Source organism: Lactiplantibacillus plajomi, assembly GCF_005405405.1.
Lineage (GTDB): Bacteria > Bacillota > Bacilli > Lactobacillales > Lactobacillaceae > Lactiplantibacillus > Lactiplantibacillus plajomi.
On sequence record NZ_BJDZ01000011.1, the window covers coordinates 1 to 93,425 of the forward strand.

General features: G+C 48.8%; 93 protein-coding genes. 15 read left to right on the forward strand and 78 right to left on the reverse strand.

Annotated elements, in window-relative coordinates; all coding sequences use genetic code 11:
* Positions 1-207 precede the first annotated feature (207 nt).
* The 12 genes from rlmD to FFM82_RS06070 form a co-directional block, all read right to left on the reverse strand.
* Complete coding sequence (gene rlmD, locus FFM82_RS06015; protein WP_137644969.1) at positions 208-1,581, reverse strand: 23S rRNA (uracil(1939)-C(5))-methyltransferase RlmD; 1,374 nt, start codon at positions 1,579-1,581, stop codon at positions 208-210.
* Between the two features lie 140 nt (positions 1,582-1,721).
* Positions 1,722-2,735 (reverse strand): diacylglycerol kinase, encoded by a 1,014-nt coding sequence (locus tag FFM82_RS06020; protein WP_137644970.1) that lies wholly within the window; start codon positions 2,733-2,735, stop codon positions 1,722-1,724.
* 145 nt (positions 2,736-2,880) lie between these two features.
* Positions 2,881-4,305: an Asp-tRNA(Asn)/Glu-tRNA(Gln) amidotransferase subunit GatB gene (gene gatB, locus FFM82_RS06025; RefSeq protein WP_137644971.1), complete on the reverse strand. Its 1,425-nt coding sequence runs from the start codon at positions 4,303-4,305 to the stop codon at positions 2,881-2,883.
* Complete coding sequence (gene gatA, locus FFM82_RS06030) at positions 4,305-5,768, reverse strand: Asp-tRNA(Asn)/Glu-tRNA(Gln) amidotransferase subunit GatA (RefSeq protein WP_137644972.1); 1,464 nt, start codon at positions 5,766-5,768, stop codon at positions 4,305-4,307. Before gatA ends, gatB begins: the two co-directional genes overlap by 1 nt.
* On the reverse strand, positions 5,768-6,103 hold the full coding sequence (gene gatC, locus FFM82_RS06035; RefSeq protein WP_137644973.1) for an Asp-tRNA(Asn)/Glu-tRNA(Gln) amidotransferase subunit GatC: 336 nt from the start codon (positions 6,101-6,103) through the stop codon (positions 5,768-5,770). The genes gatA and gatC overlap by 1 nt, the downstream gene beginning before the upstream one ends.
* 29 nt (positions 6,104-6,132) lie before the next feature.
* On the reverse strand, positions 6,133-7,308 hold the full coding sequence (locus FFM82_RS06040) for a CamS family sex pheromone protein (protein WP_137644974.1): 1,176 nt from the start codon (positions 7,306-7,308) through the stop codon (positions 6,133-6,135).
* A complete protein-coding gene (ligA, locus tag FFM82_RS06045) occupies positions 7,305-9,347 on the reverse strand; it encodes an NAD-dependent DNA ligase LigA (protein WP_137644975.1) in 2,043 nt (680 codons plus the stop codon). Before ligA ends, FFM82_RS06040 begins: the two co-directional genes overlap by 4 nt.
* A gap of 19 nt (positions 9,348-9,366) precedes the next feature.
* Positions 9,367-11,631, reverse strand: a complete 2,265-nt coding sequence (pcrA, locus tag FFM82_RS06050; RefSeq protein ID WP_137644976.1) for a DNA helicase PcrA — start codon at positions 11,629-11,631, stop codon at positions 9,367-9,369.
* Positions 11,632-11,828: 197 nt separating this feature from the next.
* Entirely contained in the window at positions 11,829-12,992 is a 1,164-nt protein-coding gene (locus tag FFM82_RS06055) for a 5-(carboxyamino)imidazole ribonucleotide synthase (protein WP_137645047.1), read from the reverse strand.
* Between the two features lie 111 nt (positions 12,993-13,103).
* Complete coding sequence (locus FFM82_RS06060; protein ID WP_137644977.1) at positions 13,104-13,649, reverse strand: DUF2179 domain-containing protein; 546 nt, start codon at positions 13,647-13,649, stop codon at positions 13,104-13,106.
* A gap of 21 nt (positions 13,650-13,670) precedes the next feature.
* Positions 13,671-14,255: a xanthine phosphoribosyltransferase gene (locus FFM82_RS06065; protein ID WP_137644978.1), complete on the reverse strand. Its 585-nt coding sequence runs from the start codon at positions 14,253-14,255 to the stop codon at positions 13,671-13,673.
* A gap of 36 nt (positions 14,256-14,291) precedes the next feature.
* Positions 14,292-14,933 carry a glycoside hydrolase family 73 protein gene (locus FFM82_RS06070; protein WP_137644979.1) on the reverse strand — a complete coding sequence of 214 codons (642 nt, stop codon included), beginning with the start codon at positions 14,931-14,933 and terminating at the stop codon, positions 14,292-14,294.
* A 132-nt stretch (positions 14,934-15,065) separates the two neighbouring features.
* Between FFM82_RS06070 and FFM82_RS06075 the strand changes: the two genes are divergently transcribed.
* Positions 15,066-16,037: a Gfo/Idh/MocA family protein gene (locus FFM82_RS06075; protein WP_137644980.1), complete on the forward strand. Its 972-nt coding sequence runs from the start codon at positions 15,066-15,068 to the stop codon at positions 16,035-16,037.
* 46 nt (positions 16,038-16,083) lie between these two features.
* Here the strand turns inward: FFM82_RS06075 and FFM82_RS06080 are convergent, their stop codons facing one another.
* Positions 16,084-16,998: a prenyltransferase gene (locus FFM82_RS06080; RefSeq protein WP_137644981.1), complete on the reverse strand. Its 915-nt coding sequence runs from the start codon at positions 16,996-16,998 to the stop codon at positions 16,084-16,086.
* 142 nt (positions 16,999-17,140) lie between these two features.
* Between FFM82_RS06080 and FFM82_RS06085 the strand changes: the two genes are divergently transcribed.
* A complete protein-coding gene (locus FFM82_RS06085; RefSeq protein ID WP_137644982.1) occupies positions 17,141-18,118 on the forward strand; it encodes a polyprenyl synthetase family protein in 978 nt (325 codons plus the stop codon).
* Positions 18,119-19,657: 1,539 nt separating this feature from the next.
* Here the strand turns inward: FFM82_RS06085 and cydC are convergent.
* The 4 genes from cydC to FFM82_RS06105 all read right to left on the reverse strand — a co-directional run bounded on the left by cydC (position 19,658) and on the right by FFM82_RS06105 (position 25,692).
* A complete protein-coding gene (cydC, locus tag FFM82_RS06090) occupies positions 19,658-21,403 on the reverse strand; it encodes a thiol reductant ABC exporter subunit CydC (protein ID WP_137644983.1) in 1,746 nt (581 codons plus the stop codon).
* Positions 21,403-23,136, reverse strand: coding sequence for a thiol reductant ABC exporter subunit CydD (gene cydD, locus FFM82_RS06095; RefSeq protein WP_137644984.1), 1,734 nt, complete (start codon positions 23,134-23,136; stop codon positions 21,403-21,405). Before cydD ends, cydC begins: the two co-directional genes overlap by 1 nt.
* A gap of 128 nt (positions 23,137-23,264) precedes the next feature.
* On the reverse strand, positions 23,265-24,260 hold the full coding sequence (gene cydB, locus FFM82_RS06100; protein WP_137644985.1) for a cytochrome d ubiquinol oxidase subunit II: 996 nt from the start codon (positions 24,258-24,260) through the stop codon (positions 23,265-23,267).
* A complete protein-coding gene (locus FFM82_RS06105; RefSeq protein WP_137644986.1) occupies positions 24,253-25,692 on the reverse strand; it encodes a cytochrome ubiquinol oxidase subunit I in 1,440 nt (479 codons plus the stop codon). Before FFM82_RS06105 ends, cydB begins: the two co-directional genes overlap by 8 nt.
* 425 nt (positions 25,693-26,117) lie before the next feature.
* Here FFM82_RS06105 and FFM82_RS06110 point away from each other — a divergent pair, with 425 nt between their 5' ends.
* Positions 26,118-28,922: a KxYKxGKxW signal peptide domain-containing protein gene (locus FFM82_RS06110; protein ID WP_137644987.1), complete on the forward strand. Its 2,805-nt coding sequence runs from the start codon at positions 26,118-26,120 to the stop codon at positions 28,920-28,922.
* Positions 28,923-28,984: 62 nt separating this feature from the next.
* A complete protein-coding gene (locus FFM82_RS13530; protein ID WP_170178235.1) occupies positions 28,985-29,161 on the forward strand; it encodes a hypothetical protein in 177 nt (58 codons plus the stop codon).
* A 52-nt stretch (positions 29,162-29,213) separates the two neighbouring features.
* On the opposite strand, the gene FFM82_RS06115 is transcribed toward FFM82_RS13530, so the two are convergent.
* From FFM82_RS06115 to FFM82_RS06155, 9 genes are all read right to left on the reverse strand, one after another.
* The gene (locus FFM82_RS06115; protein WP_137644988.1) at positions 29,214-29,795 is read right to left on the reverse strand and encodes an ECF transporter S component; all 582 of its coding nucleotides are present in this window, start codon (positions 29,793-29,795) and stop codon (positions 29,214-29,216) included.
* Positions 29,796-29,911: 116 nt separating this feature from the next.
* Positions 29,912-31,333 (reverse strand): amino acid permease, encoded by a 1,422-nt coding sequence (locus FFM82_RS06120; RefSeq protein WP_137644989.1) that lies wholly within the window; start codon positions 31,331-31,333, stop codon positions 29,912-29,914.
* A gap of 201 nt (positions 31,334-31,534) precedes the next feature.
* Complete coding sequence (locus FFM82_RS06125; protein ID WP_137644990.1) at positions 31,535-31,966, reverse strand: zinc ribbon domain-containing protein; 432 nt, start codon at positions 31,964-31,966, stop codon at positions 31,535-31,537.
* Between the two features lie 14 nt (positions 31,967-31,980).
* Entirely contained in the window at positions 31,981-33,504 is a 1,524-nt protein-coding gene (locus FFM82_RS06130; RefSeq protein WP_137644991.1) for a zinc ribbon domain-containing protein, read from the reverse strand.
* Between the two features lie 24 nt (positions 33,505-33,528).
* The gene (locus FFM82_RS06135) at positions 33,529-34,167 is read right to left on the reverse strand and encodes a zinc ribbon domain-containing protein (protein WP_137644992.1); all 639 of its coding nucleotides are present in this window, start codon (positions 34,165-34,167) and stop codon (positions 33,529-33,531) included.
* A 12-nt stretch (positions 34,168-34,179) separates the two neighbouring features.
* Complete coding sequence (locus FFM82_RS06140; RefSeq protein WP_137644993.1) at positions 34,180-35,067, reverse strand: zinc ribbon domain-containing protein; 888 nt, start codon at positions 35,065-35,067, stop codon at positions 34,180-34,182.
* Between the two features lie 21 nt (positions 35,068-35,088).
* Entirely contained in the window at positions 35,089-36,567 is a 1,479-nt protein-coding gene (locus FFM82_RS06145; protein ID WP_137644994.1) for a zinc ribbon domain-containing protein, read from the reverse strand.
* Positions 36,568-36,792: 225 nt separating this feature from the next.
* The gene (locus tag FFM82_RS06150) at positions 36,793-37,764 is read right to left on the reverse strand and encodes an AEC family transporter (RefSeq protein WP_137644995.1); all 972 of its coding nucleotides are present in this window, start codon (positions 37,762-37,764) and stop codon (positions 36,793-36,795) included.
* A 72-nt stretch (positions 37,765-37,836) separates the two neighbouring features.
* Positions 37,837-39,477 carry a malolactic enzyme gene (locus FFM82_RS06155; RefSeq protein WP_137644996.1) on the reverse strand — a complete coding sequence of 547 codons (1,641 nt, stop codon included), beginning with the start codon at positions 39,475-39,477 and terminating at the stop codon, positions 37,837-37,839.
* Between the two features lie 216 nt (positions 39,478-39,693).
* Between FFM82_RS06155 and FFM82_RS06160 the strand changes: the two genes are divergently transcribed.
* Positions 39,694-40,590: a LysR family transcriptional regulator gene (locus FFM82_RS06160; RefSeq protein WP_137644997.1), complete on the forward strand. Its 897-nt coding sequence runs from the start codon at positions 39,694-39,696 to the stop codon at positions 40,588-40,590.
* Between the two features lie 29 nt (positions 40,591-40,619).
* The gene (locus FFM82_RS06165; protein ID WP_137644998.1) at positions 40,620-40,931 is read left to right on the forward strand and encodes a hypothetical protein; all 312 of its coding nucleotides are present in this window, start codon (positions 40,620-40,622) and stop codon (positions 40,929-40,931) included.
* Between the two features lie 223 nt (positions 40,932-41,154).
* Here the strand turns inward: FFM82_RS06165 and FFM82_RS06170 are convergent, their stop codons facing one another.
* The 5 genes from FFM82_RS06170 to FFM82_RS06190 all read right to left on the reverse strand — a co-directional run bounded on the left by FFM82_RS06170 (position 41,155) and on the right by FFM82_RS06190 (position 45,083).
* On the reverse strand, positions 41,155-41,757 hold the full coding sequence (locus tag FFM82_RS06170; protein ID WP_137644999.1) for a hypothetical protein: 603 nt from the start codon (positions 41,755-41,757) through the stop codon (positions 41,155-41,157).
* Positions 41,758-41,976: 219 nt separating this feature from the next.
* Positions 41,977-42,912, reverse strand: a complete 936-nt coding sequence (locus FFM82_RS06175) for a metal ABC transporter solute-binding protein, Zn/Mn family (RefSeq protein WP_137645000.1) — start codon at positions 42,910-42,912, stop codon at positions 41,977-41,979.
* Positions 42,909-43,784: a metal ABC transporter permease gene (locus tag FFM82_RS06180; RefSeq protein WP_137645001.1), complete on the reverse strand. Its 876-nt coding sequence runs from the start codon at positions 43,782-43,784 to the stop codon at positions 42,909-42,911. The genes FFM82_RS06175 and FFM82_RS06180 overlap by 4 nt, the downstream gene beginning before the upstream one ends.
* The gene (locus tag FFM82_RS06185; RefSeq protein WP_137645002.1) at positions 43,781-44,518 is read right to left on the reverse strand and encodes a metal ABC transporter ATP-binding protein; all 738 of its coding nucleotides are present in this window, start codon (positions 44,516-44,518) and stop codon (positions 43,781-43,783) included. Before FFM82_RS06185 ends, FFM82_RS06180 begins: the two co-directional genes overlap by 4 nt.
* A gap of 163 nt (positions 44,519-44,681) precedes the next feature.
* Positions 44,682-45,083 (reverse strand): hypothetical protein, encoded by a 402-nt coding sequence (locus tag FFM82_RS06190; RefSeq protein WP_137645003.1) that lies wholly within the window; start codon positions 45,081-45,083, stop codon positions 44,682-44,684.
* Positions 45,084-45,225: 142 nt separating this feature from the next.
* Between FFM82_RS06190 and FFM82_RS06195 the strand changes: the two genes are divergently transcribed.
* Positions 45,226-45,750, forward strand: coding sequence for a PH domain-containing protein (locus tag FFM82_RS06195; RefSeq protein ID WP_137645004.1), 525 nt, complete (start codon positions 45,226-45,228; stop codon positions 45,748-45,750).
* A 41-nt stretch (positions 45,751-45,791) separates the two neighbouring features.
* The gene (locus tag FFM82_RS06200; RefSeq protein ID WP_137645048.1) at positions 45,792-46,412 is read left to right on the forward strand and encodes a DUF805 domain-containing protein; all 621 of its coding nucleotides are present in this window, start codon (positions 45,792-45,794) and stop codon (positions 46,410-46,412) included.
* A 712-nt stretch (positions 46,413-47,124) separates the two neighbouring features.
* On the opposite strand, the gene FFM82_RS06205 is transcribed toward FFM82_RS06200, so the two are convergent.
* On the reverse strand, positions 47,125-47,433 hold the full coding sequence (locus FFM82_RS06205) for a helix-turn-helix domain-containing protein (protein ID WP_137645005.1): 309 nt from the start codon (positions 47,431-47,433) through the stop codon (positions 47,125-47,127).
* Positions 47,434-47,637: 204 nt separating this feature from the next.
* Here FFM82_RS06205 and FFM82_RS06210 point away from each other — a divergent pair, with 204 nt between their 5' ends.
* The gene (locus FFM82_RS06210; RefSeq protein WP_137645006.1) at positions 47,638-48,792 is read left to right on the forward strand and encodes a hypothetical protein; all 1,155 of its coding nucleotides are present in this window, start codon (positions 47,638-47,640) and stop codon (positions 48,790-48,792) included.
* A gap of 156 nt (positions 48,793-48,948) precedes the next feature.
* Here the strand turns inward: FFM82_RS06210 and FFM82_RS06215 are convergent, their stop codons facing one another.
* The 6 genes from FFM82_RS06215 to FFM82_RS06240 form a co-directional block, all read right to left on the reverse strand.
* The gene (locus FFM82_RS06215; RefSeq protein ID WP_137645007.1) at positions 48,949-49,275 is read right to left on the reverse strand and encodes a hypothetical protein; all 327 of its coding nucleotides are present in this window, start codon (positions 49,273-49,275) and stop codon (positions 48,949-48,951) included.
* A gap of 10 nt (positions 49,276-49,285) precedes the next feature.
* A complete protein-coding gene (locus FFM82_RS06220; protein WP_137645008.1) occupies positions 49,286-51,490 on the reverse strand; it encodes a relaxase family protein in 2,205 nt (734 codons plus the stop codon).
* Positions 51,471-51,992, reverse strand: a complete 522-nt coding sequence (locus FFM82_RS06225; RefSeq protein ID WP_102124424.1) for an uL10 family ribosomal protein — start codon at positions 51,990-51,992, stop codon at positions 51,471-51,473. Before FFM82_RS06225 ends, FFM82_RS06220 begins: the two co-directional genes overlap by 20 nt.
* A gap of 329 nt (positions 51,993-52,321) precedes the next feature.
* Positions 52,322-54,625 (reverse strand): hypothetical protein, encoded by a 2,304-nt coding sequence (locus tag FFM82_RS06230; RefSeq protein ID WP_137645009.1) that lies wholly within the window; start codon positions 54,623-54,625, stop codon positions 52,322-52,324.
* Between the two features lie 124 nt (positions 54,626-54,749).
* Positions 54,750-55,004 (reverse strand): hypothetical protein, encoded by a 255-nt coding sequence (locus tag FFM82_RS06235; protein WP_137645010.1) that lies wholly within the window; start codon positions 55,002-55,004, stop codon positions 54,750-54,752.
* Between the two features lie 162 nt (positions 55,005-55,166).
* Complete coding sequence (locus tag FFM82_RS06240; RefSeq protein ID WP_137645011.1) at positions 55,167-55,361, reverse strand: helix-turn-helix domain-containing protein; 195 nt, start codon at positions 55,359-55,361, stop codon at positions 55,167-55,169.
* Positions 55,362-55,525: 164 nt separating this feature from the next.
* On the opposite strand from FFM82_RS06240, the gene FFM82_RS06245 reads away from it, so the two are divergent.
* The gene (locus FFM82_RS06245; protein ID WP_137645012.1) at positions 55,526-55,936 is read left to right on the forward strand and encodes a helix-turn-helix domain-containing protein; all 411 of its coding nucleotides are present in this window, start codon (positions 55,526-55,528) and stop codon (positions 55,934-55,936) included.
* Positions 55,937-56,006: 70 nt separating this feature from the next.
* Entirely contained in the window at positions 56,007-57,257 is a 1,251-nt protein-coding gene (locus FFM82_RS06255) for a tyrosine-type recombinase/integrase (protein ID WP_137645013.1), read from the forward strand.
* A gap of 175 nt (positions 57,258-57,432) precedes the next feature.
* Here the strand turns inward: FFM82_RS06255 and rpsI are convergent, their stop codons facing one another.
* The 8 genes from rpsI to pplA all read right to left on the reverse strand — a co-directional run bounded on the left by rpsI (position 57,433) and on the right by pplA (position 64,067).
* Positions 57,433-57,825 (reverse strand): 30S ribosomal protein S9, encoded by a 393-nt coding sequence (gene rpsI, locus FFM82_RS06260; protein ID WP_137645014.1) that lies wholly within the window; start codon positions 57,823-57,825, stop codon positions 57,433-57,435.
* 13 nt (positions 57,826-57,838) lie between these two features.
* Positions 57,839-58,282 carry a 50S ribosomal protein L13 gene (gene rplM, locus FFM82_RS06265; protein WP_137645015.1) on the reverse strand — a complete coding sequence of 148 codons (444 nt, stop codon included), beginning with the start codon at positions 58,280-58,282 and terminating at the stop codon, positions 57,839-57,841.
* A 108-nt stretch (positions 58,283-58,390) separates the two neighbouring features.
* Positions 58,391-59,179 carry a tRNA pseudouridine(38-40) synthase TruA gene (gene truA / locus FFM82_RS06270; RefSeq protein ID WP_137645016.1) on the reverse strand — a complete coding sequence of 263 codons (789 nt, stop codon included), beginning with the start codon at positions 59,177-59,179 and terminating at the stop codon, positions 58,391-58,393.
* A 63-nt stretch (positions 59,180-59,242) separates the two neighbouring features.
* Positions 59,243-60,043 carry an energy-coupling factor transporter transmembrane component T family protein gene (locus FFM82_RS06275; RefSeq protein ID WP_137645017.1) on the reverse strand — a complete coding sequence of 267 codons (801 nt, stop codon included), beginning with the start codon at positions 60,041-60,043 and terminating at the stop codon, positions 59,243-59,245.
* On the reverse strand, positions 60,033-60,920 hold the full coding sequence (locus tag FFM82_RS06280) for an energy-coupling factor ABC transporter ATP-binding protein (protein ID WP_137645018.1): 888 nt from the start codon (positions 60,918-60,920) through the stop codon (positions 60,033-60,035). The genes FFM82_RS06275 and FFM82_RS06280 overlap by 11 nt, the downstream gene beginning before the upstream one ends.
* Entirely contained in the window at positions 60,896-61,738 is an 843-nt protein-coding gene (locus tag FFM82_RS06285) for an energy-coupling factor ABC transporter ATP-binding protein (protein WP_170178236.1), read from the reverse strand. Before FFM82_RS06285 ends, FFM82_RS06280 begins: the two co-directional genes overlap by 25 nt.
* Before the next feature lie 50 nt (positions 61,739-61,788).
* The gene (locus FFM82_RS06290) at positions 61,789-62,895 is read right to left on the reverse strand and encodes an FAD:protein FMN transferase (RefSeq protein WP_137645019.1); all 1,107 of its coding nucleotides are present in this window, start codon (positions 62,893-62,895) and stop codon (positions 61,789-61,791) included.
* 239 nt (positions 62,896-63,134) lie between these two features.
* Positions 63,135-64,067 carry an extracellular electron transfer flavoprotein PplA gene (pplA, locus tag FFM82_RS06295; protein ID WP_137645020.1) on the reverse strand — a complete coding sequence of 311 codons (933 nt, stop codon included), beginning with the start codon at positions 64,065-64,067 and terminating at the stop codon, positions 63,135-63,137.
* A 285-nt stretch (positions 64,068-64,352) separates the two neighbouring features.
* Here pplA and FFM82_RS06300 point away from each other — a divergent pair, with 285 nt between their 5' ends.
* The 4 genes from FFM82_RS06300 (at position 64,353) to FFM82_RS06315 (ending at position 68,427) form a co-directional block, all read left to right on the forward strand.
* On the forward strand, positions 64,353-66,263 hold the full coding sequence (locus tag FFM82_RS06300) for an NAD(P)/FAD-dependent oxidoreductase (protein ID WP_137645021.1): 1,911 nt from the start codon (positions 64,353-64,355) through the stop codon (positions 66,261-66,263).
* Positions 66,264-66,358: 95 nt separating this feature from the next.
* A complete protein-coding gene (locus FFM82_RS06305; protein WP_137645022.1) occupies positions 66,359-66,853 on the forward strand; it encodes a NusG domain II-containing protein in 495 nt (164 codons plus the stop codon).
* A gap of 4 nt (positions 66,854-66,857) precedes the next feature.
* Entirely contained in the window at positions 66,858-67,427 is a 570-nt protein-coding gene (locus FFM82_RS06310) for a Gx transporter family protein (RefSeq protein WP_137645023.1), read from the forward strand.
* Between the two features lie 7 nt (positions 67,428-67,434).
* On the forward strand, positions 67,435-68,427 hold the full coding sequence (locus FFM82_RS06315; RefSeq protein WP_137645024.1) for a polyprenyl synthetase family protein: 993 nt from the start codon (positions 67,435-67,437) through the stop codon (positions 68,425-68,427).
* An 86-nt stretch (positions 68,428-68,513) separates the two neighbouring features.
* On the opposite strand, the gene FFM82_RS06320 is transcribed toward FFM82_RS06315, so the two are convergent.
* From FFM82_RS06320 to FFM82_RS06475, 32 genes are all read right to left on the reverse strand, one after another.
* Complete coding sequence (locus FFM82_RS06320) at positions 68,514-75,086, reverse strand: mucin-binding protein (RefSeq protein WP_137645025.1); 6,573 nt, start codon at positions 75,084-75,086, stop codon at positions 68,514-68,516.
* Positions 75,087-75,857: 771 nt separating this feature from the next.
* On the reverse strand, positions 75,858-76,241 hold the full coding sequence (rplQ, locus tag FFM82_RS06325) for a 50S ribosomal protein L17 (RefSeq protein WP_137645026.1): 384 nt from the start codon (positions 76,239-76,241) through the stop codon (positions 75,858-75,860).
* A 21-nt stretch (positions 76,242-76,262) separates the two neighbouring features.
* Entirely contained in the window at positions 76,263-77,207 is a 945-nt protein-coding gene (locus tag FFM82_RS06330; protein ID WP_137645027.1) for a DNA-directed RNA polymerase subunit alpha, read from the reverse strand.
* 86 nt (positions 77,208-77,293) lie between these two features.
* Positions 77,294-77,683, reverse strand: a complete 390-nt coding sequence (gene rpsK, locus FFM82_RS06335; protein ID WP_003638085.1) for a 30S ribosomal protein S11 — start codon at positions 77,681-77,683, stop codon at positions 77,294-77,296.
* 24 nt (positions 77,684-77,707) lie between these two features.
* Positions 77,708-78,073: a 30S ribosomal protein S13 gene (rpsM, locus tag FFM82_RS06340; protein WP_137645028.1), complete on the reverse strand. Its 366-nt coding sequence runs from the start codon at positions 78,071-78,073 to the stop codon at positions 77,708-77,710.
* A 27-nt stretch (positions 78,074-78,100) separates the two neighbouring features.
* Positions 78,101-78,220 (reverse strand): 50S ribosomal protein L36, encoded by a 120-nt coding sequence (rpmJ, locus tag FFM82_RS06345; protein ID WP_083491579.1) that lies wholly within the window; start codon positions 78,218-78,220, stop codon positions 78,101-78,103.
* Positions 78,221-78,256: 36 nt separating this feature from the next.
* Entirely contained in the window at positions 78,257-78,475 is a 219-nt protein-coding gene (gene infA, locus FFM82_RS06350; RefSeq protein ID WP_003638082.1) for a translation initiation factor IF-1, read from the reverse strand.
* A 179-nt stretch (positions 78,476-78,654) separates the two neighbouring features.
* Positions 78,655-79,305 carry an adenylate kinase gene (locus FFM82_RS06355; protein WP_307722438.1) on the reverse strand — a complete coding sequence of 217 codons (651 nt, stop codon included), beginning with the start codon at positions 79,303-79,305 and terminating at the stop codon, positions 78,655-78,657.
* Positions 79,306-79,368: 63 nt separating this feature from the next.
* Entirely contained in the window at positions 79,369-80,664 is a 1,296-nt protein-coding gene (secY, locus tag FFM82_RS06360; RefSeq protein ID WP_137645030.1) for a preprotein translocase subunit SecY, read from the reverse strand.
* Between the two features lies 1 nt (position 80,665).
* Positions 80,666-81,097, reverse strand: a complete 432-nt coding sequence (gene rplO, locus FFM82_RS06365; protein ID WP_137645031.1) for a 50S ribosomal protein L15 — start codon at positions 81,095-81,097, stop codon at positions 80,666-80,668.
* A 31-nt stretch (positions 81,098-81,128) separates the two neighbouring features.
* Positions 81,129-81,311, reverse strand: a complete 183-nt coding sequence (gene rpmD / locus FFM82_RS06370) for a 50S ribosomal protein L30 (protein ID WP_137645032.1) — start codon at positions 81,309-81,311, stop codon at positions 81,129-81,131.
* 16 nt (positions 81,312-81,327) lie between these two features.
* On the reverse strand, positions 81,328-81,828 hold the full coding sequence (gene rpsE / locus FFM82_RS06375) for a 30S ribosomal protein S5 (protein ID WP_137645033.1): 501 nt from the start codon (positions 81,826-81,828) through the stop codon (positions 81,328-81,330).
* 20 nt (positions 81,829-81,848) lie between these two features.
* The gene (gene rplR / locus FFM82_RS06380; protein WP_307722437.1) at positions 81,849-82,214 is read right to left on the reverse strand and encodes a 50S ribosomal protein L18; all 366 of its coding nucleotides are present in this window, start codon (positions 82,212-82,214) and stop codon (positions 81,849-81,851) included.
* Positions 82,215-82,248: 34 nt separating this feature from the next.
* On the reverse strand, positions 82,249-82,785 hold the full coding sequence (rplF, locus tag FFM82_RS06385) for a 50S ribosomal protein L6 (protein WP_137645034.1): 537 nt from the start codon (positions 82,783-82,785) through the stop codon (positions 82,249-82,251).
* Between the two features lie 29 nt (positions 82,786-82,814).
* Positions 82,815-83,210: a 30S ribosomal protein S8 gene (gene rpsH / locus FFM82_RS06390; protein ID WP_137645035.1), complete on the reverse strand. Its 396-nt coding sequence runs from the start codon at positions 83,208-83,210 to the stop codon at positions 82,815-82,817.
* Between the two features lie 32 nt (positions 83,211-83,242).
* Entirely contained in the window at positions 83,243-83,428 is a 186-nt protein-coding gene (locus FFM82_RS06395; RefSeq protein WP_003638073.1) for a type Z 30S ribosomal protein S14, read from the reverse strand.
* A 20-nt stretch (positions 83,429-83,448) separates the two neighbouring features.
* Entirely contained in the window at positions 83,449-83,991 is a 543-nt protein-coding gene (rplE, locus tag FFM82_RS06400; RefSeq protein WP_003638072.1) for a 50S ribosomal protein L5, read from the reverse strand.
* 29 nt (positions 83,992-84,020) lie between these two features.
* A complete protein-coding gene (rplX, locus tag FFM82_RS06405; RefSeq protein ID WP_137645036.1) occupies positions 84,021-84,335 on the reverse strand; it encodes a 50S ribosomal protein L24 in 315 nt (104 codons plus the stop codon).
* A gap of 33 nt (positions 84,336-84,368) precedes the next feature.
* Positions 84,369-84,737, reverse strand: coding sequence for a 50S ribosomal protein L14 (rplN, locus tag FFM82_RS06410; protein WP_137645037.1), 369 nt, complete (start codon positions 84,735-84,737; stop codon positions 84,369-84,371).
* Between the two features lie 40 nt (positions 84,738-84,777).
* Positions 84,778-85,047, reverse strand: coding sequence for a 30S ribosomal protein S17 (rpsQ, locus tag FFM82_RS06415; RefSeq protein WP_137641593.1), 270 nt, complete (start codon positions 85,045-85,047; stop codon positions 84,778-84,780).
* Positions 85,048-85,069: 22 nt separating this feature from the next.
* Positions 85,070-85,264, reverse strand: a complete 195-nt coding sequence (gene rpmC / locus FFM82_RS06420; protein WP_024624521.1) for a 50S ribosomal protein L29 — start codon at positions 85,262-85,264, stop codon at positions 85,070-85,072.
* Positions 85,254-85,688, reverse strand: a complete 435-nt coding sequence (gene rplP, locus FFM82_RS06425; protein WP_137645038.1) for a 50S ribosomal protein L16 — start codon at positions 85,686-85,688, stop codon at positions 85,254-85,256. The genes rpmC and rplP overlap by 11 nt, the downstream gene beginning before the upstream one ends.
* Positions 85,689-85,690: 2 nt before the next feature.
* Positions 85,691-86,347, reverse strand: coding sequence for a 30S ribosomal protein S3 (rpsC, locus tag FFM82_RS06430; protein WP_137645039.1), 657 nt, complete (start codon positions 86,345-86,347; stop codon positions 85,691-85,693).
* Positions 86,348-86,359: 12 nt separating this feature from the next.
* A complete protein-coding gene (gene rplV / locus FFM82_RS06435) occupies positions 86,360-86,707 on the reverse strand; it encodes a 50S ribosomal protein L22 (RefSeq protein ID WP_137645040.1) in 348 nt (115 codons plus the stop codon).
* Between the two features lie 16 nt (positions 86,708-86,723).
* A complete protein-coding gene (gene rpsS / locus FFM82_RS06440) occupies positions 86,724-86,999 on the reverse strand; it encodes a 30S ribosomal protein S19 (RefSeq protein WP_137641596.1) in 276 nt (91 codons plus the stop codon).
* A 42-nt stretch (positions 87,000-87,041) separates the two neighbouring features.
* Positions 87,042-87,881, reverse strand: a complete 840-nt coding sequence (gene rplB, locus FFM82_RS06445; RefSeq protein ID WP_137645041.1) for a 50S ribosomal protein L2 — start codon at positions 87,879-87,881, stop codon at positions 87,042-87,044.
* 23 nt (positions 87,882-87,904) lie between these two features.
* Entirely contained in the window at positions 87,905-88,198 is a 294-nt protein-coding gene (rplW, locus tag FFM82_RS06450) for a 50S ribosomal protein L23 (RefSeq protein ID WP_137645042.1), read from the reverse strand.
* The gene (rplD, locus tag FFM82_RS06455; protein ID WP_137645043.1) at positions 88,198-88,821 is read right to left on the reverse strand and encodes a 50S ribosomal protein L4; all 624 of its coding nucleotides are present in this window, start codon (positions 88,819-88,821) and stop codon (positions 88,198-88,200) included. The genes rplW and rplD overlap by 1 nt, the downstream gene beginning before the upstream one ends.
* A gap of 18 nt (positions 88,822-88,839) precedes the next feature.
* Positions 88,840-89,469: a 50S ribosomal protein L3 gene (gene rplC, locus FFM82_RS06460; protein ID WP_137645044.1), complete on the reverse strand. Its 630-nt coding sequence runs from the start codon at positions 89,467-89,469 to the stop codon at positions 88,840-88,842.
* Between the two features lie 37 nt (positions 89,470-89,506).
* Positions 89,507-89,815 carry a 30S ribosomal protein S10 gene (rpsJ, locus tag FFM82_RS06465; RefSeq protein ID WP_003638059.1) on the reverse strand — a complete coding sequence of 103 codons (309 nt, stop codon included), beginning with the start codon at positions 89,813-89,815 and terminating at the stop codon, positions 89,507-89,509.
* Between the two features lie 456 nt (positions 89,816-90,271).
* Positions 90,272-91,120 carry a Cof-type HAD-IIB family hydrolase gene (locus FFM82_RS06470; protein ID WP_137645045.1) on the reverse strand — a complete coding sequence of 283 codons (849 nt, stop codon included), beginning with the start codon at positions 91,118-91,120 and terminating at the stop codon, positions 90,272-90,274.
* Between the two features lie 108 nt (positions 91,121-91,228).
* The gene (locus FFM82_RS06475) at positions 91,229-93,154 is read right to left on the reverse strand and encodes a serine hydrolase (RefSeq protein WP_170178237.1); all 1,926 of its coding nucleotides are present in this window, start codon (positions 93,152-93,154) and stop codon (positions 91,229-91,231) included.
* Positions 93,155-93,425: the final 271 nt, after the last annotated feature.

The following is a 93,425-nucleotide window of genomic DNA, read 5'->3' on the forward strand; positions in this document are numbered from 1 at the left end:
TGGTCGACTAGATTGTAGCACAGGACGGTATGTCCTTTTGTTGTGCATAAAAAATGGTGTTGATGGTTTTTATCCATCAACACCAAATATCATAGAGCCTTAATAAAGAGCCTGAAAAATAAAAATGACCCAATTCCAAACATCAAAGGAATTGGGTCATTTTCAATTAAGCATACCCACCGTTATTTCGGCGTTTTCAGCTTATTATTAGTCTTTGCGTTCCAACACCGTCACACTTTCAATGTGCGGCGTCTGTGGGAATTGGTCGACCGGTTGGACCGGTGCGCTGATCTGGTAGCCGTATTCTGCGAACCGTTGAACGTCGCGAACTAACGTGGACGGGTTGCAGCTGATGTAAACGACCTTCTTCGGCGCCATTTCACCGGCACTCTTGATGAAGTCGGCGTCCAACCCTTTGCGGGGCGGATCAACGACGATTACGTCCGGTTGAACGCCGTCTTCCTGCCACTGTGCCATGACTTTCTCGGCACTGCCGAGCACGAACTTAGCGTTCTTAATGTCGTTCTTATCGGCGTTTTGTTTGGCGTTCTCAACGGCGGCCGGCACGATTTCAACCCCGTAAACCTGCTTGGCGTGTTGCGCCATCGTTAGTGAAATCGTCCCGATTCCGGAATAGGCATCGATCACGGTTTCTTTGCCAGTCAAGCCAGCTTGGTCGATGGCTAACTGGTACAACTTTTCAGTTTGTTGCGGGTTGACTTGGTAAAACGACTGAGCGGAAATCGCAAAGGTTAAACCAAGTAACTGGTCATCAATCGTTGACTTACCGGCTAACACGTTGTTATCCGGTCCTAAAATGACGTTAGTCTTCTTTTGGTTCACGTTTTGAATAACACTAACGACTTCTGGTAAGGCCGCTTGGATTTCCTTCGTGATAACGTCGGCCATTGGTAAGTGCTTGGTCCGCGTCACAATGACGACCATCATTTCGTGGCTGTAATAACCGCGCCGGACCATGATCGTCCGAATTGTCCCACTGTGGTGAAATTCATCGTAAGCCGCTTCGTGGTACTTCCGTAAAATATCGCGGATAACCACGATAGCTTTATCAATTTCGGGATCCTGGATGTAGTAATCTTCAATTGGCATCAATTGGTGACTGTTCTTCTTGTAAAAACCAGTCGTCAACTTACCCTGTACCTGGCGCACCGGCACTTGGGCCTTGTTACGGTACTGGGTCGGATTAGCCATCCCAATCGTTGGTAAAACTTCAACGTCGTCCATGTGCACCTTCGCGAATAGTTCGGCCACTTGGTGCTGCTTGAACTTCAACTGTTCCGGGTAAGCCAAGTGTTGCAGTGGTGCGATCCCGGTCTGCCGGTAAACGCGGCCCTTCGGATTGACCCGGTGTGGGCTGACCTGGTTGATCTTAACCACTTCACCGAACGCAAAGTTCTTAGCGGTCTTCGTCACCTTGACCGTAATTTTTTCTTCCGGTAAAGCATTTTCGATAAAGATTGGGTAGTTATCGACCTTAGCGACACCCATCCCCTGATAAGTCAGATCGATAATCGTCACGTCAAGTTCTTCGCCCTTATGGACTGGTAAATTAAGTTTCATTTGTATCCTCGAATTTCTTTTAGTTGGCTGGGCAACGCACGTCACCCGCTAAGTGACAAGTTTAGTCGTTGGGACGGTTCGCCGCCCCCGTAAAAAAATTACCGCTCCCCATTTTATAGGTAAACGGTAATTTTAGCAAGCTATTCAGATTGCGAATCAGCGTTCGGTTGGTCAGCCAGTTGGTCGACCGCCGAAACGAAGTGGCGTTCCGCGTCCTCAATTTCAGGATCCGTAATCGCCGCTTCCGGAATCCGGTCGGTATCCGCAAACATTTCAATGTGTTGTTTCAAGTTCCGGAACGTCATCGGGGCATCGCCACCGTACTCACCGTCAATGTTGATCATCAGGCGGTCCTTCGGTGACTTGGCCACCACCTTATGGGTCTTCACGTAAATGATACTTGGATCGTTGATGTGCTTACCACCGTTGAGGACCAGTGTCATCAGGTGCAGCATCTTCGCCAAGTTCCCGGTCTTCACGATGATCATCGTGAACTTACCGTCATCCAGTGAGGCGTCCGGTACCAGTTGTTCAAAGCCGCCAACCGAATTAGTCAGCGCTAAGAAGAACATCGAAGCCTTACCCATAAAGTGACCACCGTCATACTTCAAATCCATCTCAACCGGCTTGACCCGCGGTAACAGCTCGGCCCCCTTTGCCAGGTAGGCCGCGTAGCCGAAAATCGACTTTAACTGCGATGGTACGTCATAAGTCAATTCCGTCAGCAGACCACCAGCTGCGATGTTGATAAAGTACTGGTCACCCGCTTGGCCGATATCCATCTTGACCGTTTGGTTTTTCAAGACCACTTTAGCCGCCGCGACCGGATCATCGCGCGGAATCCGAAGTGCGCGGGCGTAGTCGTTGGTCGTCCCGGCCGGGATAATCGCCATTTTTGGGCGCCGCTTTAAGCCGGCAAGCCCATTAACAACTTGGTTAATGGTGCCGTCACCACCGGCCGCCACGATCAGTTCGAAACCGTCCTTAGCGCAGCGGCGGGCTTCATCAGCCGCCGAATTTGGCGCCGGCGTGGTCGCATACGCGCTAGTTTCGTAACCAGCCTGTTCAAAAATACCCAGAATTTGGACCAGGTCGTGAGCTAACGCTTCCCGTCCCGAAGTGGGATTATAAATAAGTCGTGCCCGTTTACGCATGTTCCTATTCCTCCGAACGCGCGGTATTCGGCACTGAACACGCTAAAAGGACCCGCGCCAAATTAATTTGGTAGGTGTCCTTTTTAACGCGTTACACCGTCAGCACCCGCGGCAACTTGCCGTAAGCGCTGATCAGTATCCGGTTTTACCGTGCTTTTAATGATGTCATCAATAATTTATTAACCACTTTCGGGTTAGCTTGTCCGCGAGTCTTCTTCATGATTTGACCCACTAAGTAACCCACGGCGCGGTCCTTCCCGTTCTTGAAGTCTTCGATCGACTGGTCGTTGTTATCCAGGACGTCGTCGACGATCGGTTGTAACTTCGCTGGGTCGGACAATTGGACTAAGCCCTTGTCATTGACCCACTTAACGGGTTCCGTCCCGGCCATAATGGCTTTAAAGACCTTCTTAGCGATTTTACTTGAAATCGTTTCGTCGGAGATCATCTTAATCATGCCGGCCAAGTGTTCCGGTGTCAAGTCGGTTGCTAACAAGCCAACCTTATTTTCGTTCAGGTAGGCGTTAACGTCCCCTTGCAGGTAGTTCGAGGCTAATTTCGGATCTGCCCCCTGCGCAACGGTGGCGTCAAAGAAATCGGACATTTCCTTAGTTTGCGTCAAGACCCCGGCATCGTAGGCCGTCAAACCAAACTGGTTAATGTAACGGTCGCGCCGTGAGCCCGGCATTTCGGGAATCGTGGCTTGGACTTCCTTGATCCAGTCATCGTCAATGTTGACGGCTGGAATATCTGGTTCTGGGAAGTAACGGTAATCGTCGCTACCTTCCTTCACCCGCATTAAAATCGTCTGGCCGGTCGTTTCATCAAAACGACGGGTTTCCTGTTGAACCTTGCCGCCGGACATTAAGACCCGTTGCTGGCGTTGTTCCTCGTATTCCAAGGATTTCCGGACGTAGTTGAAGGAGTTCAAGTTCTTCATTTCGGTCTTAACTCCGTACTTGTCAGAACCCGCTGGTCGAATCGAAATGTTAACGTCGACCCGCATTGAACCTTCTTCCATCTTAACGTCGGAAACACCGGTAAATTGGATCCGTTGGCGTAACGCTTCACAGTAAGCGTAGGCTTCGGCCGGTGAATTGATTTCCGGTTTCGACACGATTTCGATCAACGGCGTGCCTTGCCGGTTCAAGTCAACGTAAGAATAGTCGCTTTCGTGGGTGTTTTTCCCAGCATCTTCTTCGATGTGCATCTCTTCAATGCCGACCTTTTTCTTCTTACCGTCAACTTCAATCTCAATCCAGCCGTCGTGCGCGATTGGCTTTTCGTGCTGGGTAATTTGGTAAGCCTTCGGGTTATCCGGGTAGAAGTAGTTCTTCCGGTCGAAGTACGTATGGTGTTCAATCTCCGCGTGTAACGCGGTTGCTGCTTTGATCCCGGCTTCAACGACGCCCTTGTTCGGCGTTGGTAAGACCCCGGGATATCCCCAGTCGATCACGTTCGTGTTGGCGTTTGGTTCGGCACCAAATTGCACGGGTGACGGACTAAAGATTTTGGAATTGGTCTTTAATTCAACGTGGACTTCCAGCCCAATGGTTGTCACAAAATTCATTAGTTAGCACCTCCGACTTCTGGGGTCTGCTTATGCACGTCCGTTGCTTGTTCGAACGCGTAGCCCGCTTTATAAAGCGTGCTTTCATCAAACGGTTTCCCAATCAACTGTAAGCCGACCGGTAAGCCATCCGCAAAGCCCGCTGGAACCGACATCCCTGGTAACCCGGCTAAGTTGACCGGAATCGTTAAGACGTCGTTCATGTACATCGTAATCGGGTCGGAAATTTCATCACCGATCTTGAAGGCCGGCGTTGGTGCAACCGGACCTAAGATCAAGTCGTAGTCTTCAAAGACCTTCTTAAAGTCGTTAATGATCAGCGTCCGTACCTGGCCCGCTTTATGGAAGTAAGCGTCGTAGTAACCGGCTGACAGTGAGAACGTCCCGAGCATGATGCGGCGTTTCACTTCGTCGCCAAAACCTTCGGAACGGCTGCGAACGTAAACGTCTTCCAAATTCTTAACGTCTTCGGCCCGGAAACCGTAGCGAATCCCGTCGAAACGTTGTAAGTTCGACGAGGCTTCGGAAGACGCGATAATGTAGTATGCGGCCACGCCGTAACGGCTATGTGGCAAGGAAACTTCTTCAACGGTCGCCCCTAAGGCTTCGAACTGCTTAACGGCGTTTTCGATAACTTCGCGGACCTTAGGATCGATTCCCTTATCCATGTATTCCTTTGGTAAGGCGATTTTCATGCCCTTAACGTTACCGTCTAAACCGGCCGTAAAGTCCGGCACCGTCTGTTTCGAGGAAGTCCCGTCGTGCTGGTCGTAACCGGCAATCATGTTTAAGGCGGCGGCGTTATCCTTCACGCTGCGCGTCAGTGGCCCGATTTGATCCAATGACGAGCCAAAGGCAATCAAGCCCCAACGTGAAACCCGGCCGTACGTCGGCTTCATCCCAACGACGCCGTTAAAGGAAGCTGGTTGGCGAATCGAGCCCCCGGTATCGGAACCGAACGCAACCGGCACCTGACCAGAAGCGACGGCAACCGCCGAACCACCCGAAGACCCACCGGGAACGCGGCTAACGTCCCACGGGTTGCGGGTCACTTTGAACGCGGAATTTTCGGTCGAACCACCCATGGCAAATTCATCCATGTTGTTCTTCCCAATGATGACCGCGTCGTTAGCACGCATCTTTTCAACTACCGTTGCGTCATATACCGGCACAAAGTGTTCCAACATCTTGGAAGCCGCGGTCGTCGTTAAGTCCTTGGTCATAATATTATCTTTGACCGCCACCGGAATCCCAGCCATCAACTTGTCCGGGTCGATTCCCTTGGCATCAATGTCAGCAGCTTGTTTCAAAACGGCTTCTTCATTGAGGTTTAAGAACGCGCCTAATTGCGGATCCACGGCCCGTAAGTTTTCAAAAGTGGCCTTGGCTAAATCTACCGCACTGATCTTTTTAGCAACTAAATCAGCGTGTAAGCTGGTTAAATCCTGGTCGAAATAGTTCATTATTCGCCGTCCCCACTTTCATCAATAATCGCCGGTACCTTAATTAAGCCGTTCGCCGTTTCCGGTGCGTTCTTAAGTAGGGCTTGGCGTAAGGCTTCGTCACTCTTAACGGCCTTATCGGGACGCATGTTGGCTTGACCCAACCGATTGGTGTCGTCGTCTAAGCGCATGGTTGCCGGAACGTCGGTCGTATCGACCGCGCTTAATTCTTCAAACATCCCAATAATCTTTTCAAGTTGTCCCGTAAAGGTACCGAGTTCGTCGGCGGTAAATTCCAGCTTAGCTAGGCCCGCAACGTGTTGTACTTGTTCGGCATTGATTCGCTCTTCAGCCATCAAATTTCCTTCTTTCTTCAATCTACTGATTAATTATTCCCCTGGTCACTAAAGACGTGGGTGTAGTACGAGCTGCCCTTCGCCGTCCGCGCTAAGAAACTCTGAATATCGCCATTGGCACTCTTGATCGTAATTTCGACCGGTACCCCGGATGGCAAGTAGCGCTTAGCAGCCGTGGAGACGTACTGGGTGAAACTGATAATTTCGGTTTCACTGTAAAATTTGGTCGTAATGTTCACGCTCAGCTTACTCAAGGACTTGTCCTTATAGTGGGCATTCGCCGTCACTCCCGAAAGGTTCGGGAAGAAGTTTTGAACGTGCGACTTAAACGAACTAAAGTCCGATTCATCATTATTGTTGGCGCCGGCGTTCTTCGATTCGGACGTCGCTGGGAACACGTAGTTATTCCAGTTCAGGCTCTTCCAGTCAGAAACCGAGGTTGAGCCGTTTTTCGAAACGGCGTAACCAATCATGTTACCACCGACTAAACTATCGTTTGACGACTGTTTATATAGTGCCAGCACGATCGGCACGTTTTTCAACGAAGACCGTTGCCGTAACCGTTGTAAGACCTTATTAGCCATTTTCTTCCCCTGAGCAGTTAGTTCAGTGGTCGAAATCTTGGTTTCATAAGTCGCCCCGTATTGAACCTTGGTGTAGTAATCGACCGAGTTCAAACCGAGTCCAATCGTTACGCCGCCAAGTGACAACTTACTGCCATTTTGCACCATGTAATCTTGTTCTTCCAACTGTTGCAAGTAAATCGGGTTCCGGGTCGTCTCGCCCTTTTTACCGTTATCCTTCGGGTTCAAACCGCTCTGATTAGACTTGGAGTAACGTCCCAACCAGTTTTCAACGGTCGACGACTTCAGGTACTGCCCCTCTTGCATGACGTACTTATCGGTTGAAAAGACCTTCTTAGAAACGTCTAACAGTCCGATTTCAAAACTCTTCAGGTTCATCACGTTGTCATTTTGTGACACGTTGACCCCGCGCGACTTGCTAGTCCGGTACTGACCGTTCTTGATGACGCCTTCGTAGTCGTCACTGGTCGTTGTCCCGGTCGTGGTCGTTGTCTTGGAACCGGTCGTCGTGTTGCTGGTACTGTTAGCGCCAAACGACGAATTTTTCAAATTCCCACAACCAGCCAATACTAGGGCGGCAACTGCCACCAGACCGATCATGCGTATGCGTTTGATCCTCACGCTTGTTGATCCTCCCTCATGGTTTCGTCGAACCGGGCTTCGTCCCAAACGGGTACTTCGAGCTGTTGCGCCTTTTGCAACTTACTCCCGGCATCCGTTCCGGCGACGACCAGGTCCGTCTTCTTAGAAACACTTCCGGTCACCTTCGCACCGTGGGCTTGCAACCAAGCCGTGGCGTCCGCCCGGGTAAAGCTTTGCAGCTTCCCGGTCAGCACGACGCGCTTGCCCGCAAACCAACTGTCACTGTCTTCAGCAACCGTTTCACTCGGACCCTGGTAAGTGGTATTAACGTTGACGGCCTGTAATTCCGCAATCAACGTCTTCGCCCCGTCGTTGGCAAAATACTGCACGACCGCGTTGGCAATAATATCACCCATCGAATCGATGACGGCAATTTCCGCCTGGTCAGCTGCCATCAACGCTTCAATTGTCCCGAAGTGTTGGGCAATCAAGCGGGCGGCCTTAGCCCCGACGTGGCGAATCCCGAGTCCGAATAATAAACGTTCAAGTGAATTATTACGGCTACGGTCAATCGCTGTCAAGAGCTTAGCCGCAGATTTATCCTTTATTTTATCTAAACTTAAGAGCTGATCGGTCGTTAACTGGTACAACCCGGCCACGTCTTTCACCAGGCCCTTTTCATAGAGCTGACCAATGATCCGCGGTCCTAAGCCGTCAATGTTCATCGCGTTACGGGAGGCGAAGTGGACCAAGCCTTCCTGAACCTGCGCAGGACACAACGGGTTGACACACCGCAGGGCAACTTCGTCTTCTAAATGAACGAGGTCGGCGCCACACGACGGGCAGTGCGTCGGAATCGGTAACGGTTCGGCATCTTTAGGTCGTTTATCTAAATCGACCGCTGAGATTTCAGGGATAATATCCCCAGCTTTATGCAGCAAGACCGTGTCGCCGATGCGAACGTCCTTGGCGTTCACGTAGTCCGGGTTATGCAGCGAAGCCCGCGCAACCGTCGTCCCGGCAAGTTGAACCGGGTCCATGATGGCCGTTGGCGTTACGACGCCGGTCCGACCGACCGTCCACTCAACGTCCAGTAACTTGGTCGGCTGTTCGTCCGGTGGAAACTTGAAGGCGATCGCCCACCGCGGGACTTTCACGGTGGCCCCTAACTGCCGTTGAAGCGGCAACGGGTTGGCCTTGATCACGATACCATCGATTCCGTACGCCAAGTCAGCGCGCCGGGCTTGATAACGGTCAATGTAATCAAAGACGTCGCTCATCGAGTGCGCAACCTGAAAATCGGGGTTAATTTGAAAGCCGAGGTCGGCAAATTCTTCCAACATGTCGCTTTGGGTTCGCGCCGTCAGCACGTCGTAATCGGCCACGTTATACATGAAAGTGCTGAGTTGGCGTTCCGCCGTCACCTTCGAATCTAACTGCCGTAACGAACCAGCTGCAGCGTTGCGCGGATTGGCAAAGACACTTTCGCCAGCCGCTTCACGCTTTTCGTTCAGGGCGGCAAAGGCGGCTTTCGGCATGTAACACTCGCCGCGCACGTCGATCGTTAGCGGCTTGGTCAACTGGTGCGGAATCGAGTCGATTGTCATGATATTTTCAGTAATATCTTCACCAATCGAACCGTTGCCCCGGGTCGACCCCTGGACCAGTCGGCCATTTTCATAACGTAGCGAGAGCGCCAGCCCGTCAATTTTCAATTCGCAATTATAGTCGAACGGGTCACCGACATTTTGCACTAACCGGTCGTTGAATTCCTGTAACTCGGCTTGTGAAAAGACGTCGCCGAGTGACAGCATCGGAATCTCATGTTGCACCTTGGTAAAGCCGGCTTTGACCGAACCACCGACTAAGCGGGTCGGCGAATCGGCGGTTACGAGTTGCGGGTAGGCACGTTCCAACGCAATTAACCGTTCATAATCGTGGTCATAAACGTCATCTTCAACACTGGGGGCGTCGTTATCATAATACTCACGCCGCCACTGGTTCAGCCGCGCCCGTAACGTTGCTGCTTGTTTGGCCGCTTGGTCTGCGGTCAGTTTGTCGACTGGTTGTTCTGCCATCCCAAAAACCTCCTTACCGTTAGTCCTGAACCTTCTTGATCGGGGCAAAGGCGGCTAAGAGCCGCTTGATGCCTTCCGACTTAAAGGCAATGTCTAGTTCAGCGTCTTCACCGGCACCGCTAACTTTGACGACCGTTCCGGTCCCCCATTTGCGATGAGTAACCTTGTCACCGATCGCCCAACTATTTTTATCCGCACCGGTACCGGTTTGTTTCTTAACGGTTGCCCGTGTCCCGACCGGATTCTTCTTATAAGTTGGCGTAAACGCCCGCCGTTCACGGGCATTGCCGAACGGAACGTCGGGACCACTACTGCGCCCGTCCAACGTATTTTCATTCTTGATCAAACTCGGATCGATTTCTTCAATGAACCGGGAAGCCGGGTTGTTCTGCCGCCGCCCGTACAACATCCGTGAATAGGCGTTGGTGAGGTATAACTTCTTCTCCGCCCGGGTAATCCCAACGTAGGCTAACCGGCGTTCTTCTTCCAATTCGTCCTCGTCCATCATGGCCCGCGATAACGGGAAGATGCCGTCTTCCATCCCAATCATGAAGACGACCGGAAATTCAAGCCCCTTGGCCGCGTGCAGCGTCATCAGGGTCACCGCCTGCGGTTCCTCTTCGACGTTATCAATGTCCGAAACTAACGCTAGGTCGGCTAAGAAATCAACAAACTTATCACTGTCTTCGTCTTCTGGGTGGTAGCTATCATCAAATTGTTTCGTTACTGATAAGAATTCTTCGATGTTTTCGATTCGGGCCTGGGCTTCCAACGACTTCGACGCAACTTGGTCTTTCAGCATCTTCATGTAGCCACTGCGGTCCAAGATTTCGTTCGTCAGGTCGGTCACCGATAGGTACTCGCGCATGGCGCGTAACTCGTTGATAATCGCCGCAAACTTGCTGAGGGAACCCTTGGCACGGGTTGAGATGCCGTTAGCCATGTCCACGTTGCTGGCCGCTTCAAGCATTGAATAACCCGCTTCATCGGCGAACAAGCGTAATTTTTCAACACTAGTTTGACCAATCCCGCGCTTCGGTTCGTTGACGACCCGTTCAAAGTTCATCGAATCCTGATCGTTAACCACTAACGTTAAGTAGGACAAAACGTCACGAATTTCTTTACGGTCGTAGAACTTATTCCCGCCAACCATCGTGTAGGGAATGTTGGCCTTGACCAGTGATTCTTCCATTACCCGCGACTGAGCGTTAGTCCGATACAGGATGGCAAAGTCGCCGTAGTTGAACTGCTTTTGCTGCATGTTTTCTTGAATCTTCGAAATCACAAAGTGGGTCTCGTCACTTTCGCTTTGACCACGGTAGTAAGAAATTAAATCCCCGTTAGTATTTTCGGTCCATAACTTCTTTGGTCGCCGGGTCGTGTTGTGATTGATAACGGCGTTGGCCGCCGCCAGAATCGTCTTGGTCGAACGGTAATTTTGTTCCAACATGACGGTGTCGGCTTGCGGATAATCCTTTTCAAAATCCAGGATATTTTCCATATTGGCGCCCCGCCAACCGTAGATCGATTGGTCGGCATCCCCGACCACGCACAGGTTCTTATACTGGTCAGCTAACATGTTAACCAATGTGTACTGGGCGTTGTTAGTATCTTGGTATTCGTCAACGTGAATGTAGTGGAATTTATTTTGGTACCACTGTAGCGTTTCCTTATGTTGTTTGAATAATTGGATGGTCAGCATAATCAGGTCGTCAAAATCCACGGCCTGGTCGGCAGCCAGTTCACGCTGATACTGCAAATAAACGTCGGCAACGACGCTTTCAAACGGGCTGGCCGCCGATTCCTTATACATTTCCGGCGTCTGTAAATCGTTCTTGGCGTTGGAAATTGCTGATAAGATCGAGCGCGGGTCAAACTTTTTGGAATCAATGTTTTGTTCCGTTAAGATGCGCTTGACCAACGTCCGCTGTTCACTGGTTCCGGCAATCGTAAATGCCCGGTTATAGCCAATTTGCTCGATATCGCGCCGGAGGATCCGGACACACAGGGCGTGGAAGGTCGAGACCCACACGTCCTGGGCCGAATCACCCAGCAGTTTACCGACCCGTTCACGCATTTCGCGGGCGGCCTTGTTAGTAAAGGTAATCGCTAAAACGTTCCAGGGATTGACCCCTTTTTCTTCAATCAAATATGCTACCCGGTGCGTCAAAACCCGAGTTTTCCCCGAGCCGGCACCAGCCATGATCAGTAGCGGTCCTTCTGTGTCTAATACGGCTTCTTGTTGCTTGTCATTCATTCCTGCCAATAGGCTTTCTTTCGACACGCTGTTCGCCACCCTTTCTAAAAATCAGTCAACAAATATTATAGCAAATTTTGCCCGTGTATGCTGGATTTTAAGGCGTTGCGCTGAACTTTAATCCGCAATCAATCATGAAACCGTGTTCGCCTTTGTTCGCCTGCCCCCTTATCTGAACAACGCGGCAAAAAAAGCCGTCAGCATCCCACTGACGACTCCGTTCGCTAATCATCGGGTTGGTCTTGTGACCGCTCCTGATGAAAATTCCAAATATTCGTATCATCGATCTGATCCAGAGCTTCCTTGACCGTTGGCGCCTCAACCAGCACGTGGCCGGCCACCGGTGCCTTATTGGCTTGGAGGCGCGTCCGGTGGTAAAAGTTGAAGAACCAGTTAGTTTTGATCTGCCACTGGGTGCGAATACCGCTTTCCTGTGCCGGGGTGAAATAAACCGCGACGACTGGTAACAATAACTTGACCGGCATCAACGGTAAACCCGCAATCGCCCGCAGGTGTTGTTCAGCCATACTAATGTTGGTGGCACGGTCAAAGACGTAGCCGGCCGAATGCATCGTCGGCACGACCCGCTTAACGTACAAGTTACCGCTCTTCGTCAGGAAGAAGGCCACTTCAAACACGCCGGTATAAGTTAAGTTCGCACTGATTTCCTGCGTGATCCGCCGCATTTCGGCATCAACCCCACTGTCAATCTGGGCCGGCACGATGGTCGCAATCAACTCGTGGTCGCGGTAGCGATTTTCAACCGTTGGGAAGAAGACCGTGGTCGTACTGTTTTTAGCCACAAAGACCGACAGTTCCTTTTCGTACGGAATCAGGGATTCCAGTAAGTAGGTCCCCCAATCCAGTAAGTCGGCCGCCTTAACGATATCAGACTGGGTCTTAATCACTAACTGGCGGTTTTGACCGAGCCCCTTTTGAATCGGCTTTAAAATGCTGGGATATCCGATCGAACCGATCGACTGGTAAACGTCGTCCAGGCTAACGATGGTCGCAGAGGGCGCCACGTTCAAGTTTAACTGACTAAAGAACGCCCGTTCAAGCGAGCGGTCCTGCATAATTTCTAAGGCGTCAACGCCCTGTGGCACCCGCGTGTGAGCGGCCAAAAAGTTGATGACCGCGGCATCGATCGTTTCGGATTCGTAAGTTACCACGTCACAACGTTCCGCAAAATTTTGTAAGCGGTGCTGATCGTTGTACGCGCCGACAACGCGAAAATCTGCCAGTTCCATGGTCTCGGTATTCTCATTATCACCGTATACTCCGACATTAATGCCAGCATTCCGCGCGGCAATGACCAAGCCAACACCATTGGTACTACTCCCAATGATGCCGAGGGTACCACCTGGGTTTAAAATCGAGTTGTCCACTTCAGTCCCTACTTTCTTATCCATTTCAATATTCCATTCACGGGACCGTTAACTGCCCCGCTTTCCGTAAATTAATGATACTTGGTGCACAGGGGGCTTGCAAGTCCCACTTTATAATTTTCGCCGGGCGTTGCGGTGTTTGACCCGCTTGACCCAGAAACCGCCGGAAATGTAGCGCGGTTCGTAAGCAATCACGAAGGCGTTCGGCGTCTGTTCCTTGATCAACGTGTATAATCGGCGCTCATTCTTACGCGGCGCCAGAATGTCTAACTGAAGCCGTTCGCCTTCTAACCCGTATGCGATGTGCTGGGTCACCCCAAAGCCGTTTTCCCGTAAGACACCGGGTAACGCTGACTTGGGGTCCGGTAAGATGACCGCGATCATCGTGTAGCCTAGCGCCAACTTATCTTCAATGACCATCCCAACGTAAACGCCGACCCCGTAACCAACCGCGTAAACGAGCAAGTTGAGGGGATTATCCAGCCGGTTAAGGACTAATGACAATCCCAACACGTAAATCGTTATTTCAATCACGCTGGCAAAGGCCGCAAAGTAGCGATACCCCCGCATAACGAGTAAAAACCGCAACGTATTTAACGTAATGTAAACAAAGTTAATACCAAAGATCAGGACTAACATCCCAACTTCGATTCGCATGAACGCCCCCGCTTTCTAATCTTATTTCGTTGTTTCCGATGCAAAGTGGACCCGGTCACCGTCAAACGACGTAATCTGCGCTAACGACACTAACTTCACGCCGCGGTCCGCCACGAGTTCGTGCCCCGTTTGGAAGACCTTTTCGATAACGATGCCGACGCCGGCGATTTCGGCCTTGGCCTGGTCACAAATTTCAAACAACCCTTGAACCGCCTGGCCGTTTGCTAAGAAGTCATCAATTAACAATACTTTATCATCCGCGCCCAAAAATTTCTTGGCAATCGAAATGTGATTGGACGTTTTTTTCGTGTATGAATAAACTTCCGCAGTATACAAGTCATCGATCAACGTCACCGACTTGTGTTTACGGGCAAAAACGACCGGAACGTGGAGCGCCAGTCCCGCCATGACGGCCGGCGCGATGCCGGAAGATTCAACCGTCAACACCTTCGTCACGCCCGCATCCCGAAACGCGTGGGCAAACGCCGTGCCGATACTAAACATCAGGTCGGGGTCGACCTGGTGATTTAAAAAGTTATCGACTTTCAATACTTCGCCGGGCAAGACCCGCCCGTCTTTTAAAATGCGTTCTTCAAGTTCTCGCATAATGACCTCCTATTGATTAAACGTCCAATTTGTTCATTACTTTCTATCATACCGTTCTAAGTTGTATTTTTGAATAATATTAATTATTTTTTGTGCGTAAGTCGGGTCGGTCGCGTAACCAGCCGTTTGTAAGGCCCGGGCTGCCGTTTGGTAATCGGGCGCGGCAACCACCGCGGCGTAGTGCTGGCGATCCCAAGGCGTCCCGTTCGCGAGCTTCTTGGCGTGGTCAACCAACGACGCGTGCCAACTGTCATAAACTCGAAACCGGCGTTTGACCGTATGGTAATCACCGTCATAATATTCCTCGGTCGACATCAACCGGCCAGCTTGAGCGGCGTACGCTTTAACGCCGAATAAATTATTATTCTGCTTGGCGTTGGCGCTTCGTCCCCAGTCCGACTCTAAAATGGCCTGACTCAAACTAATACTGGCCAACACGTGGTACCGTTTTTGTAGCGCCTGAGCGTCCGGCGCCAACTTTTCAATAAATCCCGCGTGGGTCGTCACCGCAACCGGGGTACTGGCCGTCGCCGGCTTATCCGCCCACCCGTGTCTAATCAACGCGCTCAAGCCTAAAACTAGGGCCAACACAATGGCAACGTTAAACCACTGAATCCGCCCACGCCTAACGAATAACCCGGCTTGCCGTTTGCGTTTTTTTCGCCGTTTGGTTGCCATTTTAGTCGCCCCCACTCTAACTTAGTACTTCCATTCTACCGGCTTTCAGTGAAAAGACAAACGGAACCGTCACCATCCACTTTTTTTGGTAAAATAGGGTCAAGTACCATTAATTATAAGGGGGATTTTTTCATGACAAAAAAGTACCGTTGGGCCGTTGTCGGTCTTGGCAACATCGCCCATAGTTTCGTCAATGATTTTAACCAACCGGACGGTGAACTGTACGCGGTTTGCTCACGGTCACAGACCAAGGCCGACCAGTTCGCAGCCGAACATCAAATCCCGAAAGCGTATGGTCAACTGGACGACCTCCTCGCTGACCCAGCCGTTGACATCGTCTACGTGGCAACGCCGCATAACTACCACCTCGCTACCATTTTACCGGCGCTAAAAGCGGGCAAGCACGTCCTAAGCGAAAAGGCCATCACCATGTCGAGTACCGAACTCAATCAAGCCAAAGCCGTGGCTGCCGAAAACGGTGTCGTCTTGGCCGAAGCGATGACGCTCTACCACATGCCGCTCTACCAACGCCTGCACGAAATTACCAAGGAACGACAACTAGGTAAGCTTAAAATGGTGCAAGCCAGCTTCGGTAGTTTCAAGGAACCGGACCCGACCAACCGCTTCTTCAACCCGAACCTGGCCGGTGGCGCCCTCCTCGATATCGGTGTTTACGCCCTGGCCTTCGTTCAAGAATTCTTAACGGCCAAGCCGTTCATTACGGGAACGACCATGCACCGCTTTAGCAGTGGCGTTGACGAAGCCGAAACGATCACGTTACGCAACGCCAATGACGAACTCGCGACCGTCGCCCTCACGTTCCGGGCCAAGATGCCGAAGCAAGGGATCGTCGCTTACGAGAACGGCTACTTTACGGTTAACAGTTACCCACGTGCGGACAGCGCAACCTTTACCGACAGTCAGGGGAAGACCGAAACGATTCACGCCGGCGATACCGCCAACGCGATGAATTACGAAATCGCCGACATGCAACGAATGGTTGCCGGAACGTTACCAAATACCGGGTTAGAAAAAACCACCACCGTCATGGACGTTATGAGCGCTGCTCGTGATCAGTGGGACTACCGCTACCCGTTCGAATAATAACGACGTAAAAAACCGCGACTGGCACGTGCCAATCGCGGTTTCTCTAACCGAAAATCAAGCCTAGTCCCATAAAGACCGCAAACATCAAGCAAATTAAGCTTGCATTTTTAATGGCCAAAATAAAGGTCTCCGTTTTGACCTGGCGCTTTAAAAATAACCGGGTATTTTTAAAAACTGGAATTGCACTGACTAAAGTCAGTAAACTGAACTTTGGTAAAACGCCGATAATCACCGCAATAATGAGGCAACCGTAACCGGCCACGTAGCTCCAAGCAAACACCCGTAACATCGTGGGTTTGCCTAAGTAATACAAAATGGTGTGGCGCCCCAGTGCGATGTCTTCCTGCATATCACAAATGTTATTCGCCAACATAATGTTCGAAATCGCAAAGATCGCCAATCCGGACGCCACTAAAACTTGTCCGGTACCTTTAAAAGTCAGTGCGACCTGATTATATGTATTGATATACACCGCAATCCAAAAGATCATGAATCCCATCGTAAAGCCGGAAAAGAATTCACCAAACGGTCCTGCTGAAATGGGTTTGAGGCCACCCGAATAAAAGTAGCCGACCGCGTAAGAATAAAGTCCCATCCATAACAATGGCAACCCGGTTCGACTAACCAGCCACAATCCCAACAGTAACGAGACCCCACCCAGGCCAAAGGTGATCACCCGGGCCTGCTGAATCGAGATTTGGTTAACCCCAACCACGTTGGTCGTTTCCAAAAACTCACGGTTAGCATCGTTACGCGGTGCATGAAGAAAATCCTGATAATTATCATTCGCGTTAGTCGCCATGTGAAATAACGACGACGCGACGAAAAATAAGGCCAAGTAGCCGAGGTGCACCTGCTGATAATTATAAATTGCGTAGAGCGTCCCCAAGACAAATGGTAAGACGCTCGCAATTAAAGACTTAATCTCGACAAATTCGAGAAAAACTTTCGGTTTCACAAAATCAGTCCCCTTTTTGATTGACAACCTTAATAGTTATTTGTACCTTTGAATTAGATTGTATTTTAGAATGTGATTGGCTGCAAGTGTTGGCGTCTTAACGACTTCGGGCCACTTCTAAGATAACGGAGGAAGTTTTATCATGATGCAAACCATTTGGCAACCTAATAGCCCCGTTCAAGCCCAGCTGGCGGCGTTAAAGCCTTACCTTGCTAAGCACGTCCAAATCGATAACGGCCCGATTAACGACCGCGTACATACCCTACTTGCCGCCGGTGGCAAGTTTTTACGGCCGGGCTTTTTCTACCTTTTTAGTCAGTTCGGCCATGACCAGGAGCCGGACCGCCTACGCGCCGGTGCCGCCGCCATGGAACTATTACACGTCGCCACGCTAATTCACGACGACGTCATCGACCAATCGTCCAAGCGGCGCAACGTGACCACGATTCACCAGGATTACGGCCAACGTAACGCCATTTACGCGGGTGACCTACTCTTCACCTGCTACTTCGACCAAGTCCTGCTCGCCGCTAAATCCGCCGCCGACATTCAAGCTAACACGGCCGCCATGCGCGCCATTTTACAAGGCGAGCTCGACCAAATGGCCCACAACTTTAAACCGCAAACCACCGTTGACGACTACCTCAAAGTCGCCCGCGGCAAAACCGCGCGGCTCTTCAGCCTCAGTTGTGAACAAGGCGCCCACCTCGCCGACGCACCACTAGCCGTCGTCAACCTTGCCAAACGAATTGGTGAAGACCTCGGCATTGCCTACCAAATGCTCGACGACGTCCTCGACTTCGCCGGCAAAACCGACCTAACCAAAAAACCGGTCCTAACCGACCTAAAAGACGGCGTTTACTCACTACCACTGATCTACGCCCTTGACGCCCAGCCCGCACTGGCCCAGCAGCTCCCAATGCCCGGTGATACCGTCACTAACGACCAGCTTCACCTGATTCGCGACCAAGTCCTGCTCGCCGGTGGCGTCACCAAGGCCCAAGCCTTAGCCAAAACTTACACCGACGAAGCACTTGACCTAATCGATCAACTGCCCGCCGGTAATACCCAACAACAGCTCCACCACCTCGTTGTTCAACTGCTCGACCGCAACCACTAACCCTTACACATCAATCCACTAGTTGGGTTGATGTTTTTATTTTTAAATACTTTTAAAACGCTGTATTAAATAGCCGTTGCCATCTTTATCCTTAAGGGGTACCGCATTAGCATTACTAGCCAGATAAAAAACCGCATCTCATGCTAGTTCGAGTTTATCGATTCCAAGCTAGTGTTTCCTTGCCAGCCTTCCGGTCAGTGGGAATCAGTCCGGAACACGGTGGCCACGGGGTTAAGCCCAAAACCCGGGTCTTAACCACCGGGCTTTCACTAACTCGCCAAAACCCGGCGACCAAGTGAAATTTCACCGCTGGGACTGTTCCCACTTTCCCTCCAGGCTTTGACAGATTGTTGGCGGGCGGTAGTGGTTAAATTTTATTTATAAGAAACAGTAAATAGATACGCTGTTATATTTTTTTGTTGAGTACACAGGATTAGACGTACTAAACAGATGGCTAACAGCACTTCATCCTAGTAGTTGGTGATCGATTCGAAGTTTGTAATCACTTACCACCCTTCCGGTCAGCGGGAATCAGTCCGGAACGCGGTGGCCGCGGGGTTAAGCCCAAAGTGCAGGTCTTAACCACCGGGCTTTCACTAACCCGCCAAAAAACGGCGAGCAAGTGAAATTTCACCGCTGGGACTGTTCCCGCTTTCCCTCCTGGCTTGAACTGGTCGTTGGCGGGCAGTAACGAGCTAATTTTTATGAACGGGTTGAGTTAGTCTGGTGATTAATTATCGAATGGTGGTCACTATTTATAAAACTCGGCGTTTCTGAATCCGGTCATCTAGAATGACTAATCAACGTTAAATATCGCTGGGGTTTAAATTGATTTTCTGCTAAGGTGTCCAAGATTAATGAATTGACTACTAATTGTGTGGCTAGTTCATTAAAACAGTCACGTTATTAGTTATAGTGATGTTATCGAGGTCCCGGAGCCCTTCGAAACATGGCTGTGAAATTGTTGTTGGTCGTCGTACTTTGACGACTTACAACAAGGCCGTCTCGGGAGACGATTCGGTGTTTGAATTGGCTTCCTAGCGTGCCCACAGCCTTGCTTTCGTGTTGGCGGAGCGGACCGGTATATTGGCACTATTTATAAAACCTTGTAGTTGTTTTGCATAATAAGGACGGTTCATCCAATATGTGTGGGTTTCTGTTTAGTATACAAATGGTCGTTGATTGATGTGCTGTGATCAAGGTCCCGGAGCCCTTCGAAACATGGCTGTGAAATTGTTGTAAGTCGCCGTTTTTGGGCGACTTACAACAAGGTCGTCTTGGGAGACAATTCGGGGTGTGAATTGGCTTCCAAGCGTGCCCACAGCCTTGCTTTCGTGCAGGCGGAGCGGACCGGCGTGTTGACAGTATTCCAATAATTTTTGAATTTTATTGTAGTAGTATTTTTTGAATAGAGGTGATTGTTAACGGAGCAAGATGTTAGTCACATTTTTAAACGGGATGAAGTGGTTTACAAAAAAACACAGTTCTAAGTAATCAGCGGGATTGCTTAGAACTGTGTTTGGTTAGTCAAGAATTGAGTTAAGCTTCACGGCCACGGTCGAGATCGTATAGCCGTTTAAACCGTGGTGCGGTTTGGTATAGTTCGTCCGGCGTACCGGCCATGTCGAACGCACCGTCTTCGAGAAACCGAACTTGGTCGACGTTTTCGACGCCGGCCAGGTGGTGGGTCACCCACAAAATCGTTTTATCCTGAAGAACCCGGAAAACGGTTGCCAACAAGTGCGACTCGGTGATGGGATCCAGGCTAACGGTCGGTTCATCTAGGATGATAATCGGCGCGTCTTGTAACAGAATTCGGGCTAACGCTAATCGCTGACGTTCACCACCAGAGAAACGGGCGCCTCCCTCTTCAACAATGGTATCGTAGCCGTCTGGTAGGCCCTGAATCAGTGGTTCAAGTTCAACCGCTTTGAGGGCGGCTTTGACCTGGTCATCACTGGCATCCTCATTACCCATCCGAACGTTGTTCATAATGGTTGTGTTAAACAGGTACGGTTGTTGATCAAGCACCCCGAATAACTGGGCCCGTTGATTTTGTAGCCGGCTAATTGGAACGTCATTAAGTTGAACGTCGCCACTGGTTGGTTGCAGATCACCCAAAATCAATTTAAGTAAGGTACTCTTCCCCGTTCCGGACGGGCCGAGCAACGCAACCTTTTCACCGGCCTTTAAAGTTAGGTCGAGGTGGTTAAAGATTTGGCGGTGCCCACCGGGATAGGCGAAGTCCAAATCGGCTACCTGGAGCATTTGAAACGGTTCGGTCAGTACCGTTTGATCGTGGTCATCGGTGGGCGCCGTATCCAGCGCGTTGACCCGGCGGATCGAACGCTGGTAACTTGGCCACTCGCTGACCCCCTGGCTGACCGATTGAAAGGCGTCGACCAGCGGAAAGACGGACAGGACGAAGGCTGCGACCCAGTTCGAACTAGCCGAGTTGGTCGTCCAATAAAAGCTGCTCCAAATTAGGAGTGCAATGCAAACCACGCCAAAAATCAGTTGAATGGTGAAATCGCGCCACCACTGGAACTGGTGGTCTTTGCGACGCAACGCCGCGATTTCAGCAATTGGCTTAGTCTGACGTTGGTAAAAATCCTTTTGCCGACCAGCAATTAGCCAATCGCCCAGGCCCATGACTGAATCAGTCAGTTGGGTGTAAAAGCCTTGCTGAATTTGCCGGCTCTGGGTCTCGCGCGCACCGTTGATCAACACTGACCAGAGTGGCATGACGATGACCACTAACCCAAGCAGCACGAGCATCAGCAAGCCGAACCACCAGCTAAAGTAGCCCAATGCGATAATGATCAACACGTACATCATTAGGGCAATGACGGTTGGGAATACCGTTCTTAAATATAAATTTTCGATATGGTCAATATCATCCGCTAACAGGCTTAAAACGTCACCAGTCTGGAAATTTTGGCGAATGGCGACCGCGTGTTTCTCAACGGCTTGGTAGAGCTTTTTGCGAAAGTCGGAAACAATTCGCAACACCCAGTTATGACTGGTAATCCGTTCCGCGTACCGGAAAGCCGGCCGGCCAATCCCGAACGCCCGCGTTAACACGATTGGGACGTAGATCATCAAAATGTTGTAGGGATGCCGGGCGGCCTTACTAATTAAGTAGCCGGAGTTAAACATTAACGCCGACCCACAGAAAAAGGTCATTAAACCGAGAAACAGCGTTAAAGCCAGCAATTTTTTATACTTACGTAGGTACGGCATCACCCACGTATCGTGTTTAAAAGTAGCAAAGAAATCTTTCATTAGACGACACCTACCATTTCATCACGCAGGCGGACGTATGCGCCCTGATGCGCTTCAAGTTCAGCGGGCGTCCCCTGCTCCACGATTTTACCGTGATCCATCACTAAGACGTAATCCATCTGGTTGATCCAGTGTAACCGGTGGGTCGCAAAGAATACCAAGTGGTCGTCAAAGACCGGCAAAATTGTCTTTTTCAATTCAGCTTCGGTTTCAATATCCAGGTGAGCGGTCGGTTCGTCGAAGAGTAAAATTTTACGTGAATCGTCCAAAAAGGCGCGCGCTAACGCGATCCGTTGCGCCTGACCACCACTAACGCCCCGGGCACCCTCACCAATCGCAGTGTTTAAACCATCCGGCAGCGTCTTGATCCAGTCGGTCAGTCCCGCCTTTTCTGCGGCCCGACCAATGGCTCCCAAGCCGGCATCCGGTTGGTAAAAAGCAATGTTTTCCGCTAACGTTGCGTGGAACAAGTACGGGTTTTGCGGAATGTAGAAGAAACTGCTTTGCCAAGCGCGCTGACTCAAATGCGTCACCGGCTGGCCGTTAATTTCGATTTTGCCGGCCCCGGGCGTTGGCGTCAAAAAACCGCCGAGTAAGTTGATCAGGGTCGATTTACCAGAACCGGACGCGCCGATAATCCCAATTCGTTGGTACCCGTGCGCACGGATTTGAATATCTTGTAAGGCCGGCTGGTGTTGATCATAGCTAAACGTCACGTTTTGCAAATTTAACGTACTATCAGCCTGCCAATGAATCGCGTTAGTGCCCAATTGTTCACGGTCGGTCGGGACCGGTAACGCTAGCATCTTTTTTACGGCCGCAAAGGCGTTTTTACCGTTCAAAGTTGCGTGATAGTCACTCGCAAATTGCCGTAACGGCAAAAAGTAGTCTGGCGACAAGACCAGAATGACCAGCGCGGGTAACAACGCAATCGTCCCGTTGACCAGACCAAAGCCAAGGAAGACGGCAACCACGGCAATCGATAAGGTCGTAAAGAAATCCAACGCGAAGGTCGAGAGCATCGCGATTTTAATCACGGCCAACGTCTGCTTACGGTACCCTTCGCTGACTTGATAAACGTTGTTGGCGTATTGCCGACTCAAGCCAAGTTGTTTCAAGGTCGGCAAGCCACGCAACGTATCGACGAAGTGGTTCGACATCCGTTGGTAACCTTCATACTGACGGTCAGCTTTCGCCTGGGCAGCGTAACCCAAGATGATCATAAACAAAATAATCAATGGAAAAATTGCAAATAAGAATAACGCTTCCCGCCAGCGCAAAATGGCGATATAAATCAGGATAACCCACGGAATCACCATCATGTCGATGACTTTGATGACGACCAACATTAAATAGGTCTGAACCTTGTCGATACCTTCCAGTGCCGTTGTAACAACGTTCCCGGTCCCGGTCTTTGCGACGTAGCTAGGACCCAATTTGTACAGCTTTTGCATTACTTGGCGGCGCAAGTCCCCACTGGTCCGCTCGACCATTGGATACATCAACTTGTTCTTTACCACCACCAATAACTGGCGCGCCACCCAGGCCAACGCGAATAACAGCATTGGTCGCACGATGGTGGCTAGCTGGTGTAAGTGCCAAAGCCCGACGATTGCAACCGATAGGAAGTACGCCTGGGCAATAATACATAGGCCTTCAATGACCGCTAACAGCGCTAAAATCACCGCTAGTCGGCGCATCCCCGGTAGTTTGAATAAAGCTGGGTCAAACACATTTGATCCCTCCCATGTCAATAATCATAAAGGGCCGTGACTCGGCACACCGGCCAAGTCACGGCCCCTAAGGTGCTATTAAGTTAATTGTACCACCGACTGGCAATGTAACCGGTTAAAACGCCCGTTTACGAAGCCAACCGCTTGTAAAAGACCCAGTAGCTCCAAATAAAGTAAATCAGCATAATTGGTAACACCGTCAGTGAAATCACGGTCATCAGGTGCAGCGTGTACGGCGAATTCGACGCGTTCTTGATCAGAATACTGTTGGCCGGGTTGTTCGCAACCATGACCCGTGGGAATAAACCGTTGAACAACAGGACGACCACGTCAATCAATGACAAGCCACTGCTAATAAAGGATAACCATTCGTGGTTCCCGTAAACCCCGTAAGTCGCTAAGGCGGTCAAAACCACCAGCAACGCCACGATAATCAGGGTCGAAACCGGCTTCTTCTGGAAGAAATCGGTGTTGAAGTACAGTAAGATGGCGAATACCACTTCACCCGCAAACAATACCCAGTAGAGTGGTTTAGCCCACTTGAGCGCCCGTTCACGTAAGGTTCCAGTCGTCTTTAGACGAACAAAGTTCAGCCCGTGCAAGTAGCAGAGCAGCGTCACCGCAACCCCACCAACCAGCGTGAATAAGTTCACGTAGTCGGTAAAGTGAGCCGTCATATCGCCGTTAGCGTCAATCGGCATCCCTTTGACCAAGGCCGTAAACATCATCCCGAACAGGAAGGCTGCGCAGCCACTACCAATGGCAGCCGCCCATTCCCAGAAGTTTCGACCGGCTTCACTTTCCATCCGGCTGCGGAATTCGAAGGAGACCCCCCGCATAATTAGCGCAACTAGAATCAATAGTAAAATCAGGTAGAAACCAGAGAATAATGAGGCGTACCACATTGGGAACGAGGCGAACATCGCCCCGCCGGCCGTGATCAGCCAAACTTCGTTAGCGTCCCAGTGCGGTCCAATCGTATGAATCACAACGTCCCGTTCATCACGGGTCTGGGCAAGACTCTTAATCGACATCCCGACCCCGAAGTCAAAGCCTTCAAGGAAGAAGAAGCCACTAAATAGTACCCCGACTAAAATAAACCAGAGAAATTGTAAGTTACTCATGACTGAACGCCCCCTTGCCATAAGGATCGTACGGTGCGTCATCCGCGGCGTTGAGTAAATCATCCGGTCCGTGGTGCAGCACCCGCTTGGATAAGACAATCATAACGATGCCTAATCCACTAAACAGGCAGAAGTAAATAATATTCGAAGTTAATAACGATGCCACGCTGACGTTTGGTGAAACCGCGTCGGCGATCGTTAACAGGCCATAAACAACCCACGGGTAACGGCCTAGTTCAGTGATGAACCAGCCGGCCGTGTTGGCCACGAACGGTAAGAAGGTGCAGATGCCTAGAACCCACAGGAACCAGCGTTGCCGTTCAATCAAGGTCGAACTTGCCCGGTTGAAAATCAGGCCGATAATTGCAATCAGCGCAAATAACCCGCCGGAGAACGCCATGACCCGGAAGCTCCAGAATAACGTTTTGGCTGGGACGTAGTAGTTCATATCCTTGCCAAATTTCTTGTCATACTTTGCGTGTAACTCTTTATTAATCGTATTTTGACCCTTAACGTTCCCTTCGAGTTTGTGGTAACTCAAAATGTCCAAAACGTAAGGAATTTCAACTGACCACTTGGCCTTATGGTTCTTGGCGTCAATGCCTTCGATAACGGCCCATGAGGCTGGCGAGCCAGAATCTTCGTATAACCCTTCGGTAGCCGCAAACTTCATTGGTTGTTCGTTAATCAGGTAACGGGTTTGTAAGTCCCCCATCCCAACAACGCCGATTGTTGCAATCAGACCAACAATTAAACTAACTTTTAGGGACTTGCGGAAGAACGTAACGTTCTTCTTTTTCAGCAACCCGAAAGCCGCCATCCCAGCAACCACGAAGGAGCCGGTAACGAACGCACCGAACAACACGTGGGGTAATTCGTACCATAGTTGTGGGTTGGATACCACGGCACCAAAGTCCGTCATTTCCGCACGACCGGTCTTGGCATTCAAAATGAAGCCGACCGGGTTTTGCATGAAACTGTTGGCAGCCAGGATCCACATTGCTGAGATCATCGTCCCAATTGACGTTAACCAGATAAAGGCACAGTGTAGCCGGGCACTAAACCGGTCCCAGCCGAACATCCATAACCCAATAAAGGTTGATTCCATAAAGAACGCAACCAACGCTTCAATTGCAAGTGGTGCCCCAAAAATGTCACCCATAAAACGTGAATAATCAGACCAATTCATCCCAAATTGAAATTCTTGAATTATCCCCGTAACGACCCCAACGGCAAAGCTAAGTAAGAAGATCCGTCCCCAGAATTGCGCCATATGTTTGTACATTACGTCTTTTTTCACAACGTAAACTGTTTCCATAATCGCAACTAACAAGGCTAACCCGATTGATAATGGCACAAAGAAGAAATGAAATACCGTCGTCATCGCGAATTGAAACCGCGCCAAGGATAAAATACTTAATCCGAGATACATAAATGGTCCCCCCTTTTTAGGATATTTTGTTTCCGGATAAGTAAGCGGAAACATTGTTTCACCCTTATCATATCAACTGATAAGTGAAATTTCAATCAATCTCATCTTTTAATCCTAAAATAGTCAATCCCGCTAATGTTCAATGCCAAGTTCTAATCTTTTCATCGCGGTTATGTTCACATACTGACAAAACCATTTCTAGTTAGAAAGCGGTGTCACAGCCGTGGTCACGGTGCTTAGTTAACTTTTTGATTTAGTCAGAATAGGTCTAGCCAGCTTTAATTAGTTTACATTATGAACATATGCGGCGGTCATTCAAAAAGTCATTTTTTGAACATGATATCCGTGATATTTGGGAACAAAAATATTTATAAATGGTATATTCGTAATGCGCAACACAATAAATCATTACGAGGAGTAAATAAATGAGAGCAAAAATCAATGCGCAATCAAAGATTACGCGCTACAAGATGTTTAAGAGCGGTAAGCGTTGGGTTTACGCGGGAATCACGTTAGCTAGCCTGGGGACAACGCTAATGATGACGACCAACGCCAACGCCGCTACCGAGCAACCTAGTGTCACGGTGCCACAAACGACCGTGGTGAAAGCGGCTACCGTAGCTAGTGACCAATCATCCGCAGCTGCTGTGACGACACCCGCCGCGGATGCCCAAACGCCGGCTAATGAAGGCGATACCAGCGACCAAACTAGTTCAACAACTGACGCGGACACACCGGAGCAGTCCGACGCAACTACCGATACGACCAGTGATACGCCGGCAACTGATAGTACCACGACTACCGAAACGAGTGATGATCCAACGGACGTCACCACGACCGGGCAAGCCCAGCCGGATGACTCAACAAAGTCAAACGCTACAGATAGCGCTACGGAAGACACCAAAAACACGGATGCGACCGATAAAACAGCCAGTTCTACCGGTGAAAACGAGGACGTGGTTACGGACGATGTTGAGACGCCTGCGGATGACAACACGAGCACCACGGTCAATGTCGACGACCTCACTGATGCAGATGCTGACACACTTAATGACAGTTTAAAAGCCGAAAAAGCCACTGCGGAATCGACACCCACAACCACCAGTGATGATTCACACGGACCAGTTTACCGGACCGACGACACCAAGTTAGATCATAATAGTAAGGTAACCATTGAACAAACCGGTCCTTACGCGATTACTTGGAAAGAAGTTTCCACCACAACTAAAACGGAAACCAAAACGTTCACGTTGGACGCTAGTGATTTCGTTAACTTATATAAGGCCATCTCAGAGGCTGCCGGTACCGCTGTCGAAAAGAGTCCGCTAATTAAAGCGGCCAAGGCCCAGTTAAGTTTACTCGTCAACCAGCTAGAGGCGTTGCCAAGCAAAGTTGCGAGCCAACTAGTCGGTAACCTGCTCTACCAAATGATCTTTACCGGGAGTGGTTCCGAAGCCCTGTCTAATTTCCGGACAACGCTTGATCCGACCCGTTACGACATTTCAAACACCTGGACCGGTTTAGATCCCGTGGCTTATGCCGACGACCGGGCCGCTGCCGAAACGTTCTATCCGGCAGCTGTCGACTGGTACAACAACGTTGAAAAAGAAACTTGGACCCTCCCTGAATTTAATGACCCGACCCAAAACGTCCGCGCAACCTACATACAAAACGGTGACGCGACGAAGACCGTCGTCATCGGCCAGGGCTGGACTGAACGTCCCGACTGGATCGGTTACGTTTCCAAAATTTGGTATGACATGGGTTACAACATTTTAATGCCAAGTCAACGGGGCCAGTTCTTGAGTGATGGTAACGATATGACCTTTGGCTACCAGGATAAGTACGACTGGTTGAACTGGGTTAAAAAAGTCGATGAGCGCAACGGCGAAGATAGCGAAGTCGTTTTCTACGGTCAATCACTCGGTGCCGACACCGTGCTGGAAGCAGCATCCGTGCCCGGCTTATCCCCTTCCGTTAAAGCGGTTATTGCCGATGCCGGTTATTCGACCTTACCCGAATTAGGGTCGTCGCTTTACAACAAGGTCGTTGCCACCTTATCTGAAAAATTACAGGCCATCGGCTTGCCCGCTTTGAAGAGCTTGCCACTCTTGCCATTCGACCAAGTGCTAGCCGTTGTTAACGACAAGTTGGTCAAAACGCAGGGCTTCAGTCTGGCCGACATCTCCGGCGTTGACGCCGCAAGCAAGGTCACGATTCCGCTGATGTTGATCCATACGGCAGACGACGCGTTCATTCCATACACCCAATCATTGGAATTAGCAAAAGCTAACAATTCTGACGTTAAAGAAGTTTGGATCTTACCAGGCACGGTTGGCGGTCACGCAGGGGCGAACAACGCGGTCTTGCAATATACGCAACATATCAAGGACTTCTTAGCCGCAGCTTACCCAACTAACGTTGATACTGGCGAAGTCGATACTGACAAGGACGACCAAACGACCACTGATCCGGATACTGGCGACACCGGTAAAACTGATCCAGAAACTGATGACGACACTGATAACACCGGTAAAACTGACCCAGAAACTGGTGACGACACTGACAACACCGGTAAAACCGATCCAGAAACTGGTGACGACAACGATAACACCGGTGCAACCGACCCAGAAACTGGTGACGACACTGACAACACCGGTAAAACCGATCCAGAAACTGGTGACGACAACGATAACACCGGTACAACCGATCCAGAAACTGGTGACGACAACGATAACACCGGCGCAACTGGTTCAGAAACTGGTGATGACACTGATAACAACGGTGCAACCGACCAAGATGCTAACGATGACACTGACAACAATGGCGGTAGCGACTTGGATACCGATGACGATCGCACAACCGTAACGGACACTGATGGTGACGATGACGACCAAGCCACCGATGATCGTCAAGGTAGCATCAGCTTAGCTGAAGCTGAGGAAGAGGCCACTAACGTCGACCAAGCTGAAGATAACGGTAATCGCACCACCAAAAACGGTACGGTTCAACCAACCACCGCCCCTTCAGCAGCCGAACCCAAGCACTTAGCACCAGTGACCTCCCCCGTCGCAAAAATGAGCGAAGCCCATCAAGCTGCAAACGACGCAACTGGTCTACTGCCACAAACGGCCGACCAAGCACAACCATGGTTAATCGCCATCGGGAGTAGTTTAATGACCTTTATCGCCGGCTTATGGCTCGGTTTACGGCGGCGCTTTGAACACTAACCCTATTAACTAGGTGTGATTCGTGGTATATTAGCCGTATCATTTCGCGAGGAGCGCTGAACATGGAAATTGGGACGAAAGTGCGGTTTGAGTTGGAAGGTCAAAGCTACGTCGGTAAAATTGCTAAGGCGTACACCAACTCCTACCTCATTGAATTTGAGAGTAAGGACCCCGAGATCATTGATAAGTACCATCAAAAAGTAATTATCAGTCAAAAACAAGTTGACGCGGTCAACTAGCGGTTCTAAAAATGCCAGTCAAGGCAAAAACCTTGGCTGGCATTTTCTTTAGCTAATGTTTGAATCTTAACAACGCCGTCCCAATCAACGGCGTTAAGATACCGGCAAGCGCCGCTTCGGGAATCCCGTTGGACGCGATAATCGTCAATAAATACGGCATTAATTTACTAATATCGACCTGGTAAAAACCGGCGGCCTGGTGACTGTATAACAGCCCAATCAGTCCCATAACCAAAATCGTGTTAATCAGTGCCCCAACCACTCCGGCTAACGTTAAGCCGAGGGTTGGACGTTGGTGACGTTGAAACCAAATAAAAAGGTAGCCGGCTCCCACCCCAATCAAAATCCGCGGCACGACCGAAATCAACGGGTTGGTAAATACTAACGGGGCTAACGGACTAGTCGGTGCAATAAACGCGCGAATCCAGGTAATCAATCCCCAAATTCCACCAACTAACGCCCCGTCTTTGGGTCCCAGCACGACGGCCGCAATAATGACCGTAATGTGAATCGTGGTAATGCTGAGTCCCGGTAACGGAATGTAGCCGAAAAATGGCACCACGTTTTGAATAATAATAATCGCTATCAACACCGCTAAGATACTGATGTGATAAGCATTTGACCGTCGCTGCATGATTAATGTCACCCCAAGTTTCGTTGTTTTCACAAGCTTAATTATACCATTGCATTTTTTGCGTAACTAGCCAAAAAAACGCGGCCCTGCTAAAACAGTGCCGCGTCGCATTTTATCTATTTTTCTTGCTGCCGTAAATTTTCACGAATCCGGGAATGGTGATACCCGTACAACGCGTAGATCACAACGCCAATCACTAGCCAGATGGCAAACATGTGCCACGTGAAAGCTTGTAAATTGATCATTAAGTACAAGCAGGCTAGGAATGAAACAATTGGTAGCACCGGATAGAACGGCACCTTAAACGAACTGTTGATTTGCTGTAACGTTTCGTGCTTACGCAGAAAGACCACGCCAATTGAAACCATCGCAAAAGCGAACAGTGTCCCGATATTAACCAATTCCGCGATTTTGTCCAACGGAATTACCGCGGCAAAGATGCTGGCAATAATCCCAAAAATCCAAGTACTTTGAACTGGCACCTTGGTATGGGGGCTCAGCGTCCGGAACGTCTTTGGTAACAAGCCGTCACGACTAATCGCAAACAACAATCGGGTTCCCCCGTACAGCATGACGATCAGCACGGTCGTCATCCCGACAACCGCCCCGAGCGACACGATGCCGGCCGCCCAGTTCTGGTTTATTACGGCCAACGCGTAGGCCACCGGGTCACCAACGTTTAACTTCGTGTAATGCACAACGCCGACCAGAACCGCCGCCATTGCAACGTAGAGGACCGAAGCCACGATTAACGAGCCGATAATTCCGATTGGCATATCGCGTTTCGGATTCTTAACTTCTTCCGAAGCGGTCGAAACCGCATCAAAGCCGATGTAGGCGTAGAAAGCTAACGAGGCCCCCTTAACCAGCCCGTGAACCCCTTTAGGCATGAACGGGTGGAAATTAGCCGGTTTGACGAAGAAAATCGCTACGGCGATGAATAGCACAATCACAGCGATTTTGACAATCACCATAATCGAGTTAACCCTAGTCGACTCCTGCACCCCGCCGACTAACAGTAACGAAATCGCCAACACAACGACGAACGCAATGATGTTAAACCCGGCGTGGGGCGCACCGGCCGTCCCAGCGGCTGCAGACCAAAATTCCGGTATTTTAATGCCAAAACCACTGATCAGATTTTGAAAATAAGATGACCAACTGACAGCCACCGACGAAACGGCAAACAGATATTCAGATATTAAGGACCAGCCCAAAACCCAAGCGAGGAACTCGCCAAACACGGTGTAAACGTAAGTGTAGGCACTCCCCGCTAGCGGGATGGTCGACGCAAACTCGGCGTAACAAAGTGCAGCTAACGAACAAACTGCGGCCGCAATCACGAAGGATAACATGGCGGCGGGCCCAGCATACTTAGCGGCAATGATGCCGGGGGTGATAAAGATCCCGGAGCCAACGATCGCCCCGACCCCCATCATCGTTAAACTGAACGCATCTAACGTTTTTGCAAGGCCGCTTTTATTAAAATTGGCTGGGTTAACTGGTTTTTTGACCAATAACCGCCGTGATTCTCTCATATTCAGTGGTTCCTCCTAATCAAATTCTTATTAATGCAACGCTACTAATTTTATTGATTTTAGGAGGAGGTGTCAAGGAAAAGAATAATTTTCTGTCATTTAATTGTGCCGTAAATGATCTAATTAATTTTCACAAACTGAAAATGAGTAGAATTAAAGAACCACCCCGTTACGGGATGGTTCCTCATTTAATCTAAAGAATTACATAGCACGCAACCCATCCGCGTAACCGAACAGCTCGACCCGGTTGCCGTTAACCGTCGGTGCGATGGTTAAATTGGCGATGCCGGCGTAGTCTTCCGCCAGGCAGAGGCGCCAGAAGTTGATGATCAGGTCTTCCCAAGCACGCTTATAGCCGCCGGTACCCTGATTACTACCGGTTGCAAAGACCGCGCCGACCCGCTGGTAACCGTTCGGTACCGTCGCGGTCGTTATCAGCAACTTATCGATTGCGGACTGTTCCGCGGCCGTTAGTTCTAAATCCGGTCGGTTGAGCTTTAAGCTGCCCGCGTGCGGCAGCCGTACCCGTTCATCGGCAGCTGATAGTTGGTTGCCACAGTTCAAGCAGAAATTGGCATCCACCCCGTTTTCGTGCTGGCAATTGGCGCAAAGCCGGTAACGTTCATTTAGCATAGTCGTGGTCCTCTCTAATCATCTTCGTGGGTATCTTTGATCTTATCACCACCGGTAACCTTGATGATCTTATAGTCATCGCTACCAGTCTTTTCCATATGCGCATCGTAACTAAATTCTTGGATGTGTTCAGAATCCTCCAAGCTAAAGTCATAGGTCAGGTAATAGGTCACGGTAAACTTATTCTTGCCGGTTGGAACGACCGAGCGGACTTCACAGTCATAGTCGACGCTGTAAATGTCGTCGTCGTTATAATAGCCAGTCGCCATCCGGATCATTTCCTTATACTGGGCGTTGGCGCTCCCATCCGTGTAGTAGTCGCTCAAATCCTGACCGTCATAGCCGGAAGCGTCACTTTCATCACCAGTCGACGTGACGTTGCTAACGGCGTTCCACAGGTTATCCATATAGCTGCTGGCATCGTCTAAGCTCATCACCCCGGCAAATTCCAACGGTACGCTTTCGCCGTCTTCGGTCACCTTGTACGATTTCGACGTTACCGTTGACTTACCACTAGTATATTTCCCGGTGACTTCCAAGTTACCGGACCACGGGAAGTCGGTGACGTCCAGCTGACCGGCGTCATCCGCGGTGCCAACCTTCTTATCATTAACGTAAACCACGGTCTTAGGCGCCGTTTGAACACTAAAGGAAACCGTCCGTAGCGCTAAATCGACATTTTTACCCGCTTCGTTTATATAGTAAGTCCCGCTGTTAGTCATTTTCTGACCACTGACCGTCCCGGTTGCGGCAATCTTATAGTTGCCGGGAACTAACGGACCGATTTGCTTCGAATAGCTGGTACTCGTTGACTTGGCAACCTGCTTACCATCAACGGTAATTTTAGCCCCGTCCCGGTTAGTCGTAACCGTTGGGTACACCGGCTTAACGTGAATCGTGTACTTATCGAAGAACAACCAGTGCTTGCCACTCAGTTGGAACGTAAAGCGGCCGTCGTTTGTCTGGCCGTTGTTCAATTGGCGTTTAAAGGTGGCCAGAGCCCCTGGTTTGGCCTTGAAACGCTTGCTCAACGGCTTTAGCTTGCTATCACTGAGTTTTAAATTCGGATCACTACTACTAAAGTACTTAGCGACGCCCTTGTTATCATCCTTAATGGCGGTCACGGCGCGGTCAAGTTGGGCCGTCCGTGAATAGTAATTTTTACCGAATAGGTAACCCCCAGCCAAGATAACGATTACCACCACCGCGGTAATCCAAACCCACTTGGGCGTTGGGTGACCATTATTGGCTTGCCGCCGAACCGGTTCGGTTCCCAGTGGTTGCACCGGTGTTTCGTTGGCGGCCGCACTATCATCCGTGTTAGCCGAATTCGTAGGCGTTACCGTCTGCGAAGTTGGTGCTTGACTGTCCGACGCATTCGTCCCCGTATTCTGGTCATGAAAGGCCTTCAGGTTAAAACCACAGTTACCACAAAACGCAGCGTCGGCCTTAACTGGCTGGCCACAGTTCGGACAAAATTGGCTGGTGGCCCCCCCGCGGTCATCGGCACTACGATACCGCTGTTGTCTATACTTCATTCTTAATTTCCTCGATTCTTAATCCTACTGGTGCAGTAGATACATGTTTTGACTCACCGTTGATTTATTCGCCGTCATATCGACTTGCACAAAGTAACCCTTGTACTGCTGACCACCAATGGTCTCCTTAGTTTTATTCATTTTCGTAAAGGTATACTGATAGCGATTACCGTCCTGATTAATATTCAGCGTTAGCTTCTTATGATCACCAGTCCAGCTGCCACTATCCGCCACGGTGTCCGCTAACGATTCCTTAAAATTAGTAACTTCGGAATCGCCACTCGTCATTAATAAACGGCCACTTTTTTCAAACTGGATTTTTACCCCGGAGCCGTCGTTCTTTAGCCCATTCTTAGTTGTCAGCACCCACGGGCTTTGCTTGGTCGCCTGGACCTTCATACTCTGGGAGCGGTAACCCAGCCCGCCGATGGCTACAACGATCACAACGGCCAGTACCCAAACCAGCCACGGACGTTGCAATCCCCGGTACCAGTTCTTCGCGCTAGTCACCCAGTTTGACCGCTTTTGAAGCGGCGTACTCGTTGGGGTCACTGCCTGAGCCGGCTGGGGCGCAGTCCCCGCCGTTGATTGTAGCGCGGCACCACAGTACGGGCAGAACTTCGTATTTTCCGGTACCTGTTTACCACAATTAGGACAAAACATTTAATTCGCCCCCTAGTAATTGTTAAACATGTTGGTGAATTCTGACGTAAAGTCTAAGACCAGGTTCTCGCCCTCAATTCGGAAGAAGACGTAGAACGCCAAGGATAAGACCAACATTGCCAGTAAAACAACGTAGAATTTGTTGAAACGTTCCGTATGAATCGTGTTATTTACGGAAAGAATCAGGCCAACTTGCCAAATCAATTGCAGAATGACCGCTACGACGACCGCAAAACCGAGTCGCTTAATAAAGTTCAGCGGGTTATCCGTATCAAAGGTAATCGTGTAAACGGCAAAAATTAAAATGACGTTTAAAATCAAGCCAACGTTGGTCAAGTGGGCAAAACGGTTGACGTAGTCGAGGAAGTTAATCCGACCATCTCGTTCGCCGAGGGCACTGGCCCCGAATCCAATCAAAACGAAAAATAGGATCCCGACCACGACTAAGACGAATAGCTTAAAGTCGAGACCAAAGGAAAGCGTTTTTACATTCAAAACACTACTTGTGGCAGCCGCCGCTTGCTTGATAAAGCGGTTGATGGCCGCAACGATAGCGACCGTTAATAACAGGGCGCTCAGTAGTAATGAAACTAAGCCGAAGTACTTATGGGCCACGACTTCCTCACTCGGCCGCTTCAACGATTCCACAAACCATTGGAAATAGTTCTTAGATAAAACTTGGAACTGGCCGACCCGGTCCGATTTTGGTTGAACCGGACCGTTAGCGTTGGTTCCCGGTTGGGTCGGCTGGGTCGGTTGGGTGTCGGCTGCTGCGTTACTCGTTGCGGTCGGAGCGGTTGACGCCGCTGATTCAGTTGCTTGTTGTAAATCATAACCACAGTGGGTACAGAAGCGGGTGTCGTCATCGACTTGCTCGCCACAGTTTGGACAAAATTTCATAATTAGTTACTCCTCCTAAAATTAGTCATCTTCATCGTCGGTTTCAGTCGTTGCACTGATTTTTTCAGCCGGACTGATCGACACAATCTGATAATCGTCGCCACTCTTCTTGACGGTCGCGGTGTAACGGAAAATCTGGGTGCGTTCGTCTTCGGAGTTAACAAATTCATACTTGACGTCATACGTCAGCTCACACTGATTGTCTTCCCCCGGTGCAATCGACACGACGCTCGGGGTATACATGACGTTCAACACGTCTTCGTTCTTGTAATAGCCCTTCGCCATCGTAATAAATTCTTGATAATCCTTATTAGCAGTTCCGTTAGCAAAATACTCGTCTAAGTCCTTGCCATCGGAATCGGTCGCATCCGCGATTTCCCCACTGGACGTGTAATCACTAATGGCGGAGAACATATCATCGAGGTAGGTCCCCGCGTCGTCTTCACTCATCACCCCGTCAAACGTCAGGTTAACGTCGGTATCGGCGTCATCTTCCGTAATTTTGACCGGCTGCGACTTAACCATCGTTTTCTTGACCGGGTACTTACCGACAAGTTCCAAGTCACTGGACCAGGCCGCGTCTTCAATGGCTAAATTACCGTCGTCACCAATCGTGCCAAAGGACTTGTTATTTAAGTAAACGCTGGTTCCCGGCGTCCCGACCACGTTGAACGAAATCGTGCGTAACGATAAGTCGTAACTGGACTGCTTACCGTTCAAATAATAAGTATTAGTATTTTTCAGCTCGGTATCACTGACCGTCCCCACGGCACTCAACTGGTAATCACCAGGAACTAACGGTCCCGCTTTATAGCTGTAGTCGTCGCTGTTCGACGTTGCGACCCGCTTGCCGTTAATTTTCAACTGGACGTCATCGTGATTGGTCGTCAGGCTTGCATAGACCGGCTTCACTTGAATTTTATACTGATCAAATAATAGCCACTGCTTACCGGTCTTTTTAAACTCAAACAGGCCGTCGTTCGTAAACTTTTGACTTTTCAGCTGACTGCGGAACCGTGCCAACGCCTGCTTATTGTTATCAAAGTGCGTTAACAGCGGGTCAATCGTCTTACTGGTGATTTTGAGCGACGGGTCGCTACTGGTAAACTGCTTGGCGACCCCCTTTTGATGACTCTGAATCGCCGTGATGTCACGTTCCAACTGCTTGCCAGGTGCGAAATAGTTACGCCCCACCAAGTAGGCCGCCACTAATGCCACAACCAGTATCGCTAATAGTGCGCCTAACCACTTCGGCATTCGTCGCCGTTGCGGCGCTGTTTGGCGTTGACCAACGGTAGTCGTTGCCCGGGCCGTCTCCTGACTAGCTGATGATGATGAATCCGTTGCTGCGGCCGACTGTGGTTCGCTTGCCACGCCTAATTGTGCGCCACAGTGGCCACAAAAAGCCGCGCCGGGATTGACCGGCTGCCCACAGTTCGGACAAAACTGGCGCGCCTGCCGGTCGTCCGCCGCTTGGTAAAAGCGTTGATTAGGTTTCATTCCCCTTACCGACTTCCTTTCTAATCGCTTAAGTTAGTACTCACGTTAATTAATTAACGCAATTACCTAATATTACTTTACCATAAATTTTAAATAATTTTATCTAATTCTTAATATTTATGGTTATTATTTGTATATATCAAAATGTGATGACATATAGCTTAACCCGAACAAAAAAGACGAGCCCCCGTCAGTAACGAGGCTCGTCAATTTAAAATGCTTGTTTTAGATATATTGGATCAAGGTCATCAAGACTGGTACGACAACGATGAACAATACGGTACTGGTCGTCACAACGTTGGTTGCGTATTCGACGTCCCCGTGCGCTTCGTTGGCCAAGATTGGCAATACGGCTAACATTGGCGTTGCTGATTGAACAATCAAGGTTTGTGAAGCTAAGCTTGGCATGGTTGCGCCCATGTTACCGACAACCATCAAGACTAAGATCATGACGATTGGTGATAAGATGAAGCGACCAATTAAAGCGACCACCGTATCGCGGTCGAACTTGATGCTCTTCAAACCGGCGTCGGCTAACACATTCCCAATGTAGATCAGCGATAGCGGCGTTACCAAGTCACCAACGTACGATAACGTTGAGCTGATAAATGAAACCTTCATGACCGGAATGTTGAGTAACAAGAAGACCAGCGCCACGATAAACCCAACCAGTGGCATCGGAATAACTTTCTTCCAATCGATCTTGTTATGGGTCTTTTGCTTCGGCTTAGTCGGGTCATCGTTAGAAATCAAGAATACCCCGAACGCCCAAGTCGAAACGGTGTTGACCACGTAGTAAACCAGGAAGTAAGTCATACTTTGATCACCGAATAAAGCCATGTTCAACGGTAACCCGATGAAGATGGTGTTGGCGTTAACCACCGCGTTAATAAAGATCCCGCGCCGACCTGGCCGGACCTTCATAATTTTAACCAGTGCGTAAGCAATCAGGTAACCGATGATCACCGCTGCAAACGCGTAAACCAGGTAAACCGCAAACGACGCTAGCTTACCCCGTGTCAGGCGTCCCAGCACGGATACGAAGATTGATGCCGGCAGGGCAATGTTCTTAATAAATTTCGAGATGGTTCCCGCAAACTTATCGTCAAACCAACCGGTCCGCCGTAGTACGAACCCTAGGATCATGATTAATACGACCACTAGGACACTTTGAATCGAATTCCATAATACTGCCATGAGTTGTTATCCCCACTTCTTTCAATTTTTTCTCTCTTATTTAAATGCGACTAATTTAATTTGCCGACCAACTTACTTGATAGCCTTATATTCAGGCATCCACTTCATGTCAGCAACGGCTTGCTTGGCGTCACTGATTGGTTCCTTGTTCAAGTTTTGATCCAAGACACTTTGGGCAACCACTTCAGCTAATGATTGTGAGAATTCCGTAATCTTAGAAACTGGAGGTAAGACCGCGGCCCCCGGCTTGTCAGTATCAACAATCCCACCCAGTGCGTGGCAAGCAGCGGACAACGTCTCGTTGTTCAACACTTTAGCGGTCGAAGCGATTAACCCGAAGCCTAAACCAGGGTACATCAAGGCGTTGTTTCCTTGCCCGATTTGGTAAGTGACGCCCTTGTATTCAACGTCATCGGCTGGAATCCCGGTGGCAACTAAGGCCCGGCCATCGGTCCACTTGATCAAGTCTTCCGCCTTAGCTTCGGCTAACTTGGTTGGGTTTGACAATGGGAAGATGATTGGCCGGTCGGTGTGCGCAGCCATTTCCTTGATGATGCTTTCCGTAAAGGTCCCTGGTTGCGTTGACGTCCCGATCATGACGGTTGGGTGAACGGCTTTCACAACGGCTTCCAAGTTGGTCAATTCGTCGGCGTTGCTGAATTCGCTCCGCTTACGGGTAAAGGCCTTTTGAGCTGGCGTTAAGTCTTCGGTATCGTCGAATAACAACCCTTGCTTATCAACGGCGTAGAAGTGTTGCTTAGCTTCTTCTTCCGTCAACCCAGCTTGCATCAATTCGTCCATGATTTGGTTGGCAATGCCCATCCCGGCAGTTCCGGCACCGAATGATAAAATCTTTTGATCCTTGATGCTTTCCTTAGAAATGTTCAACGCACCCAGAATACCTGCTAAAACAACCATCCCGGTCCCTTGGATGTCATCGTTGAAAGTTGCGATGTCGTCCTTGTACTTGTCCAAGATAACTTGGGCATTGGCGCGACCGAAGTCTTCCCAGTGTAATAGTGAATCTGGGAACAACTTTTGTTCGGCCTTCACGAATTTATCGATCATATCGTAATATTGATCACCGTAAACGCGCTTGTGACGGTTCCCTAAGTACAACGGGTCGTCCAATAATTTTTGGTTGTTAGTCCCAGCATCGATGCTGACGGGCAACACTTGCGACGGGTCGATGCCGGCAGCGGCGGTGTAAACCATCAACTTACCCACGGCAATGTCGACGCCGTTAACGCCCCAGTCACCCATCCCGAGAATTCCTTCGGCGTCGGTCACAACGACTAAGCGGATGTCGCGGCCTTCAGCGGCGTTCTTCAAGGTTGCTTCGATATCATCCGGATCATCGATTGAAACGAAGGCGGCGTTTTGCGGGTCTAAGAATAATTCGTTATATTGTTCGATTGATTCGGCCACCACCGGATCATAAACAACGGGCATAAATTCAACCACGTGTTGGTCCATTAAGTGGTAGAACAAGGTCCGGTTTTCGTTGAATAAGTTCATCGAGAAAATCCGCTTTTCAAGCCGAGTTGCCTTGCTTTGGAACTGGGCGTAGGCCTGCGTGGTTTGTTCTTCAATCGTTTGGACTTTACTTGGTAAGGTCCCGGTTAAACCAAGTGCCTGGCGTTCTTCTTTAGTGAACGCGGTCCCCTTGTTTAAGAACGGGTTATTTAAAATTTGGTCAGCAGTTTGAGTCATTAATAATTCCTCCATTTTGCTTCAGTTCGTTAGTTTATTTAATAAGCCCTTTAACATTGCATAGACTAACATGTTCGGTTTCTTTATGTCGACGCAATGCGCTTATCAATTTACAGACATCAGTTTAATCTTAAAGAAATCTTATAGTCAAATCTGTGCTATGATATAAATATAATTTATATGGTCGCTAGAAAGGCCGTCACTAAAGGAGATAAAATGAACACAAAAGACCTACAATATTTTAATCAAATAATTTTACAAAAAAACTTTTCAAAAGTGGCGGCTTTTTTCGGCGTGAGTCAGCCAACCATCACCCTGGCCGTCAAACGGCTCGAAACCGAATTCGGCGCTAAACTGATCATCCGCGACCGCGTCCACAACGACTTGGCGGTAACGGCTAGCGGTCAGCAACTTGCCGAACACGCCGCCATTATCCTGCGCCAGCTCGACATTGCCCATCAAGAAATTAATAACCTGACCCAGCAACAAATCGTACTGGGCTTGCCGCCAATCATTGAGAATCACTACTTTCCCCCAATCGCGGCCAAGTTGGAACAGGCTGGAATGTTGACGAACATCGAAACCGTTGAGGGTGGTTCGAACGCGTTACGTGATGCGGTTCGCGACGGCCGCGTCGACATGACGCTGCTCGGGTCGGTCGACCCGATTGCGTACACGGCCCTGATTGCCGAGGAGTTCGACCGCACGCGTTTTAGTATTTTTGTCGCCAAAAATCATCCGTTGGCCAACCGCAAGCGGATCTATTTCAGTGAACTGCGCCACGAAAAATTCGTCTTCTTCAATAGTAACTTCGTGCACAACACCGCCTTTAACCGGCTGTCACGGCGGAACCACTTCCGGCCGAACATCGTCTTTCGCTCCAACGACACCCACATGTTGATGAAGGTCATTAGCCAAAACGTCGGCATCGGCTTCCTAGCCAACATCGTCGACCACTACATCGATGACGTCGTTGAACTGGAACTGCTGGACGACGAGCAGCCTGAATTCATCACGAGTATCGTCTACCGGACGTCGCACATCTTAACGCCGGCCCAATTAAAATTATTAGATATTTTACACGCGTCCCTCGAAACGGAAAAACCGGTATAATGAAGTGATGAGATGAGGAGGAACCCACTTTGGACAACGAAACGTTAAAAAACTACCTTGAAACAAATTCGCAAGTCGTCACAATCTTCATGACGAAAGCGACCGACTTTTTAAACCGCCAGAACATGGAACGGTTACCCGCCCGCCGCTTTAACGACGCGGAAATCAACCGGAAAGCTGAAAAAATGCTGGCCAGTGTGATCGACAACATCCGTGAAAAAATCGCGCCGCACACCCGCGACCAAACCACGGCTGCTTGGGAAGCCTTTCTAACCGAAAACGACGTCCTGGACGAACTAGAACTCTCGATGAGCGAACTGACCTTTGAACAAGAAGATTAAGGTTGACGCCACCCTAGCTTTCATGCCATAATATTTGACGGTGCCAAACCACGGCCGGCAGCTCCGGATCGGCGCGCAAGCGTTCCGAAGGTCTGTGAAGCCGGCCACGCGACCACCCTAAAAAAGGGTGGTCGTTTTTTTATTCTGAATTTCCAATAAATGGCCAGCGGTATTAAAAAAAGCGATTCAGCTATATTAGCCAAACCGCTTGTCATCATTTAGTTTACCGATCCAAATTATCTTGATCTGCCTGCAATTTACGGAACTCTTTTAGTAAGCTATACATCGCAAACCAGCCTAATACAAATGACAGTTCCCAACATAAAAATAATAGGAAAATATCAAAGAGTGGCAATAACAATAGGTAAAACATCCAGGCACCGACCGCATTCGCCCGTTTAGAATCGTGGCGGACACGATTGCGAACCTCGTATTGCGGCCCCATGAATGAAAATTGACTCAACGGCACCCGAACAATGTTTGTTTCAACGTCCTCTGCCGTATCACGATACGCAACTTTCCCTGAAGCAAAGGCCATCTGAACATAATCTATTAGATTACGCGTACAGAAATTTTTATACCCTTTCTTCCCGGCACGGTTAACCCCAAAAGCTTTGACCCACGGAAAGAGCACTGCATTTGGAATAAAGAGTATTAATGCTGCGACGACCGTGTTCACGTTCAGTTCCTGCGGGGGAAGAAATGGTCGTAAATTAAAAAAGGCAAACCAGATAAAGCAAGCACTGAACACTAGGTTATAAAAGCTAAAATAATAGCGTAATTTTAAAGTCCGCAGCTTTTGTACAAAAGTTTGTACAATATTCATGCGTATTTCATCTCCTTTCTAATTGAAACTCAAATGTATTTCAATTTATTTTTAATTCATAGTATTTATAAACACATAATTCATTTATGAATACTATAAACAATTTACATTTTATCAACTACCCTTGAATAAACAAGGTTCTAGAGCTAGATTGACCACTTAGGAACATAAAAAGACAGGATTTAGCAGTTGACCGCTAAATCCTGTCTTTTTCTATCGTTATTTAATCCCGTTATAAATTTTATCCAAATTCCACTTCATCATATCGTAGTAGGTCGAACCGGGCTTGCCTTCCGCCGCTAGCGAATCGGTAAAGATGGTGCTGGCAATTGGTAACTTAGTTTCCTGGGCCAGCTTTTTCATCGACTTTGGCGAAACCGAAGATTCAACGAACAACCGTTTCACCTTCGACTCATGAATCTTAGCAATGACGGTCTTCATCTGTTCCGGGGTCCCCTGCGACTCGGTGTTAACTTCCCAAATGTAGGCCGCAGGAATATCGTAGGCCGCTGAGAAATATTTGAAGGCCCCTTCCGACGTGACCAGTAACCGCTGAGCAGCCGGCACCTGCTTAAACTTGGTTTTGGCCTGCTGGTGCAGCTTCGTCAGTTTGGCCACGTACTTGTCCGTATTTTGCTGGTAGGCCTTAGCGTGTTGCGGGTCCTTTTTCTGCAAGGTCTGGTTAATGGTTTCCACGTACTTAATCCCGTTAGCGAGGTCCAGCCAAGCGTGTGGATCGGGTTGGCTGTTGTTGGTCGTCAGGTAGCGGACCTTGATGCCCTTGCTGACCGCAAAGACGTCTTCACCAAATGTCTTCTTGGACGACTTGACCAGTTTCTTGAACCAGCCGTTACCACCGGTTTCTAAGTTCAACCCGTTATAAAACACGACGTCGGCTTCGGCAGTCGCGGCAATATCGGTTGGTCGTGGCTCGTACTCGTGCGGATCGGTCCCACGCGCCACGATACTGTAATTTTCAACGTACTTGCCACCCACGTTTTGGACCATGTCGTCGATGATCGAGTTGGTGCTAACGACCCGGACCCGTTCACTAGTGGTCTTTTCAGCCTCAACGTTTTGACGCTGGTTCAAAAAGACGGCCATCCCGGTAATCATCGCGATCACCCCCACCAGGGCAATTAAGTTCTTCTTCATGCCGGCACCCGGCGCAAGCGCGCCTTACCCTTGAAGAGCGTTGGCAACAGGGCCTGCTTCGGTGAGATGATAAACGAAATCCCAAATAAAATGGCGGCTACTAACACGATTGCCGGGCCGGACGCCCAGTTAAAGGTGTAGCTAAAGTACAACCCAACGACCGAACTGACCGCCCCGATGGCCGCCGCCATTGTAAGCATGACGCCTAGCCGGTCAGTCCACAGAAAGGCCGTGGCGGCCGGTGTGATCAGCATGGCAACTACCAGGATGATGCCGACCGTTTGCAGTGCCGAGACCGTCACCAGCGTTAAGACGAACATCAGCGCGTAGTGCAAGATTTGCACGCGGAAGCCGTACGTCTGGGCGAAGGTCGGATCAAACGACGTGATCAGCAGTTCCTTATAAAAGAACACGATGAATAAAATCACGAGACCTAACACCACCGTCGTCGTCATCATGTCGGTATCACTCACAGCTAAGATGTTCCCGAAAAGGATGTGGTGTAGGTTGGTCGAACTTTCAGCTAGTGAAATCAAAATAAAGCCGAGGGCGTAAAAGGCACTAAAGACGACCCCGATCGACGTGTCGGTCTTAATCTTACTATGACTCGCAACCAGGCCAATCAGACCCGCTGCCAAGATGCCGAAAAATGAAGCTCCGATCATGACGTTGATGCCGAGCATGTAAGCCACGGCAACTCCTGGTAACACGGCGTGCGAAATGGCGTCACCCATCATCGACATCCCGCGTAAAATAATAAAACTGCCAATCATGCCGGACATGACGCCGACCATGATGGCTGTAATCAGCGCGCTTTGCAGAAAGTCGTAACGACCAAGCGCATTAATAAAAGTTGTAATTGAGTTCGTCATTGCGCACCCCCCTGAGCAAATAAAACTGCCGAGAGATCGGCACTAAACGTTCGTTCAATGTTAGCCGGCGTATAAACGTCGGCCACCGGTCCGTAGTCGACGATGCCGTGATTCAAAATCACGAGGTCGTCGAAATAGCGGGAAACCTTATTCAGGTCGTGATGCACGACAATGATCGTTTTGCCGGCATCGCGCCACTGGTGCAAAATCTGCATGATGGCCGTTTCACTTTGCAGGTCAATCCCCACGAACGGCTCATCTAAAATAATTAATTGGGCTTCCTGTAAAATCGCCCGGGCCACGAAGACCCGTTGCAGCTGCCCACCGGACAACTGGCCGATTTGGCGGTCGGCAAAGTCAACTAGGTCGACCTGCGCCAGTGCATCTAAACACCGTTCTCGGTCCGCTTGGCTCGGCTGGCGAAACAGCCCGAGCTTGCCGTAGGTCCCAGTCAAAACGACGTCAAAAACATTAATTGGAAAGGTCAAATCTAAGTCCTTGCGCTGTTCGACGTAAGCAATTTGTTTTTGAAATTGTTTTAACGTATGACCATTAAACGTGACCGTTCCAGTTTGCGACTTGATCAAGCCGAGCATCGCCTTGATCAAAGTTGATTTACCCGCACCGTTAGGGCCAATGATTCCAGTAATTTTGCCGGCGTTAAAGTTAACGGCAACATCAGTAAAGACTGGTGTGTCACTGTAGGCCACGGTGAGGTTTTGTACTTTTAGCATCAAATTTCCTCCGTTCATCGCGGTTGTCGGTAATTCTGTATCCGGATTCATCATAACCGATAATTAACATTTATGCAAATAATTGTTAGGCTTAGTTAACTTTTTAATGGGATTTAGTTAATTTTCATCAGTGGGATAAAAAAACGACCCGTTGCGGTCGTTTTTAGTGGTGTCGTTGGTTAGTAGCGTCCTTAATTAGGGCTAGCAATAAACCCGGTAAGGCAATCACAGCAATGCCCCAACGTTTTAATAGGACCCGTAACAAACCGAAACCACCGACTTCACGGATCACCGCTGCCAGGCTAGCTGGCGCGGTAATTGGCATCCGTGGCGCCTGTTTTTCCGGGTCCGTCAGTTGCTTGACGTACGGTGGTTCGTAGTCGTCCATCCCGCGGATCACCGCCAAGGCCGGCCGGCGGCGTAACCACCATGGCGACACTAGCGCACTTACCGATAAGTACCCGACCCATAGCCACCAACTGATCCCCCGTAACGGACTAACCAAGTATAAACTAATGAGGTAACCCGGCAACGCCAGGCCATAATCAGTTAACGTTTGCTTCATTAGAACCCCTCCCCTTCATAGTTTCAATGATACCACGCCCCTGAAGAATCTAACGAACTGCGCTAATAATTGAACTGGCCGTGCTGAAAGTCTTGCAACTATGCTATCATTAGCACAGCTTACTAACTATGGAGGTGATTCGATGGACCTAGCAACCGTTCAAGATCAACTTAAACAGGCTGGGGTTACCGACCTATTCGGGACGAAAAATGAAGTCCGCGCACTGCCGACCATTTTAACGGATGACGAGCAAATTGTTTACGCAACTTCGGGACTCGTTGACGGTAATACCGTCCTGGTCGTGTTGACCCAAACTCGAATCTTATTTATCGACAAGGGCTTACTGTACGGCATCAAGTCAACCGAAATTCCGTTGGACATGGTCAACGGCGTGTCGTACGGCAAGGGCTTAATTCTCGGTAAGGTGGCCGTTACCAACGGCGCCAACACCACCATGATCGAAAATATCGAAAAGGGGAACGCCCCGATTTTGGCAGACCGCATCAAGGCCATGGCCGAAAACTATAAGGTTAACTTACGCAACCCGGCAGCCACGCCAGCCCTCGACGGCCCCGACCAAATTCGCAAGTATAAGGCCCTCGCCGATGACGGCATCATTACCCAAGCGGAATTCGAAGCCAAAAAGGCCCAGATCTTAGGCTTGTAACGCTGCGTTAGCTACTTTTTAAATTGACTGGAGACTTTTTAATGACCAAATACTGTTTCAACTGCGGTAAACAACTCCCGGCAGACGCCAAGTTCTGCTCAGGCTGTGGCGCCGAACAAAAGATTACTGCCCAGGCGGGACCGCAATCCGATCCCCAGGTCGAACGGACCCAATCTAACGACCAGACCGGTTCCGGTACTGATCAAACCAATTCCCAATCGCAACAAACCACCCAAACGGTGTTTGTTACCGACCAGCCGTATAACGAAACTGGGACCCCGAACTTAGTCGACGCCACCAAGTTATTTTTCCACGATAGCTTCACAATGAATAAGCGGATGGGCCGCGCCGACTACTGGTGGGCCCAGCTTGGCATCACCCTGATCAACTTAGTGGGCGGGCTGGTCTTTATCCTATTAATCGCCCTGCTGGCCGGGTTCGGCACGCCGGCCTTTGGCTTACTCGTTATTTTTTACGGCCTACTAATCGTCTACCTCGTTCTCCTGGGGATTGCCGGTTTGACCGCCCAAGTGCGGCGCCTACACGATATGGGCTTAAGCGGTGCGTTTTGGCTGGTCAACTTTATTCCGATGGTCGGCAGTTTGGTGGTTTTCATTATCCTCTTACAGCCGTCCAAGCAATTTGGTAATCAATACCTCTAACCTGACTTAGTCACCATTCGCATAACAATAAAAAAGCACCCGTCCGAAGACAGGTGCTTTTCTTGTGCGAAAATGTTGGTAAAACAACGAATTTTCTGAAAATATTAACGTTTTGAGAATTGTGAAGCTTTCCGGGCTTTCTTCAAACCTGGCTTTATAAAATCGAGGTGGAATAGCTTGGAATGGATTGTAAAACTGCGTCAGATCAACAATCACAGAAGAAACAGTTGATATATCAACACCAAGAGAACAGCTTTTACACCCCAGATATTACCCCAAGTTTTAGAACGTAAGAATAGATGATCGTAAGAACACAACGTAATGATGACGAGCGATGAGAACATACATAGCGATAGCCGTTTCCAATTTCGGGAGCGGTTTTTTTCATATCAGATCACAGTTCATGGGCGCCGCCCACGCCTGCTGGGGAAGTCTTCCCCAGACCTCATCAACCAGCGGTGCGCTGGAGCCGCGGGAGCAAGCCCAAGCCGCTAAAGCGGTCGCTACACGAGCTTTGACTGACGGCAACAAAATAGCCCCCGATCAGACGACCAGAGGCATGGTGTTGTAGAATGTTTGCTATCACGGCACTGGGTGGGCTAACGCTCACCCAGTGCCTATTCACGAATGAAAGAGAAAGAATCACTAAGCTTTTTGTCGTGAATAGGAGTGACGTGGGCGGTAGCCCGCGGTGCACCGTCACTTATCGAATTTACTTAAGTAGCCTTACCATGGCGCGAACTTTTTCATCTCTATCACTCACCGGCAATTTATGGATTAACGTCCAAAGCTCAGCTTCGGCATCGGTTAAGGCAGGCTGTCCGAAAACTTCTGCTGGCGGCAATTCGAGCACATCCAGAACCTGATAGATTTTGTCAAGCCGCACTGAGCCGCTTGTGTGAAGTTCCAACCGTGACACAAACGCCACGGACGTATCACTTTTTTCAGCTAGTGACTCAATCGACATGCCAAGGGATTTTCGACGTAGCCGTATCGAGTCGCCGATATTTTTTGGTAGCATTGATCTCGCCGCCCTTCTCCTCTAAGTTTGCCGAGGGAAACGACGGTTTAACATATCTGAAAAGAGTTAGTCCTTAGAACTATTTTATTACAGATTTGTTGTGGTATATTTGGTGTAGTCAAAGCCTTTGAAGAGCTAGTATGCTTATGAGTGTACCAGCAGAGCTATCGGCATGCATAAAAAGAGTGGAGGAATCAATCAAAGATGAAAAGGTATACCTTGTTAGGAATCGGTTTAAGCGTGTTGTTGATACTCGCTGGCTGTGGGAGTAAGCAAAGCGCTACCAATGCGACAGCAACAACTACAAAATCAACAGCCAAGACTGTCTCATTTGTTAAGCAGGCGCATGCCCAAGGAACATACGTCTGGTTCGAAGTAAATGGAGTGGCAAAAGACGCTGTGGTAAGCGGCATTAAAGTTCTACATAATGGTAAAATGCAAGCTTATCAAATTTTCGATAACAACGTTACTCTTGGTAAACTAAGTAAGATGAGCGATGCCGCGGTAATCAAGCTTGCAAAGCAACAGGATAAAAAATACGCCACAACCGGTGCTCAATCTGAAGTGCAAAATTGGCTTAAAGGGAATGATAGCCAAATTGGGCAAGAAGCTGATTTCGATGATGACGTAAAGGAAGCAGCTTCAGGTCGAGCTGAGGTTTGCTATTCATTTAAATCTGTTGGCACTGCGGATAGCGATAGTGAATTCCCATCTTCGTACACAATAACAGCGTTGAATATTTATAAAAATCCTGATACGTCTTCAGAAGATCGTAGCACGGTCCATCTCTACGAATTTGCACCTGAGGGTACTGCGGATACCGAAGGTGGTCCAGATGGAAACGATATGAATTACGGCAAGGCATTGCTCAAAAACATTTCAGCGGCAAAATATAAGTCGCCAGTTGCACGTTCAATCAAGGTCAAAAATACCACCGATGCAAGTGGTAATAAAATAACAAAACAACAGGTGACATATCAATCCATCGATTTTTTTGATGGCTCGGTATTAGAAGATAACGCGTATAAACTAGCTTCACAGAATAAAACCGAATTCCTTAATATGGTGAGCACGTCGGCAAACTTGTCAAACGCGCAAAATGATGCCGACACAAGCCTGATTAAAAAATGGAGCCCTAAGTTAGTTCCTCAGTATGAGAAACTGATTAAACCAAACTATGATAAGTTGATGAAAAATGTTTATGGGTATCACTACTGGAATCGCGACATAACACTTTCAAGCACCATCAGCCAACAAATTTATAAGCACCGGTACATCGGGTACTACTTGAGTGACCATTCAACTTATCTTGTGACAAAAGCTCAAACAAGCTCACAAAAAGCAGTGTTGGCAAAGTAGTCCTGAATCAAAGCCCTAACTTCGGTTGGGCTTTTTCTTTCGAGTCAAAACGCAACAAAAACCGTCCCGGTGCCAGAGACGGCTGTTTGTTTTGCAATATTTATAATGACGGTGAGGAGAAGCGCCAAGTCGTGAAGATGACAAGCACCCAATTCATCAATCTTTGTACGGGTCTTGCGTCATAAGATTTTTCAGCCCATTTAAGTCGTCATCATTGCGGTACTCAGGCAGTTCTTCACTATCAAGTCCCGGCGCCCAAAGTTCGTGCCCCTCGTCGTCGATGGCAAGCGCACCATACATAAATTCGGGATTGTCTTTGCAAATCGTGTAAAGTTTGGCCATTGCCAGCCCTAGCCCGAATGCCTCGCCAGCCTTGCCGACGCCATGAGTTGGGTCACCGGCACCGATTACCGCAAGACGGTTCGCGTCGAGATAAAGGCGGTGCAAAAACGCGTACAGATCAATTGCTTGCTTAGTGTTCATAAGAGCCTCCTTAGAGGTCTAAGTCGTCATTCTGTGTGGCACCGGGCAAGCCATTCGCAACCGAGCGATCTAACGATTTCATTGCACGGTCGTGGATAACCTGCCAAGCATTGCGGTTGTCAGTGTATTTCGCGCCCATCGTCTCATCGTAGACCTGTTGCTTTTGACGTGCGTCAGTAACGCCACGCGTTTTAATGGTAGCTTGGGCGAATGCCCGATCACGGGTCATTGACGAGTGAAGCTGTTCAGCGGTTTGCGTTCCGACTGGTACGACATGCCATTTCTCAAGGTCAGACGCAATTCGGTCTTGCTTAGCCTTAGCGAGATCGGCGTTATGCTGGACGGTTGCTTTTGTGCGGCGATTTTCTTGCATTGTAGTACGTACAATCGTACGTAGCGTGATTTTTTGCTTGTACATTAAGCGCGCCGCAAAGACTTGTTTCAAAGCACGCGCCAAGACCATCAGTTTTGAGTAGCTTGTGGAGCCACCAGAGATAATAGTGCCAGTCTTATCGACTGTGCCAGCGGGCACGGTCATTTCAGCATCAGTTTCGTAGTCGGCCATCGCTTGACGAGCCTGCTTAAGGATTTCCGGCTTTTGGTCAGCGCGGTTCTTATAGAGGTCAGCGTAGGACGAGCCAAAATCACGTTCCAGCAAAGCAACCTTGGCTTTGACTTGCCGCGCTTGTACTTCGGCCGGGTCAGGCGTTGCCGGTGCAGTTTCGGAAGCTTCGGCATCATGGCAAGCCGTGTTGAAGTCGTTATGGTCTTGTTCCGACCAATCGGCAACAGGTTTCGATAAGAAACCGAAATTATCGCTTTCCTCACTATCAGTCTGTACAGAGTCGTTAGCTTCGGCAAAACCTGTTACCAAACGCGTTGCCAAAGCATGGCGGCTTCGAGATAACGCCATACCGCGCGCGGCTTGTTCGTCATCATATTTTGCTTGGGCATCGGCGGCTTTCGTGTCGGCAATCACTTGCTTAGTTTCGGTGATCTGTTTTGCAACATCGATCACTGACGCTTGTTCCGGCGCTGGCTCTGGGTCGTGGTGCGCGGCCAGATCATCGCGCATCAAGTTTGCGTAGCGATTTTTGGCAGCGTTAGTTTCAGCGTCAGCTTGTCGACGCAATTCTTCTTCATCAATATCATCATCAAAAATCATAGGTTTATCCTCCTTATGGGATTCAGTTTGTTTTAAGTTGGCGGCCATTCGCGATTCGATGGCGGCCACGTCATCAATAACGGGTTTCATTGTGGCGGCCGCTTCGCTTAATGGCGCCGGTTCGGGCGAGGTTGCTTGGGCGGCCTTAGTTTTGTGGGCTTCCGCAATAAAATTCGTAACAGCTTCATTAGTAAAATCACGCCCCAAACCGCTTGTTGATTTAATTTCGCCCGTCGTTTTGTTGATTCGCTGATGGTAGCCGCGAACCTTTTTTTCTTTGCCGTCGGCATCTGTGATGTGATAAGTCCACGCCTTGGACTTTCCACGTTCGGTGATTGTGACACCATAGTCTGATTCAAGTTGCGATTTGAAGTCATCAACGTTTGAAGACCGTCCCTTACAATCATTAACCGCATCTTTAATCACTTGTTGCCAAGCGGATTTGGCTGGAACCTCGACACGATCGGGTGTTGTCTTGGCATCAGGGTCTTTGGCCTTGATGGGATTCACCCATTCCTGCCCGGTAATACGCGCTGATTGTTCAGACATAAAATCATTGACCTTGTGGCGTAACGAAAATAACGCGAAATTGCTTGTCTGAATTGCCCGGCCATTCGTGCCAATTGCGTTGACCAAAACATGGGCATGAACCTTGTGGCCTGAGCCGTCAGCTTGAATGGCGATAACATAACTAGCGGTTGGCGGTAAAGTTGATTTCATGAAGTCGTCAGAGAGTTGCAAAGCTTGTTTTGCGCGTTCCTTGAGCGTTCCAGTTAACTCATCATCTGCAAAACTTAAGATAATGCTTTGAGCTTGTAAGCGTCGTTTCGGATTGAAAGCCCGGTTTAATTGATTGTGAAATTGCCGTTGGAGATAAGTGCCGGGCTGATCGGGCAAAATTTCGCCAGTGACGGGGTCACGAATGAATTTAAGATTTCGGCCACCAGCCGCTAAGACTCGTTGCGCCGAACCGTCATGGGCTGGGGTGTCGTACATATAGCGTAGACGACCACTTGAAGACTTGATGGAGCTAGTCATAAGTACCGGCATGATGAATCACCTCCTTCAGCAATTGCGTGGTGTCATACATCGGTTGAATATCTGTTTTGTAAAACTGAACAATCAGCTTCGCTAAATCTTCGTAATTGGCGTTGGTAGGTGCCACAGCGTTGAGTTGTTTTGCAACTTGATTTAGATTCGTGCCAAGCTTAGACGCATGATACAAAAGTGTTTCCATTTTAGCGTCCACATCTTCGAGTAAAGCGCGAATTTCTTTGATCTGATTTGCCCCATCAGGCACGCCGGAAAACAATGCCAGATCAAGCACCGAAACGTCGCGAGAATGCTCACGCGTAAGTACCCGCCAAGCCGAACGCGATTCAGGAGTTTCACTAAATTTCAGCAACAGAAGTTCATCCTGAAGTGCCTGTCGCCATGCTTCAGCGGCGGTAGACAGCCCGTAACGATTTTGAACGTAGTCTAGGGCCTGTTTGGTGGTCGCGTTAGCTTCAAGGTTGTAACGGTAACGATGTCGCTTAGCAGATTCTGCCATGATAAATTCCTCCTTAGACAAAGTGGTGGGACGCCCAAAACGATAAAACATATAGGAAACGCAAGTTGTTATGGTGGGAAGCCCACCCACCATCAACTTGCGAGGGGCTTCGCCCCTTCGATCCCTCAAAACCTGCAACGTCAATCTTGCGATTTTTGTTGCAAAAGCCAACCCGATACGTGAACAAAACATGCGAACTCACGTCGCAATTTTCTTCACGTTATCGCTACCCAAACACGCCAACTTTCGTGGTGGTTTTGTTGCGATCAAGCGACCGAAGTCGGGCCGAATGGCGGGCTGGAAGTCGCCGAGAAAATCACGACATCAAATTACATTTTCGCTAAAACCGCCGCCAGTTGTTCGGCCGTTTTTACGCGTGAGTTGGCGTAGTGAACCGGGCTGTAATTACTAAGCAAATCGTCCGGGTCGGGTTGCAATGCAACTGCATCTTCGAGCTTTGCATTGCCATAAAGTGACAGCATCGCGGCGACATCTTCGGGCTGATTTTTGCGGATTGGATATTTGGCCGAGATTGTATCGCGATGGGCGCCATTCCAACCAAGAAGCACTTCTTGTGATTGAGATGGCATGAGTGATGCGTAGGCCGTAAACGCTTTGTACCAGCAACTGTCAATGTAGCTGTGTTTGCCATCGCCACCACCAATAAGATCATCACCGTAAAGGGCTTTAAGATCGCGTTCGGCTTGAGTTTCATTGCGCTGGGTGCATTGCGATACGCCTTGCTGGAAATCAGCCCACGAAACGCCAAATTGCTTTTCAGCGCCGCGCATCGTTTCCAAGATGGCAAGTTTCTTCATGCGCAAGCGCCAGTCTGCCGTCCAAACAACGTTTCCGGCGTTGTCCATCTTCGCAATCACTGCAAGGCGTAAACGCCGAACGTCGAAATATTTGCCAGAAGCAAGCTCTAGCGGGCGCTTGAGGCGTGAAATTTGGTAACGAACTTCTTGTAGCCCATAGCCAGCGTTCTTCTTACTAAAATTGTCGTACCGCGTGCGGCCAGCCTTGATGTCAGCTTTAACAGCTTTTACTTCGGCGGGCGTTGCGTGGTCGTCAACATAGTGTTCGTAAGCTGGTTCTAGCGATTTAAGCTCGGCCAGCTCACTTATGAGCTTATCCAGATCAGATTTAGCTTGTGATTCCCACGCTGTCAGGCGTTCGAGCAAACCTGATTTACCACGATGCGGCCAGATAGTGCGCCGGAACAGGCTTTTGGTGACTGTTTGACGTTCGCTGTCGCTAAATTCCAACGAAATCGAATCAATTAGCTTGGCGTCAAACCCGGCGCCTGCAAGCGTCGTTTTATTGAAGTACAGGGCTTGTTCAGCCGTCATTTGCCGCGTGCCCGCGACAACATCGTTGTTCGTGTTCAAAACGTTGATTGTTGTGTAAAGGCCGGGAACGCTTGTCTGGTCTTCCTGTCCCTCGTAAACGGATTGCATGAATACGCCGGCCAAATCGGTGGTTAACACGCGGTTAACAATCGACCGTGCAAGTCGGAACAATCCAGTTTCGCGGATAAGATGGCGCCGGGCGATGGCCTTCATCGTCTCGCAGTAAACTGAGACAGCCCAGTCGTCCATGTCCTGCATGAGAAAGCTGTAAAGCTTTGGCGAAACTTCATATTTGGTACTTTCTGCTAAAGCGTCAATCAAGCCCCGGCCATAGGCGCGCTGGAGCTTGAAAGCCGCCGCGCTAAGCTTTAGATCAGGGTTCAGTTGGCACCACTTTAGAAACAAGTCTGCGGCGGCCGCTGTCATCTTAAATTCAGAAACTGAGTTGCCTTGGCCGTCCGTCCAGATGATGTTTGACGGCAACGACGTGTCGTCCTTACGTAGTGTGCGAACCGTGTCTAGATCAAGCGGCGTGTCGGTTACGAAAGTCATGTGGGAGTGATCGTGATACAAACCAAATTTATCATGCGACAAAATCAGTTTGGGACATTCTTCTGAACCAATATCTTCGGTCTTGTGAGTGATTTCCATTCGCATCTGGGCGCCTAGAATCCGGGGCTTAGCGCCGTTAGCGCCAGCCAACGTGTAATAGCCATGGCGAGCGCCGTCAACAAACCATTTACCTAACTTGGCTAGACGATGACCGTGATTCTCAATCCCATCATCAAGCTTGCCAAAATCAGCGTTCGGCTGTGTCAAAGTTGCTTGATAAGCGTAAATTTTATCGCGTCCTGCAATGGCCGAAATTGCAACGATAGTTTCGGCCAGCTTCCTATTTTTCATGATATTACGCGACGACCGTTGCATTTCGGCATAGGGGCTATGTGACATGCCCGACGTGATTAAGCCGAAAGCTTGGCTGTGGCCGTGGTCATGGCTAGAAACTGCCGCAAAAGTTTTCTGCCCATACGAACCGGCGTTTAACACGGCTTTGCATGCTGACAACTGACTTGGCGTGATGTCACCACGTGATTGATGGAGTGATTTCCGTTTGCCTTTGCCCTTATGGCTCTTGTCGATCTTCAATAAACCAAGTTCGACACCGCGAACCATAGCGCCGCAATGTGCTTGTTCGGAACGATTGACGATAGACCAAGACGAAAGCAATTCTTGTTCACTAGTGAAGTTGCCTTGATGCAAACGATGACTGTTCTTTGCCATGACCATGGCCTCCTTTCAATAGTAGTTTTGGTACTGAATCGCGATTCAAAACATCACAGATAACGTTGATATATCAGGCACTCGCGATTAAGTTCTCTGTATGAACCGTCGCGATGTTTTTTCGTCAAGCCGGTTCATACTGGCCGCGTTCCAGCCAATCCCGGATTGGGGCTAAAGAAACGGCGTGAGCTTCAAGGTCTGCTAAATACTGGGTATAGCGATCGTCCACGAGCGAGGCAAGTGCATCGTAACGGCCAGCGTAGTAATCGCGTTTGGATTCAAACTCCCCGGCGTCAAATTCATAAGTGCCCGTGATGGGGTCGCGCCGCTGTAAATCGTCAGCCAAGTTGTCGTACAGAGCTTCAATTGATGTTTTCATTGTGAATTCCTCCTGTGTGTCTGTTAAATTTCACGAGACCAAACAGCAATTGGTGCTTCACTTTTGGTTTCGTGAACCGGCGGGCTGGTCTTGCCCCGCCGACTTAGCAAAGATTGTTGCGTAGCTTCTACTAATTGTTCTCATCGCCCGTCAGCCGTGAGGTTAAGCTACTGGTTTTTTATACGAATCTAGAAACTGTTCAAGATCGGCGCGCTTGATGCGCTTGATGCCGCCGATTGTAATAACTGGCAGTCCATAGGTGTCAGTCCACAAGCGCAAGGTCTTGTAAGTGACGCCTGCCGCGCGACAAGCGTTTGCCATGCTCAGGTAAATTGGTGCTGTGGGTTGAGTTTTCATAATATCGTCTCCTTACAGTTTACTTTGTACAGGCTTAGTTAATCAGCTAAGCTCAGGCTAAGTTTCTCACCTGCTACGCGATAAGTCAACCCATTCCACAAAAAAATGCTGGATTTTTTTTAGTTAGTGTGCTAAGATGAGACTCAGAAAGGAGGCGATCCCGTATGGCAGAAAAAGACAGTAGCGCAAAGCGCATAAAAGCTGTTCGCATAAAACTCGGCTTAACAATGGAAGAGTTTGCCCAGAAAATCGACGAGAAAGCCAGCAGTGGCACGGTCGCCAATTGGGAGACCGGCTCAAATTTGCCCAACGCAACAAGACTGGCACGCATTGCCGATTTAGGACACGTCAGCGTCCCTTATTTGAGAGGCGTTTCGGACGACCCCGGCACCAACCAATGGACTGAGGCCATGCTAAAAAGCGCCGCTGAGTTGTCTCAACAGCGCCGCAATGTGGAAGATGCCGCAATGGAATTCTTGCGCGTATTGTACACGACAGCGGCAACCAAGCAAGACCTTAGCGGCTACGTGAAGTTTCTAAAGAAGCAGACCGAAGCGCTAAAGCACCTAGAGTAGTGTTTTGTGATTCTCCTATTGATTGTTCTCATCGCCCGTCAGCGACAACATCGATAAGGAGATTTTTACAATGGCAGTTACAGAAACAAAATACGGCACATATCTAGTTGAAGTACCTTATCCAAAGGCAGTTCAGCCGATTTTAGGCAAGCGGCGATTCCGCAAGACCGTGCCCACTGAGGCTGAAGGATACCGTCTTCAGTCCGAGATCAGCAACAAGATTCAGAAGGTACTAGAGACTGGTACAGACCTAGCGCTTAGCCGCCGTGGCGCCATCAGCTTCAAGGCCTTTTACCAGCAGGAATGGCTCCCCATCTATGAGGACGGCGGTTCAGGGCGCACAACGCAAATCCCCAGCAAGGCCACACTGCGCGGAACCAAAGACATTTTCAGGTTGCACCTATTGCCGCTGTTTGGCCGGTATTCACTGAACGAGCTGAATAACAACACCGATTTAGTGCTGAACGAACTCGCATTTCTGAGCAAAACGTATGCGAACATCAAAACGGTTAAAAGCTACGTAAACCAGCTATTTGATGTTGCTGAAGGCCGTCGGTTCATTGAACACAACCGCGTAAGTTCCGTGTTGCGCATGGTTGGCGACCCCAAGAAACAGCAATTGCGCAAAGAACGCGTTGCTGAGGGGCAGGCACTAACAAAGGCGCAAACAGTGCAATGGCTCGATGCCGCTAAGGCTGATTTTCAAGACGGCAAGCTTATCGAAAAAGATTACGTGCTGATTGTTCTCACCCTTTACATGGGATTACGCAAAAGCGAAGTTTATGCCGCCCAATGGCAACAAGTAAGCCTAACCAATCGCGAAATTGAAGTGAACCAATCATTTACGAACCGAGGCACCGAACTCGGCCCCACAAAAGGCCGAAAGGTGACAATTTTCAAAGTGCCAGACGTGCTGGTTGACTTACTTGCAACATGGAAAGAGCACCAGGCAAACGAGCTTGCGACGATTGGCGTCACAAAGCCAGCTGGCGATCAATTCGTATTTACCTACACAGACAATCGCGGACACGTGAACCACGCGCTTCACCCGGATTACCTCAACTACCGATTGAACTCAATCGCGAAGCGCCATCCAGAACTCCCCCACCTGTGGCCGCACAAGCTACGCCACACATTCGCAACAGTTGCGCATCAAGAAGGGGTTGCCAAGCAAGCCGTCAGCGATCACTTGACCCACTCGAATTTGGAAACCACCGATGTTTATCTCAATGCGCCGGAACGCGTGGGATTAGAAGCATGGGAAGGCTTCGCGGCTGGTCTGGCGGAGGGCCGCCAGCAACTCGAACAAAAGTTACCCTAAGCGTTCGTAAGACTTCACTACCCCAACAGCCAAAAAACGCATGACAGAAACCCCGCGTACCCCAAATCTTACCCCAACAAGACGAAAAAAAAGCAACCAACCCATTGCTGGGGTAGTTGCTTCTTGGTAAAAATGTTCGTCTGAACGCCGGTATAACGGCGTTTCTCTTCGCGAATTAACGCTTAGAGAATTGACTAGCCTTACGAGCCTTCTTGAGACCTGGCTTCTTACGTTCCGTCATACGTGCATCACGAGTTAAGAGACCCGCGCGCTTCAACGGAGTACGGAAATCCGGATCAACAGTGAGCAATGCCCGTGCGATCCCGTGACGAGTTGCGCCGGCTTGACCATGGAAGCCACCACCATTAACGTTTACTAAAACATCGTATTGATCGGTAGTTTCAGTAACTTCGAATGGTTGTAACAATTCCTTGCGAATATCTGCAAATGGAATGTAGTCGTCGACCGACTTATCATTCATAACAATTTTACCAGTACCGGGTACTAAACGTACGCGGGCAACTGAATTTTTACGACGGCCTGTGCCGCGATATTGTACTTGAGCCAATGTAGTTTCCTCCTTAGATTAAGTTAGTGATATCCAAAACTTCAGGCTTTTGTGCTTGTTGCGTATGTTCTGCACCAGCATAAACATGCAACTTCAAGCCCATCTTGTGGCCTAAAGAGTTGTGAGGAAGCATACCTTTAACTGAAGTTTCAATCAATTTAGTAGGTTCCTTTGCTAAGAAGTCACCGGCAGTCCGTTCCTTTAAACCACCAGCATAAGCAGTATGATGATAATAAATCTTCTTTTCTGCTTTCTTCCCAGTTAAAGCCACCTTGCTTGCATTAATAACGATAACGTTATCACCAGTATCTACGTTAGGGGTAAATACGGGCTTGTTCTTACCACGCAAGATTGATGCTACGACAGTTGAGAGACGACCCAAAGGTACATCGGTTGCATCAACTACAACCCATTTACGATCAATTTCACCTGGTTTAGCCATATATGTTGTACGCACGTTGTGTTCCTCCATTTTCTGTGTTTGTTTGACACTCAATAAGATTTCCGGGGCTTATCGTGGGGCAAACAATACCAACGATTAGTTTACCTAACTTCTGATCAGAAGTCAATCATTTCTTAAATCATCCGCCAAATCTTGAGCTTCATAATACACCTTTTTCATATAAAGTCCAGCTGCCGGTGCGGTTCCGCGCGCCCGCGCGCGATTTTTGGCCGCTAATAACGCTGGAATACAGTCAACTGCGCGCCGGCCCTGGCCAATTTCCATCAGGACGGCGACCATGATGCGCACCTGGTTATATAAAAAACCACTGCCACAAAATTCAAACTGAATCTCCCCTTCGTCCGGCAACGCCCAGGCTTTGGCAGAAAAGATTTCCCGCACGTGGTCGTGTGCCTGGGAGCCCGAAGCAACGAAAGTCGAAAAATCGTGCTTACCGACTAAATCGGGAATGGCCTGCTGGATCCGATCAATATCGGACTGAAACTTGAAGTGGCCGGTGTAGTGGCGCTTAAACGGGTCAACGAATTCATTTTGATAAGCGCGGTACCAATAGCGTTTGCCCACGGTATCGTAGCGGGCGTGAAAATCATCCGGCACGATTTCGACCGCTTTGACCAACGTATCGGTCGGTAACATGCTGTTCAAGCCGCGACGAACCCCCTCGGCACTGATTTCGTACGGCAAGTCGAAGTGAATTGTCTGCCCAAAAGCGTGGACGCCGGCGTCGGTCCGCCCAGCACCGTAAATCACGATTGGGTCGGCCGGATCCTTGGCCATCTTATTCACGGCCTTGCTAAAAACCCGTTCGACCGTCCGCTGGTGCGGTTGGCGTTGAAAGCCGGCAAAATTGGTACCGTCATAGGCTAAAACTACTTTATATCTGGTTGTCACGAAATTCCTCCATTAATTAAAAAGTCCGGGCGAGTCGCCCGAACCCTAAACCAACAATTTTAATCACGCCCGTAAAAAGACCAGCGCGGCGGTCAGCACCGCAAATCCTAGGGTGACCCAGGCGTCGCGGGCGTGCCACTTCAAAATCCGAAACTTACTGCGGCCTTCGCCACCTTGATAACCACGGGCTTCCATCGCCGTGGCCAAATCTTCGGCCCGGTTGAACGAACTAACGAATAACGGAATCAGCAACGGCACGATGGCGCGCATCTGTTGGAAGAGGTTCCCCTCACCAAAGTCGACCCCGCGGGCCCGTTGCGCGTTCATGATCTTCTCGGTCTCATCCATCAACGTCGGCACGAACCGCAACGCAATCGATAACATCAACGCAACTTCGTAAACCGGAAAATGGACGGCTTTTAACGGCATCAAAATATATTCGATGGCGTCCGATAATTCCAGCGGTGGCGTTGTCAGCGTCAATAGCGTCGACATAAAGATGATCAGGACGAAGCGACAGAAAATGTACACCCCGTTGACCAGCCCCAACTGACTAATGGTGATGATGCCCCAGTGCCAGTAAACTTTACCACCACTGGCACTAAACAGAATCTGCAAGATCACGGTAAATAAAATCAGCCAAATCAGCGGCTTAACCCCGTTGATGAAGAACGACCACTTCACACCCGACAGCGTGATGGCCGCCAGCGTAAAGGCGAATAATAACGCGTAGGTCTGCCAATTATTGGCAATAAAAATAATCCCGATAAAATAAAAACTTAATAATAGCTTAGCACGCGGGTCCATCCGGTGAATCAGAGAATCCCCCGGAATGTAACGGCCAAAAATCAACTTACTCATCATGGTCGTGACCCTCCCCAAACGCTGATTGTGGTAGCCCGGCCACGAGGTCCTGGGCTAACTCGTCTTCGGTCAGCGGCATTCGTTCGAACTGCCAACCGCGTTGTACGAGTTGGCGGGCAAAGGCGGTCGTTTTCGGCAAGCCAAGTTGGTGGTCCAACAACCACTGCGGGTCGGCGAAAATTTCACGCGGTGCCCCGGTCTTCACCACCCGACCACGGTCCATCACGATGACGTTATCGGCGTAGTTGGCCACGTCATCCATTTGATGGGTGACGAGTACGACCGTTAAGTGGCGTTCGTGGCGCAGGCGGGCAAATATTTCCATCATTTCTAGCCGTCCCTGGGGATCTAACCCAGCCGTGGGTTCATCCAAGACCAGCACGTCCGGTTGCATCGCTAGCACCCCGGCAATCGCGACACGCCGCATCTGGCCACCAGACAGGTCGAACGGTGACCGTTTCAAGAGCTCCTGTGGTAACCCGACTAGCGCCAACATTTCAGCCGCCGTTTTAAGGGTAGCGGCTTCACTGACACCAAAGTTTTGCGGCCCAAACGCAATGTCTTTTTCGACCGTTTCTTCGAACAACTGACTTTCAGGAAATTGAAAGACGATGCCGACGTGCTGGCGCAATCTCTTTAAATCCTTGTTACTCGTCTCCGGTGTAATCACCCGTTCACCGATTGTCACCGTGCCACTAGTTGGTTTCAACAGGGCGTTCAAGTGCTGCAAAAGCGTCGACTTACCACTCCCGGTATGCCCAATCAGCGCGGTATACGACCCTTCCGGAATCGTGACGTTAATGTCGCTTAACGCCTTATTTTCGAACGGCGTCCCCGGTTGGTAGGTAAAATCTACTTGTTTGAACGTAATTGCCATAACCAGTCCGCCATTCCTTTCTCCGTTAAGTAAGTTGCGGGGACTTGGACCCCTTGACGCTTCAAAGCCGCCTTTAAACGTTCCGCGTAGGGCATGTCGAGTCCCATCTTGATCAGATTCTCACCGTGCCGAAAAATCTCGGCCGGCGTGCCCTCCTCTTTAACCTCACCATCGTTAACGACGATAATTCGGTTGGCACTCGCGGCTTCGTCGATATCGTGCGTGATCGATAAAACGGTCAGTTGCCCGTCAGCCTTCATCTGCCGAATCGTTGCGAGCACTTCCGCCCGTCCGCGGGGATCAAGCATCGAGGTGGCTTCATCCAAAATGAGGATCCGTGGCCGCGCGGCAATCATGCCGGCTAGGGCGACTCGTTGCTTTTGCCCCCCTGAAAGGCGCGCCGGTTCCCGGGTCGCAAATTCCTGCATGTTGACTTGTTTCAGCGCTTGCTCGACGCGCGCCAGCATTTCATCCCTAGGGACCCCCTGGTTTTCTAGACCAAAGGCCACGTCGTCCGCCACGGTCGCACCAACGAACTGGTTATCCGGGTTCTGGAAGACCATCCCGATTTTCTTACGAATCTCCCAAACCGTTTCTTCGGACAGCACCTGTCCGTCCACGGTAACGGTCCCGGAGACCGGTGCCAACAACCCGTTCAGGTTTTTAGCCAGGGTCGACTTACCAGAACCGTTATGCCCAACGATGGCAACCCATTCGCCCGCTGCCACGGAAAAGGACACGTCCCGCAGCGTCAAAGCCGTTTCCGGCTGTTGCGGGTAGCGATAATTTAAATGTTGCACGTCAATAATCGGACTCACCATCGTCACTCATTTCTTCTCTTAATTGCTTTTTATCATACCATACCTGACTATTTCAAATCACTAGCGGATCCGTATTTATAGCCGTTCTCACCAAACAGGGTGAAGTCGTCCTTTAAATTATCAGAGACGTAAACTTTCTTATCCTTGGTAATAAAAATTGCCCCGACACCCTGCTTTGCCTTACCGTTAATGTAGCGCATGCCCTTTTTCAGACCCATGTCGAAGGTGGCCGTTGATAACCCGTCACCATCCGTTGACTTCTTTGAGATGATCGAAACGCCCATTAAGTTGTTGCTGTACGGCGCCCCGGTCTTCGGGTCCATTAAGTGGCTATAAACCTTACCATTTTTACGGAGCACCCGTTCGTAAATCCCGGAAGTGACGATTGACTTGTTCTTAGCCGGAATCGACCCGATTGACGTCCCACGCGCTTCCTTAGGATCCTGAATACCGACCGTCCAGTTACCCGACTTGGTCCCCTTCGGACTATCGCCCATCACGTAAATATTTCCGCCCAGGTCAATAATGGCCGTCGACACGCCGTGATTTAAGAAGTAGGTCTTCACTTGATCGGTCATGTAACCCTTCGCGATTCCGCCCAGGTCAAGTTGCATGCCCTTCTTCTCCAGGTAGACCGACCGTTTCTTATCATTCAATTTCACTTTACGGTAATCGACCAGCTTGACGTTGGTTGCGATTTCCTGCTTGGTTGGCACCTTGGCATCCGAAAAGCCAATGTGCCAGAGCTGGGTGATCGGTCCGATCGATAAATCAAACGAATCGTTAGAATTTTGACTGTAGTAGTAAGCCCGCTTGATCATCGGGTACAGGTCTTTGCTGACCACGACCGGGTGCTTACCGGCAGCGGCGTTGACCTTGTCGATTTCCGAGCCCTTCTGGTTAACGGTGATTTTTTTGGCCTCGCGCTTTAACAGCTTGAACGCGTCGTCCAAAACGTGTTTCTTATTCTTGTTATAAATTCGTAACGTGACCACGGTACCCATCATAAACTGGGTATCCTCAGTCGGCGTTTGCACGACCTTAGTCGGTTTAGGTCGCTGGTTAGCCGCTTTTTGCTTGGTGATACCGCACGCACTTAACGGCACTAACAGGGTCAACACTAACCCCACCTGAATTAATTTACGTAATTTCATCTCGTTGACGTCCCCTATCACTAATTTCATTCGTCATTATACCAAAGTTTTTGCGATCAGTCGGTTCCAATTTAAAGCCCTTTCAGTCACCGGCGGACCAACTGTTGATTTCTTCACAGCTTCAACAACAACGCAATACATTACAATGCGACTCCTGTGAATAAACCCACAATTCAAATTCTAGCGATAAAAAAAGGCCCTCGGCTTACGCCTCAGGCCACGTATTTAACGTAATTTGCTTATTCAGCGAAGATCATGTTGTCAACGGTGATCGTCTTAGTATCGCCCTTTTGAGCAGCGTTTTGCAACTGTTCAGCGTATAAGACGAAGGTGTTTGATGAATGGGTCGCACCGGTAACCACGTCAACCTTAGCAGGATCACTGTTCTTGACTAACGACTTGTTCAAGGCTGGTTGGTAAGCCTTCGGGTTAGTCTTTGAAACTTTCTTCATTTGCTTGTTGTAAGAAGCGTCATCCGCTTTGGATTCACCCTTCTTGTTAACGTTATCGTAGTTGGACTTAGTAATCTTACCATCCTTAACGGTAATCGCGAAGGAAACCTTATAGCCGTTGTAGTAGTTCTTTTCTTGCAACTTGTAAGTGCCGTCCTGCATCTTCTTACCATTGTCGATCTTGATGGTAGCCGTATCACCGGCTTGAGCAGCTTGAACTAATTGTTGCGTGTAGTTTTGGAAAGTCTTCGATGATTCGGTTGCCCCGGAAACCACGTCGATCGAACCAACGTTCCCAGTAGCGGCACCAGCCGTTAAGGACTTGTTCAACTTAGGAATATAAGCCTTCGGGTTAGTACCGGAAACTTTCTTCATTTGCTTGTTGTAGTCCGTGTCATCGACCTTGGACTTGTTATCTTTGTTCACTTGGTCATAACTGGACTTCGTGATTTTACCATCTTTATTAACGGTAATACTCATCTTAACTTTGTAGCCGTGTGAGTAGTTTTCTTCTTCGAGTTTATAAGTACCCGCTTTCATTTTGGCGCCGGCGGTCATCTTTACAACCTTGGTCGTCTTTTCTGAACTTGATGAAGATGAACTCTTCTTAGAGGATGATGATGACGAACTCGAGCTCGAGGAACCGCTCCCACAACCTGCTAATGCTAATGCGGAAATTGCAACAACTGAGGCGCTAGTAAGAACTGATTTAAACCTCATAATATCCCACTCCTAACCTTTTTGTATGAAAATTCACATTTATCTTAACGTTTAAAATTCAATTAGTCAATCACATTTTGATAAAATTTTTCTTCTTAACCCTAATTATACTAGTAATGACAGCGTTTCCGCATTCCTAAAATCACTTGTGTATAACAAGTTCGAAATAATGTGACATTTTTCGCATTCTAGCCAATAATCCATAGACAACCGCTTTCATTATCGTTATAATTATTAGTGGAATTATTCATTTTTACACTATTTATTTAAGGGAGTTGTTACGCAATGGCAAAGAAGAATATTGTCGTTGTCGGTGCGGGGTTTGCCGGTGTCTACGCGACCAAGAAACTGTCCAAGCACTTTAAGAAGAACCCGGACGTTGAAATCACGCTGATCGACCGGCATTCATACTTCACGTACATGACTGAACTACATGAAGTTGCCACCGAACGGGTGGAACCGGGGCATATTCAATATGACCTCCAACGGTTGTTCGCACGGCGCAAGAATGTTCGCCTGGTGACGGATACCGTTACCGGCGTGGATAAAGACAAACAAACCGTTACGACTAAGAACGGTAGTTACCAATACGATCAACTATTGATTTGTCTTGGTGGGGAATCCAACGACTTTGGGACCCCTGGGGTCAAAGAACACGGTTTCGAACTGTGGTCCTTTGAACAAGCGATGGCCTTACGGGCTCACTTGGCCGCCATTATTCGTCAGGGGGCCGCTGAACTTGACCCGGCTAAGCGGAAGGCCATGTTGACCTTGACCGTCTGCGGGTCCGGGTTTACTGGTTCCGAACTCGTTGGTGAACTGATTGAATACCGCGACGTGCTCGCAAAGGAAAATAAGTTGGATCCAAGCGAGATTACCTTGCAATTGGTCGAAGCGGCACCAACCATTATCAACATGCTCAACCGGACGCAAGCTGGTAAAGCTGAAAAGTATATGAAGAAACACGGCGTTGACATCATGACCAACTCAATGATCACCGAAGTCTGTGCCGACCACGTTAACTTAAAGGATAAGGATCCAATTCAAACCTATACCTTGATTTGGACCGCCGGGGTTCGTGCTAACAGCGTCGTTAAGAACTTTGGTCTTGAAACCAACCCTCGTGGTGGTCGCCTAGTTGCCAACGGGTTCATGCAGGCGAAGGATACCGATAACATCTTCCTCGCCGGTGACTCGACCAGCTACCAAGAACCCGACCAACCACGGCCGGTACCTCAAATCGTTCAGGGGGCCGAAGAAACGGCTGCCAAAGCGGTTGAAGGGATTATCAAGAACGTTGACGGTAGTGATAAGGAAATCAAACCGTATAAGGGTGCTTACCAAGCATCCGTGGACTCAATCGGCTCGAAGTACGCCGTGGCACAAGTCCTTGATAACTGGAACGTTTCCGGCTTTATCGCGGTACTGTTAAAGCACGCCATCAACTGGTTGTACTACTGCCAGATTTTCTCCGGTTACTACCTATTCCAGTACTTCCTGAACGAATTTTTCCGGACCCGCAACGGTCGGAACCTCGGTCGCGGCTGGATCTCACGCGCTGGGAACGTTTTGTGGAGTGTCCCGTTACGCTTCTTCTACGGTGCAATGTGGCTGTGGGATTGCTGGACCAAGGTTCAGGGTTCTGAATCCTGGTTTACCGATAAGCTGCGGTTACCATTCGCCTGGTTACAACAAGCGGCAACTAGTGGCGCTTCCGAAGCCACTAAGGCAGCGGCAACTAGCGGCGCCTCCGAAGCGGCTTCCAGCACGGCAACCGCTGCTAAGGGTGTCTTCAGCCTGTCTTACATGTACGGTAAAGAACCGTTAATGGTCTTTGACAAGATGCCACACTGGTTCGAATCAATTACCAAGACGATGATTCCAAACATGGAAATGGCGCTCTTCTTTCAGAAGTTCATGACAATTGTTGAAATCATCATCGCGCTATGTATCTTCTTCGGCCTCTTCAGTTGGCTGGCCAACGCCATCACCATCGGCTTGGTTGTCGTCTTCTGCTTGTCAGGGATGTTCTACTGGGTCAACATTTGGATGATTTTCGTTGCCCTCGCCCTGATGAACGGTTCTGGTCGGACATTTGGTTTAGACTACTGGGTCGTTCCGTGGATGCAAAAGCACCTCGGGCACTGGTGGTACGGCAACGTTCGTTCCCATTACGACGGTGTCAAAACCCGCTAGATGCGTTATAATTAATTGAATAGTTTCCCGATGGTTCGAGGGTTGCTTTTTCCCCCTTGAACCATTTTTTATGCGACGAAACAGGAGGGATAGCGATGAAGAAACAACGCAAACTACGGACCGTGCTTAAACGCTACGGCGGCATGATTCGCCCCTTTGACATCATTATCGTGGTGGCCCTGATTATTTTATCGTTCGCCCCCATCGCCGTCTTTTCTTACCAACAGCAACAACGGGCTGAACGAGCCGAGCGGGTTGCCCGCAAACGGGCGGCTGCCAAACGCCACCCTACCTACACGGCCGTAGTCTCGCATAATGGTCAGGAACTCAAACGGGTCAACTTGACAGCGCTTAAAGCCACCCGCCACTATACTTACCGCGACGCTGACGGCGACTATAACACCGTCACCTTTAAAACCGGTAAGGTCGCGATTACCAAGGCCAACTGTAGTGATCAAGTTTGCATTCGGCGCGGTTGGATCAGCAAACCCGGCCAGACGATTGTCTGCCTCCCCCACAAGTTACTGGTGGAGATCAAATCCAGTTCCGGGCACGTCAAGTCCGGCGGTAACGGACTAGTTACGGAGTAAGCCATTGAATAATTCATTTGAACAATCAAATAAGACCCACCGCAATATTTACATTGCGCTCCTGGTTGCTCAAGGCGTGATCATCGGGATCTTGGAGCGGATGATTCCCTTCCCGTTCGCATTTGCACCGGGAGCCAAACTCGGGCTGGCTAACCTGATCACGGTCGTGGCACTATTTACGTTATCCTTTCGTGACGTGATTACGTTAACCTGGCTCCGGTTGATCCTGACCGCCCTCATCGGTGGCAGCATGTCAACCTTTCTTTACAGTTTCGGTGGCGCCTTCCTCAGCCTATTTTCGATGATGCTGGTTAAATTACTGGGACCTAAACGGGTCAGCATCATCGGCATCTCGGCAACCGGAGGCGTCATGCATAACGTGGGTCAGCTGATAGTCGCTAGCCTAATTGCCCAGACCTGGACCGTCATGCTCTACCTGCCGGCAATGTCGATTATCGGCATCGCCGCCGGGGTCGCCCTGGGGATTGCGGCCAACTACCTGTTTACCCACGTGACCACCCTGAGTTATTTAAAGTTTCACCATGAAAAACATCCCAGTCAGAAAAAGGAGTAACCTCTTTATGCAAACGGCAACGCAATTACACCCAATTTGGCGTGATTATCCGGACTTGCAGCCGGAGCTCATCCAAGTCATGCAACTCATGACGGATAACATTAATATCCAGGATCAAGCCATTACGGATGCCATTTTGGCGATGATCCAAAGCGGTGGTAAGCTGCTCCGACCGGCGTACTGCCTGCTCTTTTCACAATTCAAAGACACGGACCGCGACCGGATGATTGCGCTGGCGGCTTCACTAGAAACCCTCCACACGGCCACCCTGATTCACGATGATATCGTTGACGATTCCGAACTGCGGCGGCACCAAGCAAGCATCCAAGCCCAATTTGGGAAGGACATCGCGGTCTATGCCGGCGACTACCTATTCGTGGTCGTTTTCAAGATTCTCGCCCAGTATTCCAGCAGTTTTAAGAGTATTCAGTTAAACTCGCAGAACATGGAAAAGATCCTGATCGGCGAGGTCCAACAAAAGGACCGCCACTACCGCATCGACATCACAATGGACGACTATAAACAGCAAATTCAAGGAAAAACGGCCGAGTTATTCGCGTTAAGTTGTTTTCTCGGCGCCTTCGAATCCGGACAGTCCGGTTTGTTTGCGAAGCGCGCCCAAACGGCCGGCTTAAACATCGGGATGGCCTTCCAAATTTTGGACGACATTCTTGATTATCAGCAAAGTCAAACTGAGATCGGTAAGCCGGTTTTAGAAGATATTGCGGAAGGTGTCTACACGTCACCGTTAATCTTTGCCCTTCAAACTAGCGCCCGTAAAGACTTGTTACCGCTAATGCGGCTACAAGGTAAAATCACACCGGCTCAACGGCAACAGCTGCAACAACTCGTGATTGACGCTGGCGGCGTGCAAAGGGCCCAGGAACTCGCCACCGCCTACACGAACACGGCGTTGCAAACGCTGAACAAATTGCCTAACCAACCCGCTAAGCAAACGTTAATCCAGTTAACCAGCCAACTGTTGACCCGGACGAATTAATCGCACTTCAAAAAAGGTCCCCCGCTAATTTGCGAGGGACCTTTCGTTAGTCCGATTGGCTAACTGTCAGTTGGCCTTATTATTAATTAATGCTTTTTCAACGTTATCAACCCGCTCAGAACGCTGGTCAGGGCTAAGGCGGCTAACCCTAGTGCCGACGCATCCGAAGCTTGTTCATCCGTTTGCGGTAACTGTCCCGTTGTCGCCGCGTCCTTCGATGTCGCACGTTGCGTACGGGTCGTTACACTGGCCGTAGCCGGCGTGACTGCTGCGGACTGGTGCTGTTTGGTACCAGTTTGCTGGCTCGTCGGGACAACCGGCGTGGTTGGTTGGTCAGCATGACCAGTCTGAGTAGTGCCCGCTTGCGAACGTTCATCCGTTTTTGTCTCAGTTGGTTGAACTTGGTGATAAGTAACCGTCACGGTGCCATCCACCGTCGTAGCCGCAACGTCCATGGCCGCGACCCGTGCTAAGTCAGCATCAAAGCCGTCCATTGCGGGGGTGGCAACTTCAGCGAATTCAGTTACGTCAGCCGCAACCCATTCGCTAGCCGTAACGTCGCCAGTCACTTGGTCAGTCGTTTCATCACGCGTAAAGTTGACGATCTGCTTAACGCTTGGCTGCGCCGTTTGACCATCGGTGTAGACATAGTTAATCGTCCGCGTTACCGTGTGATGGCCAGCAACCGTGACCTGACCGTGCTTTAAGTGGACCGTGTAAGTTTGTGGTTCAGTTTGATCATAACTAATGCCCGTTGCTGGGAAGTCACTAGAAACCAGTTCATAACCGGCCGCGTTGTAACTCGCAAGCGCATCCGTTGTCCGGTAAGCATCGCTAGTCCCATAATCACCCGTTAGGCTAACTTGGTCCAAGGTCGCCCCCGTCGTATCGTCGACGTAGGTCACCGTGGCCGTTTCGGCATTTGGCGCGTAGCTAATCTCGATGACCGTATCTTGAAGATCTGCTGGTAAGCCCATCGCGGGTACTTCATCACCGTTCAGTGAGTGGTAGCCCGTAACACTTGGATTCTTCAAGGCATCAAATTCATCTTTTCCAATTGCAGTCCAGGCACCCTTAGTCACCTCGTTCGTTACCATGTCGGTGACACTACTGCGTCCGATTGGTAACTGATCAACGACGTCAGCAAGTGCTTGGCGACCGTCAGTGAAGTGGTAGTGAATCGTCCGCGTTACCGGTTGCCGATCAAAGGATTTGCTGAGTTTGTGAGTCAGGGTCACGTCGTAGTTTGGCGTCACGCCGTCCTGATCGAAGGTGATCCCATCGGTTGGCGTCTCATCTTGTTCCAGCTCATAGCCCTTGGCGACCCAGGTGGCAATATCCTGCGCCGTCCGGTAATCGCTGGTCGTCAGGTAATCACCATTAAGCTGCTTAACGGCCAAGGTCTCACCGGTCGTATCGTCCTTGTAAGTGACCGTTGCATGCTCGGTGTTTACGCCGTAAGTAACCGTCTCAACGCTATCAGTAGTCTCGGCAGTAACCGTTTGGGCCTTAACCAAGGCCGTGTCCGGGGTATAGCCCTTGATTGCTGGCGTAGCAACTTCAGCCAGGGTCGTCACGTCGTCAGCAACCCAGTCAGTCGTCGTAACGTCGCCAGTCACTTGGTCAGTCGTTTCATCACGCGTAAAGTTGACGGTTTGCTTAACACTTGGCTGCGCCGTTTGACCATCGGCGTAGACGTAATTGATCGTCCGCGTGACAGTGTGATGGCCCGCAACCGTGACCTGGGCGTGCTTTAAGTGAGCCGTGTAAGTTTGTGGTTCAGTTTGGTCATAATGAATGCCTGCCGCTGGAAAGTCACTGTCAACCAGTTGATAACCGGCCGCTTCGTAATCCGTAATCGCTGCTTTAGGACTGTATACATCCTTGGTGCCAAAGTCACCGTTTAACTTGACCGTTGTTAAGGTCTTACCCGTCGTATCATCGACGTAGGTCACCGTCGCCTTTTCGTTATCGACCTGATAAGTAACCGTCTCAACATTATCGGCGGTATCCGCGGTAACCGTTTGGGCCTTAACCAAGGTCGTATCCGGGGTATAGCCCTTAATCGTTGGTGTAGCAACTTCAGCCAGGGTCGTGCCGTCATCGGCAACCCAGTCAGTTGGCGTCATAACGTGCGTGACTTGGTCAGTCGTTTCATCACGCGTAAAGCTAATGGTTTGCTTAACGCTTGGTTGCGCCGTTTGACCATCGGTGTAGACGTAATTGATCGTCCGCGTTACGGCGTGATGGCCGGGAACTGTGGCCTGGGCATGCTTTAAGTGAACCGTATAAGTTTGTGGTTCGGTCTGATCATAACTAATGCCCGCCGCTGGAAAGTCACTGTCAACCAGTTGATAACCGTTAGCTTCGTAATCCGTGATCGTATCCTTAGGACTGTAAGCATCCTTGGTACCAAAGTCACCGTTTAATTTGACGGTTGTTAAGGTCTTACCCGTCGTATCGTCAACGTAGGTCACCGTGGCTTGTTCGTCAATCGGGTTATAGGTTACCTTAACCAGACTATTCTCATCATTAGCAGTAACCGGCTTAGCGGCCACTACTGGCTGTTCAGTCGTATAACCCGTAATCGTTGGCGTCTCAACTTGGGCAAACGTGGCGCCGTTGACTGGCTGCCAGTCCGTCGGCGTTTCCGTCCCCGTTACGTTGTCGGTCGTAACCGTCCGCGTAAAGGCCAATTGCTGGTTAACGTCCGGTTGCGCGCTCGTTCCATTCTGATAAACGTAAGTGATGGTCCGCTTGACCGTCTGGTTTTCAGTCCGGTCAGTGGTGCCGTGGGTTAAATAAACGGTGTATTTCTGGTCTTGCGTTTGATCATAGCGAATACCGGCTTCAGGAAAATCACTCTTTTCAAAGTCGTAACCATTAGCTTCGTAATCCGCGATGGTCGCCTTAGGATCGTAAGCATCCGCCGTCCCAAAGTCACCGTTCAACTCAACCGTTGTTAAGGTCTTACCCGTCGTATCATCGACGTAGGTCACCGTCGCCTTTTCATCATCAACTTGATAAGTGACCGTTACGACGTTATCGGCGGTATCGGCAGTCACCGGTTGTGCCGCAACCAAGGTAGTGTCCGGCGTATACCCCGTAATCGCTGGTGTGGCGACTTCCGCCAAGGTCGTGCCGTCATCAGCCACCCAGTCAGTTGGCGTCATAACGTGCGTCACTTGGTCAGTCGTTTCATCGCGTGTAAAGTTGACGGCTTGCTTGACGCTCGGCTGGGCCGTTTGACCATCAGCATAAACGTAGTTGATTGTCCGTGTTACGACATGATGGCCCGGAACCGTGACTTGGGCGTGGGTCAAACGTACTGTGTAATCCTGCTGCTTGGTTTGATCATAACTGATTCCGGCGGTTGGGAAGTCACTGTCAACCAGTTGATACCCGGCCGCTTCGTAAGCAGCAATTGCCGTCTTAGGATCGTAGGCATCCTTAGTCCCGAAGTCACCACTTAAACTAGCCTGATCTAAAATGTCGCCAGTCATGACGTCTTGGTAGGTCACCGTGGCGTATTCAACGTTCGGATTGTAAGTCACTTTGACCGAAACGTCCTGATCATCGGCACTAACCGTCTTGGCGGCCACCCCCAGCAAATCAGCCGTGTAACCCGTAATCGTTGGCGTGTCAACTTGGGCAAACGCGGAACCGTTGATTGCTTTCCAAGCTGTCGGCGTTTCCGTCCCCGTGACGTTATCGGTCGTGACCGTCCGCGTAAAGGCCAATTGCTGGTTAACGTCCGGTTGTGCAGTCGCTCCATTCCGATAAACGTAAGTGATGGTCCGCTTGACCGTCTGGTTTTCAGTCCGGTCGGTGGTGCCGTGGGTTAAATTAACAGTGTATTTCTGGCCCTGCGTTTGATCATAACTGATTCCAGCCGCTGGAAACTCGCTGTTAACCAGGACGTAACCGTTAGCTTCATAGTCCTTAATTGCATCCGCCGTTCGATAATCATCCTTAGTACCGTAATCACCGCTTAAGTTTTCCACTTTTAAATTTTTACCAGTCGTAACGTCGCGGTAAGTGACCGTCGCGTATTCGGTGTTGGCCTTGTAAGTGACCGTTTCATGATGGTCTTCATCACCAGCCGTCACAATCTGTTCCGCAATCTGATCAATGGTTGGGTGATAACCCGTTAATTCAGGTGAGGTCACCGCGTCAAAGGTCGTTTTAGTGGCAGTTGCCGGTTGGTTGCCGTCCGCGTCGTCCCCAGCAGGAGTGCTGACGACCCAATCGCTAGCTGCAACCGTTTTGCCGGTCACTTGGTCGATAGTTAACGTCCGTTCAAAGGTCCGGTGTTGTACTGCCGAATCGAAGGCGGTACGTCCGTCTTCGTAAACGTAATCGATAGTTTGTGAAATTACCTTAGTTGCCGATTGCGGCTTCTGAGCGTGCGTTAAATGGACGGTGAAAACTTTTGGCGTCGTCCAGGTAATGTCGACCCCGTCGGCTGGAAAATCGCTGCTGACGACTTGGTAGCCCTTTTCAGCTAGTTGGTCGATAGTTGTCGCCGTCGGATTGTCGACGTGACGATTAAAGACACCGCTGAATTCGTCATTAGTAACTGTTTGTGCCGTCACATCGTCCACGTAATCGACCCGGGCCGTTTCATTTAGTGGCGAATAGGTTACGGTAACCTTTTGGTCGGTTGCACCGTTTGGATCCGGCGTTTCGGCTGCAACTTGCAGTTGGTCTGCACGGTAACCAGTAATCACCGGGCTATGCACGGCCGCATACTGGTTAGTCTGGTCCGCGGTCCAGGCACCGTGTTGAACGTCGCCGGTAACCTGATCACGCGTATTGGTCCGCGTAAAGCTGAGCGGTTGCGTGACTGACTTAGCCGCTGAATGACCATTTTCATAAACGTATTGAATGGTCCGCTGAAGCGTTTTAGTTTCCGTTGCGGTTTCCTGCCCGTGCTTCAACGTGACGGTGAAGACCGGTTCAGTTTGACTGCCAAAAACGTAGCCGGCTGGGAAACCATCTTGTACTAATTGGTACCCCTTAGCCGTTAGCTTGGCAATTTGGTTAGCCGTCGTATATTCACTTTGGCTGTCGTACTGCCCGCTGATTGCATCAGTCGTAATTGTTTTGCCGGTCGTCTGGTCAACGTAGTTCACGGTTGCACCTTCGTTAGCTAAGGCGTAAACGTAAGTGACCGTCCCGTTTTCGCCCCAGTTCGCTAACGTACCACTCGTCGCGATACTGCCATCAGCTAATCCTTGGAACGTATAGTGCGGAATCGTCAACTGACTCGTTTGATAAGTCTTACCCGCAAATTTACCGTCCGGATAAGTGACGTCACCGGTCGTTAACTCCTGCCCGTTTTGATCAACGTACTTGACGTTAACGGTTGCGGCTTGGTAGTAATCAAAGCTGTTAATCTGGAATTGTTGCAGGTTTGAATTTTCCCCCGTCGCCGCCGCGATGAAGAACGCTAACGCGTCGTTATTAATCCATTGCGAAACGTCGGCCGTCCACTGGTGATTATCGTAATTGATGGTCATTTGTTTGGTTTGACCATCGTAGTCAACTTGAATCGACCGCCACTGGTCACGACTGGGTTCGCTGATTCCCTGAGCGGTCTTCGCATCGGTGTACACAATCCCCTGATTATCGGTGTGGATAAATGACCCGTAGGCTTTCCCCTGCCCTTGACCACGGCTAATAAATCCCAAAAATCCCTTATGGTATCCAAACGCTTCTGGATCACTGCCAATATACTGGCCACGGTTCTCCTCGTCCCAGTACGTGTCGGCCTTCCAGCCGAAAGCTCCGTTCAGTTTACCCAAACCGGCCGCCCCACCGTCAAGACCAACCTTACTAGTTTCATCATTATGAAAGCCAAACGAGACACCGTCCGCGCCACCGTGTCCCTGAGACTTAGTCCCTAAGTTAATGGACCCATTCAGACTGAAACTCTGATTCATGTTAATTTTGGTTTTTAAGGTCACGTTCCCCGAATGACTCTTTTCGTCCGGCGTTAACGTCACGGTTCCCGTTCGCCGATTGTAACTGGCACCGTTACCATTGACCTGGAAATAGTCTTCAAAGTTGTCCTTAGTGACCCGTACTTTGCCGTTTGTCGTAGCCGGCGTTGATTGTTGCTTAGCCGCTGATTGAACCGCACTGGTGGCTAAAGCCGCTTTGCTTGATGCGGCCTTTGCTGCCGACTTAGTGTGCAAAGTTGTCGTCGTGGCTTGTTGCTTAGCCTTGGCACGCGGTTGCTCAGATTGAGCCGCCTCGACTGTTGGGGCTTCGGATTCCGTGGCTGGTGCATCCTTTACCGGTGACGGCGTAGACTTTGGTTCAACTGCTGAGTTAGCTGTCGCTGAATCAGCCGTTCCCGCTTGCGCGTCCTCGCTAGCCGCACCGCTTTGATCCATCCCTTCGCTGGCAGCGGATTGGTCATCACCGGCTGACGCTGTTGATTGCGATGCTGGCGCCGCGCTGTTTTCCGTCTGTTCACCACTAACGACCGTTGCCGGTACCTTAGCCGTGATTGTCGCTGCTGCCGCATGTTGTGGCAAACCCTGTAATCCTAGACCGACTGAAAAGAGGGTAATCCCCAGGACGACCCACTGTTTGCCGCGCTTATGCATCTTAAAGTGAGTCTTGGCCTCACCGAACCATTGCTTCCCCAATATTCTCGCTCCTCCAAAAAAATATTTAATCGAGATAAATAAGTTAAATCATCTGATTATTAATCATAATATTTATATATTATGAGTTCATAAATACGATTTCAAGGGCATTTTTCACCAATAAAACACCCGTATGATTGCATTTAATGATAATTAGGAAGCTTGAAGAAATGTGGGTTAAACCTAATAGTAGTATTAAGGTTGAGCTTTCTAAAAGATACATCTATCTAATCGTCAAGATAAGCTTATAACTAGTACTAGCCGTAATTCCGCTAATCAACCAGTCAGGTTAATCAAGCCAAAGCGGTAATCCGTGGGGTCGTACGATCCACAAAAAAATCGGCGCAATAAACTGCGGATATTCGGTTAGTAAATCGTCATTAACTGATGAGCGCAGTTAATCGTCAAAAATAATTAATAATTTATTTTCATCAGTTAGTTGGCATCAATCATTTTCGACTGATTAATAGGCTAAGTCGAGCTAATGCGTGAACGCAAAAAAGAAGCTATGACATTAGTCACCGCCCCTTGTCCGTCTCCGAATGTGAATAGCCAAAACTCAGCCGACTTTGGTCATACTCTCAAAAAAAGCCGCTAACCCATTTTAAAACGGGTTAGCGGCTTCGGCTGGCGCCAAAAAAAATCACTTAGGACTGCGATATGCCATCTATGTTCAACATAAACAACTTCCGAACTAGACTTGGATACAGTTGTATCCATCATCGTAGCGTCCGTCAATCATCAATCCCAGTGATCCGTAAAACAATTTAATTAGTCAACGAGTTCCAAGACAACCATTTGTGCACCGTCGCCACGACGAGGCATAGTCTTGTAAATTCGTGTGTACCCACCATTGCGGTCAGCATATTGAGGACCTAAGTCACTAAATAGCTTTTGCAAAGCGGTTTGTACAGCCACGTTGTCGCCATCTTCCTTAACATCGGCAACGACGTCACGCATGAAAGTAGCAGCTTGACGACGGGCGCTTAAATCACCCTTCTTTGCCAAAGTGATCATCTTGTCGGCAGTTGAACGAACTTCCTTAGCACGGGCTTCGGTCGTTTCGATCTTGCCGTTAACGATCAATGAAGTCGTTAAATCACGGAGTAAGGCACGACGTTGTGAACTTGTACGTTGTAATTTACGGTAACTCATGAACGGATATCCTCCCTTGTATTAGTCTTCTTTGCGTAATGATAACCCGAGGTCAGCTAATTTTGCTTTAACTTCTTCGAGTGACTTGCGTCCAAGGTTGCGAACCTTCATCATATCAGCTTCAGTTTTGTTAGTTAATTCTTGAACCGTGTTGATACCAGCACGCTTCAAGCAGTTGTATGAACGAACCGAAAGATCAAGCTCTTCGATCGTCATTTCTAACATTTTTTCCTTATGCGTTTCTTCCTTCTCGACCATCACATCAGTGTTCTTAGCTTCATCAGTGAGATTTACGAAGATTGAAAGGTGATCAGTCAGGATTTTGGCTGATAGACTAATGGCTTCACTTGGAGTGATTGAACCATTTGTCCAAACGTCTAAGGTTAACTTATCGAAGTCATCACGTTGACCAACCCGAGTGCTTTCTACTTGGTAGTTCACCCGTTCGATTGGAGAATATAATGAATCAACAGCTAAAACGCCAATTGGCATATCATCTTCACGATGTTTGTTATCCTCAGCGGAAACATAACCACGACCAGTATTAGCGGTCATACGCATATGGAAGTGTGCACCATCCGCTACGGTACAAATTGCTAAGTCAGGATTTAAGACTTCAACGTCCGCGTCACCGATGATATCACCGGCCGTAACGTTGGCAGGACCCTTAACGTCGATTTCCAACGTCTTAGTCTCGTCTGAATTCAACTTAAGCGCGATCTTCTTGACGTTCAGGATGATAGCCGTAACGTCTTCGGTTACGCCTTCCACCGTTGAAAATTCATGAAGAACACCGTCAATTTGAATACTCGTAACAGCAGCGCCAGGTAAAGAAGAAAGAAGAATCCGACGAAGTGAATTCCCTAAAGTTGTACCATAACCACGTTCAAGCGGTTCTACAACAAACTTACCATAGTTGTCGTTTTCATCAATTTTATGAATGTTAGGTTTTTCAAATTCAATCATTCTTATCTTTTACCCCTTTCAAAACGCGTGGTGTTTAGTAGTTGTGCGCACACAATGAAGTTTGCCCTCAAAATGAACGTCACAGATTAAACACGACGGCGCTTTGGAGGACGAGAACCATTATGAGGAACTGGCGTAACATCGCGAATTGCACTAACTTCCAAACCAGTAGCTTGTAAAGCACGGATGGCAGCTTCACGACCGGAACCAGGGCCTTTAACAGCGACTTCAACAGTCTTCATGCCATGTTCCATTGAGGCCTTAGCAGCAGCTTCTGCGGCCATTTGAGCAGCAAAAGGAGTTGACTTACGTGAACCCTTGAAACCTAATGAACCAGCTGATGACCATGCAACGGCGTTCCCTTGCATGTCAGTGATCATAACAAGTGTGTTGTTAAACGTTGAATGGATGTGAGCCACACCGGATTCAATGTTCTTTTTTACCCGACGACGACGGGTTGTCTTTCTAGTAGCCATAAAATTCGAAAACCTCCCTTATAATTATTTTTTACGTCCAGCGATGCTGACCTTTTTACCCTTACGAGTACGGGCGTTGTTCTTCGTGTGTTGACCACGAACTGGTAAACCACGACGATGGCGCATCCCACGGTATGAACCGATTTCTTGCAATAACTTGATGTTTAAGTTGACTTCACGACGTAAGTCACCTTCAGTTTTGTAACCGTCAACGACGGCACGAATCTTATCTTCCTGGTCAGGAGTTAAGTCGCGTACACGAACGTCTTCTGAAACACCGGCTTCAGCAAGGATCTTCTGTGCAGAAGTGTTACCGATACCGTAGATATAAGTCAAACCAATGACAATACGCTTGTCACGTGGTAAGTCAATCCCTTCAATACGAGCCATTAATATTTCACCTCCGAATTATCTGAATTATTTACCTTGGCGTTGCTTATGCTTTGGGTTAGCAGAGCAAATAACCATTACGCGGCCTTTACGGCGAATAACTTTGCAGTGTTCGCACATTGGCTTTACAGATGGTCTTACTTTCATGAATTTTTACCTCCTATAAGGTACAAGGCGTCGGTCCTACTTGAAACGGTAGGTAATCCGACCCTTAGTCAAATCATAAGGTGACATTTCAACCGTAACCTTGTCACCAGGCAAGATGCGAATGTAGTGCATCCGGATTTTACCCGAAACGTGTGCCAAGATCTCAGCGCCGTTTTCAAGTTCAACTTTAAACATCGCGTTAGGCAACGTTTCTTTGATAGTCCCTTGAATTTCGATGACGTCTTCCTTTGCCAAACTAGTGTCCCTCCCTTATCTTCTGGTTTCGTGTAACCACGTATTTGGTCCGCTTTTCGAACCAGTCATTGTCTAATCATAATATTAAAAAAACATTAAGTCAGTCAACGGCTAAACCTGAATAAGTTTATCACAACGGCATTTGAAAAGCAAACGTCGTCCATTCGGAACGCTTGGTTTTAAAGGTTATCAAGAATCTTTTTGATATCTTGATAAACATCATCAATGTCGCGGTCACCGTCGACATTATAAAGTAATTTTTCTTGACCGTAATAATCGATCAACGGCGTGTTCAACTTAACGTTCACGTCTAACCGGTTCTTTACGGTTGCGGGCTTGTCATCATCACGTTGATAAAAGTCATGACCGCCACACACGTCGCAAGTCCCTTCAACTTTAGGCTTGTTGTAGATCTTGTGGTAAGTTGCGCCACACTTGCGACAGATGAAGCGTCCGGAAAGCCGTTCAACTAACACTTCCGGATCAACGTGAATATTAATCACGCCGTCCAGCGGTTTGTTGAGGTCTTCACCGATTTGCTTCAATGCGTGGGCTTGGTCAATGTTACGTGGATAACCGTCAAGCAGGAAGCCGTTCTTTGTATCGGCTTCGGCTAACCGGTCGCGAACGATGCCGTTAGTGACTTCGTCCGGAACCAGGTTACCGTCGTCGATATACTTCTTGGCTTCGAGGCCCATTTTGGTTTCGTTCTTAATTGCTGCCCGGAAGATGTCCCCCGTTGAGATATGCGGAATATCGAAGTCTTCGAGGATCTTCTGTGCTTGAGTACCCTTTCCGGCACCGGGTAATCCCATTAAAATCAGGTTCATTGTTGCCATATTTTTTCCTCCTAAAAGTACAAATGTGCTGAGTTTCCCCAACACATTCGCTGATTAACGGATAAAACCGACGTAATCGCGTTTCATCATTAATCCTTTAATTTGACGAATAGTTTCAAGGGCAACCCCGACAACGATCAGTAAGCTGGTCCCACCTAAACCAATGGATTCATCCAGACCCCAAATATCAGAAGCTAATAATGGAATCAAGGAAATCAACCCAAGGTAGAGGGCTCCGACCGTACTTAACCGCATCAATAATTTTGAAACCCAGTCCTGCGTATCTTTACCCGGCCAAACGCCAGGAATATAGCTGCCTTGCTTTTGCAAGTTCTTCGACAGCTTTTCAGGATTAACCTGAACAAAGGCATAGAAGAACGTGAAGAGCACGATCAGTACGGTATATAAAATCGCACCGGTTGTTGACTGCATATTAAAGATGTTCGTCATGACTTGGTACCAGGTATCGCCACCATGACTGGATTGGAAACCTAGTAAAATCGTTTGGGGCGTTGCAATGAAGGAACTCGCGAAAATAACGGGAATAACCCCGGCAACGTTCACCTTCAGTGGTAAATAACTACTGTCAGGCGCACCAGCTGCACGACGGGTATATTGGATTGGAATCCGGTCATTAGCTTGCTCAACCCACGTTACGAACATAACGATGATTAAAACAATAACCACTAACCCAAGAACAAACAATCCACTTTGCCACCAATCGCTCATTGAGACGTTGGCAAATTGTTCTTGATAAATTTGATAGATTGAGGTTGGCATCCGAGCAATGATCCCGGCGAAGATGATAATGGAAACCCCATTACCGATCCCACGGTCCGTAATCATATCCCCCATCCAAGTCGTCAACATCGCCCCACCTGTCAGGATTAACCCAATGGTGAAGTAAGTGTTGAGACCCGGGTTATCAACTAATTTAAGTTGACTTAGGGAGTTGAACCCGGCAGTAATCCCAATCGATTGAAGGAACGCTAAGGCGATTGTCAGCCAGCGGGTCGCTTGATTAAGCTTCCGCCGACCAACTTCACCTTGTTTGCCCCATTCAACAAACTTAGGAACAATGTCCATTTGTAACAATTGAACGATGATTTGTGCAGTAATGTAAGGGGATACCCCCATAGCAAGGATGGAATAATTTGTTAAACCGCCACCACTGAATGTATTCAACATACTTATCAGTCCGGTCGACGCAATCGATTGAAGCGCCTGGGCGTTAACCCCCGGAACTGTGATATAAGAGCCAAGACGAAATACAATCAAAACGCCCAAGGTGAACAGAAGTTTATTCCGAATATCCTTTACTTTGAGAGCGTTCTTCATGGTAGTCAGCAAATTAGATCACCTCAGTTTTACCGCCAGCAGCTTCGATAGCCGCAACAGCCGTTGCGGAGAACTTGCTTGCCTTAACTGTTAATTTTTTGTTGAGTTTACCATTACCAAGAACTTTAACGGCAGCACTCTTCTTAACTAAACCGGCTTCCTTTAATGATTCTGGTGTTACTTCGGCACCATCGTCAAAACGGTTTAAGCCGTCAAGGTTAACAACCGCGTATTCTTTACGGTTAATGTTAGTAAATCCACGCTTTGGAATCCGACGGTACAATGGCATTTGGCCACCTTCGAACCCTACACGAACTTTACCACGCGCCTTTTGACCCTTTTGGCCACGACCAGAAGTCTTACCATGGCCACTTGAGTCACCACGACCAATGCGACGACGCGTAAAACGTGAGCCTTCACTTGCTTGCAATTCATGTAACTTCATTTAGTAGGCACCTCCTCTTTGAAAATTTAAATTACTTGATGATTTCAACATCGACTAAGTGAGCGATGTGGAAAATTTGTCCGCGAGTTGCTGCGTCATCAGGTTTAACAACGGAACTGTTGATCCGGTTTAAGCCTAATTCCTTCACAATTTTACGTTGCTTAGGAAGACGGTGAGCTGCGCTACGAACTAAAGTGATCTTTAATTGAGCCATGTTGTTTGTCCTCCTATTATTCAGCTAAATGTTCGGCTGAGACACCACGTAAAGCAGCGAATTGTTCAGCAGTCTTCAAGCTCTTCAAACCTTCGAACGTTGCACGTACAACGTTAACTGGCGTGTTGGAGCCAAGGCGCTTACTAGTAACATCGTCAACGCCGGCTAATTCCATGACGGCACGAACGGCGCCACCAGCGGCAACCCCAGAACCTTCAACGGCTGGCTTAAGCAAGATGCGGCCACCACCGTAAACACCAATTGTTTCGTGAGGAATGGTGGTACCAACCATTGGTACAGTGATCAAGTTCTTTTTAGCAGCTTCGGAAGCTTTCCGAATTGCTTCTGGAACTTCTTGAGCCTTACCAGTACCGAAACCAACGTGTCCTTTGTGGTCACCAACGATTACTAAAGCAGCAAAACGTAAGCGACGACCACCTTTAACAACTTTAGTAATCCGGTTGATGGCAACAACGTTATCGTCAAGATCTAATTTTGATGGATCAATGAAAGTCATATGGTATTATTCCTCCTTTGTTAGAATTTAAGTCCGTTTTCACGAGCGGCTTCAGCCAAGGCTTGAACCCGACCGTGATATAAGTAACCGCCACGATCAAAGACTACGTCAGAGATCTTCTTTTCAGCAGCTCGTTTAGCAACAACTTCACCAACTGAAGCAGCTTGTTCGGTTTTGTTGTTACCCTTAACTTCGCTATCTAAAGTTGAGGCACTTGCGAGCGTTACACCCTCTACATCATCAATAACTTGAGCGTAGATGTTTTTGTTTGAACGATAAACATTTAAGCGTGGGCGCTCAGCAGTACCAGAGATTTTACCACGAACGCGTGCATGACGACGTTGGCGGGTTTGATTCTTATCTGGTTTTGAAATCACAATAGTCACCTCTATATATTAGTATGGACAGCTCTAAGCTGCATTATTTACCAGTTTTACCTTCCTTACGACGAACATATTCATCGACGTAACGAATCCCTTTACCCTTGTAAGGTTCAGGTGAACGAACGGCACGAACTTCGGCAGCAAAGTCACCGACAGCTTGCTTACCAATACCAGAGATATTGATGTGCGTGTTGTCCGGAACTTCGATGCTCAAACCTTCGGGCGTTTCGAATTCAACAGGATGGGAATAACCAACGCTTAATACTAACTTCTTGCCTTGCAATTGGGCACGGTAACCAACACCGACCAATTGAAGGTTCTTAGTAAAGCCATTAGTGACCCCTTCAACCATGTTGTTAACATTAGCACGGGTAGTACCGTGTAATGCCTTCATCTTGTAGTCATCAGATGGGCGCGTGAATTTAACTTCGTTGCCTTCAACTGACATCGTAATTTGACTGTCGATGTTACGCGTCAAAGTACCCTTAGGACCCTTAACCGTAACGACTTCACCAGCTTGTGATACTTCTACCCCAGCAGGTAGTTCAATTACTTTATTACCAATACGACTCACTTACTTGCACCTCCCGTCTTAATTATTGATTACCAAACGTAAGCTAAAACTTCGCCGCCAAGCTTCTTAGCGCGAGCTTCTTTGTCAGTAATAACGCCTTCTGAAGTTGAGATGATTGCGATCCCTAAGCCGTTTAAAACCTTAGGAACAGCATCAGCTTTGACGTATGAACGTAAACCTGGCTTTGAAATACGCTTCAAACCAGAAATAACCCGTTCGTTATCCTTACCATACTTCAAGAAGACACGGATGATGCCCTGTTTGTCATCATCGATGTATTCAACGTCGCGAACAAAACCTTCATTCTTTAAAATTTCGGCAATGCTGCGCTTGATTTTTGATGCAGGAACTTCTAATGAATCGTGACGTACCATGTTAGCGTTACGGATACGAGTCAAGAAATCTGCGATTGGATCAGTCATCATGAAAGTTTAACCTCCTTTAACTTGGGTTCGTTTTACCAGCTGGCCTTTTTCATGCCAGGGATTTGACCTTTGTGGGCCAGGTCGCGTAAGCAGATACGGCACAAGTGGAATTTACGGTAAACTGAATGTGGACGACCACAACGTTCGCAGCGAGTGTAGTTTTGAACGTTAAACTTTGCGCCACGTTTTTGTTTAGCAATTTGTGATTTTTTAGCCAACTTCGATTAACCCCCTTCGATTATTTAGCAAATGGCATGCCAAATTGAGTTAACAGCTCACGTGATTCTTCATCACTATCAGCCGTTGTGACGATTACAATGTCTAAACCGCGAACACGGTTAACATTATCATAGTTGATTTCTGGGAAGATCAATTGTTCACGGACACCCAATGTGTAGTTACCGCGACCATCAAATGAACGAGTACTTACACCATGGAAGTCACGAACACGTGGTAATGAAACGTTGATCAACTTGTCCAAGAAGTCATACATACGTTCACCACGTAAGTCAACTTTGGCACCAATTGCCATACCTTCACGAAGACGGAAACCAGCGATAGATTTCTTTGCCCGGGTAACCAGTGGCTTTTGACCGGAGATCAAAGTCAATTCTTCAACTGCTTCGTCTAAGTTCTTAGCATTAGTAACTGCATCACCAACACCCATGTTCAAAACGATTTTTGCCAGCTTTGGTACTTGCATTACTGAAGTGTAGTTGAACTTGTCAACTAATGCTGGGACGATTTCTTTTTCATATTGAGCTTTTAAACGGTTTTCCATGAAACTTGCTTCCTCCTTTCAGTCAGTTTTTAGTTTTCTAAGTCCTTACCGGACTTCTTAGCAAAACGGACACGCTTGCCATCATCTTCGCGACGAACACCTAAACGAGTAGGTTCGTTAGTCGAAGGGTCGATGAACATTACGTTCGAAATATCGATTGGAGCTTCGATATCAACAATCCCGCCTTGTGGGTTAACGTTCGTTGGTTTTTGGTGTTTCTTGATCTTGTTAACACCTTCAACAACGACACGGTTCTTGGCAACGAGGACCTTTTTAACAGTACCTTCTTGACCACGATCCTTACCGCTGATTACACGAACTTTATCACCAGTTTTAATCAACATTAGGTTGCGCACCTCCTTATTTACGGTGTGTGATTACAGAACTTCTGGAGCTAATGAAACGATACGCATGAAGTCCTTATCACGTAATTCACGAGCGACAGGGCCAAAGATACGAGTACCTTGAGGCGTCTTGTCTTCTTTGATAATAACTGCAGCGTTTTCGTCGAACTTGATGTATGAACCGTCAGCGCGGTGAACACCAGACTTCGTCCGGACGATTACGGCTTTAACAACATCGTGGGCTTTGACAACACCACCGGGTGTTGCTTGTTTGACCGTAGCGACGATGATATCACCAATGTTAGCAGTCTTGCGACCAGAACCACCTAATACCTTAATAGTAAGGATTTCACGGGCACCGGAGTTGTCAGCAACTTTTAAACGACTTTCTTGTTGGATCACAGTAAGTGTCCTCCCTTCATGTAATTTTATTCAGCTTAAACTAGATAATAACAGCTTTTTGAACGACTTCAAGTAAGCGGAAACGCTTAGTAGCTGAAAGAGGACGAGTTTCCATGATCTTGACGATATCGCCAATGTGGGCTTCATTGTTTTCATCATGAGCCTTGTATTTCTTTGAATAACGAACACGCTTACCGTAAACCGGGTGGTTCTTGTAAGTTTCGCGTACGACAACGATTGTCTTATCCATCTTGTCGGAAACGACGCGTCCTTGAATAACCTTACGGCTATTACGAGTATCTTCACTCATTCGTGATTGCCTCCTTTATACTCTACTTGTTTAATTCTTGTTCACGCAACGCAGTTTTGATACGCGCAATGTTCTTACGAACTTGTTTTAAACGAGCGGTGTTTTCAAGCTGACCAGTGGCCAATTGAAAACGCAAGTTGAAAAGTTCGTCTTTATAAGACTTTTCTTTTTCGAGCATTTCAGCAGTGGACAATGCTTTAATTTCCTTAGCCTTCATCTGATTCGCCACCTACTTCCTCGCGCTTTACAATCTTAGTTTTCACAGGTAACTTCGTGCCAGCTAAGCGTAAAGCTTCGCGTGCAACTTCTTCAGGAACGCCACCGACTTCAAACATAATCTTGTTACGTTTTACTGGGGCAACCCAACCTGCAGGAGCACCCTTCCCATTACCCATCCGCACACCAACACCTTTTTCAGTGTAAGACTTGTGAGGGAAAATCTTAATCCATACTTTACCGCCACGCTTCATGTAACGGTTCATAGCAACACGGGCAGCTTCAATCTGCCGGTTGCTGATCCAGTGTGATTCGAGAGTTTGTAAACCGAATTCACCAAAAGCAACTGTCTTACCGCCTTTAGCTTCACCGCGCATTTTACCACGGTGAACACGACGGTACTTAACCCGTTTAGGTACCAGCATGTTTAGTTTCCTCCTTTAGCTGCAGATTTCTTTTCTGGCAAGATTTCGCCACGGTAGATCCAGGTCTTAACACCTAACTTACCGTATGTGGTCCGTGCTTCAACCCATGCGTAATCAATGTCCGCACGGAGCGTATGCAACGGAACCGTTCCTTCTGAGTAAGATTCGACACGTGACATGTCGGCACCGTTCAAACGACCAGCGACTTGGGCCTTAACACCCTTGGCACCAGAACGCATCGTACGTTGCATTGCCCCACGCATTGCGCGACGGAAAGCAACCCGGCCTTCAAGTTGACGTGCGATACTTTCACCAACTAATTTAGCATCTAAATCAGGTTTCTTAATTTCGATGATGTTGATGTGTACTCGCTTACCAGTTAAATTGTTTAATTCTTTACGAAGAGCTTCAACTTCAGAACCACCCTTACCGATAACCATCCCTGGCTTTGCGGTGTGGATTGAAATGTTAACGCGGTTTGCAGCGCGTTCGATTTCAACGGTGGAGACGGAAGCGTCGGCAAGTCGTTGTTCGATATACTTACGGATGCGTAAATCTTCGTTCAAGTAGGCAGCAAAATCTTTTTCAGCATACCATTTTGCGTCCCAATCGCGAATGATTCCTACACGTAATCCGGTTGGATTTACTTTTTGACCCACGCGTTATCCCTCCTATTTTTCACTAACTGTGATCGTGATGTGGCTTGTCCGCTTGTTGATTGGGGAAGCAGAACCCTTTGCCCGTGGACGGAACCGTTTTAAGGTTGGTCCTTCGTTAACAAAGGCTTCGCTTACGACCAAATCTTCACGATCTAAGTCAAAGTTATTTTCAGCGTTAGCAACTGCTGAAAGCAATACTTTTTCAACTACTGGAGATGCACCCCGTGGAGTGAACTTCAAAGTTGCTAAAGCTTCAGCAACGCTCTTACCTCTGATAAGATCAACGACTAGGCGGACCTTACGAGCGGCAATCCGAACAGTTTTTGCAGTTGCACGTGCAGATGTTACTTGTTCAGCCATTCTTTTATCCTCCTAACTACTTCGTTTTCTTATCGTCAGTACCATGACCATGGAAAGTCCGTGTCGGTACAAATTCACCTAACTTATGACCAACCATATCGTCTTGGATGTAAACTGGGACATGCTTGCGCCCATCATATACAGCGATAGTGTACCCAATAAAACTTGGGAAAATTGTTGAACGACGTGACCACGTCTTGATGACAGATTTCTTGTCAGAATCAGATTGTGCATCGATCTTGTTTAAAAGATGCTGATCTGCGAAAGGTCCCTTCTTTAAACTACGACCCATCGTGTGACCTCCTCTCGAGAACTACAGTAAATTCAAATATAATTAGTGTTTGCCTGGGCGACGACCACGAACAATAAGCTTGTTTGAACGAGCTTTGGTGTTCCGAGTCTTCTTCCCAAGGGTCTTCTTGCCCCATGGAGACATTGGAGATGGATGACCGATTGGCGCTTTACCTTCACCACCACCATGAGGGTGATCGTTAGGGTTCATTACAGAACCACGAACCGTTGGACGCTTACCTTGCCAACGAGTACGGCCGGCCTTACCAGAATTGATCAATTCGTGTTGTTCGTTACCAACAGTACCGATAGTGGCACGGGCAGTAAGGAGAACTAAACGAACTTCACCAGAAGACAAACGAACAATGGCGTACTTGCCTTCCTTACCAAGTAATTGAGCAGACGCACCAGCTGAACGAGCTAATTGGCCACCCTTACCAGGCTTCAATTCGATGTTATGAATAACAGTACCAACTGGAATGTTCGTTAATGGCAATGCGTTACCAACCTTGATGTCGGCATCGGCACCTGATTGAACTGACATGCCAACTTCCAAACCTTTTGGTGCTAAGATGTATGATTTCACACCGTCAGCGTAAACTAATAATGCAATGTTAGCTGTCCGGTTAGGATCATATTCGATTGCTTTGACGGTTGCAGGAACGTTGTCCTTAATCCGCTTAAAGTCAACCAAACGGTATTGTTGCTTATGACCACCGCCACGATGACGAACAGTAATGTGACCATAACTGTTACGACCGGCAGTATGACTTTGTGAGTCTAATAATGACTTTTCAGGCTTCGTCTTAGTGATTTCTGAGAAATCTGAAGCAGTCATGTTACGACGGCCGTTAGTGGTTGGTTTATACTTTCTAATACCCACTAGAGTTACCTCCTAAATTAGATTTATTGTTGATCGTCGTTGAACAACTTAATTTCGTTAGAATCAGAACTTAAGGTAACAATAGCCTTACGACGCTTCTTAGTGTAGCCGGCGTAACGACCTTGACGCTTAAACTTCCCTTTAACGTTCATTACGTTAACTTTAACGACCTTAACATCGAAGATTTCTTCGATTGCTTTTTTAACTTGTGTTTTAGTAGCCTGTACGTTGACATCAAATGTATAGCGCTTGTCGTCCAAGTCAGCCATTGATGCTTCAGTGATTACAGGACGTAAAATTACATCGCGTGCTTCCATTATGCGAGCGCCTCCCCTAATTGATCGAGGGCTTTTTGGGTAACGACTAATTTGTCACTATTAGCGACGTCTAAGACGTTAACACCTTTGGCTTTAAGGATCTTAACATTTGGTAAGTTACGACCTGCCAAAGCAGCCTTTTCATTGTCCTCTTCAACCAAAACAAGAGTCTTGGTGTCTACATTGAGGTTATTTAATACGTTAGCAAATTCCTTCGTCTTAGGTTGATCGAAAGCTAAGCCTTCAACTGCAACTAAGTTGTTGTCTGCAACCTTTTGAGAAAGGACAGACTTCAAAGCTAAGCGCATAACCTTCTTAGGTAATTTGTAGCTGTATGAGCGTGGAGTTGGTCCGAAGACGATCCCACCTTTACGCCATTGTGGCGAACGGATAGAACCTTGACGCGCACGACCAGTACCCTTTTGACGCCATGGTTTACGACCACCACCGCGACGAGCACTACGGTTCTTAACTGCGTGAGTTCCTTGACGCATTGATGCACGTTGCATCAAGATGGCATCAAAAACAACGTTTTCGTTTGGTTCAATACCGAACACAGCGTCGTTTAAAGTAACGTCACCATTTTGCGTACCGTCTTGTTTATATAATGCTACGCTAGTCATGTATTATGTCCTCCTTCCTTATTTACTCTTAACTGATGTTTTAATCGTTACAAATGATTTGTTTACGCCAGGAACATTCCCTTTGATCAACAAAACGTTGTTTTCAACGTCGGCGCGAACAACTTGTAAGTTTTGCATCGTCCGTTGGTGATTACCCATCCGGCCAGGTAACTTCTTACCCTTGAAGACACGGTTGATAATGGCACCCAATGAACCTGGACGACGGTGGTAACGAGAACCGTGAGCCATAGGACCACGACGTTGACCGTCTTTGTGGATGTTACCTTGGTAACCATGACCTTTGGTGATACCCGTAACGTCGACGGCGTCTCCGGCTGCGAAAATGTCAGCCTTAACTTCGTCACCTACTGTGTAATCTCCAAGCTCAACATTACGAATTTCACGAATGAAGCGCTTAGGAGTCGTTTTTGCTTTTGCTGCATGACCTTGAGCAGGTTTGTTCGTCAAGACTTCGCGCTTGTCGTCAACACCTAATTGGATTGCTTCGTAACCGTCGTTTTCAACAGTCTTAACTTGCAACACAACGTTAGGTTGAACTTCGACAACTGTAACTGGGACTAATTCCCCGTTTTCAGTGAAGACTTGCGTCATTCCTACCTTTTTCCCTAAGATTCCTTTAGTGGTCATGAGTACACCTCCAATTAATTGATTTTAGTTAAATAAATTAAAGCTTGATTTCAATATCTACACCGCTAGGCAAGTCTAACTTCATTAATGAGTCGACCGTCTTAGGCGTTGGGTTAACGATATCGATTAACCGCTTGTGAGTCCGCATTTCGAATTGTTCACGTGAGTCCTTAAACTTATGTGGTGAACGCAAAACGGTGTAAATCGTCCGTTCCGTTGGTAAAGGAATTGGGCCTGAAATAGTAGCACCAGTTCTCTTTGCCGTTTCGACAATCTTGTCAGCTGACTGATCAAGAATGCGGTGTTCGTATGCCTTTAAGCGAATACGAATTTTTTGCTTTGCCATTGTTGTGACCTCCTTCGTCTATTTTGAAAATAAGACTAGCTCCGTGAAAATTACCGCCACGTCCCATGACAATGTGGCCGGGCGTGTCGCAACCTTTCACATCCAAGCTAACTACGACTACTTGATGTTAGGGGGATACACTTATCCCCTTTAAAATACCAAGCACAATCTATAATAAATGAAAAGCTTTGTAATATCAAGTGCTTTTGCACTTTTTTCTAACTATCGCTGTATACCGTGTTACCTTTTTTGAACCAGCATTAATAAATGTAACATAAATCCGGTTTGATTAGTAGTGCTTTTAAGGATTTATTTAATTTATTCCTGTTTCGAGTAACTTGATAAACAGCACAAGGAAAATAATACCACAGCAACGGCTATTTGACCGTCGATTTGCACTCGCAACTTCAGTACGATAACTCGTTTCTTCTATATTATAGGAAGATTATCTCGTCCTTAGTGCGCCCCGTCATCCTCAACGCCACTGACAAGCCTGCTCAACACGTTTAACACACCGTCAGCGTTGTTACTACTCGTTAGGTGGTGCGCCTGTGCTTTGACGGCCGCAACGGCGTTTGCCATGGCATAGCTGTGTGGTGTCAGCCGTAACATGCTCAAATCATTCTCATTGTCGCCGAAGGTCATCAGCTCACTTGGTTGGACGTGGTACGCTTGCATCAACGCTTTTAAGCCGGTCGCCTTGTTCACGTGCGCCATGCTGATCAGTTCCGTGTTATAGCCGGACGTTTGACTTGCTAATCCTACGGGTAGCTGCTGCCGAAGTCCGGTCATTGCGGTCGAAAAGTCAACCTGGTCGGCAAACGTGATACCGATACTCGTAATCTGATCATCGAGCCGGGCGGGCGTGACTCCCGCTAAGTCCGGTACCCGCTTTAAATGGTCATAGTAATAATGGGTTTGCTGGTAGCTAGCCGCTGACATGCGCTCATCCACGTAGGCCGACTTGACCCCCACTACTAAGTGCTCAGCGACTTCGCTCGGTTGAAACTGGTGTTTAATCGTTTGTAACGTGGCCGTTACCGCGGCAGCCGGCATGGCCGTGACGATCAACGGCTGGCCACCCCGATGAACGACCGCACCGTTTTGCGACACGAAATCCATTTGCTTTTGAAAGTCACCAAACTGGGTCTGCAGGCGTTGGTATTGCGACCCGCTTGCCGCCACGACCCGAACCCCGCGGGCCCGCAGTGCGCTCAGTAGTTGACCGAAACGGACGTGATCATACGTATTTTGGTCATTAAGGAACGTCCCGTCCATATCAAAAGCCACTAATTTAATTCCCATACTGCTCCCTACCTTCAATCGTTATCCGTTTAGCATACCACAGAACCGGTACGCGCCTAAATACAAAAGCAGTACCTGACAATTGCCAGGCACTGCTCATCAACGGTTTTAACTTGGTAATAAAACTTCGCGGGTCACAGCCGCCAGCTTTTCAACCAGCGTGACCCCCTCCTGCATGGTTGCGTCCCGGTTCGTATAAATCGCAATCACGTAACCATCCGCATCGTTATCTTTATCATAAACGTGACCGATACTATTAACTTGCCAGCCCAATCCACTATCACTCAAGTTCATCCAGCCATTCTTAAGCTGGTAATTAGGCGCACTTTTCGACACACCCCAACTCTGATCTGCACTAACGGTGCCCATTAAGTGCTGAATGGTTTGTTTAGATTGCTGACTTAAGTAATTAGACGGGTAAAAAATCGTTCGTAACAACTTCACCTGATCGGCCGGCGTCGTCTTGGTCATACTCCAGGACGTCAGGTGCGAAGTAGTCCCCGTCATGCCCAACTGTTGATACAAGTTATTGAGCGCGCCGTAACTACCCATCCCCTGGCCGAGCAAACTCGTCGCCGCGGCGTTGTCACTATTCCGAATCATTGACTTAGCCAGCATCTGTTCGTTCTCCGTAAACGTTAACTTTCCCTGATCACGCTGGTGAAGTAACTCGGTTAAGATCCCGGCCTTAACGGTACTGGCAACGTAAAAGCCGCTCCCATCCGGATCCTTGGTATAACGATAGCTTTGCTTCGTCTGAGCATCATAAACCGCCACCCCAACTTTAACCGTTTGTTGGTCAATAATTTGCTGCCAAGCTTGCATCAACGCCGTCTTTTGTTTGGCAGGATCAACCGCGACCGGCTTTGCCGTGCTCGTTCGAGTTGCCGGCCGACTTGAAGCTGACCGCTTAGTTGTGGGTGACCGCTGGCTTGATTTAGCCGTACTGGCAGTCGTCCGCACCCTAGTCCGGGATGCGCGCGTCACCCGTCTATCTTGATAAACGGAAAAGCTCCCTAAAATTGTTATGAACATGATGACCACACCAACGGTCCATGGTAAATAACGTTGCCCGCCTTGGTGCCAAAATACGCCGGACTGCCGGTATAACCACTCATCAAAGGTGGCAACGACGCCCGCCACAAGCAACGCTAGCCCGACCGTCCATAAATGTTCTCGCTGCGCGATCAAGGTTAAACTTGCCCACGCAATTATGTATAACGTAAAGCTTACTCGCAACGCCTGCCAGTGGCGCGCCGTTACCGGCTGCGTCTGGGCACTAATAATTCCCCAACTGGTCCCTAAGCTTCCCATCAAAAGTAGCGCAACGAGTCCCCAGTGTGATTGAACCGTTTTTAGGCTCATTACCACCACCATCTCCGTACCCATCAGCACTAGGGCCATCCAGTACGCGAACGGCGGGGTCACCTGCCAACCGATTGCGCGCCGAGAACGCGTGGCTAGACAACTCCCCAGCGCAAGCGGTATTAAGAACCAACTCGTTGGGACCACCGGCTGCGATCCTAGTAACCAGGGCAAGTTAAGCACGCCGCTGCCCCCGACAACCAGTAGCGACCAACCGACCAGTCCCCGCCGCAACGAACGTCCTTGCCAACTTAGGAGCGCCGCCGAAAATTCCCAGAGCAACCATCCCAAAACAGCAATCCCCAAGGGCCAAACCGCAATAAAAACGTTCTGCCAAGTCGCACGCCCCGTAGCTAAGTAGCTCGTCATTCCCAGAACGGGCTGAACTTGTTGCCCGTATACGCCCGAAAAGTCCGGATCTAGCAACCAGCTCGTTATGAGGCTAAAGCCAATCAACAAAACCAGTGCTTGTAAAATAAACCACCCTCCCGTAGCGAGGCGTGCGCGCCGCGGTGGCCCTGCCAATAGCCTTTTCGTGTAGCCGTATCCCAGTAGGCCGAACACCAGCGTAAAACTAACCAGCAGACCATTGATACTTGCCAATTGCCAGCTTACTAGCAATCCCACCATTGCAAAACCACCTAAACCGTACCACCGATCAAACTTCATACTAACATCGTCCTCCCGTGACATTAAGCTTAACCTTGTTATATGTATTATAATAGTATCGTTTACGGTAGTGATAATCAACATAAGTTAACAAATCGCCCGATCGTTCCCCCAATATTTTCACAACACGACAAAAAAAGCCCCGGACAGCTGTCCGGAGCTTTAAATATCTGGCTCTATGATATTTGGTGTTGATGGATAAAAACCATCAACACCATTTTTTATGCACAACAAAAGGACATACCGTCCTGTGCTACAATCTAGTCGACCA

Excerpts from the sequence above, each read along its gene's own strand:
- rlmD (WP_137644969.1), bottom strand. The coding sequence starts at position 1,581 with ATGAAACTTAATTTACCAGTCCATAAGGGCGAAGAACTTGACGTGACG.
- FFM82_RS06020 (WP_137644970.1), bottom strand. The coding sequence starts at position 2,735 with ATGCGTAAACGGGCACGACTTATTTATAATCCCACTTCGGGACGGGAA.
- gatB (WP_137644971.1), bottom strand. The coding sequence starts at position 4,305 with ATGAATTTTGTGACAACCATTGGGCTGGAAGTCCACGTTGAATTAAAG.
- gatA (WP_137644972.1), bottom strand. The coding sequence starts at position 5,768 with ATGAACTATTTCGACCAGGATTTAACCAGCTTACACGCTGATTTAGTT.
- gatC (WP_137644973.1), bottom strand. The coding sequence starts at position 6,103 with ATGGCTGAAGAGCGAATCAATGCCGAACAAGTACAACACGTTGCGGGC.
- ligA (WP_137644975.1), bottom strand. The coding sequence starts at position 9,347 with ATGGCAGAACAACCAGTCGACAAACTGACCGCAGACCAAGCGGCCAAA.
- FFM82_RS06060 (WP_137644977.1), bottom strand. The coding sequence starts at position 13,649 with ATGCGAATCGAAGTTGGGATGTTAGTCCTGATCTTTGGTATTAACTTT.
- FFM82_RS06065 (WP_137644978.1), bottom strand. The coding sequence starts at position 14,255 with ATGCGAGAACTTGAAGAACGCATTTTAAAAGACGGGCGGGTCTTGCCC.
- FFM82_RS06070 (WP_137644979.1), bottom strand. The coding sequence starts at position 14,933 with ATGGCAACCAAACGGCGAAAAAAACGCAAACGGCAAGCCGGGTTATTC.
- FFM82_RS06075 (WP_137644980.1), top strand. The coding sequence starts at position 15,066 with ATGACAAAAAAGTACCGTTGGGCCGTTGTCGGTCTTGGCAACATCGCC.
- FFM82_RS06085 (WP_137644982.1), top strand. The coding sequence starts at position 17,141 with ATGATGCAAACCATTTGGCAACCTAATAGCCCCGTTCAAGCCCAGCTG.
- cydC (WP_137644983.1), bottom strand. The coding sequence starts at position 21,403 with ATGAAAGATTTCTTTGCTACTTTTAAACACGATACGTGGGTGATGCCG.
- cydB (WP_137644985.1), bottom strand. The coding sequence starts at position 24,260 with ATGAGTAACTTACAATTTCTCTGGTTTATTTTAGTCGGGGTACTATTT.
- FFM82_RS06105 (WP_137644986.1), bottom strand. The coding sequence starts at position 25,692 with ATGTATCTCGGATTAAGTATTTTATCCTTGGCGCGGTTTCAATTCGCG.
- FFM82_RS06110 (WP_137644987.1), top strand. The coding sequence starts at position 26,118 with ATGAGAGCAAAAATCAATGCGCAATCAAAGATTACGCGCTACAAGATG.
- FFM82_RS13530 (WP_170178235.1), top strand. The coding sequence starts at position 28,985 with ATGGAAATTGGGACGAAAGTGCGGTTTGAGTTGGAAGGTCAAAGCTAC.
- FFM82_RS06115 (WP_137644988.1), bottom strand. The coding sequence starts at position 29,795 with ATGCAGCGACGGTCAAATGCTTATCACATCAGTATCTTAGCGGTGTTG.
- FFM82_RS06120 (WP_137644989.1), bottom strand. The coding sequence starts at position 31,333 with ATGAGAGAATCACGGCGGTTATTGGTCAAAAAACCAGTTAACCCAGCC.
- FFM82_RS06125 (WP_137644990.1), bottom strand. The coding sequence starts at position 31,966 with ATGCTAAATGAACGTTACCGGCTTTGCGCCAATTGCCAGCACGAAAAC.
- FFM82_RS06130 (WP_137644991.1), bottom strand. The coding sequence starts at position 33,504 with ATGAAGTATAGACAACAGCGGTATCGTAGTGCCGATGACCGCGGGGGG.
- FFM82_RS06135 (WP_137644992.1), bottom strand. The coding sequence starts at position 34,167 with ATGTTTTGTCCTAATTGTGGTAAACAGGTACCGGAAAATACGAAGTTC.
- FFM82_RS06140 (WP_137644993.1), bottom strand. The coding sequence starts at position 35,067 with ATGAAATTTTGTCCAAACTGTGGCGAGCAAGTCGATGACGACACCCGC.
- FFM82_RS06145 (WP_137644994.1), bottom strand. The coding sequence starts at position 36,567 with ATGAAACCTAATCAACGCTTTTACCAAGCGGCGGACGACCGGCAGGCG.
- FFM82_RS06150 (WP_137644995.1), bottom strand. The coding sequence starts at position 37,764 with ATGGCAGTATTATGGAATTCGATTCAAAGTGTCCTAGTGGTCGTATTA.
- FFM82_RS06155 (WP_137644996.1), bottom strand. The coding sequence starts at position 39,477 with ATGACTCAAACTGCTGACCAAATTTTAAATAACCCGTTCTTAAACAAG.
- FFM82_RS06160 (WP_137644997.1), top strand. The coding sequence starts at position 39,694 with ATGAACACAAAAGACCTACAATATTTTAATCAAATAATTTTACAAAAA.
- FFM82_RS06170 (WP_137644999.1), bottom strand. The coding sequence starts at position 41,757 with ATGAATATTGTACAAACTTTTGTACAAAAGCTGCGGACTTTAAAATTA.
- FFM82_RS06175 (WP_137645000.1), bottom strand. The coding sequence starts at position 42,912 with ATGAAGAAGAACTTAATTGCCCTGGTGGGGGTGATCGCGATGATTACC.
- FFM82_RS06180 (WP_137645001.1), bottom strand. The coding sequence starts at position 43,784 with ATGACGAACTCAATTACAACTTTTATTAATGCGCTTGGTCGTTACGAC.
- FFM82_RS06185 (WP_137645002.1), bottom strand. The coding sequence starts at position 44,518 with ATGCTAAAAGTACAAAACCTCACCGTGGCCTACAGTGACACACCAGTC.
- FFM82_RS06190 (WP_137645003.1), bottom strand. The coding sequence starts at position 45,083 with ATGAAGCAAACGTTAACTGATTATGGCCTGGCGTTGCCGGGTTACCTC.
- FFM82_RS06195 (WP_137645004.1), top strand. The coding sequence starts at position 45,226 with ATGGACCTAGCAACCGTTCAAGATCAACTTAAACAGGCTGGGGTTACC.
- FFM82_RS06200 (WP_137645048.1), top strand. The coding sequence starts at position 45,792 with ATGACCAAATACTGTTTCAACTGCGGTAAACAACTCCCGGCAGACGCC.
- FFM82_RS06205 (WP_137645005.1), bottom strand. The coding sequence starts at position 47,433 with ATGCTACCAAAAAATATCGGCGACTCGATACGGCTACGTCGAAAATCC.
- FFM82_RS06210 (WP_137645006.1), top strand. The coding sequence starts at position 47,638 with ATGAAAAGGTATACCTTGTTAGGAATCGGTTTAAGCGTGTTGTTGATA.
- FFM82_RS06215 (WP_137645007.1), bottom strand. The coding sequence starts at position 49,275 with ATGAACACTAAGCAAGCAATTGATCTGTACGCGTTTTTGCACCGCCTT.
- FFM82_RS06220 (WP_137645008.1), bottom strand. The coding sequence starts at position 51,490 with ATGCCGGTACTTATGACTAGCTCCATCAAGTCTTCAAGTGGTCGTCTA.
- FFM82_RS06225 (WP_102124424.1), bottom strand. The coding sequence starts at position 51,992 with ATGGCAGAATCTGCTAAGCGACATCGTTACCGTTACAACCTTGAAGCT.
- FFM82_RS06230 (WP_137645009.1), bottom strand. The coding sequence starts at position 54,625 with ATGGCAAAGAACAGTCATCGTTTGCATCAAGGCAACTTCACTAGTGAA.
- FFM82_RS06235 (WP_137645010.1), bottom strand. The coding sequence starts at position 55,004 with ATGAAAACATCAATTGAAGCTCTGTACGACAACTTGGCTGACGATTTA.
- FFM82_RS06240 (WP_137645011.1), bottom strand. The coding sequence starts at position 55,361 with ATGAAAACTCAACCCACAGCACCAATTTACCTGAGCATGGCAAACGCT.
- FFM82_RS06245 (WP_137645012.1), top strand. The coding sequence starts at position 55,526 with ATGGCAGAAAAAGACAGTAGCGCAAAGCGCATAAAAGCTGTTCGCATA.
- FFM82_RS06255 (WP_137645013.1), top strand. The coding sequence starts at position 56,007 with ATGGCAGTTACAGAAACAAAATACGGCACATATCTAGTTGAAGTACCT.
- FFM82_RS06275 (WP_137645017.1), bottom strand. The coding sequence starts at position 60,043 with ATGATGAGTAAGTTGATTTTTGGCCGTTACATTCCGGGGGATTCTCTG.
- FFM82_RS06280 (WP_137645018.1), bottom strand. The coding sequence starts at position 60,920 with ATGGCAATTACGTTCAAACAAGTAGATTTTACCTACCAACCGGGGACG.
- FFM82_RS06290 (WP_137645019.1), bottom strand. The coding sequence starts at position 62,895 with ATGAAATTACGTAAATTAATTCAGGTGGGGTTAGTGTTGACCCTGTTA.
- pplA (WP_137645020.1), bottom strand. The coding sequence starts at position 64,067 with ATGAGGTTTAAATCAGTTCTTACTAGCGCCTCAGTTGTTGCAATTTCC.
- FFM82_RS06300 (WP_137645021.1), top strand. The coding sequence starts at position 64,353 with ATGGCAAAGAAGAATATTGTCGTTGTCGGTGCGGGGTTTGCCGGTGTC.
- FFM82_RS06305 (WP_137645022.1), top strand. The coding sequence starts at position 66,359 with ATGAAGAAACAACGCAAACTACGGACCGTGCTTAAACGCTACGGCGGC.
- FFM82_RS06315 (WP_137645024.1), top strand. The coding sequence starts at position 67,435 with ATGCAAACGGCAACGCAATTACACCCAATTTGGCGTGATTATCCGGAC.
- rplQ (WP_137645026.1), bottom strand. The coding sequence starts at position 76,241 with ATGAGTTACCGTAAATTACAACGTACAAGTTCACAACGTCGTGCCTTA.
- FFM82_RS06330 (WP_137645027.1), bottom strand. The coding sequence starts at position 77,207 with ATGATTGAATTTGAAAAACCTAACATTCATAAAATTGATGAAAACGAC.
- rpsK (WP_003638085.1), bottom strand. The coding sequence starts at position 77,683 with ATGGCTACTAGAAAGACAACCCGTCGTCGTCGGGTAAAAAAGAACATT.
- rpsM (WP_137645028.1), bottom strand. The coding sequence starts at position 78,073 with ATGGCTCGTATTGAAGGGATTGACTTACCACGTGACAAGCGTATTGTC.
- rpmJ (WP_083491579.1), bottom strand. The coding sequence starts at position 78,220 with ATGAAAGTAAGACCATCTGTAAAGCCAATGTGCGAACACTGCAAAGTT.
- FFM82_RS06355 (WP_307722438.1), bottom strand. The coding sequence starts at position 79,305 with ATGAACCTGATTTTAATGGGATTACCCGGTGCCGGAAAGGGTACTCAA.
- rplO (WP_137645031.1), bottom strand. The coding sequence starts at position 81,097 with ATGAAGTTACATGAATTGCAAGCAAGTGAAGGCTCACGTTTTACGCGT.
- rpmD (WP_137645032.1), bottom strand. The coding sequence starts at position 81,311 with ATGGCTCAATTAAAGATCACTTTAGTTCGTAGCGCAGCTCACCGTCTT.
- rpsE (WP_137645033.1), bottom strand. The coding sequence starts at position 81,828 with ATGACTTTCATTGATCCATCAAAATTAGATCTTGACGATAACGTTGTT.
- rpsH (WP_137645035.1), bottom strand. The coding sequence starts at position 83,210 with ATGATGACTGATCCAATCGCAGATTTCTTGACTCGTATCCGTAACGCT.
- rplE (WP_003638072.1), bottom strand. The coding sequence starts at position 83,991 with ATGGAAAACCGTTTAAAAGCTCAATATGAAAAAGAAATCGTCCCAGCA.
- rplX (WP_137645036.1), bottom strand. The coding sequence starts at position 84,335 with ATGTTGATTAAAACTGGTGATAAAGTTCGTGTAATCAGCGGTAAGGAT.
- rpsQ (WP_137641593.1), bottom strand. The coding sequence starts at position 85,047 with ATGAGTGAAGATACTCGTAATAGCCGTAAGGTTATTCAAGGACGCGTC.
- rpmC (WP_024624521.1), bottom strand. The coding sequence starts at position 85,264 with ATGAAGGCTAAGGAAATTAAAGCATTGTCCACTGCTGAAATGCTCGAA.
- rplP (WP_137645038.1), bottom strand. The coding sequence starts at position 85,688 with ATGCTGGTACCTAAACGGGTTAAGTACCGTCGTGTTCACCGTGGTAAA.
- rplV (WP_137645040.1), bottom strand. The coding sequence starts at position 86,707 with ATGGCTGAACAAGTAACATCTGCACGTGCAACTGCAAAAACTGTTCGG.
- rpsS (WP_137641596.1), bottom strand. The coding sequence starts at position 86,999 with ATGGGTCGTAGTTTAAAGAAGGGACCTTTCGCAGATCAGCATCTTTTA.
- rplW (WP_137645042.1), bottom strand. The coding sequence starts at position 88,198 with ATGGAAGCACGCGATGTAATTTTACGTCCTGTAATCACTGAAGCATCA.
- rplD (WP_137645043.1), bottom strand. The coding sequence starts at position 88,821 with ATGACTAGCGTAGCATTATATAAACAAGACGGTACGCAAAATGGTGAC.
- rplC (WP_137645044.1), bottom strand. The coding sequence starts at position 89,469 with ATGACCACTAAAGGAATCTTAGGGAAAAAGGTAGGAATGACGCAAGTC.
- rpsJ (WP_003638059.1), bottom strand. The coding sequence starts at position 89,815 with ATGGCAAAGCAAAAAATTCGTATTCGCTTAAAGGCATACGAACACCGC.
- FFM82_RS06470 (WP_137645045.1), bottom strand. The coding sequence starts at position 91,120 with ATGGGAATTAAATTAGTGGCTTTTGATATGGACGGGACGTTCCTTAAT.
- FFM82_RS06475 (WP_170178237.1), bottom strand. The coding sequence starts at position 93,154 with ATGAAGTTTGATCGGTGGTACGGTTTAGGTGGTTTTGCAATGGTGGGA.